The following is a 114252-nucleotide window of genomic DNA, read 5'->3' on the forward strand; positions in this document are numbered from 1 at the left end:
GATCAAGGAACCCTTGCCAACCCATCACCGAGCGATAAGCTCGCAACCTTGGACTCTACGAAATAGGTTTTGGCCCTAAGCCCGGGGGCAGGTCACAGGCTGCAGTGTCCGCGAAATTCCTGGGAGGTCTGAACGCCGGCCTCAAGCCGGCGCTCGTTTTACAGACGAGACAACATCAGCCGCGCAGGCCGATATCGCCCCACAGCTGCTTTGCGCAGCGTTCACCCACAGTGCGAGCCACTTCCTTGACCTTGGAATAGTCCTCGGCCTTCCACTCGTCAAGCGCGCGCTTCTGTTCGCCGTCACCCTGGCAGCGCGACGTGGCGACGACTTTGCCCTGCCCGTCGCGAACCTTGGACGTCACCGTCCAGTGCAGGCGATAGTTGTCCGAACCGAACATGCTGTCGTAATCGAGCAGCCACAGTTCCTGCTTGATATCCACATGGTAGGCAGCGCTGGTGCGCTCGCCCTGCGCCTTGGCAATGGTCGCCGCCATGGCCAGCGCCGGCGTATCCGCCTGCTCGATGTGCTGGCCGATATCCGTAACGGTCTGCTGCACGACGCTGTTGGTCATGTTCCCCAACTCCATCGCCTGCTGCATGCCCTGCGGTGTCGCCGACGCCGGACTGGACGCCGCCGCCGACCCGACCACGGAACCGATCACCATGCCGCCGATCGCCTGCCCCTTGGTCTTCAATTGCACCGCCCCGGCCCCGGACACCTGCCCCACCGCAACGCCTTGCTCACGAAACGCAGTGGCCTGATCACCACTCACGCCCACAGGCTGCGTGGCGCAACCAACCAGGCCAGCGACGAGTACCGGCAGAAGAAAACGTGCCTTCATTGAACTTGCTCCTTGAGTTGATAGTGGCTTCCTTGCGCGAGACGTGGGTCAGGCCGCTATGGCCGGACTGATTGCGACGTCCGAGGCAATGAATGAATGGGTATCGGCGGCCATCGCAGGAACTTGAGCTTCGACAGAATGCCTCGTTTCGGTCATCCAAGTTTCAGTTGATGACGGAAGAGGAAAGTCTGACAACAGCTACTCAAACCGTGCAAGCAGGTGCATACCCTTGGGCACATCCCTGATGTTGGACTCACGTTCCCATCGTGATAGCCCCAGCTCACGGCGATCATCGATGCGCAACACCAAAGCGTCCCATCACCCTCTTATGCTTGATAGTCCTCATACTCCCAAGCAAAGACCCTAGAGAGTTTTAGCGCCAGCTCAGACCAACTTTCTCCAGAGACACTCGAGACAAAATCATCGACCTTATTTCGAATGGACGTCAGATCGTACTTTGGAACGATCAAGAGATGACGACCCCACATAGGTTCCGCAACTGACTGCTCTAGCCAGGTGGGCGTGCACACAAGCAATGAGAAGTCATCCGCGCCTTTGGATTCTTCCCGTCCTATGCGCAGACGCAGATTTAAAGCAAAACACGTCATGTCATCCGGGGAGCCAACTTCCAAATCAAAATCATCGCTAGACAGACCCTTAACCATTGCGCGCATTGCTCTCACCTTACTGCGTGACATTCAAATGGCCGTTTCCGGCCTTCTCCGAGCATATCGGCCGCACTTCGCTCGACAGCACCCTCGTCTAACTGCCCCCACTCACCGGCCAATTCCGCGGCCGCGACGGAATATCTTCAAGGGACTAAAACGCTCTTTACTTCATCAAATATGATCTGCGCTAGTTGAACGGATAGGAATCAGCGACGTCGGACGTCAGCTCGCCCCAACCTATCTCGGTAGATTGCGAGGTTCTGAGCAGTCGAAATTCCGAACTCGTCGTCTGTCGATGTGCGGATGAGCCAATATTGCAAGTGGTCTGCCGCACGGCATGGCATCTTCATGGCTTTCTCGGCACTCGTCGCATTGACCGGTCGCCCACTCACGAGAGCCATCTCATGCGCACGACCGGTCGATTCCCGTTGTTTTTCGTTTCGCTTTGAAGCTTAGTTCTATGGACCGGGCACAACGGGAATTATCGGCGCACTAGCCCAGGGGACGCCGTGTGCCTCGCATAGGCCTTCTATTTCCTCAATAAAGTCAGGGTTCAATACAGTGATGTCTTTACCCTTAACCCAACCCGCGTCGCGAGAGACGCGTGCACATTCAAAATAGTGGTCAGCCTTTTGACGCTGTTCTGCTTGTTTGGCGACATAAGCCGGGTAATCCTTTGGATGCCCAAGTACATACAAACAACTCTGAGCTATGGCATCAGCTTCGTCGGCATCGAGCAGCCCATAGTGAGCGACGCGCAATCGAAAATGACTCGTGCAATATAAATACGACCCGAGCCATATCAACTGGGCACCGGCATCTCCCGGAAACTTAAAAGGGTCCACCATCGCCATTTCTCGCGTGGCCGCCTGAAGACCTTCGGCCATGACAAAGTCCGTGAGTGCAGGATTGATCTCCAAAACACCACTAACCACGCATCGATGGATCATATCTACTGCAAGCTGCCATCGCGCAATCGTGTCATCTGGACAGCTCTCGATTCGACCTGATGAAAATGCAAGAGCAGACATATCGTCAGTCGACATCATGGCGATACGCCCCTGCAGCCAAATCGCTACGTCTTCCGGCAATTTCATGGGCGTCCTCCTACGTCGGCAGCACCAGTCTGCGGAAATTTCAGTTTGAGCTGCTTTTCACCATTATTCACAGATTGGAATCTCGGATTGTTGATTTCAACGGTCGCAGTTGTACCAAGCGTCTGTGTCGCCATCCCTTCCGGCCTATAAATAATCGTTGTTCCGTCCTCCCGCGTTGCCATCCAACACCCCTGGCAATTGCCCTTATTTAGTCGCGTAGAACCTGCCAGGTACTCTGCTTGCGTGGGCTCCCTACCGAGCAGTTGAACGGCAAAATCATTAGCTGTCGCACTTGGAGCCAAGCTAGCCTGCATGACGCGAGGCTGCCCTGCCGTCCCAAGCCCTGGCAGCGTTCCCGCTTCCAGTTGCCGGACATATTGTGTGTTGAGCACACTACCTGGCGCCTTGCCTTCCAGCAGCGGCCCCATCGGATTCTGGCCAATACGCTGCAGAGCATCTATTTCGTCAGCGACGTTGTTGCTCTGCCCCTCGCCGGATCCAACGATGGTAGCTTTGGACGCGCGCCCCAAGGGGCTCCACAGTGCCTCGCTCAGACTCGATACCTGGCCCAATTCGCGGGCCGCCTGGCCAAGCCCAACAAGTCCGCCCACTGCTTGCAGTCCGCCCAAGACGTAGTTTCCTTGCTGGACTTGATCTGCACCTTCATAGGTGTTGTAGCCCATGTAAAGGGTGTTGAGCGCCGGAGAGAGAGAGGCAAATCCACCAAGAGCGCCTGCAGCGGCAATTTTTCCGTTGAACTTCAGGAAGTCCAACGAGTCCTGCCTCATCCAGCTTTCCATCTGAACATCGAAATTCTGGCCTTGCGGTCTCCCGGAGTTGTAGTCGGCTTGAGCAAGCCCCCAATACTGACTAAGACTGTAGCCCGTTGCTGGCATGATGGCTTCTATTCCGCCATTGTTATCCTGATTCAGCCGCATGTAGAGCGCATAAGCATTTATCGTTGGGTTGGCACGCTCGTCTTTCGTTGCCTGCGATAGATTGTAATAAGTGCCGCCGATGTACTCGCCGAAGTTGTCATTCTGGATGAACGCCCTGGCGGTGGCATCAATCGGGGCGCCATTGAACTTCGCATCGAAGGTGTCGTCCTGCATTCGTTGCGCCGTTTGAAGCAATGTCTGCATCGCATTGTCAGTAGCAGCTTTTTGATCCTCCGGACTCAATGCACCAAGATTGCAACCACACTGTTGCTCAGCAAATTTCTCGGCCTCGGACTGGAGATGCTGCACATAATCAGGGTGCAACTGCCGATTGAACTGCTCGCCCTGCAGCGCCGTCGACGCCCCCGCGCCACCACCTACAACACCACCAATCGCAGCGCTCGCCAGCCCCAGCAAGCTCTTACCCTCTTCGGATGTCGCACTGATCTTGTAGTTATCCCACAACCAGTCGCCCATCGCCTTGCTGGCGGCCTCACTTGCCGCCGCGCCCGCCGCAGCCTGCGCAACATTCCCTCCGCTAAGGGCTGCCGTACCTGCACCCACGAGTCCATGCAGGATCACCTTGTTGGCACCGCCGTCCTGCCAAGACTTTTGCTCTTGTTCCGTGGTCGCGTGGTTCGCCATGTAGGCGGAAATGTCGCCGACCGCCGTCATGCCTACCTGCCCGGCAAGCGCAGCGATCTGTTGGTTCTCCGCGATCTTCTTCTGATCGAAGATCTGCTTGAGCCCTTGTGCGTTGATATCGGGGTTGCGGTCCAGCCCACTCAGGTCGGTGTTGCCGTTGCGGGTGATGATGGTGCCATCGGCTATACCGGCCTTTGTGGTGCTGCTTGCACTACCGGTTTGCGGCATCGCAAGGCCAGCCAAACCGGCCATGCCCATGGGCCCACCCGTGCCAACGCCGAAACTGCTGGCGCTGTATTCGGCATGATTTTCGATGTTGCTGAAAGTCAGGCTGCCGGTGTCCAGCAGGTTCCTGCTTGCATCGGCGGTACTCGCGATGACGCCGCCCTTCAGGTCGGTGTTGCCGTTGACGTGGATGTTGAAGCCACCATCGCCTGCCGCGATGCCGCTGACGGTGGTGACGCTGGCGTAGTGGCTGTCGGTGTTGCTCTGGTTGTAGCTGCCTGACATGCCACTGCCAGTAGCCACCGTAACGCCGATCTGCTGCTGCTTGCTATGGAAGTCGTCAGTGTCCTGCTCGCTGGCGATATTGAGGTTGCCGCCAATATTGGCGAGCACGGTCTCACCCTTGGCTTGAGCGCCCTGAATGGTGGTGTCGCCTCCGCTCGTAATGCTCAGCCCATGGGTGGCATTGATGGTGGTCGTGGCATGGGTCGTGCCGTTGCCGTGGCCGTCGCCCTTTCCGGCGCTGACGCTGGCGTACCAGCCGGTGGTCGCACCCACGCTGAAACCGACTTCGCCCCCAGCATTCTTGTTACTGCTCTTGTCGGTATGCTGCTCCGCCTGGCTCAGCAGATTCAGATTGTTGGCCGCAGTCAGTGCCACGTTGTCGCCGCTGATCTTGCTGCCAATGACGTTGAGGTCGCCGCCGGTTGCGGCAATCACCACGTTGCCGTTGCTGCGGATGGTGCTTCCGTAGGCCGTTTCGTCATGCGTGCTGGAGGTCGCCGTAGCGCTGCTCGCACCAATGCCGATGCGCAGGCTGACACCAGCACTGCTGGCATTGCCCTGGGCCGCCTGCCCCATGGCCTCGGCACCGGTCTGCCCGCCCAGGCCCATCATATTGCCCGCACCCGGAGAGAAGAGCGCCTCGGCACCCTGGGCTGCGTACAATGCCTTCAGGCGCGAGTCGTCGCTCTTACTTGCTCCCTTGGCCGCGTGATAGACGGCTTGCGCCGCGGTTACGGCGCCGCCTGTGAGGCCAAGCGTGATGCCGGCACTGCTCTGCTTGTACGTCTGCGACGTATCCGTCGTACCCACCGCCGCGTCGATCGTGACGTTCTTGCCCACGATGGCGGTGCCGGTGTCGCTGAGCACGTTGGCGTCGGTGAGGTGGACGGTGTTGCCGGCGGTCATGGTGACGCTACCGCCGAGGCTGCCCACAGTGGTGCCGGTGGGCGTGGTTTGCGTGAGCGTGGCGTCCTGGCTCTGCTTGGCTTCGCCGAGCATGATGCCGACGCCGGCACCCATCAGGCCGGACTTGGTCTTGCTGGTGCCGTGTTCTTCGGTATGGACGTCGTTGGCGGTGTTGAGCGTGAGGTTGTTGCCCGCGGCCATGACGATGTCGTGGTCGGCGGCGATCTGCGCGGCGGTGGCCGTCAAATCGTGGCCGGCCGCCATGGAGACGCTGTCGCCGCTGATGGTGGTGCCCATGGCGAGGCTGTCGCTCACGCTGTCGTGCGTGCGCTTGGTGGTACTGGACAGCAGACCGCTGTCGGTGGTCTTGGTGTCGGTGACGGTGCTGTGGTTTTCCTGCGCGGTGTTCAGCGTCAGGTCGTGGCCCGCCATGAGGCCGATGCCGCCGTTGGTGGAGCTGATGGTGGCGGCGGTGGCGGTAAGGTCGTTCTTGGCGACAATGCTGACGCCATTGGCACCGCTCAACGTGCTGCCGCGCACGGTCTCGTCGATGCTCCGCGTGGCGCTGACCGTGCTGCCTGCCGCGGTCTTGCTGTAGTTGGATTGACTGTCCGTCACGGCGTTGAGCGTGATGTCGTGACCGGCGCTCAGCCCCAGCTGGTTGCCTGCCTTCAGCTGCGCGCCCACGCTGGTAAGGTCGTTGCCGGCGACCAGGGCAAGGTTGCCGCCTGCAGTGATATCAGTAACGGCGTGCGTGGTGTTTTCCTGGCCGTTGGACGCACCACCGGTGCGAGTGGTGTGCACGGTGGCATCGAGGTTGAGGTTGTTGCCGGCCACCAGCTGGGCGTTGCCCACGGCGGAGATGTGGCTTGCCGAGGCGGTCAGGTCGTGGCCGGCCACCATGGCGAGGTTGCCGCCCGATTGCACGGGTGCGCTGCCCACGGTGAGGTCGCGGCCTGCCGCAAGCGCCATGTCGCCGGTGCTGGTGATGGCGCCGGTGCTGACCAGATCCCGCCCTGCCTGCACGCTGACAGTGCCACCCTTGATGGCACCGCTGTTGATGGTGTCGTTGCGCGTGGCGATGGCGAGTTGCTGGCCGCCATTGAGCGTGCCGTGGTTGATCAGCGTGTCGGCATTGATCACAGTGCTCTGCGTGCCGGTGATGGTGCCGTCGTTGCGCACGGTGCCGCCGGACTGGATGTTTACCGTGTCGCCAGCGAGCAGTGCGCCATCGTTCTGCAGGCGTTCGGCGGTGGCCTTGGACAGGTACACCACCGGCACCAGCACATGCTGGCCATCCACCACCTGATCCACCAGCCACACGATGTCCGACTGCAGCGAGCTGATCTGCGAACTGGTGAGCGGCGCGCCCAGGCTCAGGCCCAGGCGTTCGGCTTCGCTGGCGGCGCCGTTCATCAGCGCGGTGTACTGCGCCATGGGGTCGCCGCCGTTCAAGGTGCGGCGACCGGTGAGTTGCAGCAACTGATCAAGCACCAGTTGCTGTTCGTAATAGCCATCGCCCAACCGCTTCTGCGTGTTGCTGGGGTCGTCGCCCAGTGCTTTCAGCAGATAGTCGGAACTGGTGGATGCGCCCTTGGCGAAACGCGGCGCGGTGCTCACCAGGAAAGGTGCGCTGGGGTCGCCGTTCTGCGCATACATGGCGTTGGAAGGCGGCACGTAACCGGGCAAGGCCTGTTCGGATGAGCCCACCGATTGCGCACCGACGCCCTTGGCGCCGCCGGCATCGCCAACCTTGCCGCCATCCGCGCGTGCCACGCTGCCGGCATTGCCCACACCCTGACCCTGGGAAGCGTTGACGCGGCTGGTCTCCGTGATCAGCTGGCCTTGCGCGCCGTTGACGCGGCCGATGTCGCCGACCGCCTGGCCTTGCGCATCGTCCACGCCGCCCGCACCGGAAACCGCCTGCCCTTGCGTGCCATTGACGCGCCCCGTGCCCGCGACGGCGCTGCCGTGCGCGTTGTCGACACTGCCCGCGTTGCCGGCGCGCGCGGAACTGGCGCTGCGTAACGCCACGCCACCGGGGCCGGTGAGATCGCCCGCGTTGATGGCGCCACCGCCACCCTTGGCGCCCACCACCGTGTTGGTGACGTTGCCGCCGATGGAAAGATTGCCGCCCGCCGTGATGGTGGCACTCAGCCCCTGGCCCACGTCGTAGGTGACCCAGCTCGGCACGTTGCCCGGCGCGAGCAGCACGGACTGGCTGCCGCTGGAGGTGTCGTAGGTCCACCAGTCGCCATCGAGCCAGGTGCGCGGGCTGTTGATCAGGTACTGCGACTGCGTCTGGTAGTTGGTGGTGGTGGTGACCTGGCCGCTGGGCATCCAGGCGATGTTCTGCACGCTGGCCCAGCCGTCGCCGCCACCGCTGCCGTTGATGGTCAGGTTGCGCGTAGCGGCGATGGTGGACGCGCTGTTGCGGATGTTGCCGTTGAGCACCATGTCGCCGCCGGACTCGATGCGGCTGTCCGCGCTGGCGCTGGTGATCACAGTGACCTGCGTGAGCGTGCTGGTGGTCACCGACTGGAACACCACCGGCGACCCACGACCCTGCGGATAACCAATGCAACGCAGCGACGAGTAGTTATGGCTATCGCAATACGCCTTGGCCTTGGCCTGCCCGGCCGCGTCCACCACCTGATCCGCGCCGACGGCCGGCGGCCTGTGGTTGGGATCGCTGTCGCTGTATAGGAATTGCGCCACGGTGGCGCTACCACTGTTGGCGGCCTGCTCGTCCGCGCTCAGCACATAGGTGGCGGTGTTGATGACGCGGCGGCGGTTGTCGAGCTGGTCCGCATCGATGGAGACGTTGCCCTGTCCCTGGATGCGGCCGGACACATTGTTCAACGCGGCGACGCGCGTGCCATCCCAGCGACCGGCGATGTTGAGGTTGCCGCCACTGAAGATATCGCCGTCCAGATTGTCCAGGCGCTGCGCGATGCGCAGATCCATACCATTGGCCGCACCGATAAAACCCTCGCCGTAATCCACGGCGGCCATGGCCGTGCCCAGGTCGCGGCCATTGGTGAGCGTGTTGGCGTTGATACGCACGTTGTCACCGACGATGTTGCCTGTGTTGGTGACGTCGCTGGCGGTGAGGGTGAGCGTGTCGGCCTCGATACGCCCGCCGCGCTGGTTGTCGATCAGGCCGCTGGTGTTGATGTTGGCGCTGGCGCCGCCGTTGCCCGCACTGGCGTTGATGCTGCCCTGGTTGATCAGGTTGGCAGCGGTGATGTCCAGCTCGCCCTGCGTCTGCAGGGCGCCCTGATTGGTGAGCGTGCCACCCACGGTGAGGCTGAGCACGCCATCGCTCTCGAATCGCTGGCCGGCGGCATACGTATAGTCGCCATTGATATGCGCATCGAGCAGCTGCGAGCCGTAGAGGCGGCCGACGCCATTGATGGCGGACACCTGCGCGTGTAACGCACCGGCGTCGATCTCGCCGCCGTTGAGGTTCAACGTAGTCGTGTTGAGCCAGAGCGTGCCGGCCTGGATATGGCCGCTATTGGCGTTGGTGATGCTGGACAGCGTGGTCCACGCCGTGCCGCCCGCGCCGAACTGACCGCCGGAGTTGTCGAGCCAGGCGTTGCCGTTCTGGTAGCTGAGATCGCCGGTGGCATAGACCGTGCCGCCGATATTGTTGAGTGCGCCGACGCTATCCAGATTCACATTGCGCTGCGCGACCAGCTTGCCGCCACTGCTGTTGTCGATGCTCGATGCGTGAACGTTGGTGTCGCCGCCACGATTGCCGATGGAGCCGCCGCGATTGTCGATGCCACTGCCCGATGTCACCTGCAGCGTCGCATTGGGGTTGCCCGCATTGCCCGCGAGCAGCTGGCCGCCAACATTGGACACGCTTGCCGCGCTTACCGTGGCGGCGCCGGTGGCATCCACCGCACCGCCGCTGTTGTCGAAGCTTCCGTTGGCCGTGAGGGCCAACGCACCGCTGGTCTGCAGTTGGCCGCCGCTGCGGTTGAACAGATTGCCGTAACTGGTGAGCGTGAAATCGTGGCGGGCATACGCCGTGCCGCCGCTGTTGTCGAAGGAACCGGCCTGGATATTTGCAACGCCTTCCGCGCCGATCAATCCGTGCGCGGTGTTGCCGAGTGCGCCATTCACGGTGAGCGACAGCGCTCCCGCGTCGCCGCGTTGGATCAGCTGGCCGCCGGTGTTGTCGAGCGTGGAGGCCGTGACGGTGACCGCGCCCGTGCCGTCCAGCGAACCGGCGGCATTAGTGATCGCCGCGCTGCCCTGGCTGCGGCCGCGCAAAGTGAGCGCGTCGTTGGCGTGGATCTGGCCACGCGTGTTGTCGATGGTGTCGGCCTGCACCTGCACGCGGTTGCCGAAGATTCCCTGCGTGGCGATCGCGCTATTGGCTGGGCCGCCCTGGATGGTGTCGCGGTTGAGCAGCGTACCCGCCGACACATTCACATCGCCACCGGCAATCAGGGCGCCGCCGCTGTTGTCGAGCGTGCCCGCCGCCGTCGCCGTGATGCCCTGCTGCGCCTGGATGGCGCCGGCATGGTTGCTCACGCTGCCGGCGGTGAGCGCAAGCGCGCCGTTGCTGACCAGCGTGCCGCTATCGTTGACCAGACGGCCGTCCGTGGTGACGGTCAGCGTGCCCGTACTGGCGGACTGCACCGTGCCGCCGGTGTTGTCGAGGCTGCCCACATGCAACGTGGTGGTGCCGGTAGTGGCCAACGTGCCACGCGTGTTGTCGAACGCATTGGTGACGAGCAGCGAGCTGGCATTCGCGCCGGCCGCAAGGATGGAGCCGTTGGCGTTGGACAGCGAACCCGCGTTGAGCTGCAACGCCCCATTGGTAGCGACATGACCGCCGCTGTTGTCCATCGCACCGCTCACGCCCAGATGCAGCAAGCCGGTGCCGAGCGCGGAGAGGTTGCCGCCCGCGGTGACCAGCGAGCCCGTGTCGATGCTGATCTGCTGCGCCGTGGTGGTGCCGCCGCGCAGGTTGGTGCTGGCGCCCGCGATGGTCAGCGCGCCATTGCTGGCGAGCGTGCCGCCCTGACCGTTGAGCGTGGCCGCACGGATGGTCAACGCACCCTGCCCGGCGTGTTGGATCGCACCCTGCGTGTTGTCCAGCGTGGCCGCGGTCACGGAGAGGTCGCCGTCGCTGGCGAGCACGCCATGCTGGCTGTTGTCGAGCAGGCCATCCGCGGTGACGTTCAACGTCGAGCCACCGCCCGCCTGAACGGTACCGCCCTGATTGACGACGCTGCCGCCGTGAACCGTGGTCGCACCCATCGCGGCCAGCGTGCCACCGGTGTTGTCGAAACCTTGGGCGACGGTGATGCGAGTAGCGCTGGTGCCGGCAGCGGTTAGCGTGCCGCCGGTGTTGGTCAGCGACTTCGCATCGATCTGAAGCGCGCCATTGGTCGCCACCGTGCCGCGCGTGTTGTCGAACAGGCCGCGCACGGTGAGGTTCAACGGTGTGCCGCCAAGCGCGGTGAAGTTGCCGCCAGCCGTGCTCAGCGAATCCGCATTCAGTGCGATGGACTGTGCGTAGGTCGTGCCATTGGTAAGATTCAACGCACCACCAGTGAGCGAGAGCGCGCCGTTGCTTGCGATGGTGCCGCCCTGCCCATTGAGCGTCGCCGCCTGGATGGTCAGCGCGCCCGTGCCTGCGTGGGCGATGGTGCCTTGGGTATTGTCGAGCGTGGCCGCAGTAACCGACAGATCGCCATCGGACGTGAGCGTGCCCTTGGCGCTGTTGTCGAGCACGTCATCGGCGGTGACGCTGAGCGTGGAACCGCCACCCGCCTGGATCGTGCCGCCCTGGTTGACGATGCTGCCGCCGTGGATGGTGGTGGCACCCATCGCGGCCAATGTGCCGCGCGTATTGTCAAAGGTCTGCGCGACGGCGATGCTGGTCGCGTCCTTGCCGGCGGCCGTGAGGTTGCCGTCGGCATTGGTCACCGAGCCGGCGTTGAGTTGCAGCGCGCCGTTGGTAGCGACCGTGCCGCGCGTGTTGTCGAACAGGCCACGCACGGTGAGGTTCAGCGGCGATGCGCCCAGCGCGGTGAGGTTGCCGCCGGCCGTGCTCAGCGATTCCGCTTCCAGCACGATGGACTGCGCGTAGGTGGTGCCATTCGCAAGGTTGATCGCGCCGCCCGTGAGCGAGAGTGCGCCGTTGCTGGCGATGGTACCGCCCTGGCCATTGAGCGTCTTCGCCTGAATGGTCAGCGCACCCGTGCCTGCGTGCGCAATGGTGCCTTGCGTGTTGTCGAGCGTAGTCGCGTTGACGGACAGATCGCCATCGGACGTCAGCGTGCCCTTGGCACCGTTGTCGAGCAGGTCGTCCGCCGTGACGTTCAGTGTGGAACCGCCGCCCGCCTGGATCACGCCGCCCTGGTTGATGATGGTTCCGCCGTGGACGGTAGTAGCGCCCATCGCTGCCAGCGTGCCGCGTGTATTGTCGAAAGTCTGCGCGACAGCGAAGCGGGTGGCATCCGTACCGGCTGCACTGAAGGTGCCGTCGGTGTTGGTCAGCGACTGCGCGCTGACCTCCAGTGCGCCGTTGGTGGCGACGGTGCCGTGCGTATTGTCGAACAGGCCGCGCACCGTAAGGGTCAGTGGAGTTCCTCCCAACGCGGTGAGATTGCCGCCGGCCGTGCTCAGCGAATCCGCATCCAGCGTGATGGCTTTCGCATAGGTGGTACCACCGCTCAGGTCGAGCGCGCCGCCATGCAGGGCGAAACTGCCGTTGCTGGCGATGGTGCCGCCCGCGCCGTGCAGCGTGGACGCATTGATGGTCAGGGCGCCCTCCCCCGCATGCTGGATGGTGCCCTGCGTGTTGTCGAGCGTGGCCGCGGTCACGGAGAGGTCGCCGTCACTGGCGAGTACGCCATGCTGGCTGTTGTCGAGCAGACCATCGGCCGTGACCGTGAGCGTGGAACCGCCGCCAGCCTGGATGGTGCCACCCTGGTTGACGATGCTGCCGCCGTGAACCGTAGTCGCACCCATCGCGGCCAGCGTGCCTCGGGTGTTGTCCAGCGCGTTGGTGACGACGATGGACGTGGCATCCGCGCCGGCAGCCGTCAGCTTGCCGTCCGTATTGGCCAGCGATTGCGCCTGAAGCTGCAGCGCGCCATTGGTCGCCACGGTGCCGCGCGTGTTGTCGAACAGGCCGCGCACGGTGAGGTTCAACGGCGTGCCGCCAAGCGCCGTGAAGTTGCCGCCGGCCGTGCTCAGCGAATCCGCATTCAGTGCGATGGACTGTGCGTAGGTGATGCCGTTGGCGAGATTGATCGCGCCACCCGTGAGCGAAAGCGAACCGTTGCCGGCGATAGTTCCACCCTGACCGTTGAGCGTCGCCGCCTGGATGGTCAGCGCGCCCGTGCCTGCGTGGGCAATGGTGCCTTGGGTATTGTCGAGCGTGGCCGCAGTAACCGACAGATCACCATCGGACGTGAGCGTACCCTTGGCGCTGTTGTCGAGCAGGTCATCGGCGGTGACGGTAAGCGTGGAACCACCACTCGCCTGGATCGCACCGCCCTGATTGACGATGGTGCCGCCATGGATAGTGGTGGCACCCATCGCAGCCAGCGTGCCGCGCGTATTGTCAAAGGTCTGCGTGACGGCGATGCTCGTCGCGTCCTTGCCAGCAGCGGCAAAGCTGCCGTCTGCATTGGTCAGCGAGCTGGCCTTGAGCTGCAAGGCGCCATTGGTCGCCACCGTGCCGTGCGTATTGTCGAACAGGCCACGCACGGTGAGGTTCAGCGGAGTGCCGCCGAGCGCGGTGAAAGTACCGCCGGCCGTGCTCAGCGAATCCGCATTCAGCACGATGGACTGCGCGTACGTGGTGCCGCTCGCAAGGTTGATCGCTCTGCCTGTGAGCGAGAGTGCGCCGTTGCTGGCGATGGTGCCGCCCTGCCCATTGAGCGTCGTCGCCTGAATGGTCAGCGTGCCCGTGCCCGCATGTGCGATGGTGCCTTGTGTGTTGTCGAACGTAGTCGCGTTGACGGACAGATCGCCATCGGACGTCAACGTGCCCTTCACGCTGTTGTCGAGCAGGCCATCCGCCGTGACGGTGAGCGTGCCGCCGGCCACCTGCACGACGCCTCCCACATTGGCCAGCGTGCCGGCATGCAGTGTTGTGGCCCCCGACGTGGCGATGGTGCCTGCGTTGTTGGCGAACGCATCGGCCACCTGCACCCGGGATGCGTCATGGCCGGCGGCGCTCAGCTTGCCGCCGGTGTTGTCCAGTGAGCCGGCGTCGATCTGCATTGCGCCGTTGGTGGCGACTGTACCACCCGTGTTGTCGAACGCATTGCGTGTCCGGACATTCAGCGCACCTGCGCCCAGCGCGGTCAGCGAGCCGCCGGCGGTGGTCAGCGAACCGGCATCGACGATGACGTTCTGCGCGTACGTGGTTCCCTTGCCCACGTTGATCGTGTCGCCGGTCAGCGACAACGTGCCGTTGCTGGCGATGGTCCCGCCGATACCGTTGAGCGTGATCGCGTAGATGCCCAACGTTCCCTGCCCCGCGTGCTGCACCGTGCCGCCCGCGTTTCCGAACGTTTCCGCCGTGAGGAAAAGATCGCCATTGCTGCGGATGACGCCACCGCTGCCATTGTCCAGCGCACCGACCACGTTGAGCATATTGGTCTGGTCGCCGGAGGAAGCGATGGTGCCGCCACGGTTGTCCAGATTGACGGCGCGGAAGGTGAGTTGCGTCGCGCTAAGTACCGCGTCCTGATGATCGACCGTGCCCGCGCTGATGCTCGCCGCGCCCGCGGTGGCCACCGTGCCGCCCGCTCCCAGCCAACTACCCGTGCTAAGCGAGAAGCCATCGGCGCCGGCGTGATTGATGGCGCCCTTTTCATTGATGAGGGCGGCGCTGCTCAGCGTGAACTGCGAGGCGTTGCTGGCGAGCGTGCCGCCGGTGTTGTCCAGCACACCGGCGACCGTAAATGTCATGGCGGCGGGATCGGCCAGCAGGAAACTGCCAGCACGATTGGAGAGTGCCTGCGCATCGAACGCCAGTGCCTTGGCGAAGTTCAACTGGCCGCCGTCGTTGACGACCTGCGCGGCATGCACGGTCGATGCCTTGTCGACGGAAAGCACGCCGTTGCGGTTGCTCAGATCGCCGCCGGTGAGCGTGAGCTGGCGCAAGGCCAGTTGGCCGCCATCATTGGCCACGCCATTGCTCGTGACCAGGTCGAAGCCGGAGGCCGCCGTGATGCGGCCGCCATCGTTGTCGAGCAGGCCGGTGATATGCAGCGCGCCATCAGCCAGCGGCGGCACAGGCGTCACGCCCGCGCCGCCGCTGTTGCTACCCGCACTGCTGCCGCTACCGCTGCTGCCGGCCGTCGACGCACCGCCGTTGCCGGTCGATGAACCGGGTGTGCCGGAGGATCCACTGCCCGCGTCCACCTCTGGCATGCCGATGCGTCCGCCGTTGCGGTTGGACAAGGTGCCCACCTGCATGGCAATGGCCTGCGCGCTGGTCTGCGTGATGGTGCCGCCGGCATTGCGCATCGACGCCGCATCGACGGCGATGCGTGCCGCGTTCAAGGCGCCGCCGCTGTTGTCGACGTCCTGCGCGGTGGCGATGTCGAGTTCGCGCGTGGCGCTGAGCGTGCCGGCGTTGGCGATGCCGCCACTGGCGTTGATCTGCGTGTTGGTTTGCGACTGCAGGCTGCCGGTGTTTTCCAGGCGGCCGTCGACGGTGACGGTCAACTCGCCGGCCTGCGCGCCGATGTTGCCAGCGTTGCGCACGCCCAGGCCATGCTCGGTGCCGAGCAAGGCGATCTTGTTGGCGTACATGCCGCCCAGCGCGCTGACATCCAGCGCGAACGTGGGTTTGTTGCCGTCAGCGGTGATCGCGCTGGCCTGCGACGGATCCGCCTTCACGTCGTTGGCACCGGTGGTGACCTGCAGCTGCGGCGCCCAGATGCCGCCGTTGACCTGCACGGCGCGCGCGATGATGTCGGCGTAGTCGGCACGGCTGGCATCCATGCCCTTGCCGTTGATCTGAATGGTGCCACCGGTGACGCGATAGCCGTCCAGCGCGCCGCCGTTGAGCACCGGCACGCCGGTGGTCAACGTCACGCGGTTCGCATTGATGAAACCGCAGCCGTCGCACGCAATGCCGGAGGGATTGGCAATGACTACCTGCGCGCGGTCGCCCGCCACTTCGATGTAGCCGTTCAACTGGCTGGGATTGGGTCCGGTGACTTCGTTGAGGATCACCTTGGCCGTGCCGTTGGCGAGCCACGGATTGCCGGATACCGTGCCCGCCAGCTGCGTCTGAGTGTTGGTGTGCGAGTTGTTGAGCACCGCGCCTTCGTTGCCGACATCGAAGCGGCTGTAGGTATTGCGCGATACGCCGGCCGCGCTGGGCGTCTGGATATTGATCAATGGCGCGTTGTTGGGCGCGGCCATCACGGTGGGCCGCTGGTTGCCCGGCGCCTGCATGTCGCCTGCGATCTGCGCGCTTGCCACGGAAGCCAGGCCGATCCAACCGAAGCTGACCCACAACGCCAGGCTGACCGGGCGCACCGCGGCCGCCACGACGCCGGCCTCCTTCGATACGCCGCGCCCCGGCCGGCGGACCAGCTCCGATACGACCTGGAACAGGCCGAGCGCGTGGTTGAAGACGATGCGATACAGATGCTTGTTCATGGACTTTCCCTGTCAGGCAAACGACACATGGCGCGCTCGTCCGCGCCGGGCTAGTACGACCAGCTGAGGGTGAAACCGGTGGTGGGGTTGTCGGTCTGGAAACCATGCGGCTTGCTGATGGGCGCACCGACAAAGGCATCCCACGCGAAGCCGCGCCAGCCGCCACGCAGGCCAAGCACCGCGCCCGCGAGCGTCTTGCCCAGTTCCCATTGCGTGGGCGGGCCGCTGACGTGGCCGACATCCGCGCCGAGATAGAGCTCCTGGCCGCCGCCGACGCTCCAACCCAGGTCGTTGCGCAGCAGCCAGCCGCGGTCGCCGGTCAGCGACAGCTCGCCGTCGAAGCCGCGCACGGTGTAGCGGCCGCCAATGGCGAAGCGATCCTGTGGCACCAGCGGCGCCTGGCTCCATTGCGCACGCCAGCTGCCGATGTAGCGCAAGCGTTGTCCGCCAAGCTGGAACGGCACGGTGAGCGTGGCGTCCGCAGTGATCAGCTGGGTGCGCGAAGTGCCATCGCCAAAGGCTTCCTCCGGCGCGTGCAGCGCGTTGAAGGCGCCCGTGCCGCGGCGATACGCGGCATTCGCGTCCAGCGTGGCCGCGCCGATGAACTGCTTGTAGGTGAAGCCAGCTTCCCACCCGCCCTGCCGACGACGCTGCACCAGCACCTCGGTATCGTCGACGAAGTTGTTGGAGTCGCGCTCCCATGCACGCACGTACGCTCCCCATTTGAGCGTGGCGTTGCGATAGAGCAGACGGCTGAGTCGCACGTCGGCGTTGTGGCTGGTGCCACTGTAGACGTAGTTCTGCTGATAGCCGGCAACCGTCTGGTGATAGCTGTAGCTGCTGGCCGTGGCGCCCAGCTGCCAATAGCCATAGGGCACGTCGTAGTGCACGGTGTAGCTGCGCGTGCCCTTGCGGTCGCCGTCCAGCACGGCCTGTCCCAGGTTGGCGTAGAACAGGTCGTTCCACGTCAGCAGATTGTCCAGCGACAGCGTGGCGCCCCCCTGCAGTTTTCCCGTGGCGTCGCTTCCCGAGTCGTCGAGCGACAGCGCGAGCCGCATCGGCGAGGTTTGTTTCCACTCGATCACTAGATCGCTTTCGCCAGCTTGCGCGTCACCGTCGGCGGGCGCGATCTTGATGTCCGCATCGGCGGTGGGCACGCGCTTGAAGTTTTCCAGCGCCTGCTCGATGTCGCGCAGGTTGAGCAGATCGCCAGGGCGCGACGGCAACGCATCGCGCCACGACGTGGCGCCCGCATCCACGCCCGGCGCAAACCGGATCGCGCGAATGCGGCCCGGCACCACGGTGAGCGTGAGCACGCCGCTGTGCAGATCCTGCGGCTTGGCGAGCACGCGCGTGGTGACATAGCCGCGCGCGACGATGGCGTTCTGGATGCGCTTCATCACCACATTGATGCCCTGCGTGCCCAAGCACCGGCCGGTGGCGGGATCGTGCGGCGCATCCGCCGCCTTCAACGCCCACTGGAACCGCGACGCGTCATCGCCGTCCAGCTGAATCTGGTGGATGGCGAAGCACGGCGTTTCGTCGGCGGGGAGGCGATCCTCGGCGGCCTTTTCGGGCGCAGGCAGGCGCACGTCGGGGCGCCGCGCCTGTTGTTCGCGCAACGCGCGCTCGCGTTCCTGCTGGCGCAGGATCTCCTGCGTCGCGGTATCGGCGACCTGCGCCATGGCGGATGCCATCGGCAGACACAGACCCGCGAGCGTCAGCCATGAGCGCCATGCGGGCGCCTTCTTCTGTCCTTGAAGCACGACCCTTCCTTATCACTGCAGATACAGGCGGGACGCGAGCACATCGCAACCCGTCCAGACCATGCAGGAGGCACACGCCGATGCACGCGGCCCGTGCGGCGGGTCGCGTGATTTCGCGCCAGCAGGCGCATCGGCCATCCGATGCTTGGGCCTGGTGGCGGCGAAATGACTATGGCGCGCAAGTCCCCCTGTATGGGACAAAGCTGAAAAGCCACATCGGCTTTTCGGCAGCGGTCGAAAAAACTTTAGGTATCTTCTTACGAAACACGGCCTGCCGGAAGTGCACACGGACAGGTGCTGATCGGCGGCGTCAATGCCTTGGAAAAAGCCGGACAAGAAAAAGGCCTGCGAGGCAAAAAACCATCGCAAGCCTTTGATTTTTCTGGTGCCGGAAACAGGAGTCGAACCTGCGACCTACGCATTACGAATGCGCCGCTCTACCAACTGAGCTATTCCGGCGATGAACCGCCAATTCTACGGAGCGGAGCGAAACCGCGCAAGACGTTGCCGCTCAGAGGCTGGCCGAAACGCCGCCGGCCAGGCGCAGTTCCTTGGGCAGGGCGAAGGTGATGGTTTCCGGCTCGCCGTCGAGCTCGCGCACCGCGCCGGCGCCCCACGACTGCAGGCGCGCGATGACGTCGCGCACCAGTTTCTCCGGCGCGGAGGCGCCGGCGGTGAGGCCGATGCGGGTCACGCCGTCGAGCCAGCTGCGCTCGATGTGCTCGGCGCCGTCGATGAGGTAGGAACGCACGCCTTCCTTCTCCGCCAACTCGCGCAGGCGATTGGAGTTGGAGCTGTTGACCGAGCCGACCACCAGCATCAGGTCCACCGCGCTGGCGAGGCGGCGCACGGCGTCCTGGCGGTTCTGCGTGGCGTAGCAGATGTCATCCTTGCGCGGGCCTTCGATGTCGGTGAAGGTGCTGCGCAGCGCATCAATGATCGCCTTGGTGTCGTCCACCGACAGCGTGGTCTGCGTGACGTAGGACAGCTCGTGCGGAAACTTCGGCTTCAACTCGGCCACGTCTTCCACCGACTCGACCAGCAGGATCTCGCCCTTGTTGGCGGGGTTCCACTGGCCCATGGTGCCTTCCACTTCCGGATGCCCGGCATGGCCGATCAGCACCACGCTGCGGCCGGTGCGGCCCAGGCGCGCCACTTCCATGTGCACCTTGGTCACCAGCGGACAGGTGGCGTCGAACACCTTGAGGCCACGCTGCTCGGCTTCCTCGCGCACGGCCTTGGAGACGCCGTGGGCGCTGAAGATCACGGTGGCGCCGTCGGGCACTTCGTGCAGTTCTTCCACGAACACCGCGCCGTCGTTGCGCAGCTTGTCGACCACGTAGCGGTTGTGCACCACTTCGTGGCGCACGTAGATGGGCGCGCCATAGGATTCGAGCGCGCGCTCGACGATGGCGATGGCGCGATCCACGCCGGCGCAGAAGCCACGGGGATTGGCGAGCAGAATGTCCACGGAAGCTCCGGATCTATCGGGTCGACTGACAGGTCCGGATTATCGCACGGCCGGTGCAGCCGTACGTGATGGCGCGTTCAGGCCTTGGATTTGCCCTGAAACAGGCCGAAAACCACCAGTGCCACGGCGCCCACGGTGATCCCACAGTCGGCGAGATTGAACACCGGGTAGTTCCATTCACGGAAATAGACGTGGATGAAGTCAGTGACCTGCGAGGCATGCAGGCGATCGATCAGGTTGCCCAGCGCGCCGCCGATGATCAGGCTGACGGGCAATGCGGTTTTCCAGTCGCCGCGCGCCGTGCGCGACAGCCAAGACACCAGCACGCCGCTGATCACCACCGCCAGCGCCACGAAGAACCAACGCTGCCAGCCCGTGCTGCCGGCGAGGAAGCTGAAAGCCGCGCCCGTGTTGAAGGCCAGCGTCCAGTTGAGGAAACCCGGAATCACCGGATGCGGCGTGCCCGCGGGCGCCAGCGCGGTGAGCGCCCACCACTTGCTCAGCTGGTCGAGCACGATGACGACGGCGGAGAGCAGGAGCCAGTTGAGGGCGTTGGGTTTGGGTTTCATGGAGTCATCAATCTGCGAGCGTTACTCCCTCTCCCCTTCGGGGAGAGGGTTGGGGTGAGGGGCCAATCTTGCGGAGTGTTTCGGATAGAGCGACTGCGTTCTTTTGAAGCCCTATCGCTAGCACCCACCCTTCCCCTCCCCTTTTTCGGGACTCACCTCGGTCCTCCCCCCGGAGGGGAGAGGAAGAAGTGCGGTGCTTCAGAACCAGCGACGGTCCTCGCCCGGGCCATCCACATTGCTGATGCAGCGGTCGCACAGCTCCGGATGGTTCGCGTGCGTGCCGACGTCGTCGCGGCGGTGCCAGCAGCGCACGCACTTGGCGGCGTCGCTGACGGTGGCCGAGACCCACACGTCCGCGCCTTCCAGCTCCGTCAGCACCGCATCCGCCGGCTGGCCGCCGGCCAGATCCAGGCGAACGTCGGAGGTGATGAAGAAGAAGCGCAGTTCCGATGCCGTGGGCTGATAGCGCGCGACGATGGCCGGGTCCGCATGGATCGCCAGCTTCGCCTCCAGCGACGCGCCGATCTGCTCGCCCTTGCGCATGCCTTCGAGCACGCGCGAGGCGGTGTCGCGGATCGCCAGCAGGTCGGACCAGTAGCGGCGCTGTTCCGGCGAACCCTGGGTGGAGGCCAGGCCGTCGTACCAGGTTTCGAACAGCACGCTTTCGCTGCGCTCGCCCGGCATGTGCTGCCAGATTTCTTCCGCGGTGAAGCTGAGCACCGGCGCCAGCCAGCGCACCAGCGCCTCGGCGATGCGGTACATCGCGCTCTGCGCGCTGCGGCGACCGTGGCTTTCGGTCGGCATCGTGTAGAGGCGGTCCTTGGTGATGTCCAGATACAGCGCGCCCAGCTCGTTGGTGCAGTAGTTCTGCACGCGCTGCACGATTTCCGGGAAGTCGTAGCGATCGTACGCCGCCATCACCGCCTGCTGCGTGTCGTAGGCCTGCTGTACGGCCCACTGGTCGAGCAGCAGGCTCTCCTCCACCGGCACCAGGTGCCTGGCGGGGTCGAAGCCATCCAGGTTGCCGAGCAGGAAGCGCGCGGTGTTGCGGATGCGGCGGTAGGTGTCCGACACGCGCTTGAGGATCTCGTCCGACAGCGACATCTCGTTGCGGTAGTCGGTCGAGCAGATCCACAGGCGCAGGATGTCCGCGCCCAGGTTCTTCATGATGTCCTGCGGCTCAATGCCGTTGCCCAGCGACTTGGACATCTTGCGGCCCTGCGCATCCACGGTGAAGCCGTGGGTGAGCACGTCGTTGTACGGCGCCTTGGCGAACATGGCCGACGAAGTGAGCAGGGACGACTGGAACCAGCCGCGATGCTGGTCCGAGCCCTCCAGGTACATCACCTTGTAGCTGGACGCCTTGCCCTGCTGCAGCTCGGGACGCTGGCCCACCACGGCGAAGTGGCTGACGCCGGAGTCGAACCACACGTCGAGCACGTCCAGGACTTTTTCATAGTCCTTGGCCTGGTCGCCCAGCAACTCGGCCGCGTCGAGCGCGTACCACGCGTCAATGCCACCCTGCTCCACGCGCTTGGCCACCTGCTCCAGCAGCGCGACGGAATCGGGATGCGGCTCCTGCGTGCCCTTGTGGATGAACAGCGCGATCGGCACGCCCCAGGTGCGCTGGCGCGAGATGCACCAGTCGGGACGATCGCCCACCATGCCGGCGATGCGTTCCTCGCCCCACGACGGCACCCAGCGCACCTGCTTGATTGCGTCGAGCGCGGTCTGGCGCAGGCCTTCCTTCTCCATGGAGATGAACCACTGCGGCGTGGTGCGGAAGATCACCGGCGTCTTGTGGCGCCAGCAATGCGGATAGCTGTGTTCGATCTTGGCGAAGGCCAGCAGCACGCCGCGGCGGCGCAGCAGCTCGACGATCTCGTCGTTGGCCTTCCACAGGTGCTTGCCCGCGATGACGGTGCCGTCGAGCGCGGCCGGCGTATCAGCGCGGTAGGTGCCGCGCGCCTCGGTGTAGTTGAGGGTCTCGATGCCGTACTTGCGCGAGACGACGAAGTCTTCCACGCCGTGGTCGGGCGAAGTGTGCACGGCGCCGGTGCCGTCTTCGGCGGACACGTGGTCGCCGATCAGCACAGGCACTTCGCGCGCGTAGAACGGATGCTTGAGCAGCACGCCTTCCAGCGCCTGGCCGGCCACGTGGCCGAGCACCGTGGGCTCGCCGTCGATGCCGTAACGGTGCGCCACCTTCTCCACGAGCGCACTGGCGACCACCAGCAGCACGCGATGGCCGTCGCGCGCCGGGCCTTCGATCAGCGCGTATTCGAGCTCACCACCCAGCGACACGGCCAGGCTTTCCGGCAGCGTCCACGGCGTGGTGGTCCAGATCGGGATAGCGACGATGGCATCGCCCGCGTCCACGCCGAACTTCTGCGCGAGCGCCTTGGCATCGACGGCGTCATAGGCGACATCGACGGCCGGCGAGACCTTGTCGGCGTATTCGATCTCGGCTTCGGCCAGCGCGGAGCCGCAGTCGAAGCACCAGTACACGGGCTTGGCGCCGCGCACGACGTGGCCGTTGCCGACGATCTTCGCCAGCGCGCGCACCATGTCGGCTTCGTACTTGAAATCCATCGTGCGATACGGGTTTTCCCAGTCGCCCAGCACGCCCAGGCGCTTGAAGTCCGTGCGCTGCAGGTCGATCTGCTGCTGCGCGTACTCGCGGCACTTCTGGCGGAAGGCGGCGGCGTCGAGCTTGTCGCCCACGCGGCCGAACTTCTTTTCCACCGCCACTTCGATCGGCAGGCCGTGGCAATCCCAGCCCGGCACGTAGGGCGCGCGGAAACCGGCCAGCAGACGCGACTTCACCACCACGTCCTTGAGCACCTTGTTCACCGCATGGCCCAGGTGAATCGCACCGTTGGCGTACGGCGGGCCGTCGTGCAGCACGAACACCTTGTCGCGGTTGGCCGCGCGTTCCTGGATCTGCGCATAGCGGTTCACCTGCTGCCAGTCGGCCAGCCACTTGGGCTCGCGCTTGGGCAGGTCGCCACGCATCGGGAATTCCGTCTGCGGCAGGTTGATGGTGTTCTTGTAATCCTGGGTCATTGCCTGGGGACGCTCTGAGGGTTTACTGGATGTCCAGAACGCGTGTTCCCACACGTTCTGGACGCCCGGTTCGGCGCCTGTCCGAACCGGGCTCCGTAGAGCAAGCGTGGGTCACGCTTGCTCTACGAGCAGGCCATCCCTGGCCTGCCCTGGCAAGCTGCTTGCCGGGGTTGCACCGGGATGACGCGGCGAAAGCGCCAACGTTACCGGATTTGAGCCGGTTACGCCTCGCTGAGACGCGGATTCATGCCCAGCAGCTCGCGGGCCTGACGCGCGTCTTTGGCCATCTGGACGGTCAACGCGTCCAGGTTGTCGAATTTCTGCTCATCGCGGAGCTTGGCCACGAACTCCACCGCCATGCGCTGGCCGTAGAGATCGCCCTCGAAATCGAACAGGTGGACCTCCAGCAGCGGCTCCGGCACCTCGTTCACCGTGGGCCGCACGCCCAGGCTCGCCACGCCCGGCCAGTTGCACTCGCTTTCGCCCAGGCCCACGCGCACTGCGAAAATGCCGTGGACCGGGCTGGTGCGGTCGCGCAGGTGGATGTTGGCCGTGGGGTAGCCGAGCTGGCGACCCAACTGCTTGCCGTATTCCACCTTGCCATCGATCACGAACGGCCGGCCCAGCAAGGGCGCCGCCCCCGCGAATTCACCCGCCGCCAGCAGCATGCGCACCCGCGTGGCCGAGACGCGCGCGCCGTCCAGCAGAACCGACGGCATGGTGCGGGCAGTAAAGCCGAGTTCCGGCCCGACCCGCTCCAGCATCGCCACGTCGCCGCTGCGCTTGTGGCCGAAGCGGAAATCCGCGCCGACCCAGACCTCGTGGGCACTCAAGCGATCCACCAGCACGCGACGCACGAAATCGTCCGCCGACATGGAAGTAAGGGCGCGATTGAAGCGCAGCAAGAGCACCTGCTCCATGCCCGCGGCGTCGAACCCGCGCAGCTTCTCGCGGACGCTGGAAAGCCGTGGCACCGGCTCGGGCGAAAAGAAGGCGCGCGGCAGCGGCTCGAAGCTGACCACGATCGGCGTGAGGCCAAGCTCGGCGGCGCGCTCGCGCACCTGCGCAAGCAGGGCCTGGTGACCACGATGCAGGCCATCGAACGCGCCGACGGCCACCACGCTGCCGCCGGGCGCCAGAGTGGAACCGGCGACATCCCTGGAAAGTCTCATCATCGGGCGAGTATAGCCTTTAGGCCACCGGTTCCGGTCACTCACGCCCCGCCCGTTCCCTCACCGTCATCCCGGCGAAAGCGGGGATGACGAGCAATAAGCCCAAGGCGAGTTTCGACCTCAAACGCCCCGCAATTCCCGCAACCGGAACCCCGCCGCGAACAGCGTCACCGCATAGGCGCCACCACCCGCCGCCACCAGCACGGCCAGGCGCCACACGCGCGTCCATTTGTCCGCATCGGTCCAATCCGGCCACAGGTGCATGCCGGCCAGCAGCACGGCCACCATCACCGCGCACGACAACACCAGGCGCAGCATGTGACGCGCCCAGCCCGGCTGGCGCTGGTACACGCCGGCACGGCGCAGCCAGTGCCACAGCAGGCCGAGGTTGATGTAGCTGGCGATCGCGCTGGCCATGCCCAGCGCCATATGCAGGCCCGGCACGGCGGCGATGCCGTCCAGCCAGGGCAGCTGGCGCTGCTCAGGCGTGGCCCACAGCACGTAAAGCAGGGCCACGAAGAGCACGTTCATCACCATGTTCGCCACCAGCGACGCCACGCCGGCGCGCACTGGCGTCCGGGTGTCCTGGCGCGAATAGAACGCCGGCAGCGCCACCTTCACCAGGGCGAACGCCGGCAGGCCAAAGCTCAGCGCGGTGATCGACAGCGTAGCCATGTGCGTGTCGAACGGGGTGAACTGGCCATGCTGGAACAAGGTGGCCACCAGCGGCCGCGCGAGCAGCATCAGCGCGAACATGGCCGGCACGGCGATCAGCAGCGTGGTGCGCAGGCCCCAGTCCAGCGCCTTGGAGAAACCTTCCCTGTCGGTGGTCACGTGATGACGGGACAGCGACGGCAGGATCACCGTACCCAGCGCGACGCCAAACAGGCCCAGCGGAAGCTCGAGGAAGCGATCCGCCTGCGACAGCCAGCTCTGCGAGCCCGTCATCAGGTAGGCCGCGATCACCGTATCCAGCAGCAGGTTGATCTGCGCGATGGAGGAGCCGAACAGCGTCGGCACCATCAAGGTCAGGATGCGCCGCACGTCCGGGTGGCTCCAGCCCCAGCGCGGCAGCGTGAGCAGGTCCAGGCCTCGCAGCGACGGCAGCTGGAACAGCAGTTGCAGCAGGCCCGCCAGCAGGATCGCCCAGCCCATCGCCATGATCGGCGGATGCACGAACCTGGACAGCCACAGCGCGCCGCCGATCATGCACAGGTTGAGGATCACCGGTGTGAGCGCCGGCAGCGCGAACTTGTGGAAACTGTTGAGCGCGCCACCGCACAGCGCGGTCAGCGACACGAACAACAGGAACGGAAAGGTCAGGCGCAACAGCTGTGCGGTGAGCGCGAACTTCTCCGGCGTATCCGCCGCGCCCTGCGAGAACAGCGCCGCCACCTGCGGCGCGAAGATCACGCCCAGCGCGGTAATGACCAGCAGCACGCCGCCCAATGTGCCCGACACGCGGGACATCAGCTGCTTGAGGTCCTCGTGGGGGCGCTTCTCCTTCACCTCGGTGAAGACCGGCACGAAGGCCGTGGAGAACGAGCCTTCCGCGAACAACCGGCGCATGAAGTTGGGGATGCGGAACGCCACCCAGAACGCGTCGGTGGCCGCGTTGGCGCCGAACGTGGCATTGATCGACATGTCCCGGACCAGACCGAGTACGCGCGAAATCATGGTCATGCTGCTGAAGGACAGCAGCCCACGGAACATGCTGGGAGACTTCATGCCTCTTGTCGTGCCTTTGTCGGGTGAGACGCGCCAGACCCCGCTGCCCGGGCGCCGAAAGGCGCGTAGTGTGACAGCCCGGCATGGCAAGATGACAGCGTGGACGTGGCATAATCAGGCCCTTCGGTTCACCTTTGGCCGCCCCTGGGGCGGCCCGGCGCCCCTCAGGACACCTTGACAACGCTAAGCTGTTGACGCTGCGGCCCATTGCCCGCATAATTGCCAGTCTTTTTCCAACCCAGCAATTCATTTCGGAGTTCTACCTTGGCCAACATCAAGTCCGCGAAGAAGCGCGCGCGCCAGTCCGAGCAGCGCCGCCTGCGCAACGTCAGCGCCCGTTCCATGGTGCGCACCGCCCTCAAGAAGGTCGTCAAGGCCATCGAGGCCAAGGACAAGGCAGCCGCCGTCGAGGCCTTTGCCGCCGCGCAGCCGGTCATGGACCGCTACGCCTCGCGTGGCCTGATCCACAAGAACAAGGCTGCTCGCCACAAGAGCCGCCTCAACGCGAAGATCCGCGAGCTGGCGTAAGCCAGCTCCGCGTACTGAATCTCGGGTTGGCGAGAAAGCCGGCGAAAGCCGGCTTTTTTGTGCCCTGGGAAACCCTCTTCCCACGAGGGAGAGGAAGAAACGAAAAAGCGGCCATCCGGCCGCTTTTTCGTTTCGAGGCAGCAAGGCGCCACGCTTATTCGGCGTGACCCTCTCCCCTCAATCGCACGTCGCCGGGCAGCATATCCACCCGTTCCTCGTGCGCCATCTGCTGCTCCGACAGGAACTGCCACACCTTCTGGCACACCGGCATGGTGTTCTCGCGGGCGATGGCCGACACCAGGAACCACGGCCCCTTCCACTCCAGCCGCTTGACGATGTCCTCGGCCACTGCCTGGCGCTCGTCCTCCGGCAGCACGTCGGCCTTGTTCATCACCAGCCAGCGGGGGCGCTCCAGCAGTTCGGGATCGAACTTCTGCAGCTCCTGCTCGATGGCGTGCACCTGCTCCACCGGATCCGAACCGTCGATGGGGGCGATGTCCACCACGTGCAGCAGCAGGCGCGTGCGCGACACGTGGCGCAGGAACTGGATGCCCAGGCCGGCGCCATCGGCCGCGCCCTCGATCAGGCCGGGGATGTCGGCGATGACGAAGCTCTGGTCCGTGCCAAGGCTGACCACGCCCAGGTTGGGATGCAGCGTGGTGAACGGGTAGTCGGCGACACGCGGGGTGGCGGCGGACACGGCGCGGATGAAGGTCGACTTGCCTGCGTTGGGGAAGCCCAGCAGGCCAACATCCGCCAGCAGCTTCAGCTCCATCTTCAGCTCACGCACCTCGCCCGGCGTGCCCGGGGTGGACTTGCGCGGCGCACGGTTCACCGAGCTCTTGAAGTGGATATTGCCCAGGCCACCCTTGCCGCCCTGCGCCACCAGCAGGCGCTGGCCGTGCTGGGTGAGGTCGCCGATGATTTCGTCGGTGTCGACGTTGGTGACCACGGTGCCGACCGGCACGCGGATGAAGGTGTCTTCGCCGCCCTTGCCGTACATCTGGCTGCCCATGCCGTTCTGGCCGCGCTCGGCCTTGAACGAGCGCTGGTGGCGGAAGTCGATCAGCGTGTTGAGGCCTTCGTCGGCCACCAGCCACACCGACCCGCCGCTGCCGCCGTCACCGCCGTCGGGACCGCCGAAAGGAATGAATTTTTCGCGACGGAAGCTGATGCATCCGTTGCCGCCGTCACCGGCATGGACCTTGATGATGGCTTCGTCGACGAATTTCATGGTTTTTTTTAGGGAATGGAGAATAGGGAATGGAGAATAGTAAAAACGGGATACGGGGACCGTGAGGACAGCAGGCGGTCTGGCTCGACCTCCCCGTTTCCCATTCCCTATTCCTGCTTTCAAAAAACAAAAGCCCCGCCGAAGCGGGGCCTTCGCTGCAACGCCGGAAAGGCTTAGGCCTTGACGACGCTGACGAACTTGCGGCCTTCGGCGCCGCGCGCCTTGAACTCGACGGTGCCGTCGACCAGGGCGAACAGCGTGTGGTCACGGCCCACGCCCACGCCGGTGCCGGCATGGAACTTGGTGCCGCGCTGACGCACGATGATGTTGCCGGCCTCGATGGCCTGGCCACCGTAGACCTTCACGCCTAGGTACTTGGGGTTCGAGTCGCGACCGTTGCGGGACGAACCTACGCCTTTTTTATGTGCCATGACTATCTACTCCGGCTGATCAGGCGTTGATGCCCGTGATCTCGACTTCGGTGAAATGCTGACGATGTCCCTGCTGCTTCTTGTGGTGCTTGCGGCGGCGGAACTTGATGATGCGGACCTTGTCGGCACGGCCGTGCTTGCGCACGGTGGCGCTGACGGTGGCGCCGGCCACGGTCGGGGCACCGACGGTGATCGACTCACCGGCGCCGACCAGCAGAACCTGGTCGAAGGTGAAGGCGGCGCCTTCTTCGGCGTTGAGCAGCTCCACGCGCAGGACGTCGCCCTGCTGAACGCGGTACTGCTTGCCGCCGGTCTTGATGACTGCGTAACTCATGGGAATATCCCTTCTGTCGTTATTCTCTTGGGCTCGCCGGGCCGAAATGGACACCGGCGAACTCGGGAGTATAGCGGGCCGGAAGGGCGCTGGTCAATTACTGACCACCCTGCCCGCCGGTCGTTGTGGCCGGCTTGGTGTCCTTCTTGGCGGGCGCCGCCTTGGTGTTGGTCTTGGCCGGCGCCTTGGCCGAACTCTTGGCCGGCGCGGCCTTCTTCGCTGCGGGCTTGGCGGGAGTGGACGCCTTCTTCGCCGGCGCCTTGGTGTGCGAAGTCGCGTGCGACGTGGCATGCGTCGAGTGCGTCACCGGCTTGGCCTCTTCCTCGTCGGAACCGGCTTCCGCCCCTGCCGCGACCGCCGCCCCGCCCGCCACGGCGGCGGCCGGCGCAGGCGACGCGGCCACCTTGGCCGGGCAACGGCCGGAGCTGTCCAGGGTGCCCATGTGCTTGAGCTCGTTGATCATCTGGTCGCTGCGCTCGTGGCTCCACTGCTGGCCGGCCTCGTTCGCCTCCGCCATGGTGGTGGGCATCTCGTTGATGACCTTCTGGCCCAGCGGGGAGCGGTAGAACTTCAGCAGGCCGTTCATCTCGTCGGAGCTGAAATGGCGCTGCCACACGGGCACCAGGCGGCCGATGTACAGCTGGGTCTGGCTTTCGTTCATGTAGTTCTGCCAGAAGTCCGCCGGGACGCAGGGCATCGACTGCTGCAGCGTGTTCACCGCCTGGGTGTTCATCTGCAGCAGCATCTTGCCAAGACCGACCACTTCCATCAGCTGGCGAACCTGATCCTCGGTCGCCGGCGCCGATGACGCCATCGCCTGCCCCGTGCCCATTGCAAGCACAAGGGCGGCACCCCATCTGGTCAACTTGCCCATCCGCACTCTCTGTCCGTGGCCTCGGCCGGAAACCGGCCAAAGAATCCATTAAGCCATACTCGGGCGGATCTTCTCTTAAGAGTTTGTTGGATGGCGCCAGACGGCAATAACCGTACTGGCAAGTTTGATATAGTACAGTTTCCCTCTTCACCCTTCCGACCATTCCGGGCGACATGGACACCATCCGCATACGCGGTGCGCGCACGCACAACCTCAAGAACATCGACCTCGACCTGCCCCGCGACAAGCTGATCGTGATTACCGGCCTGTCCGGCTCGGGCAAGTCATCGCTGGCGTTCGACACCATCTATGCCGAGGGCCAGCGCCGCTACGTGGAGTCGCTGTCGGCATATGCCCGCCAGTTCCTCTCGATGATGGAGAAGCCCGACGTCGACCACATCGAGGGTCTGTCGCCGGCCATTTCCATCGAGCAGAAATCGACCTCGCACAACCCGCGCTCGACCGTGGGCACGATCACCGAGGTCTACGACTACCTGCGCCTGCTGTACGCCCGCGTGGGCACGCCGCGCTGCCCGGACCACGGCATTCCGCTGGAAGCGCAGACGGTAAGCCAGATGGTGGACAGCACGCTGGCGATGGACGCGGAGAAGCGCTACATGCTGCTGGCGCCGGTGATCCGCGAGCGCAAGGGCGAGCACGTGCAGGTGTTCGACCAGCTGCGCGCACAGGGCTTCGTGCGTGCGCGCGTCGACGGCACCGTGTACGACCTGGATGCCGTGCCGCCGCTGACGCTGCGCCAGAAGCACACCATCGAAGTGGTGATCGACCGCTTCCGTCCGCGCGACGACATCAAGCAGCGTCTGGCCGAGTCGTTCGAAACCGCGCTGCGCCTGGGCGACGGCCTGGCCATCGTGGTGGACATGGATGATGCGAAGGCGCCGGAGCAGCTGCTGTCCTCGCGCTACTCCTGCCCGGTCTGCGACTACTCGCTGCCGGAGCTGGAACCGCGCCTGTTCTCGTTCAACTCGCCCATCGGCGCCTGCCCCACCTGCGACGGCCTGGGCGTGACGCAGGTGTTCGATGCGGCTCGCGTGGTGTCGCATCCGGAGTTGTCGCTGGCCGGCGGTGCCATCCGCGGTTGGGATCGCCGCAACGCGCACTATTTCCAGCTGCTGTTGTCGCTCGCCGCGCACTACAAGTTCGACGTGGACACGCCGTGGCGCAAGCTGCCGGCGGACGTCCAGAAGGCCGTACTGCATGGCAGCGGCAAGGAACTCATCGCGTTCAAGTACATCACCGAACGCGGCGGCCGCGTGACGCGCGAGCATGCGTTCGAAGGCATCCTGCCGAACATGGAGCGCCGCTACAAGGAAACCGAATCGCCCGCGGTGCGCGAGGAACTGTCCAAGTACATCAGCGACCAGGCCTGCCGCGAATGCGAAGGCCAGCGCCTGAACCGCTCGGCGCGCAACGTGTTCGTGGCCGACCACGCCCTGCCCTCGCTCACCTCGCGCTCCATCGACGATGCGCTGGCCTTCTTCGAGAAGCTCACCCTCACCGGCTGGCGCGGCGAGATCGCGGTGAAGATCGTCAAGGAAATCCGCGAGCGCCTCACCTTCCTCAACGACGTGGGCTTGAATTACCTCACGCTGGATCGCCAGGCCGATTCGCTGTCCGGCGGCGAGGCGCAGCGCATTCGCCTGGCCTCGCAGATCGGCGCGGGCCTGGTGGGCGTGATGTACGTGCTCGACGAACCCTCCATCGGCCTGCACCAGCGCGACAACGAGCGCCTGCTGGGCACGCTGACGCGCCTGCGCGACTTGGGCAACACGGTGATCGTGGTCGAGCACGACGAGGACGCCATCCGCATGGCGGACCACGTGCTCGACATCGGCCCCGGCGCCGGCGTGCACGGCGGCGAAGTGGTGGCCGAAGGTTCGCTCAAGGACATCCTGTCGTCGCCACGCTCGGTCACCGGCCAGTTCCTGTCCGGCAAGCGCGGCATCAAGGTGCCGGAGGAGCGCCGTCAGCAGCTCGATCCCGATTCCTGGCTGCACCTGAAGGGCGCCAGCGGCAACAACCTGAAGAACGTGGACCTTGCCATTCCCGCCGGCCTGTTCACCTGCGTGACGGGCGTGTCCGGCTCGGGCAAGTCGACGCTGGTCAACGACACGCTGTTCCGCCTGGCCGCCGCCGAACTCAACGGATCCAGCGAGAAGCCGGCGCCGTACAAGTCCGTCGAAGGCCTGGAGCTGTTCGACAAGGTGGTGGACATCGACCAGTCGCCGATTGGCCGCACGCCGCGCTCGAACCCGGCCACCTACACCGGCCTGTTCACGCCGTTGCGCGAACTGTTCGCCCAGGTGCCGGAAGCGCGCGCCCGCGGCTACACGCCGGGACGTTTCAGCTTCAACGTGCGCGGCGGTCGCTGCGAAGCCTGCGAAGGCGACGGCATGATCAAGGTGGAAATGCACTTCCTGCCGGATGTGTACGTGCCTTGCGACGTCTGCCACGGCAAGCGCTACAACCGCGAAACGCTGGAAGTGCATTACAAGGGCCACACGATTGCCGACGTGCTCGACATGACGGTGGAAGACGCGCTGAAGCTGTTCGAGAACGTGCCGACCATCGCGCGCAAGCTCGAAACGCTGCGCGCCGTGGGCCTGGACTACATCAAGCTCGGCCAGAGCGCGACCACGCTCTCCGGTGGCGAAGCGCAGCGCGTGAAGCTGTCCAAGGAACTGTCCAAGCGCGACACCGGCCGCACGCTGTACATCCTGGACGAGCCGACCACCGGCCTGCACTTCCACGACATCGAGCAGTTGCTCGACGTGCTGCACCAGTTGGTGGAACAGGGCAACACCGTGGTGGTGATCGAGCATAATCTCGATGTGATCAAGACCGCCGACTGGCTGGTCGATCTCGGCCCGGAAGGCGGCGCCGGCGGTGGTCGCATCCTGGTGACCGGCACGCCGGAGCAGGTGGCTGCCACGCCCGGTTCGCATACCGGACACTTCCTTGCCCCGCATCTGGACATGAAGCCCGCCAAGCAGGCCAGGGCCAAGGTCGAGAACAACGGCAAGAGCAAACCTGCATTACGGAAGAAGACTGCATGAGTTCCACCGAAAGCGTGCCGGAGAAGCGCACACGCTCCCGCAAGGCCCCGGGGCAGGAAGCTGCCCCCGCCATGACGGACGCACAGGCACTGGAGGCGACGGCGAACGGCCCGCTGTTCGTCGCCGCCATCGGCGTGCGCTGGCGCGACCTGGACGCGTTCAATCACGTCAACAACTCCAACTACCTGACCTACCTGGAAGAGGCGCGTCTGCAGTGGCTGCAGCACGTGCCGGGCTGGTTCGACGAGCACTCGATGCCCGTGCTGGCCGCGAGCGAGTTGAACTATCGCCGCCCGATCGAGTGGCCCGCGCAGTTGAACGTGGAGCTGTTCTGCGAGCGGCTGGGCAACAGCTCGGTGACCATCGCCCATCGCATCGTCAATGCGCACGACGGCGCGCTCTACAGCGACGGCAAGGTGGTGATGGTGTGGATGGATCCGGCCAGCGGCAAGCCGGTGCCGCTGCCGCAGTCGATCCGCGACGCGGCCGAAGCGGACGCTTGAACGACCCAGCCGGCATTCGGGGTTAATCCCACCGGCACCACGGATGCCGCAGCTTCATGCGGTATCCGTACTATCAGCGGCGACCACCCGAAAGGAGTTCGACCGTGATCCCGCTTCCCCTTCGCACCCTTGCTTTCGCCATGGCCGCCGGCACCAGCGCAGGCGCCATCGCCGCCCCCTCATCGACCACGCTCACGCTGTACCGCAGTGACGACGCCGCGCTCTACAGCGGCGGCGACAGCGGCAGCGTACACGCCGGCTACGCCGTGGCGCGCGAGCCGCGGCAGGTCGAGCTGAAGGCCGGCACGCAGGACATCAGCCTCGGCGGCCTGCCGCAATACCTCGACCCGGAAGCCATGGCGCTGGGTTTTGACGGCGACGCCGCCCAGGTGATCTCCCAGCGGCTGCTGCTCAGCCAGGGACAGGACGCCGCGCTGGGCAGCCTGATCGGGCAGCAGGTGGTAGTGCTTGCCACCAGTGGGCAACCGCTTGCCACCGGCACCTTGCTCCGCGCGGGCGACGGCTTGCTGGTGCAGGACGGCAACGGCTCGACCAGCCTGATCCGCGACTATGCATCCGTGACGGCGCGCGGCAGCTTCCAGACCGGTTCCAGCCTGCAACTGCGCGTTGACGCCAGGCGCGCCGGCAAGGCGCAGGCCACGCTGAGCTACACCACGGCGGGACTTGGCTGGCGTGCCGCCTACGTGGGCACGCTCGCGCCGGGCGACGGCTGCAAGATGCAGTTCGAATCCCGCGCCAGCATCGCCAACCGCAGCGGCCGTGACTGGAGCGACGTGCGCCTGACCCTGATCGCCGGCGAGCCGCAGATCGCCAAGGCCACGGGCGGTCCGCGTCCCATGGCGTTCGCCATGAAGGCCCAGGTGGCCGCCGACCGGGCCATGCCCGAGCAGTCGACCCTGGCCGACTATCGCAGCTACACGCTGCCCGGCGCGGTCGACCTGCCCGACGGCAGCGTGAGCCAGGTGCCGCTGTACGCCACGCGCACCATCGAGTGCGAACGCACCTCGCTCTACGAGAACGGCGGCGGCTGGATACCGCCGCAGCCGATGATCGCCCAGGACTTCGTGCCCGGCGGCGACAGCACTGGCATCGTCAGCACGCTGCAGTTCCGTGCCTTCGACAGTCTGCCCGCCGGCTATCTGCGCGTACTCACCGCGGATCGCAACGGCACGCCGCAGTTCATCGGCGAAGGCCGCATCAACGACACGCCCAAGGGCAGCGATGCGCGCATCACGCTCGGTCAGGCCTTCGACCTGCGCGGCAACCGCGAGCGCACGGCGTTCCACGTCGACAAGAACGGCCGCACGATGGACGAAGCCTTCCGCATCACGCTGACCAACGCCGGCGACACCCCGCGCACCGTCACCGTGCGCGAGCATCCCCAGCGCTGGCGCCAGTGGACGCTGGAATCGTCCAGCAGCAAGCCGAGCGCGCAGACCACCGACACGCTGGAGTTCAAGGTGACCGTGCCCGCCAACGGCAAGGCGACGCTCGACTATGCCGTGCGCTATCAGTGGACGGCGGACGAGAATCCGCAGGGTTGAAAGCAGGAGTGAGTGAAGAGTGGTGAGAAGTGAGAGAGAGCGAGGCAGCGAAGCCTTGCCTCTCTCGTTTCTCACTCCTCTCACCTCACTTCTTGCCTTTCACGCTCTTTGCTACTCTCGTTGCTCACTCCTCTCAACTCACTCCTGGCCTTCCGCCATGCTCAATCTGATCACGCACGACGCTATCACCGAAATCAACATGACGCGTCCGCCGGTGAACGCGCTCAATGTGGATCTGCTGCGTGCGATCCGCGATGCGGTCGATAGCGCGGTGGCCGGCGGTGCACGCGGTCTGGTGCTGTCGGGCACGCCCGGTATGTTCTCGGCCGGCGTCGACGTGCCCTCGCTGCTCGGACGCGACCACGATGGCGTGCGCGATTTCTGGCGCGAGTTTTTCCAGACCTGCTCCAGGCTCGCCATGTCGCCGGTGCCCGTGGTGGCGGCCATCACCGGGCACAGTCCGGCGGGCGGCGCCGTGCTGTCGCTGTTCTGCGACTACCGCGTGATGGCGGAAGGCCCGTTCCGTATCGGCCTCAACGAAGTGCAGGTAGGGCTGGTGGTGCCGGAGAGCATCCAGATGGCGCTGCGCCGCATCGTCGGCGGCTATCGCGCCGAACGCCTGATGGTGGCGGGCGCCATGGTCGAATCGGCCGAGGCCCTGGCCATCGGCCTGGTGGACGAACTCACCAACGTCGACCAGGTGGTGACCCGCGCGGTGGCCTGGATGCAGGGCATGCTGGCCCTGCCCTCCAATGCCATGCTGCGTACGCGTGGCATTGCGCGCGCGGATCTCACCGCCGTCTGGGCGCATCCGGAAAAGTTGCCGATCGACGAATTCGTCGATGCGTATTTCCACCCTGAAACGCAGGCGGTGCTCGAAAAGCTCGTCGCGCGCCTGAAGAAGAAAGACTGATGCCTTCTCCGTCGGAGCGCACCACTGCGCTCCGACGGGCGACGCTTTTCAGCCTGGCTCGGCGCCCTTGGCCACCGGCCGGCTCGCATCACTCACCCAGCCGCTCCACGACGGCGCATACAGCCGCGAGCCCGTCAGTCCGGCATGCTCCATCGCCAGCAGGTTATGGCAGGCAGTCACGCCCGAACCGCACATGTGCACCACGTCCTGCGGCGCGTGCGTGCCCAGCAGGGCTTCGAATTCCTTGCGCAGTTCATCGGGACGTTTGAAACGTCCATCCTCGCGAAGGTTTTCCGAGAACGGCCGACTGAACGCGCCCGGCACGTGGCCGCCCACCGGATCGATGGGTTCCACTTCGCCGCGATAACGCGGCGTGGCGCGCGCGTCGACAAGCAGGCGATTCGGATCGCTGCGCAACGCGGCGTGATCCACGATGTAGCGATCCGCATCGAAATGCAGCGACACCGGTCGCGGCGTGCGATGCACGTCGCCCGATTCCACCGGCTTGCCCGCTCTCACCCAGGCGGGATAGCCGCCATCGAGCACGGCCACGTCACGGATGCTGGCCAGCTTGAGCAGCCACCACAGGCGCGCAGCGGCGAGCGAACCGTTGGCGGCGTCGTAGCACACGATCTGCGTGCCATCGCGCCAGCCCCAGCGCGACAGGGTCTCGGAGAAGGCTTTTTCCAGCGGCAACGGGTGACGTCCCAAGCCTTCGCCCTTGCGCGAGAGGTCGGAAAGGTCGGTATCGAGACTGGCATAGACCGCACCGGGAATATGCCCTTCGCGGTAATCGCGCTCGCCCTTGCCGACGTCGCGTGCGCTGCTGCCGGGCGCCATCAGGTCGTAGCGGCAATCGACGATCAATACGTCGTCCGGCGCGAGCGCGGCCAGTTCGTCGACGTCGATCAATGTGGTCTTGAGCGTCATGTGCGTCCCATCCTCTGCAGGAGGTTGAACACCATGGCGGCCGTGGCACCCCATATGCGATGGCCGCCGTGGACGAACTCCACCATGTCGCGGCGATGGCCGCGGAAATCCATGGTGTATCGCTTCAGATTGCTCGGTTCGAGGAAGAACGACAACGGCACCTCGAACACTTCCGCCACTTCCGCCGGCGCGGGATACAGCCGCGCATCAGGATCGATGCGCGCCACCACCGGCGTGATGGTGTAGCCGCTGACGGTTTCGAAGCGGTCCAGGAAACCCAGCGGCGTGACCAGCCGGCGCTCCAGGCCGATCTCTTCCTCGCTTTCGCGCAGCGCGGTGGCGATGGCATCGGCGTCGTCGGGATCGGTGCGTCCGCCGGGAAAGGCGACCTGCCCGGCGTGATCCTGCAAGTGATCGGTGCGCACGGTCAGCACCAGGCGCGGCTGCACGCCTTCGCGCACGCCCACCAGCACGGCTGCGGGACGACGCGGCTTGTTGCCGATCAGCTCGACCATGTCCTGGTGGTTCCAACCCAGCCCGCTCGGCGGCGCCGACAACGGCAGCACGGCCTGGCTGAGGTCGGTGAGCCACTCGCCCATCACGGCTGCTTTCGCGCGGGAAGCACCTCGCGCATGTAGCGCAGCCGTTCCGGCTCGGGCATGCCGCGCCAGCGGGCGATTTCATCGCCGGTGCGCAGGCAGCCTTCGCAGTAGCCACGTGCGTCCAGGCGGCAGATGCCGATGCAGGGACTGAGTGGATTGCTGGAAGAAACAGGAGAGCTGTCAGCCGCCGTCATGCCGCGAGGAAACACCGATGGAATGCGGCACGGAGCGTGCCAGGGAATCCTGGCATGCTATCACGGACCTCGCGGCGGCGGCCCTGCGGTTGCGCGCAGAAGCGCGCAAGCGCGGGGCGTCAGGGCTTGATTTCGAGCAGCTCGATCTCGAAGACCAGCGCCTCGTTGGGACCGATGCGCGGCGGGTCGCCCTTCACGCCGTAGGCCAGGCTGGGCGGCACGGTGACTTTCCACAAGTCGCCCACGTGCATGCGCTGGATCACTTCCTGCCAGCCCGGGATCACCTTGTTGTTGACCACGAAGCTCACCGGCGAACCATGCGCCCACGAGCTGTCGAATTCGGTGCCGTCGATCAACATGGCGCGGAAATTCACGGTCACCACCGAACCTTCCGGCACCGGCTTGGTGCCCGTGCCCTTCTTGACCACCTCGTACTGGATGCCGGAGGGAAGCTGGATGACGCCCGGCTTCGCCTTGTTGCGCTCCATGTAGTCGGCGCTCTTGCGCGCGTTGTTCTCCGCCGCCAGCTTGAACTGCGCCAGCGCCTGGGCGTGCATCTGCTCGTCGAGCTCGCGCAGCTGGTCGTGCATGTCGCGCATGGGCACGCTGGGGCGCTTTCTCGCGTAAGCGTCCTGGATGGCGCGCAACAGGGTGGGAATGTCCACGTCCGGATCGCCGTTGGCGAACTGGCTGCCGATCTGGTAGCCGATAGCATAGGACAGTTTGTTCTTGTCGAGCTTGACCTGGGACGGGTTCTGCGGGGCCCCACTGTCCTGGGCGTGCGCCACGACACCCCAGAGCAGGATGCCCAGCGCGAGCCAACGCAGTTGTGCCATGCCTTCCTCCATTGCAGCCGCAACCTGCCCATCCTAAGCCGTCCGGGCGAATCATGCAGCGGAACCGGACCGTCCGGCGTCCCTGCTAAGAACATGCGAAGCGGCAAAGGTTCCCGCTGCTACCATGAGCCCTTTTCCCGCCGGAGTGGAATCATGGCCTATCGCAACCTGGAAATCGCCAACCGCGGCGCGGTGCGCACCATCACCGTCAATCGCCCGGACAAGCTCAACGCGCTCAACCGCGAGACGCTCAACGAGCTGACGCTGGCGTTCACCCAGGCCGCCCAGGACGATGACGTGCGCGTGGTGGTGCTTGCCGGCGCCGGCGAGAAAGCCTTCGTGGCCGGCGCGGACATCGCGGAGATGAACGGTTACACTCCGGTCCAGGCGCAGGGCTTCTCGCGTGCCGGCCAGCGCCTGATGAGCCTGGTGGAACGCCTGGGCAAGCCGGTGATCGCCCGCATCCAGGGCTTTGCCCTGGGCGGCGGCATGGAACTGGCGATGTGCTGCCATCTGCGCGTGGCCAGCGAGAAAGCCAAGTTCGGTCAGCCCGAAATCAACCTCGGCCTGATCCCGGGCTTCGGCGGCACGCAGCGCCTGCTGCGGCTGGCCGGTCGCGGCGCAGCGTTGGAGTTGTGCCTGCTCGGCGGGCCGATCAGCGCCCAGCGCGCCTACGAGCTAGGCGTGGTCACCCGCGTGGTGGCGCCCGAAGCACTGGACGAAACGGTGAACGCCATGGCCGACCAGTTGGCCGCGTCCGCGCCGCTGGCTGCCGCCGGCATCCTCGACGCCATCCTGCAGGGCGGCGAAACCGCCATCGACCAGGGCCTGGAGTTTGAAACGCAGGCGTTCGCGCTGGCCTTCTCCACCGAGGACATGCGCGAAGGCACCACGGCGTTCCTGGAAAAACGCAAGGCGGCGTTCAAAGGCCGATGAAAGAGCGGGAGTGAGTGAAGAGGAACGAGAAGTGAGAGAGCGACACTGTGGCGACTCTCACTTCTCACTCCTCTTCACTCATTTCTCGCTTTTAATGCCCGCCGCGATATTTTTTCTCGCCGGCCGTCACCGCGAGATCCATGCGGTTTTCCGGCGGCGCCAGTGGGCACGTGGCATACGGCGTGAACGCGCACGGCGGGTTGTAGGCGCGATTGAAATCCAGCACGACCTTGCCGTCCTTCGGCAGGTCCGCGTACATGAAGCGCGCCGCGCCATAGGTTTCCTTGCCCGAAGTGCGGTCGGCGATCACGAAGAACAGCGAATCGGGTTCTTCCTGGATGGGCATCAGCTCGTAGGTGTGCCCGTCGCGATGGAACACCGCCTTGCCCGGCACCTTTTCCTTGTTGATCGTGCCCAGCACCGAACCGATCTCCAGCTCATGCGGCGGGTTGAACGGCACCCAGTCGGCGACGATGCGCCACGAGGGATCGGCGGGGTAATAGTCCAGCCCCAGGAAGTGCATGCGCGTTTCGGCCTTGCTGTCCTTCACGCGCAGCGCCTTGCGGCCATCGCGCTCGATGACAAGGAAGCTCGCCGAGCCGAATGCCACGACGGACGGGTTGCCTGCACCGGCATGGGCGTCATCGACCAGCGTCGCTTCGGCGACGGGCTGACCATCGACGGTGGCGCCGCTGTGCTTGTCCAGCACGATATGCAGGCTGCCGTCCTTTGCCAGCGTCACCACGCCCAGATGCGCGGGACCGGCCTTGAGCACGATGTCATTGTCAGGCGCGCTGCCCACGCGATTGGCGCCTTCCTTCAGCCATTCCAGGCCGATCAGGCTCAGCCAGCCGTTCGGCGCGGTGAGGTTGGCCAGGCGCTTGTCGCGCCAATGGGTGTTCTGCTGGGAGAAATCGGTCGACGCGGCGGCGTCGCTGGTCTGGGCTTGCACGGTGGCAACTCCAAAGATCAAGGCCAAGGCGAGGACGGCGGTACGCAACATGATGAGGTCCGTCGAAACGAGGTTCCGAGTATGGCCGTCCATTTGGCGACGTGGCAAGCGCGCACCGGCGCGGCGGTCAACGCCCACGCAGGAACAGCTTGTCCAGTTCCGGCAGGCTCAGTTGGGTCCAGGTCGGTCGCCCGTGGTTGCATTGCCCGGAACGTTCGGTCGCCTCCATCTCGCGCAACAGCGCATTCATTTCAGGAACGGTGAGACGCCTGCCTGCGCGCACCGAGCCATGGCATGCCATGGTGGCGAGCAGTTCGTTTTCCAACTCCTGCAGGCGACGCGAGCTGCCGTGCTGCGCCAACTCGCCCAGCACGTCGCGGCACAGTTGGGCGACGTCGGCGCCTTCCAGCAAGGCGGGAATCCGCCGCACCACCACGCCGGACGGGCCGCTGCGCGACAGTTCCAGGCCCCACTCAGCCAGCGCGTCCGCGTGTTCTTCGGCGGCGGCGGCTTCTTTCGCGCTCACCGAAACATTCAACGGCACCAGCAGCATCTGCGAACGCAGGTTGCTGCAGGCGCGCCCGGTCTTGAGCTTTTCGTAGGTGATGCGCTCGTGCGCCGCGTGCATGTCCACCAGGATCAGCCCGTGCGCATTTTCCGCGAGGATATAGATGCCCTTGAGCTGGGCGATGGCGAAACCCAACGGCGGCGCTTCCTCCTCGCTGGATTCGGGCATGGGCGCGTTGGCCGCGAAGCTCAACGGCGATGGCGCATTCGCCGGCTCGCCCAGCAACGCCGCATAATCGGCCAGCGGTTCGTCGCGCACGCCCAGGCTCAGGCGGCTCTGGCTGAAGGCATTCGGCCACGCCGGCGCGGACATGGGCTGCGCGGACGATGCCATGCTGTACGAAGGCGCCAAGGCGACGGGCTGCGGCTCGCTCACGGGCAAGCCCGCATGGCCGGCGCGCGTCTGCGCCAGCGCTTCGTGCAACGTGCGGAACAGGAAGTCGTGCACCAGCCGCTGCTCGCGGAAACGGACCTCATGCTTGGCCGGATGCACGTTCACATCCACGCCGGCAGGGTCCAGTTCCAGGTACAGCACGAACGCCGGATGGCGCCCGTGGAACAGCACGTCGGCATAAGCCTGGCGCACCGCATGCGCAACGACGCGATCGCGCACCAGCCGCCCGTTGACGTAGAAATATTGCGAGTCCGCCTGCGAACGCGACGCGGTCGGCAAGCCTACCCAGCCCGACAGATGCAGGCCGGCCGCGGCATGATCGATGCGCAGGCTCTGGGCTGGGAAATCCTCGCCCATCACTTCCGCCACGCGCAGCAGCGCCGCGCTTTCATCGCGCGCCGCCTTGAGGATGCGCACCGGCTTGCCGTTGTGGCTCAGGCGGAATTCCACCGAACCGCGCGCCAGCGCCAGCGATTTCAGCAGATCGTCGATATGCGCGAACTCGGTGCGCTCCGCACGGAGAAACTTGCGTCGCGCCGGCACGTTGTAGAACAGGTCGCGCACTTCCACGCTGCTGCCCTGCGGGTGCTGCGCCGGGCGCGCCGCCTGCACCTTGCCGCCGTCCACCTCGATGCGGAATGCGGTGTCCATGCCCTGCGCGCGCGAGGTCAGCGCAAAGCGCGCCACCGATGACACCGAGGCCAAGGCCTCGCCACGAAAGCCCATGCTGGCGACGTGTTCCAGGTCGTCGAAGCTGCCGATCTTGCTGGTGGCGTGCGAGGCCACCGCCAGCTGCAGTTCGTCGGGAACGATGCCGCAACCGTCATCGCGCACGCGGATCAGACGGGCGCCGCCCTGCTCGATGTCCACTTCGATGCGCGTGGCCCCGGCATCCAGGCTGTTCTCGACCAGTTCCTTCACCACGGAAGAAGGCCGTTCGATCACTTCGCCAGCGGCGATCTGGTTGATGAGTTCGGGCGGAAGGGGACGGATGACTGGCATCCGGGAAGCTTAACGGGAAAAGCGAGAAGTGAGTAAAGAGGAGTGAGAAGTGAGAGAAAGCAGGCGGTTACGCGGATCTTCTCTCACTTCTCACTTCTCACTTCTCTTCACTCACTCCTGGCTCTTCAGCCTGCGGGGATCGCCAGCATCATGCCCACGCGCACGCTGCTGTCGCTGTCCAGCTTGTTGGCGGTCTTGAGCGCGTTGATGCTGACGCCGTACTGCTTGGCGATGCTGCGCAGGCTCTCGCCGCGCTCGACGCGGTGCAGGTCCTGCACGCCGTCGTCGGCGCGGCTGGAGGCGTTGGACGAGGAAGCCATGGCCTGCGCCACGGCTCGGGTGGCCTTGGCGGAGGTGTCGTCGTCGCCCTGCGACGAGGCCACGTTCGCCACGCCGTTGCGACGGGACGCCTGCGCGGCGAACCAGCTGCCCGGCGGCGGCGTGGATTCGAAATAGCTGCGGATACCACCCATCACCGCGGTGGCCAGGCGCGACTGGTGCGACGGGTCGCGCAGCTTGCGCTCTTCGTCCGGGTTACTGATGAAGGCGGTTTCCACCAGGATCGAGGGCACGTCCGGCGAACGCAGCACCACGAAGTTGGCGCGTTCCACATAGCCGCGATGCGTGGGACCCAGGCTGCCGAGCGCCTTGAGCACGTTGCCGGCGACCGATTCGCTGGCCTGCATGGAGTAGCCCTGCTGCAGGTCCAGCAGAACGGCGGCGAGGCCATCGTTCTTGTCGTCCAGGGTGACGCCGCCGATCAGGTCGGCGCGGTTCTGGCCGTCGGCCAGCCAGCGCGCGGCCATGCTGGTCTTGCCGCGCGGCGACAGCACCCACACCGAGGAACCCTTGGCATCGCCGTTGATGAAGGCGTCGGCGTGGATCGACACGAACAGGTCGGCCGAATTGTTGCGGGCGATCTGGTAGCGCTGCGCCAGCGGAATGAAGAAGTCCGCATTGCGCGTCAGCACGGCGCGCATGCCGGGCTGCTGGTTGATCTGCTCGGCCAGCTGGCGCGCCACCGCCAGGGTGACGTTCTTCTCCAGCGTACCGCCAGGGCCGTGCGCGCCCGGGTCTTCGCCGCCGTGGCCGGCATCGATGGCGATGACCACCTTGCGCTCGCCGTTGAGCAGCGCAGCGGCCGCGCGCGTGGAGGCCATGCCGCTCTGGGTCGGCTTGAGCGAGGACTTGCCCGTGCTGCGCACAGGCTCGGGCGCAGGCACTGGTGTCTGCACAGGCGCAGGCGGCGGCGTCACGGCCGCAGCAGCGGTCGCGCCGTTGTCGCTGTCACGGTCGTCCTCCGACGGGGCCGGGGGCGGCGCGGACGTCTTCACCGGTGCCGAGCGGGTCGCCACGTTGCCGTTGCCGGGGTACAGGTCCACCACCAGCCGGTAGCCGTAATCGGCCTGCGGCTTGAGCAAGAAGCTCTTCACGGTGCTGGAGGGGTCGATCTTGGCGGTCAGGCGGACGTTGTTGCCCTGCCTCTCCCCGCTGATGCCCTTGTAGAGGCCCGTCGCGCCAGGCGAGCTGAAACTGCTGGCGAGGGAGCTGGCGTTGACGTCCACGGTCAGCTCGCCACCGTCCTGGTTGAGCTTGTAGGTCACCGGGCCGGAAACGTCGAGCACCACGCGGGTGTATTCGGGGCCGGCCCAGACGCGGGCGGACTTCACGTCGGCCGCGCGAGCCACGCAAAAAGGCGCCACGGCCAGCAAGGCCACGGCGCCGAGCAAAGCAGGATGCGTCCTTAATCCCTTCATGGAGCGGAATTGAAGCCTAGCCGCCCTGCGATTGCAAGAGGTTTTCCCTTGAATATCCATAACCTGCGGCGCTTTTGTCAGTCGGCATCCAGCTATCGGCCGCAAGCCACGCAAACTGAAGGCTTAGCCGTCGGCCAGCCGCGAAACAAAAATCTCAGTAAGTACCGATACTTAGGCCAGGAGGCCGCTCAGGCCAGGCGTGAGGCGACGGCGGCGCCGCGCTCCGTACGCGCTTCCATCCGGGCCTGGCGCCCGGTGCCGGCATACCCCAGGTGCACGATCAGGTCGGGAGCCGGAAGCGCTCCCGCGCCACGCTCCGGCCACTCCACCAGCACCAGTGCGGCCGGATCGGACAGCGCATCCAGCCCCAGCCATTCCAATTCGCCGGGATCGGCGATGCGGTACAGATCCAGGTGCCAGGCGGGGCGCCCGTTCGCCCGATAGGACTCGACCAGGCTGTAGGTCGGGCTCTTGATCCGCTCGCCCACGCCCAGCGCCCCAAGCAGGGCCCGGGCGAAACTGGTCTTGCCGGCGCCCAGGTCGCCATGCAGATAAACCACCAGCCCACCCTGCAGCGCGCCCGCCATGCGGGTCGCGAGCGCGGCGGTGGCGGCCTCGTCGGGCAGATTCCAGCGGTGATCCGTCATGAGTCCTGTCCGTTGAGCAGGCGGCGCAGTGGGTCCAGCAGGTCGGTGGCGAGCAGGCCGCGCTCGCCACCACCCTGCCGCGCGGCGAGGTCGCCCGCACGCGCGTGCAGCGCCACGCCAAGGCAAGCCGCCTGCCAGGCATCGCAGCCCTGCGCGATCAGCGCGGCGATGATGCCGGTGAGCAGGTCGCCCATGCCGCCCGTCGCCATGCCTGGATTGCCCCAGGGACATACCGCCACGCGACCATTGGAATCGGCCACCAGACTGCCCGCCCCCTTGAGCACGGCCACCGCGCGATAGCGGCGGGTCAGCTCGCGCGCGGCGGCAAAGCGGTCCTTGGCGATGGCGGCGGTATCGCAGTCGAGCAGGCGCGCGGCTTCCCCGGGATGCGGCGTGATCACGGCGGTGGCCGGTAGTTCGCGCGGCTCACGTGCCAGCAGATTCAGACCATCGGCATCCAGCACCAGCGGCTTGCCGGACTCGATCGCGGTCAGCCACAAGGCATGGCCCCAAGCGCCCTGCCCCAACCCGGGGCCCAGGGCCAGCACGGTTGCACGCGGCAGCAGGGCTTCCAGCGCCTGCGGGCCATTCACCTCGTGCACCATCAGTTCGGGACGGGCGCTGTTGAGCGCCGTGAGGTGTTCGGCGCGCGTGGCCACGCTGACCAGCCCCGCGCCGCCGCGCAACGCAGCTTCGCCGCACAGCCGGATCGCACCCGCCGTGCCGTGGTCCCCGCCGATCGCCAGCACGTGGCCGTTGTTGCCCTTGTGCGCCTGGCGCGGACGCGACGGCAGGGTCCAGGGCCGCATGAGTTCGGCATCCGCCTGCGCGTCCTGCCAAAGCGTTTCAGGCAGGCCCAGCGGCTCCCACTGCACATTCCCCACGTAACCCGGTGCAAGTCCGGTGAAGAGGCCGCGCTTGGCGGCGATAAAGGTCACGGTGACATTCGCCTGCACCGCAGCGCCCGGCACGTCGCCCGTATCGGCGTTGACGCCGGAGGGCACGTCCAGCGCCAGCACCGGCGCGCCCGTCGCGTGGATACGGTCCACCAAGGCCGCCACCTCCGCCGCCAACGCACGCGTGAGGCCGGTTCCGTAGAGCGCATCCACATGGACGTCCACCAGCGGCAGTTCGATGTCCTGCCGCCACGCATGCACCGTGCCGCCACCGTGCTCGAATTCGCGACGCGCGCGAACGGCATCCTCGCCGCGGCTTTCACCGTATGCGAATACCTCCGCGTGGATGCCGGCCTCACGCGCCAATGCAGCGAGCAGAAAGCCATCGCCGCCGTTGTTGCCCGGGCCGCCATACACCGCGATGCGCCGCGCCTTCGGCCAGTGCTGGCGCAGGCATACCAGCGCGACGGCGGCGGCCCGTTGCATCAGTTCGTAACCGGGAATGCCGAGCACCTCGATGGCGCGGCGATCGAGCGCCCGCACCTGTTCGACGGTGTAGAGCTCGTGATGATGGGCGGCGGCGGTCATGCGAGGAATTATAGGCATGCGCACCCAGGGTTCGGCGCATAGAGCCTGTTCACGATCTCCGCGTAGCCCGCGTTGTTCTTGAGTGGCCGCCCGGCGGCGCTGCGTGGCGCAGCGCCTGCCTGGTGGGCAGGTCAAGCCGCGCGGTGCCGTTGGGTGGCCGCTCAAGAACAACCCTCCGGGCCGGGTCTGTTTGCCCGCAGGCCGGCGTCATCATTCGGTCGTGTACGGACGTACACTCCTCGCTCCTCAAAACCGTGGCCATCCATGGCCACTCCCCGCGTGCCCTCGCTCTTCCTTGTCCTGCGTGCAAACAGCTCCCGGCGCGGGCCACGCGGAGATCGTGAACAGGCTCTTAGCCCGCCTACAATACGCGCATGTCTTCCGTTTCCACGCCATCCGCCGGCTACGCCGCGCTCGCGCTCGACATCAAGCGCTGGGCGCGCGAGCTGGGGTTCGCCGATTGCGGCATCGCCGGCATCGACCTGGGCGAAGACGAACTGCACCTCAAGCGCTGGCTCGACGACGGCCATCACGGTGAGATGGAGTACATGGCACGCCACGGCGACAAGCGCAGCCGCCCCGCCGAACTGGAACCGGGCACGCTGCGCGTGATTTCCGTACGCATGGATTACATTCCGCCCGGCACGCGCAATGCCTGGAACGTGCTGCACGATGCCGAGGCAGGCTACGTCGCGCGCTACGCGCTGGGCCGCGATTACCACAAGCTGATGCGCAACCGGCTGCAGAAACTGGCCGAGCGCATCCACGGCGCCATTGGCGACTTCGGTTATCGCGCCTTCGTCGATTCCGCGCCGGTGCTGGAAAAAGCGCTGGCACGCAACGCCGGGCTGGGCTGGATCGGCAAGCACACCGTGCTCATCAATCGCAGCGCGGGCTCGTATTTTTTCCTCGGCGAGCTCTACACCGACCTGCCCCTGCCCATCGATGCAGCGGCCAGCGCGCATTGCGGCAGTTGCCGGCGCTGCATCGACATCTGCCCCACGCAGGCCATCGTCGCGCCGTACAAGCTCGATGCGCGGCGCTGCATTTCGTATCTCACCATCGAGTTGCGCGGAAGCATTCCGGAAGAACTGCGCGAGCCGATGGGCAACCGCATCTTCGGCTGCGACGACTGCCAATTGATCTGCCCCTGGAACAAGTTTGCGCAGGACGCGACGGAACCGGATTTCGCGCCACGCCACCAACTGGACGGCGCGAAGCTGGTGGAGCTGTTCGGCTGGAGCGAACAGGAGTTCCTGCAGCGCACCGAAGGCATGGCCATCCGCCGCACGGGTTACGAGGGCTGGCTGCGCAATGTCGCCGTGGCGCTCGGCAATGCGCCGCGCAGCGAGGAAGTGCGGCAGGCCTTGCTCGCGCGCGCCGATCATCCCTCCGCCATCGTGCGCGAGCACGTGGCCTGGGCATTGGCACGGCAGTCGGCCTGAGTCGGTGAAGCACGACGGGAGCGCACATGCGCTCCCGCAGCAAGCAGCCGTTATTGCGCGATGCGACGCTCGTGGATGGCTTCGATCAGCGCCCGAGTGGCGGAATCGAAGGAATCCGCACGCGCGGAACCGCCCTCCTCCAGCGCCGGCAGGATCTGTCGCGCAATCGCCTTGCCCAGCTCCACGCCCCACTGGTCGAACGCGTTGATGCCCCAAAGATGGCCGAGCATGAACACCTTGTGCTCGTACAGCGCGATCAATGCGCCCAGGCTTTCGGGAGTCAGCGCGTCCAGCAGCATCACCGTGCTCGGGCGGTCGCCCGGGAAGGTGCGCTGCGCGGCGAGCACGCGGCGCTCTTCTTCCGTGCCCGACTTGGCTTCGGCGAGTGCTTCATCCAGCGTCTTGCCCAGCGCCAGCGCCGCGGCCTGCGCGAGCAGATTCGACAGCAGCGCGTCGTGGTTGGCGCCCAGATCGTGCGCGGGCTTGACCACGCCGATGAATTCCAGCGGCACGACATCCGTGCCCTGATGCAGCGACTGGAAATAGGCGTGCTGCGCATTGGTGCCCACGCTGCCCCACACCACCGCCGAGGTGGACTGGGTCACGTGCTGGCCCTGCGGCGTGACCTGCTTGCCCAGGCTTTCCATCTCCAGCTGTTGCAGGTAGGAGGTGAGGTCGGTGAGCAGATCCGCGTACGGCACCACGGCGCGGCTGCCGCGGCCCTGCGCGTTGCGGTTCCAGTACTCCACCAGGCTGAGCAGCACCGGCAGGTTTTCCGACCATGCCGCCGTGCGGAAGTGATCGTCGACCAGGGCCGCGCCGCGCAGCAATTCGTGGAAGTTGTACGCGCCGATGGCGATCGCCAGCGACAGGCCCACCGCCGACCACAGCGAGAAACGGCCGCCAACGAAATCCCACATGGGATAGACCTGCGCCGCGGGCACGCCCCACTTCTCCGCTTCGGCCACGTTGGCGCTGACCGCGAGGAAATGGCGCGACACCGCCGCCTTCTCGCCGTTGTAGGCGCGGCTGATCCACTCGCGCATGACGTTGCCGTTGAGCAGCGTTTCCTGCGTGGTGAAGGTCTTGGACACCACGATGACCAGCGTGCGCTTGGGATCGAGCCGGTGCATCAGCTCATAGGCGGACTGGCCATCCACATTGGTGAGGAAGTGGCTGCGCAGGCCGGGCACGTGATACGGCGTGAGCGCGCGCACGGCCAAACGGGGGCCGAGGTCCGAGCCGCCGATGCCGATGTTCACCACGTCGGTGATGCCGGGCGCCACGCCAAACGCGCTGGCGTCGCCCAGTTCCATGGCCTTCACCAGCGCATCGATGCGCCGCAGCGTTTCGTCGATTTCCTTGAGCGCCTCGCGCGGCGCGGGCGATGGCAGCTGCGAGCCGCTGGCGCGCAGCGCGGTATGCAGCACCGCGCGGTTTTCCGAGGTGTTGATGGGTGCGCCCGCGAACATGGCGTCGCGGGCCGCCTGCCAGCCGGAGGCTTCGACGTGTGCGCCCAAGGCGTCGAGCGCCGGCAGGTCGAGCTTCTGGCGGCTGAGATCCAGCAGGACCGGGCCAAGGCGATGGCGCAGGCGCTTGCCGCGCGCGGCATCCTTCAACAGCTCACGAAGATGCGTGCCGGCCAGACGGTCGACGTGTTCTGCCAGGAAAGACGGACGGCGCTCGTGCGACATGGGATCTCATGCTTGGCGTGGAGAGATCCCGATCTTACGCAGCTTTTCGCGCCGCGCGCCAGCGGATTTGTTGCGCCGCACCCATGCGCCGCCCGAGGGGCGGCGCTGGTGTTGTCAGGCAGCGGCCATCTGCTTGGGAATGGAGCGATTGGTATGCGAAATGGCGTTGTTGGCGTCCACGTACACCAGGGTCGGCTGGAACTGCTCCGCCTCGGCTTCGGACATCTGCGCAAACGCGGCGATGATGATGAGATCGCCCGGCTGTGCACGGTGCGCGGCGCTGCCATTCACCGAGATGATGCCGGAACCCTCCTCGGCACGCAGCGCGTAGGTGACGAAGCGCTTGCCGTTGTTGATGTTCCACGCATGGATCTGCTCGTACTCGCGAATGCCGGAGGCATCGAGCAACAGGCCGTCGATGGCGATGGAGCCTTCGTAGTGGAGCTCGGCATGGGTCACCGTGGCACGGTGAATCTTGCACTTGAGCATGTTCAGGTTCATGACTTCAGTTCCGGCAGGTACAGCCCGCGTAGCTCGCCATTATCCCGCCGGGACGCGCCGCATCGCAACAAGAGTCCCGGCAAGGGCCAGATGGGGCCGGTCAGTCGAAAGGCAAGTTGTCGATCAGGCGGGTGGAACCCAGCCGCGCGGCGATCAGGGCCACCAGGCCCTCGGTTTCGCCATCGGCGGGCTCGGAGAGGTCCTCCGCCCGCCGGATGGCGGCGTAATCCGGCTCGAAGCCCGCACGCGCCAGCTTGGACGCGGCGGCCTGCTCCACCACCGTCCGGGCATGGCCCTTGGCGATGAGGTCGCGCATCTGCTGCAAGGTGGCGTGGACCTGGGGCGCCAGCGCGCGCTGCTCGGGCGAGAGGTACTGGTTGCGCGAGCTGAGCGCCAGGCCGTCGTCGGCGCGCAGGGTGGGCGCACCCATGATCTTCACCGGCAGCGACAGGTCGCGCACCATGCGCTCGATCACCTTGAGCTGCTGGAAATCCTTCTGGCCGAACACCGCCAGATCCGGCTGGACCAGGTTGAACAGCTTGCACACCACGGTGGCGACGCCGTCGAAATGGCCGGGGCGATGCGCCCCTTCCAGCGTTTCGGTGAGCTGGGGCACGTGGATGCTTACGCTGTTCTGCGCACCGAACGGATACAGCGTGGCGACTTCCGGCGCGAACAGCAGGTCGCAGTCCTGCTCGGCCAGGCCGACCTGATCCTGCACCAGAGTGCGCGGGTAGCGCTCGAAATCCTCGTTGGGGCCGAATTGCGTCGGGTTGACGAAGACGCTCGCCACCACGCGGTCCGCTCGGGCGCGGGCCAGCTTGACCAGGGAATGATGGCCGGCGTGGAGGTTGCCCATGGTGGGCACGAAGCCCACGGTAAGGCCCTGGCCGCGCCAGCCGCGGATGACGGCGCGCAGCTGGGCGGCATCTTGCACTGTTTGCATGTCGGTCTGCTTTAGCTCTGGGGCTTCAGTCGAAGCCATGTTCCTGCGCCGGGAAGGCGCCACTGCGCACGTCCTCGGCATAGGCCGCGATCGCCGCAGCCACAGAGTCGCGTCCTGCGAGGAAATCCTTGCTGAATTTCGGTCGCTTGCCGGGCGTGACGCCCAGCATGTCGTGCAGCACCAGCACCTGGCCGTCGCAGTGCGGGCCCGCGCCGATACCGATGGTGGGGATGGAAACGGCCTTCGTGATGCGCTCGCCCAGGGCGGTGGGAATGCCTTCCAGCACCAGCAGGTCCGCGCCGGCGGCTTCCACCGCCTTGGCATCCTCGACCAGCCGGTCGGCGGCGTCCTGCGCGCGTCCCTGGATGCGGAACCCGCCGAACTTGTGCACCGACTGCGGCGTGAGCCCCAGGTGCGCGCACACGGGAATGGCGCGCTCGACCAAGGCCGTGATCACTTCGAGAATGTGCGGGGCGGCGCCTTCGATCTTCACCATCGCCGCGCCGCCCTCGCCCACCAGCTGCGCGGCGGCTTCGAGCGCATGCGCGACATCGCGGTCGGCCATGAAGGGCAGGTCCGCGATGAGCAAGGTCGCATCGAGCCCGCGCGCCACGATGCCGGTGTGATAGACCATGTGATCCAGCGTGACCGGCAAGGTGCTCTTGTGGCCCTGGATCACCATGCCCAGCGAATCGCCCACCAGCGCCACGTCGACGCCGGCCATTTCCAGTTGCGCAGCGAAGCTGGCGTCGTAGCAGGTCAGCATGACGATGCGACGGCCTTCCGCCTTCATCGCGCGCAGCGACGGCACGGTGACCGGCTTGCGCGTGGGTGCGTTCGCTTTTTGCGCGTACACGATGATGTCCTAGAACGGAAGCAGGCGCGGATTATCCCGCGTGAAGCGTGAAGTGCTCAAGGCACGCGCTCGCAACCGGCGCTGTCCACGCGGGCCAGCAGATCGGCGACGCGCCCCTGGCCCGGCAAGACCAGATCCGGCGCCAGGTCATGCAGCGGCAGCAGCACGAAGGCGCGCTCGGCAATGCGTGGATGCGGCAGGGTCAGTCGTTCGTCGGACAGCGTCACGCCATCCAGGTGCAGCACGTCCAGATCGAGCGTGCGCGGCCCCCAGCGCTCGCCATCGCGCACCCGTCCGGCGGCGCGCTCGATGCCGAGCAAGGCGTCGAGCAGATCATGCGGCGACAACGCGGTGTCGATATGCGCGACTGCATTGATGAAGGCGGGCTGGTCCACCACGCCCCAGGGCGGCGTGAGGTAAAGCGGGGAGCGCTCGATCAAACGCGTGTGCGCAAGGCCGGCCAGCGCATCGAACGCGCGCAGCACCTGGCCGCGCGCGTCACCCAGGTTGCTGCCCAGGGCGATGAATGCTTCGGTCACGCCTGATCCGATTTCCCGCCCGACTTCGACGCCGCCTTGCGCTTGCGTCGCTTGCGCGGCTTGGGCATCGCACTCGCTTCGCTCGCACCACCACCCGAAGCACTGCCCGCCAGAGCGGCGGCCAGCGTTTCAGGCGGCAATTGCTGGGCGTGATCCCACCATTCGCCGAGTTGGCGAATGGCCGGCGATTCCGCCGCGCGCAGCAGCAGGAAATCGAATGCGGCACGGAAACGCGGATGCGCCATCAGGCGGAACACGCGCTTGCGCTGCACTTGCTCGAAGCGCGGCTGCAGGCCCCAGATCTCTTCCATGGTCAGCGTGAAGCGGCGCGGGATGGCCACGCGCTGGCACTGCTCGGCGATGACGTGCGTCGCCGCCCGCTCCCAGGCGGTGACCGGTTCCACGTCCTTGGTCATCCAGGTATGCGCCAGATCGCGCACTTCGCCCCACAGCAGCACCGCGAACAGGAAGGCCGGCGTCACCGACTTGCCTTCGGCCACGCGCGCATCGGTGTTGGCCAGGCCCTGCTCGATCAAGGCGCGCAGCGCCTCGTCGCCGCGCTTGAGCGCGCGCGCCGTGGCCGGGAACATGAACTTCAGCAGGCCTGTCTGCTCGAGCATGCGGAAGCTCTTCAACCCATGCCCCGCCAGGAACAGCTTCAGCGACTCGTCGAACAGGCGCGCCGGCGCGGCATCGGCCAGCAGCGGCCCCAGTTCGGCGAATGGCGCGGCGGCGGCCGTGTCGATGCGGAAATCCAGCTTGGCGGCCAGGCGCACCGCGCGCAGCATGCGCACCGGGTCTTCGCGATAGCGGGTGGCCGGGTCGCCGATCAGGTGCAGCACGCGGTTCTCCACGTCCTGCATGCCGCCGACGTAGTCGCGCACCGAAAAGTCGCTGATGTCGTAGTAGAGCGCGTTAACGCGGAAATCGCGGCGCAGTGCATCTTCCTCGATGGTGCCCCACACGTTGTCGCGAACGATGCGTCCGTCGACGATGTGGCGGTCGCCCTCGCCTTCTTCCTCGCCGGTGCCGCGGAACGTCGCCACCTCGATGATTTCCGGCCCATAGACCACATGGGCCAGGCGAAAGCGGCGCCCGATCAGGCGCGAATTGCGGAAGAGCTTCTTGACCTCGTCGGGCGTGGCATTGGTGGCCACGTCGAAGTCCTTCGGATGACCGCCCAGCAGGAGATCGCGCACGGCGCCTCCCACCAGATAGGCCTGGTAGCCGGCCTCGTTGAGGCGGTAGAGCACGCGCAGCGCGGCCTTGCTGATGTTCTTGCGCGAAATCACGTGCTGCTCGCGCGGGATGATGCGCAATGCAGGCGTGGCGTTGGTCCTTGCGTCGTGATTCAAGCGGTTTGGATCCTTGCGGCGCTGGGCGCCATTCAAAGCGATCATTCGCGGCATCGTTCCGCCGCATCCACAGGTCGGCCATTCGGCCCCAAGAGGCCGCTGGTCATTCCGTCCGATCGGTTCCGGCCCCTTCCGGGGCATTGCCGGGCGAAACAATTCCGCTATACTACCGCGCTCCGGTGCATTTCGCTCCCTTCGTCTAGTGGTCTAGGACACCGCCCTCTCAAGGCGGGAACACGAGTTCGAACCTCGTAGGGAGCGCCACCTCCGGCCTGGCACAGGCCGCGTCCTTCCACCCACAGGCGCGCGACAGCATGACTTTTGTCGTTACCGACAACTGCATCAAGTGCAAATACACCGACTGCGTCGAAGTTTGTCCCGTCGATGCGTTTCATGAAGGCCCCAACTTCCTCGTGATCGATCCGGACGAGTGCATCGACTGCACCCTCTGCGAGCCGGAGTGCCCGATCAATGCGATCTACCCCGAGGACGACGTCCCTGCGGGCCAGGAATCGTTCGTGGCGCTGAATGCCGAGCTGGCCAAGAGCTGGCCGGTGATCACCGAGCGCAAGGACGCCCTGGCCGACGCCAAGGAATGGGAAAACAAGCCCGACAAGCTGAACCTGCTCGAGCGCTGAGCGCGACAGCCGGCCCCGGCTCACACGCGTTTTTCCACATCCACGCTTGCGCAAAAAAGCCGCCCATTGGGCGGCTTTTTCGTGGCCGTGAGAACAGCGGATCAACCGCCGCCCAGACGCCCCTTGAGGGTATCGATGACCTTGGCCACCGCCGCGGCATCGCCCTGGGCGCGCACTTCGCTGGCCGCCTGGCCACTGGTGTTGACGGTGAGTTGCACCTGGTGCGGCGTGGCCCCCGGCGCATCGGCGGTCTGCCTGGACTTGCCGTTGAACATGCTGCTGAAGAAGCCCTTCTTCCCGGCGGGTTGATCGGTCGCGACCACGCTCAACTGAAGCGTGTGCGCATCGTCGTCATGCCCCACGATCTGTCCAATGTCGCCGTTCTCCAGCGCCCGGCTGACGCGGTGATAGGTGTTGTCAACGGTATCGTTCAGCACGAAGCCGTCCGCGATCTGGCCACCGGCCTGGCCGACGCGTGCCCTGGCGCCATTGGCGGTGGGGTTGTTGGCGCCCGTCTCGGGAATGACCAGGGCGGCACTGGTGGACGGCGTGTCCAGGCCCGGCGGAATTTCCAGCGGCGTTTCCTGTTTGGCGGTTTCCCAGGCCTTCTGCGAACGGAACATGCCGCAGCCGGAGAGCAGCAAGGCGGACAGGGCCAGTACCGGCAGGGCCACGACAAGCGGGGATTTCTTCATGTAAGCAGATTCCGTAGAAGTGTCAGTTGCCCGAAAAATCAGGCCGCATTCGCCAAGGATGCCAGAGCCGCCAGCGCTTCGCGAAGTCGCGCACGGTCCGGGCCGTCCTCCAGTTCAACCAAAGGCAGCCGGGGAGCCGCCAAACCCAGCCCCAGCGGGGGCAAGCCCGCCTTGACCGCGATCGGATTCGGCGCGCAGTTGAGCGCCGAAACCAGCGGTGCCAGCACCGCATCGCAGCGCTGGGCTTCGCCACGGTCGCCGGCGGTCGCCGCATCGCACAGCATGCGGAACGCACGAGGCACCAGATTGGCTACCACCGAGATCGTCCCTGCCCCGCCAGCGAGCATGGCCTTGCAGGCCGTGCCGTCGTCGCCGGACAGATAGACGAAATCCGGGCGCGCAAGTTCCGCCATGGCGCGAATGCGTTCGTCCGAACCCTGGGCTTCTTTGATGCCCACGATGGCCGGGTGGTCGCGCAGCGCGGCCACCGTCGCCGGCAGCAGGTCGCAGGCGGTGCGCGGGGGGACGTTGTAAAGCAGTACGGGGAGGCCACCGTGATCGGCCACCTCAAGGAAATGGCGACGCAGGCCTTCCTGGGTGGGACGCACGTAATACGGCGCGACCACCAGCGCCGCGTCGGCGCCCAGCGCCTTCGCGCGGCGGGTCAACGCCACCGTCTTGGCGGTGCCCGCCTCGCCGGTGCCGGCGATGACCGGGATGCGGCCAGCCACGCGCTCCACCGCGAAGGACAGCAGGCGCTCGTATTCCTCATGCTCGAGCATGTGGGCTTCGCCGGTGGACCCGGCCACGACCACGCCCTCGGTGCCGCCAGCGATCTGGTAGTCCAGCAGCTTTCCGAAAGCCGCGAGATCAAGCCCGCCATCCGCCGAGAACGGCGTCACCAGCGCGCAGATGCTTCCGCGAATGTCCAAGACCGGCTCCGGCTGAAAACCAAACCCCGCATGTTACTGGAAAAGCCTCTTACGCCAATACAAGACCGCCGCCAGCCGCCGGCCCGGGCAACAGGGGATTTCACGCCCGGCGCGACTGTTCATCTTGCGGAAAGCCAGGTCGCGGCGATGGCGGCCATCAAGTCCTTCCCAACCAGTGCGTCCTCGGAGCCGGGCCAGCGCCTTACTTGCGGGGCTCCTTGGCCGGCCAGTAAGCTCGACGGATGTGTTTTTTGACCCGCCTCGTGCGGGGCCGCCACAGGTGGACTCCTTGAACCGTTCTTCCGCGCGCACGGGCAGCGACAACCAGCTGCTGATCCAGACGCTGACCCCCTCGCCGCGCGCACCGCTGCTGACGCTGGCCAAGCGCATCGCCGAGGCCGGCTGCAACCTGGCCGATGCGCGCGTGGCCGCGATCGGGGCGGACACCTCGCTGACCCTGCTCGCCACCGGCGCGTGGGATGCCGTGGCCAAGCTCGAAACCGCCCTGGCCAAGCTGGCGCGCGACGAGGACCTGCGGCTGTCGTTCTACCGCACGGGGCCGCGCGAGCATCACTCCCACCTGCTGCCGTACCTGATCGAGGTGATCTCGGCGGACCGGCCCGGCATCCTGGTCAAGATCATCGATTTCTTCGACCGCCGCGACATCGTCATCGAGCAGCTCAGCTCGCTGCGCTACCAGGCCATGCAGACCGGCGCGGACATGTTCCAGGCGCAGATCACCATCGGCATTCCCGCCGCGACGCACATCGCGGCGCTGCGGGACGATTTCCTGGAATTCTGCGATGGCCTGAATCTCGATGCCATCATGGATCCGGTGAAATTCTGAGCGGCGCGGGCACGCGCTGATCACCGGATTTTCCGGCCTGCGGGCCGGGTGTTTGAGCATGCTCCTCGCGAGCACCTGCCGCAAGGGCTGTCATTCGCCCCGCCAAGCGCTAGTCTCTGTCCCCGAGGGCAGCACCGGAGAGGCATGCATGCAGCAGGAGGGTCGAGTCGCATCGATCGCAGGGCGTACATCGAACGCCCCTACGCCCTCCTCCGCTGCCCCGTTCCCCTTGATCCAGAACACGCAGCCGAAGCCGGCCACGGCTTCGCAGGAGAACCCATGCCCGACGTTGGCAAGAAAGTCCCCAAGCTCAAAGGTCCGACCGGCGATGGCAGCGAACTGAAGCTCGACAGCCTCAAAGGCCAGTGGGTGGTGGTGTACTTCTATCCGAAGGACTCAACGCCCGGTTGCACCACCGAGGCCAAGGACTTCCGCGACCTCTACCCCAAGTTCCAGAAGCGCCACGCCCAGATCATCGGCGTCTCGCGCGATTCGGTGAAGTCCCACGCGAACTTCGCCACCAAGCAGGAACTGCCGTTCCCGCTGGTTTCCGACCCCGAGGAAACCTGGTGCAAGGCCTTCGACGTGATCCACGAGAAGGTGCTGTATGGAAAACGTCACATGGGTGTCGTACGAAGTACCTTCCTGATCGATCCCGAAGGCAGGCTGGCCCAGGAATGGCGCAACGTGAAAGTCACCGGACACGCACAGGCCGTGCTCGACGCCATTCCCGCCAAGTGACCCTGCATCGCTCCTTTCGCCATGTCGCCGCCCGCTCCCTGGCACGGGCGCTCAACGCGGCGCATGGCAAACCGGCCGGATTGGCCGGGCTCCCGCGGCATGCCGCATGCCGCGGTTCATCCACCTCGCACGCCCAAGAGGTCTCTTCCGTATGACCGGAAGCAAGCGCATCTACGCTCTGGACACCAATGTGTTGCTGCACGATCCGACGTCGTTGTTCCGCTTCGAAGAGCACGATGTCTTCATCCCGATGACGGTGCTGGAGGAACTGGACGAGAAGAAGAAAGGCGCATCCGAAGTCTCGCGCAATGGCCGCCAGGTCAGCCGCTTCCTCAACGAACTGATTGTGCGCGGCAATGGCCATGGCATCAGCAATGGCATCGAGCTGTCCAATCCGGAAGGCGTCAACATCAAGCGCGGCGGCGCGGTGGGCCGGCTGTACTTCCAGCAGCGCACCACCAACGGCCAGGGCAAGGCGGACAACCTGATCCTGTCCGCAGTGATCGAACTGCGCGACCAGAACCCCGACCGCGCGGTGGTGCTGGTCACCAAGGACATCAACCTGCGCATCAAGGCCAAGATCTACGGGATCGACGCCGAAGACTACGAGAACGACCGCGCGCTCGACGACTTCACCCTGCTCTACACCGGCTCCACCGAGTTGCCGGAAGACTTCTGGGACAAGCATCCCGAAGTGCAGTCGTGGAACGAACGCGGCCGCACGTTCTACAAACTCGACCGCCGCGACGACGAGGACTGGTATCCCAACCAATGCCTGTTCCTGCCCGGCGAGAACAGCGTGGAACTGCGCGTGCTGCACGTGGACGACGCCAAGGCCACGCTGGTATTGCTTGACGATCACAGCCACGCCAACCACAGCGTCTGGGGCATTGCCGCGCGCAACCGCGAGCAGAACTTCGCGCTCAACGTGCTGATGGATCCGGACGTGGACTTCGTCACCCTGCTCGGCACCGCGGGCACCGGCAAGACGCTGCTCGCGCTCGCCGCCGGCCTGGCGCAGGTGATGGACCAGCAGCGTTACCGCGAGATCATCATGACGCGCGCCACGGTGTCCGTGGGTGAGGACATCGGCTTCCTGCCCGGTACCGAGGAAGAAAAGATGACGCCGTGGATGGGCGCGCTCACCGACAACCTCGAAGTGCTCGCCAACCCGGAAGAAGGCGGCAGCTGGGGACGCCAGGCCACCAACGACCTGCTCGCCTCGCGCATCAAGATCCGCTCGCTCAACTTCATGCGCGGACGCACCTTCCTGTCGCGCTACCTGATCATCGACGAGGCGCAGAACCTCACGCCCAAGCAGATGAAGACCCTGATCACGCGCGCGGGCCCCGGCACCAAGATCGTCTGCCTCGGCAACGTGGAGCAGATCGACACGCCGTACCTCACCGAGACCACCTCCGGCCTCACCTACGCCGTGGACCGCTTCAAGCACTGGGAACACTCAGCGCATATCACGCTGCGCCGTGGCGAGCGTTCAAGACTGGCGGATTTTGCGTCGGAGGCGTTGTAACCATGTGGCGGCGTTACGGCGATTCATGCCGGAACGCCGCCCTCTCCTTCCGCGGACCCGTCGACATTCGAGCTGCGATAATGCCCGGAACCGGAGCCCACGGAACGCGTCATGCCCCACGCCTCGCCCCCCATCGCTCTCACCATCGCCGGCTCCGACTCCGGCGGCGGCGCTGGCATCCAGGCTGATCTGAAGAGCTTCCATGCACGCGGTGTGCACGGCCTTTCCGTCATCGCCGCCATCACCTCGCAGAACACGCGCGGCGTGACGGCCGTGCATACCGTGCCCACGAAGCACATCCGCAGCCAGATCGATGCCGTGTTCGACGATTTTCCGATCGGCGCGGTCAAGACCGGCATGCTGGGCAGCGCCGCGGTGACAAAGCTGGTGGCGAAGGAAATGCGCACGCGCAAGCCGGCGTGGCTGGTGGTCGACCCGGTGATGATCTCCACCAGCGGCGCGCGCCTGCTCGACGAGGACGCCGTGCAGGCCATGGTGGACGAGCTGATTCCCCTGGCGGATATCCTTACGCCCAACCTGCCGGAAGCCGAGGCCCTACTGGGGCGCAAGCTGCGCAAGACCAAGGACTTCGACAGCGCGGGCGAAGCGCTGCTCGCGCTCGGCGCGCAGGCCGTGCTGCTCAAGGGCGGCCATTCGGACGAACGCGAGGTCATCGACCGTTTCTACGACGCGCGCGGCGTGATGGAGCTACGCCATCGCCGCCGGCCCATCGAGGGACATGGCACCGGCTGCACGCTGGCCTCCGCCATCGCGGCGGAACTGGCCAAGGGGCAGGCGCCCCGCTCGGCCGTGCGCCGTGCCGTAGCCTATGTGCAGCGTGCGCTGGAACGCAGCTACCGCCCCGGCGGCGGCGCGGTCCATGTGCTGGGCCATTGACGCGGCAAATCCGCACGCCGGCTGAACCGGCGCCCGGGCGCCCACCGGTTCAGGGAGTAGAATGGCGGTTTCGGCTCCTGGCTTCGCTTCATCCATGATTCTTGCCCCGCGTCTCGTGCTGCTGGCCATTCTTGCGCTGTTCGTGCTCTGCGTGCTGCTGGTGCACCTGCGCGGACGCTCCAAGCTGCGCTTCGACCGCCAGCTGGTGGATCACTCGGCCGTGTTCGCGCCGTACAACCTGCTGATGTACGCCTTCTCCGCGGTGCCGGCCAAGCCCATCCTGGATCGCCGCGGCTTCCCGCAACTGGATCTGCTGCAGGCCAATTGGCAGGCCATCCGCGAGGAAGCGCTGCACCTGTTCGACGAGGGTTACATCCGCGCGGCCGAGAAGAACAACGACGCCAGCTTCAACAGCTTCTTCAAGCAGGGCTGGAAGCGCTTTTACCTGAAGTGGTACGGCGAACCGCTGGCCTCCGCCGAGGCGCTGTGCCCCAAGACGGTCGCGCTGCTCAATTCCATCCCCAGCGTGAAGGCCGCGATGTTCGCCCTGCTGCCGCCGGGCAGCAAGCTCAACCCGCACCGCGATCCGTTCGCCGGTTCGCTGCGCTACCACCTGGGCCTGATCACCCCGAACTCGGAAGACTGCCGCATCTTCGTCGACGGCGAGATCCACAGCTGGGGCGACGGCAAGGACGTGGTGTTCGACGAAACCTATGTGCACTGGGCGGAAAACCGCACCGACCAGACCCGCGTGATCCTGTTCGCCGACGTGGAGCGCCCGCTGCGCACGCGCTTCATGAATGCGGTCAACAAGCGCGTCGGCGCTTTCATGGGCAAGATCACCGCCTCGCCGAATACCGAATCCCCGGAAGAAAAGACCGGCTTCGTCAACCGCGTGTTCGCCATGAACCAGCGCAGCCGCGAGCGCAACCGCGCCTTCAAGAAGAAGTTCCCCAAGCTGTTCCGCGCGGTGAAATACGTGGGCATGCTGGTGCTGATCTGGATCATCTTTCTGGCACCCTGGCCGTTCTTCCGCTGAGCGGTCACGAACGGCGTCGTTCGCGCGTCCATGAAGTGTCAGCCTTCAGGAGAACGCCATGGACCGCGCCACCGCCACCTTCCAGCAGCACCGCCCTCGCCTGCTCGGCCTGGCCTACCGCATGCTCGGCACCCAGGCCGATGCCGAGGACGTGCTGCATGACGCCTGGCTGCGCTGGCACCAGCAGGACACCAGCGCGCTCGACGACGCCGAGGCCTGGTTGGTCACCGTCACCACGCGCCTGTCGCTGGACCGCCTGCGCCGCGCCAAGACGGAACGCCAGCATTACACCGGCCCCTGGCTACCCGAACCGCTGGTGGAGTCAACGGAGCAGCCCGAGGCGGAGCTGGAGCGTGCCGAAAGCCTCAGCCTGTCGTTTCTCGCCTTGCTGGAACGGCTGAGTCCGGACGAACGCGCGGCCTTCCTGCTGGTCCAGGTGTTCGATTACAGCCACGCGGAAACGGCCGCCATGCTGCAGATCACCGAGGACGCCTGCCGCCAGCGCGTGCATCGGGCGCGGCAACGCCTGCGCGAGGGGCGGCCCCGCTTCACGCATTCGCCTGAAACGCAGCGCCGGTTGCTGGAGAAATTCCGCGACGCGCTGGAAAGCGCCAGCGTCGAATCGCTGCAGGCGCTGTTTGCGGAAGATGCCCTGCATCTCGCCGACGGCGGCGGCAAGGCCACGGCCACGCTGCGGCCGCTGCATGGCGGCGAGCGCATCGTGCGGCTCTACGCCATCATCGCCCAGCGTTATCGCCACCTGCCGATCGTGCACCGCCTGCAGTGGCTCAATGGCGCGCCTGCGCTGCTCACCTGGGTGGACGCGAAGCTGGCGACGGTGGCCTGGATCGAAACGGACGGCGAGCGCATCACCGCCATCCACTCGCTGCGCAACCCGGAAAAACTCGCGCGGCTGGAAGCTGTCACGAATCCGCAGGCTGGCACGTCCTTGTCCTGAACGGCCATTGTGGCCGCCCAACCCAAGGAAACCGCCATGTCCAAGCGTCTCTCGTTCGTGAAGTACCACCAGGCCCTCAAGCCGCTCTATGACTTCAACCAGGCCATGCACCAGTGCGGGCTGGAACGCCCACTGGTCGAGCTCGTGCTCATGCGGGCGTCGCAGATCAACGGCTGCGCCTACTGCATGGACATGCACAGCAAGGACGCGCGCGCCGAAGGCGAAACCGAGCAGCGCCTCTACATGCTGCCCGGCTGGCGCGAAGCCGGTTCGATCTACAGCGAACGCGAATGCGCCGCGCTGGCCTGGACCGAGGCGGTGACGCGACTGGGCGAGCATGGTGTATCCGATGAGGTTTACGCGCGCGCCCTGGCCTCTTTCAGCGAAGAGGAACTGGTCAACCTCACCATCATCATCGGCATGATCAATATCTGGAACCGCATCAACGTCTCGTTCCAGACGCCCGCCGGCAGCTACAAGCCCGCCGCCAAGGCAGCCTGACCAACGCACGGCCACCGCCATTCGGGCGACATCCGCGTATGAAAAAAGCCCCTCTCGACGAGAGGGGCTTTCCGCTTTCACACACAGGTCAGGCTTTAGGCCTTGACGCGCTTGACGATGGCGTCGCCGAAGCTGGACGTGGTGCCCTTGCCGCCGATGTCCGGCGTGACGCTGTCGCGGTCGTGGGTCATCACGTCGCGGATGGCGTTGCGCACCTTGTCGCCCTTCTCGACCATGCCGAGGTGGTCGAGCATGTCGGCGGCGGCGAGCAGCAGCGCGCAGGGGTTGGCGATGCCCTTGCCGGCGATGTCCGGGGCCGAGCCGTGCACGGCTTCGAAGATCGCCGCCTCGGTGCCGATGTTGTCGCCCGGGGCAAGACCCAGGCCGCCCACCAGGCCGGCGCACAGGTCAGAGAGAATGTCGCCGAACAGGTTGGTGGTGACGATCACGTCGAACTGTTCGGGCTTCATCACCAGCTGCATGCAGGCGTTGTCAACGATCATCTCGTTGAACTCGATCTGCGGGTATTCCTTGGCAATTTCACGCGCCACGTTGAGGAACAGGCCCGAGGCGGTCTTGATGATGTTGGCCTTGTGCACGGCCGTGACCTTCTTGCGGCCCTTCTTCACGGCAAGTTCGAAGGCGTAGCGCACGATGCGGCTGGAGCCCTTGCGGGTGTTGCGCACCATGGAGATGGCGGTTTCGCCGTCTTCCGACAGGGTCTGGCCTTCGGACAGGTACGCACCCTCGGTGTTCTCGCGCACCGTGATGATGTCGATGTTCTCGAAGCGCGCCTTGGTGCCCGGGAAGCTGATCGCCGGACGCACGTTGGCGTACAGGTCGAAGTGGCGACGCAGCGTGACGTTGATGGAGGTGAAGCCACCGCCCACCGGCGTGGTCAGCGGACCCTTCAGCGCCACCTTGTGCTTGGCGATGGCGTCGAGCGTCGGCTGCGGCAGCAGGTCGCCGCTCTTCTCCAGCGCAACCATGCCGGCATCGACGAACTCGTAGGACAGGCCGCAGTCCAGGGCGTCGAGCACGCGCAGCGTGGCGTTCATGATCTCGGGGCCGATACCGTCGCCCGGAATCACGGCAATGGTCTTGCTCATGGGGACACTCCTTGGGATATGAATCGAGCAACCCTGTGGCGGGGACGACAGGGCTATGAAACCCGCCAATTATCCCCGATGAGCCTGCACGCAGCCAGAGCGGAACGGCCGACGGCCGTTGCAAATCCTCGCATGCAGCATTGAATAAACTCGCATGCGTCAACGGAACGGCAAGGGCGGCAGGAGCGGCCGCCCCGCTATGGTTCCCGCGCGGTTATCCCGCGTGATTGGCGTGGTCCGCCGCCGGCGCGGCACCCTCGCCCGATTCCAGCCGGTCGAGGAAATCGACCGCCCGGCGCAGGTGCGGGATCACGATGGAGCCGCCCACCACCAGGCCGACGCTGAAGGTTTCGAAAAATTCTTCGCGGGTGACGCCCGCTTCCTTGCACTGCGCCACGTGGTAACTGATGCAGTCGTCGCAGCGCAGCACCATGGAGGCCACTAGGCCCAGCAGCTCCTTGGTCTTCACGTCCAGCGCGCCGGGCTTGTAGGTCTGCGTATCCAGCGCGAAGAAGCGCCGGACGACCTGGTTGTCCTCCGCCAGGATGCGCTCGTTCATGCGCTGGCGGAACGCGGTGAATTCGGCGACGCGATCCTTCCCGGCCTGATCGTCCTTGGCAGCGCTCATGCGTTGGCCTCCAGCAGTTCCGCCAGCTTGCCGCTGCGGTCGGCCGCGACGAGGTCGTCGAAACCGCCCACGTGGTGGTCGTTGATGAAAATCTGCGGCACCGTGCGGCGACCGCCGCTGCGCGCCAGCATCAACTCGCGCTGAGACGGATCGGTGTCGATGCGCACCTCGGTCCACTCCAGTCCCTTGGACTTGAGCAAGTTCTTGGCGGACACGCAGTACGGACACACCGCGGTGGAATAGACCTCAATCTTGGGCACGACACACTCCGAAAACCTGGTAACCCTCCCGTGTCCCCAAGATGGGGGCCCGGGCGCTGTAAACAACGGTGAAGGCGACTGAACCGACGGCTTGAGCCGAGGTCAGTAATGGTATTGTCGCCCACCTAGACGAATGGCACCAAACCCAGCCCTGAAGGGCTATTTCCCAGGTCTCGGCCCCGGCCGAACCACAAAAGCTGACCACATGACCGAAGCAAAGCCCGCGGGCAGGACGCCCAAGCGTCGTTTCACTCCCACCCGCCTCCTGACGGCCATGCTGTGCGCCGGCCTGACCTTTGGCGCGGCCGCGCAGGACAAGGACGTGCGCCTGCCCGACCTGGGCAGCTCGGCCAATGCCCTGATCTCGCCGCAGGAAGCCCAGGACTACGGCGCGGCCATGCTGCGCCAGATGCGCGCGCTGGACATGGTGGTCGACGATCCGATGCTGGACGACTACATCAACGACCTGGGCTACCGGCTGGTGTCGGGCAGCGAAAAGCCCAAGGACCACTTCTCGTTCTTCATCGTCAAGGACAACGTGATCAACGCGTTCGCCGCGCCCGGCGGCTACATCGCGGTGAACTCGGGCCTGATCATCATCACCAACAGCGAGAGCGAACTGGCGGGCGTGATCGCCCACGAAATCGGCCACATCACGCAGAACCACCTGCAGCGTGCGTTCGAGGCCTCCAAGAAGGACACGCCGCTGATGGCGCTGGTGCTGCTGGGCGCCATCGTGGCCGGCGCGGGCGCCGGTGCGGGCGATGCCGCAGGCGCCATCATGGCCGGCGGCCAGGGCCTGCTGCTGCAGCGCCAGATCAACTTCACCCGCAAGGACGAGATCGAAGCCGACCGCGCCGGCATCCAGACGCTCGCCAACGCGGGCTACGACCCCAATGCCATGGCCTCGTTCTTCGGCCGCATGGAGGACACCTTGCGCGTCGGCTCCGGCGGCGACCTGGGCGACGTTCCGGCGTTCCTGCAAGACCATCCTGTCACCCTGGACCGCATCAGCGACGCCAAGGCGCGTGCCGGCGCGCTGGCCGACCGGCAGAAGCAGCGCCCGTCCGGCTCGACCCTGGACAAGACGCAGTGGGAGAAGAGCACGGCGCCCATCGCCTTCGTGAAGGACCCCACCGCCATCGCCAACCGGGACAGCAAAGGCGGCCTGGACACGTACTCGCTGATGCGCGAACGCGTGCGCGTGCTGTCGGGCGACCCGGGGCAGCTGGCCACGTACTACGCCAACAACCTGCAGAACCAACGCGGCTTCGACACGCCGGCCAATCGCTACGGCTACGCGCTGGCGCTCACGCGCAGCAATCGCGGCGCCAAGGCGGTGGACGAGTTGCAGCCCCTGCTGACCGCGCATCCAAACAACCCGGTCGTTCGCCTGGCCATGGCCGATGCCAAGCTGCAGGCGGGACGGCGCGCCGAGGCGCTGACTCTCTACGCCGATCTCAATCAGCAATCCCCGCGAAACCGCGCTATCGGCATGGGCTACGCCAAGGCGCTCACCGAAGGCGGCACGCAGGAAGAAGCACGGCAGGCGGCGATCATGCTCATGCCGATGCTGGACAACAACGACGAGCCGGGGCTGTACCGCACCTATGCCCAGGCGGCCGACAAGGCCGGCGACCCGGTCCGTGCCGGCGAGGCCTACGCCGATGCGTCCTACCTGTCCGGACGTCCATTCGATGCCATGGAACAGCTCAAGCGCCTGCAGCAGCGGCCTGACCTCGACTACTACGCGCGCGCCCGCATCCAGGCGCGCATCAACGACCTGACGCCGCTGGTGATGGAACTGCGCAAGCGCCGCATCCAGACCGACGACAACCCCGACGGCCGCAGCCAGCAGCTGCAGAACCGGGAAAACTGCCAGGGCCGGCTGTGCTTCAGCGCCCTGGACGCCACGCGCTGATTCAGTCCGCTGTGAGACGGCGTTTGCGCCGTCATGTTGCGGCTACGTGAAATGTCATCTGGGCGTAACATTGCCCCGCTGCAATATTTGCGTCACAGCCCTCCCCCAGCGGACATAACGCGTGCACAAGCGCATCCTGATCGTCGAAGACGAAGCTTCGATCCGCGACATGGTCGCCTTCGCCCTGCGCAAGGCCGGCATGGACGCCATCCACGCCGCCGACGCGCGGGCCGCCCAATTGGCCATTGCCGAACAGGTACCGGACCTCATCCTGCTGGACTGGATGCTGCCCGGCACCAGCGGCCTGGACCTGGCGCGCCGCCTGCGCAAGGAAGAACTGAGCCGCGAAGTCCCCATCATCATGCTTACCGCGCGCGGCGAGGAAATGGACCGCGTGAACGGCCTGGAAGCCGGCGTGGACGACTACGTCGTCAAGCCGTTCTCCACCCGCGAACTGGTCGCCCGCATCAAGGCCGTGCTTCGCCGCAGCCAGGGCGACGACGGCTCGGGCATGGTGGAACTCGGCGGCCTGCGCATCGATGGACCGGCGCATCGCGTGTTCGCCGGCGAAGAACCGGTGACCATCGGCCCCACCGAATACCGCCTGCTGTATTTCTTCATGACGCACCCCGAACGCGTGTACTCGCGCGCGCAACTGCTCGACCACGTGTGGGGCGGCAGCGTGTACGTGGAGGAACGCACGGTGGACGTCCATATCCGCCGGCTGCGCAAGACGCTCGAGCCGTGGAAGCTGGACGACATGGTGCAGACGGTGCGCGGCGCGGGCTACCGCTTCTCCGCCAGCATCTGACTATTGCGGTAACGCGTGCTTTTGCCGATGCTGGCGCATTGCCGGGTCGGCAACTTCAAGCGAATCTCCCATGCCAAATACCTTCGACCGCTCCTGGAAGCTGCCGGCCGCACTCGCTGCCGGGCTGCTTGCCGGCGCGGTTGTCGGGTGGCTTGCGGGAGGCTGGGCGATCGCGTTTCTTGCGCTGGTCGCCATCGTTGAAATCGTCTTTCTTCTGACCCGAATCCGTCATCAAGCCAAGCTCATGATGGCGCAGGATTCGTCGCCGACCTCTCTTCAGCATGACCGTTTCATGACGCGCTCCCGCCGCATTGCCTCCAGTTTGCGCGACCTGCGCAGCGCCGCCGGCAGTCTGCCGGACGCGGTTGTCCTGCTCGACAACGAGCAGCACGTCCGCTGGTTCAATCATGCCGCCGAGGATCTGCTCGGCCTGCGCCGTCCGCAAGATCGCGGCGCGCATCTGGACGAACGCCTGAGCACCACCGAACTCGCCACCTGGCTGAAGGAAGGCGCGCGCGAGCCGCTCAACGACGTGGCCGCGCCCGGCCATCCGAACCGCCACATCAACGTGACGCTGCTGCCGTTCGGCCGCCGCCAGCGCCTGCTGCTCGCGCGCGACATCAGCCACCTCACGCGGCTGGAACAGATCCGCCGTGACTTCGTCGCCAACGTCTCGCACGAACTGCGCACGCCGCTCACCGTCATCCACGGCTACCTTGAGCTGATCGATCCGGAAGACGTGCCGGAACTCGCGCCCGTGCTCAACGAAATGCGTGCGCAGTCCAAGCGCATGGGGCAGATCGTGGAAGACCTGCTCACCCTGTCGCGACTGGAAACGCAGGAGCACGTGCAGGACGAACGCGTGCAGATGACGCCGCTGCTCGCCACCATCCGCAAGGAAGCCGAGGCGCTCAGCCAGGGGCGTCACCAGATCACCGTGGAATCCACCGCCGAAGCCGACCTGCTCGGTTCGGTGAAGGACCTGCACAGCGCGTTTTCCAACCTGGTGAGCAATGCCGTGCGCTACACGCCCACCGGCGGGCGCATCACCATCCGCTGGCGCCGCACCTCCGAGGGCGCGGTGTACTCGGTCACCGACACCGGCTACGGCATCCCCGCCAGCCACCTCGCCCGCCTCACCGAGCGTTTCTACCGCGTGTCGTCCAGCCGCTCGCGCGAAAGCGGCGGCACCGGCCTGGGCCTGTCCATCGTCAAGCACGTGCTCAACCTGCACCAGGCGCGCCTGGACATCCAGAGCGAGCCGGGCCAGGGCTCCACGTTCTCCTGCTGGTTCAGCGCCGAGCGCCTGCTGGCGCCCGGGGTCAGCGACCCCGAGTAAGCGGGCCCGCACGCACCCAGGACCTTTCCGCCACGCGGCTGAATGGCCATCACATTACGCGGCACTGCGCCATGTAACAAAGCGCGGTATGGGCCAGAATGCGCGGATGCGTCGCAAGCCTGCCACTCCCTCGCCCGTTCTCGACCGTGCCGCCCCCGAGCTCTACCTCAGCCGCGAGCTGGCCGCCCTCGAATTCAATTTCCGCGTGCTGGCGCAGGCGCGGGACGAGCGCATTCCGCTGCTGGAACGCCTGCGCTTCCTGAGCATCGTGGCGAACAACCTCGACGAGTTCTTCGAGGTGCGCGTGGCCATGCTCAAGCACCATCACGCGTTCGGCTCCGCCGCGCCAGGCCCTGATGGGCTCTCTTCCGGCGAGCTGCTCACGCGCATCCGCACGCGCGTGCTGGACCTGGTCGCCCAGCAGTACGAGACCTGGCAGCACGAGCTGCGTCCGGCGCTGGATGCGCAGAACATCCATTTCCTGACGCGCGAGGATTGGACCCCGCGCCAGCGCCGCTGGCTGCAGGGCTACTTCGAGAACGAAGTGCTGCCGGTGCTCTCGCCGCTGGGGCTGGATCCCGCGCATCCGTTCCCGCGCATCCTCAACAAGACGCTGAACCTTGCCGTGGTGCTCAAGGGCCGCGATGCCTTCGGGCGCGAGGGCCACATGGCGCTGGTGCGCGCGCCGCGGTCGCTGCCGCGCATCATCCGCCTGCCCGGCGAGGTCTGCGAAGGCGGCGACCACTACATCTTCCTGGCCGAACTGCTGCAAGGCTTCGTCGACCTGATGTTCCCCGGCTTCAAGGTGGCCGGCTCGTACCAGTTCCGCGTCACGCGCAACAGCGAGCTGATGGTGGAAGAGGCCGAGGTGGACAACCTCGCCCGCGCGCTGAGCGAGGAACTGATCGGCCGCGGCTATGCGCGCCCGGTGCGGCTGGAGATCGGCAACGACTGCCCCAAGGCCATCGTCGCCATGCTCATCGCCAATTTCGAGCTGGAGGAAACGGACGTCTATCGCTGCGACGGCCCGGTGAACATCATCCGCGCCGGCACCATCTACGACGGGCTGGAGCGTCCGGAGCTGAAGTTCCCGCGCTTCATCCCGCAGCTGCCGCCGGCCTTCGTCGGCGCCCGCTGCAAGTTCGATGTGCTGCGCCAGCGCGACGTGCTGCTGCATCATCCGTACGAGTCCTTCGCCGCGGTGATCGATCTGCTGCGCCAGGCCTCGCAGGATCCATCGGTGCTCGCCATCAAGCAGACGCTTTACCGCGCGGGCGTCGACACGCCGCTGGTGGATCTGCTGGTGGAGGCGGCGCGCAACGGCAAGGACGTGACCGTGGTGATCGAATTGCGCGCGCGATTCGACGAGGAGGCGAACATCCGCCTCGCCACGCGCCTGCAGGAAGCCGGTGTGCAGGTGGTCTATGGCGTGGTCGGCTACAAGACGCACGCCAAGATGCTGCTGATCGTGCGCCGCGAGGACGAGGTGCTGCGCCGCTACGTGCACCTGTCCACCGGCAACTATCACCAGTCCAACAGCCGCAGCTACACCGACATCGGCCTGATGACCTCGCACCCGGGCATGGGCGAGGACCTGCACAAGATCTTCCAGCAGCTGTCGGGCCTGGGCCCGGTGATCGAGCTGAAACACCTGCTGCACTCGCCCTTCACGCTCTACCGCGGCGTGCTGGAGAAGATCGAGCGCGAGACGGCGCATGCGGAAGCGGGCCGGCCCGCGCGCATCGTGGCCAAGCTCAACGCGCTCAACGAGGCGCAGGTGATCCAGGCGCTGTACCGCGCCTCGCAGGCCGGCGTGGAGATCGACCTGATCGTGCGCGGCGCGTGCACGCTACGTCCCGGTGTGCCGGGCGTGTCCGAGCGCATCCGCGTGCGCTCCATCGTGGGGCGCTTTCTCGAGCACAGCCGCGTCTACTGGTTCGGCAACGACGGCGCGCCCGAGATCTATTGCGGCAGCGCCGACTGGATGGAACGCAACCTCAAGCGCCGCATCGAAGTGGCCTTTCCCATCCTGGATCCGGAACTCGCCGCGCGTGTCTACGAGGAAACGCTGGCGAACTACCTGGCCGACAACACCGAAGCCTGGCTGCTGGCCGACGACGGCCGCTACACCCGCGCCGAACCCGGCGACCAGCCGCCGCACAGCGCGCAGCAATGGCTGCTGGCCAAGCTGACGCCGGGAACAGTTTGAGGCAACGCTACTCGCCCCGGTTTCCGCGTGAGAGAATCCGCACTTCGCAGCCCGGAATGAGCCACGCATGAGCCAAGGCGATCAGATCCAGATCAAGGACGGCGAACTGATCGCTGCCGTCGACATGGGCTCCAACAGCTATCACATGGTGGTGGCGCGCGTGGAGCACGGCGAACCCCGCGTGATCGATCGCCTGCGCGAAACGGTGCGCATGGCCGCCGGCCTGCGCGCCGACGGCACGCTCGACGCCGAGCATCGCGCCCGCGCGCTCAACTGCCTGGCGCGCTTCGGCCAGCGCATCGCCGGCATCCCGTCGAGCCGCGTGCGCGCAGTGGCCACCAATACGGTGCGCCGGCTGGCCTCGCCGCAGGCCTTTCTCACCGCCGCCGAAAGCGCGCTCAATCACCCGGTGGAAATCGTGTCGGGCCGCGAGGAAGGGCGACTGATCTTCCTGGGCGCCTCGCACGACCTGCCCGCGTCGCGCGAGAGCCGCCTGGTGATCGACGTCGGCGGCGGCAGTACCGAATTCATCATCGGGCGCGGCATTGCGCCGATGCACACGGAAAGCGTGCAGGCCGGCTGCATCGCCTCGACGCTGCGCTTCTTCCCGGGCGGCAAGCTCAACCGCAAGCGCTGGCAGCGCGCCAACAACGAAATCGGCGTGCTGCTGCAGCAGTTCGCCGAGGACTATCGCGAGTCGGGCTGGATGGAAGCCTACGGCTCCTCGGGCACGGCCAAGGCCATCGGCTCGGTGGTGCAGGCCATGCGGTTCTCCGACGACGGGATCACGCCTTCCTCGCTGGCCTCCCTGCGCGACGCCCTGCTGGCGCAGGGGCAGATCGACTCGCTGAAGCTGCCCGGCCTGGCCGAGGATCGCGCGCCGGTAATCGCCGGCGGCGTGGTCATCTTCGAGGCGGCCTTCGAGGCGCTGGGCATCGAGCGTCTGCGTGTGTGCGAAAGCTCGATGCGCGAGGGCCTGCTGTGGGATCTGCTCGGCCGCGCCGGCGGCAGCGACCCGCGCACCGCCAGCATCGACGCGCTGGCCAACCGCTACGGTGTGGACCGGGCCCAGGCGCGCCGCGTGGAGTCCACTGCGCTGATGTTCTTCGACCAGATCGCACGCATCTGGAAACTGGACGCCGAGGCGCGCGAATGGCTTTCCTGGTCAGCCCGCGTGCACGAGATCGGCCTCGCCATCGCGCACAGCCAGCACCACCATCACGGCGCCTACATCCTGCGCCACGCGGACCTGGCCGGCTTCTCGCGGCAGGAACAGCAGCTGCTGGCGGCCATCGTGGAATCGCATCGCCGCAAGCCGGACAAGGCCACCTTCCTGGCGCTGCCGCAGCGTTACCGGCAGTTGGCCCGCTACATCACCGCCCTGCTCCGCCTGGCGGTGCTGTTCCGCCGTGCGCGCCGCGCCGAATCGCTGCCGCAGATGCAGCTGGCCGCCACCAGCCAGCGCCTGCGCCTGACCATTCCCTCGTCCTGGCTGGATCAGCACCCGCTCAGCGAGGCTGACCTGGAGCAGGAGCAGGCGCCGCTGAACGAGCTGGGGCTGCTGCTGGAAGTCCATCCTTCCTGACCTGCCGCGGTACGGGCACCCGTGGCGCCCGGCCATGAAAGCGCTTCGCCGCGTATGATGTCCTGATGCCACACGTCGCCCGACCCGCCATGACCCGATTCCTGCTCGCCGCCCTCCTGCTGCTTCCGTCATCCGCGCTGTTCGCCCAGGCAGCCAAGCCGGCGCCCGCGACGCCCGCCGCCACGGCGCATCCGGAAGTGGTGCTGCATACCTCGCAGGGCGACATCACGCTGGAGCTGTATCCGGACAAGTCGCCCAAGAGCGTCGCGAACTTCCTGCAGTACGTGCGCGATGGCTTCTACAGCGGCACGGTATTCCACCGCGCCATTCCCGGTTATCTGGTGCAGGGCGGGCTCTACACCCGCGACCTGCAGGCCAAGCGCACGCGCTCGGCCATTCCCAGCGAGGCCGACAACGGCCTGTCCAACCTGCGCGGCACGGTGGCGGTGGCGCGCGGCGCGGATCCTAACTCCGGCACGGCGCAGTTCTTCTTCAACCTGGTCGACAACCGCCGCCTCGATTTCGTCGGCAACCAGAGCGGCCTGACCTGGGGTTATGCGGTGTTCGGCAAGGTCATCAAGGGCATGGACGTGGTCGACAAGATCGCCGCCCTGCCCACCCGCGGACTCGGCCCCTTCGCGGGCGACGTACCCAACCCGCTGATCGTGATCGACAGCGCCTACGTGGTGGGCGAGGAGCCCGCCAACGCTCCCGCTGCCAGCCCGCAGACCGCGCCGGCTGCCGAACCCGCCAAGAAGCCCAGCGGCAAGAAGGGTTGAGTCACGATGGCGACCCTGTTCATTTCCGACCTGCACCTGGACGACACCCGCCCCGAGATCACGCACCTGTTCGAGGAATTCCTCGCCAGCGACGAGGCGCGCGCCGCCGACGCGGTGTACATCCTCGGCGACCTGGTCGAAGCATGGGTGGGCGACGATGACGACGCCGAACTCCCTGCCCGCATCGCACGCGCCACCAAGGCGCTCAGCGAGCATGGCGTGCCGGTCTACTTCATCGTGGGCAACCGCGATTTCCTGATCGGCCAGCAGTTCGCCGAACGCGCGGGCTTCACCGTGCTCGACGACGGCACCGTGCACGAACTCTATGGCCGCCCCACGCTGCTGATGCATGGCGACGTGCTGTGCACCGACGATGTCGCCTACCAGGCGTTGCGCAAACAGGTGCGTTCACCGGAATGGCAGGCGCAGGTGCTGGCGATGCCGCTGCAGGCACGCCGCGCGCTGGCCGCCCAGGCGCGCGCGGAAAGCAAGGCGCACACCAGCAGCACCATGGAAACCATCATGGACGTCAACGCCGATGCCGTGGCCGATACCATGCGAAACGCCGGCGTGACGCGGCTTATCCATGGCCACACGCATCGCCCGGCCATTCACCGTTTCGATCTGGACGGCCAGAACGCCGAACGCATCGTGCTCGGCGACTGGTACGAACAAGGCTCAGTGCTCCGCGTCACGCCGGAAGACGTGGAACTGCGGGGCCTGGCCCTGCACTGACGGACATCACCCGCCGCGGGGCGAGTGATGTCCATTCAAGGCTTCAGTGCGCTTGCAGCGCGGCGTGGAAACCCTGGCTGTTAAGCAGGCTGTTGCTCAGCTTCAGCACCGCGTTGGACAAGGTTTCGTAGTAGTTGTCTGCCTTGTACGAGCGGCCGAAGTTGGTCGCGCCACCACCCGCCACGCCCTGCCACAGCACCTTGCCCGAGGCATTGGTCGCCGTGACGTACACCGTGACGTTGCCCACGTACTGGTCGGTCTCGTTGACGAAGAAATCGCGGATTTCACCCGACACGATGACATCGCCACCGGTGTCGACCACGTTGAGGCCGGCCTTGCTGAAAGTCTCCTTGACGTGATCGGTCAGGAAGGCAGCCACGTTGTCCTTCGTGGTCACCTGCCGCACGGGATCCTTTTCATGGTTCTCCGCGATCAGCGCAGGATTCTTGCGAACATCCGTGAATCCGTTGAACTGCACTTTCACGTTGCCGATGCCGTTGAGGTCGATCGCCCCGAACTCCGCGAAACTCTGCGTCGGCGACCACACCAGCGGGATATTGCTCAGGTCCTTTGAAGCCATGGCGCTGCCGGATGCAGCGAGCAACGCCACGAACACGAAACGCTTCAACATCGATGTCCCCTCTTTCCATGTTTCGATGATTGTGTAAGCAGGCGCTCCCGCGCCCGCATAGCCCGCAACCGGGCTGTCGCGCATTCTAGTCGAGGATGGCGCCCATGCCTTCACCGAATCGACAAAAACGCCGGCTGCGATGAGCGCGGCCGGCGTGTTGAACGTGGCGATCAGGCCACGGGATTAGCGGTGTTCCTGTCCGTCGTGATGCAGCGGCGCAGCCTGGGCGTGCGGTTGCGGATGCGGCGCAGGGGCCGGACGCTGTGGCGGCGCGCTGTAGTGATACGCCGGTGCCTGTGGCGCATGCTGCGGGTAGGAAGGTTGCGGGTGACTGGCCACGTGATAGCCGCCTTGCGGGTTCGTGGGTCCACGCGTGTACGCCGCATGGCTCGCTGCCGGCGCATAGTTGCCCGCATGCGTGGCATTCGGTGCAACAGGTGCTCCGCTGCCATGCGGCGCGAAACGCGCCGAATGCAAAGCCATATTGTTGGTCGGCGTTTGTGCCGGAGCGCTGGTGCGCTGCGCATGCATGTCCGCGGGCGTGGGCTGCCCAGCCGGACCACGCGTGGCGTTGGCCGCCTGCCCGTTGAATGCACCGGCTCGCGGTGTCGCGGCAATCGCCGGGGCACCGTGATTGAACGACGCCCGCATCGCCTGGTTCTGGCTCGCCATCGTACGCTGCTGCTCCTGCGCGGCCACCGGGCCCACGTGGCGCTCGCGGGCAAAGTTCGCTTCCTGCGGCGTCGGACGTGCCGCGATGCCGCCCTGCCCGCCATTGAAACTGGTGCGGTTGACGGTCACGTTGTTCACCACCGTGCGGTTATAGACGTTGGTGATGTGCACGTTGTCGATATGGTTCACCGAGCGGTTGTAGTAGAACGCGCCGCCGCGCCAATAACCGCCCGCATAACCCACACCGGTATAGCCGTAGCCGTAATTGATGCCACCGTAAAAGCCCACGTGCGGCCCCCAGTAACCCGCATGGAACACATAGACGCCGCCGGCCCAGCCCCAATAACCCGGCGTCCATAGCGCACCGACATAAGGCGGCAGCACCCACGTGCCGGGAACCCAGTAGTAGCCGTCACCATCCCAGGCCCAATAGCCAGGCACCCAGATATAACCGGGCGCGGGAATCGCCGGCTGCACGTAGACCGGCAACGGCGGCGGCGGAGCACCAACCGAAACACCGATGCCCACGGAAACGCCAGCGCTGGCACTCAGGGGAAACGCCGCCGCCGTCGCCAGGGCCAGTGCGGCAAACGCGCCGCGCAACATGCGGCGATACGGCGTGACGTGGCGGCAAACCGATTCGAGGTTACCCATGACGCCTTCTCCCAGGTGGCGGGTCTTTGGGCAAGGTAACGCGGGAGGGCGCGCAAGGTCGTACGCGGTGCCGTGCCGCAGGTTCGCAGGGGTTCAGCAGTTGGGCTGGGGGATGAATGATTTCTTGCGTGGGTCTTGCTGGTGGTGGGCGGGGTGGAGCGTGGCGATTGTGTTGTTTCGTTGGCGCATCGCTTTGAACAAATGCACAAAGCCCTGCGGGGAGATTTTGTTGAAGTCCGATCGAAAATCCTGAGTACGATCCACTCCTCACCGTCATTCCGGCGAAGGCCGGAATCCAGCGACTTTACGCACTGCGAGAAGACCGAAAGACACTGGATTCCGGCTTTCGCCGGAATGACGGTGAGGAACATTTGCGTTTGCGTGGAGGTTGGGATGGTTTGGCGCATCCATGGCTTCACCCTTCCGCGCTGCGCACTACTGGGCCAGTCGAAATTGCTCCAGGCAATTTCGTCGACTGCGGAGGCAGGATGCCGGAGCGGACATCGGCCAGCTGATGGCCCGAAGGGTGAGCGCAGAATGCGTTGAATAACCGGAGCATTCGTTCATGCTCTCTCCGACAGATACGCAAAAAGCCTTGGGCTTCGTTGAGCGGCACAGTTGCGTGCAGCTCGGGATTGTTCGGCCCATCCATGGGCCTCACCCCTACGCGCTACGCGCTTCGGGGCCAGCCTTCGGCTGTCCAAATTTGTTCCTGACAAATTTGTCGAACCGAGAGGTTTCGTCCACGCCTCTCTCTCCGCCAGATACGCAAAAAGCCCCGCGAGGGGCTTTTTGCGTATCTGGCGGAGAGAGAGGGATTCGAACCCTCGATAAGGCTTTTGACCCTATACTCCCTTAGCAGGGGAGCCCCTTCGGCCTCTCGGGCATCTCTCCGTTTTTTGTCCGCATTCCTGCGGAGCCGGCAAGGATACTAACCGGCGCGCTCCAGGTAAAGCGTTTATTGCCTGTCAGTGTTCGCCAGTGCCACCGGTGGCGCCGCCATCCGGTTCGTGCTCGTTCTTGATCCGCTGATAGATCTCTTCGCGATGCACGGCAACGTTTTTCGGCGCGTTGATGCCAATGCGCACCTGGTTGCCTTTGACGCCGAGAACGGTAACGGTCACCTCGTCACCGATCATCAAGGTTTCACCGACCCTGCGGGTCAGAATCAACATGTTTGCCACTCCATGAATACTTTGGTCACAGGCCACCCGACGGTTATGCCTCACCCCTGAGCTTCACCGCCTGAACAGTTCGACGATTGTACCGCCGAAGGCCCTACCGCCTTCCCCGGTTTCACAGACGAGGCATCCCCTGTGATGCCATGTCGAGCGACACCGTCGCAACCATCGGTGTCGGCAGTGCTTGGATACTAGCCGAGCGTCCGATGGCAGCGCAATGCGTAAACGCCAACGGAGTATGGACGGTTGACCCGGTCAGGCGGCCAGTTTCTGGCCGATCCAGCCCGGCAGGCCGTCCAGGATTCCCGGCAGCTCCGGCGTGTCTGAACCGCCGCCCTGCGCCATGTCGGGACGGCCGCCGCCCTTGCCGCCGATCTGGCTGGCCACATGGGCGACCACGTCACCAGCCTTCACCCGGCCCAGGGCCTTGCCGTTGACGCCGGCCACCAGCGAAACGCGGCCTTCCGCGGCGCCCGCCAGCAGGATCACGCAGTCGGTCAGTTGCTGCTTGAGCTGGTCCATGCTGTCGCGCAGTGCCTTGGCGTCCAGGCCTTCCAGGCGGGCCACGACGACCTTGACGCCGTCGATGTCCCGGGCGGTCGAGGCGAGGTCGGCGGTGGCTGAGCCGGCAGCCTTGGCGCGTAGCGACTCCAGCTCGCGTTCCAGCTTTTTCTGCTTGTCGAACAGCTGGCGAAGTTTCTCAACGGCGTCGTCACCGCTCGACGACAGCAGCTGTGCGAACTCGCCCAGGCGGCGCTCTTCGTCGGCCACGTAGGCCAGGGCGCCCGCGCCGGTCACCGCTTCGATACGGCGCACGCCCGAGGCGACGCCCGCTTCGCTGACGATCTTGAACAGGCCGATGTCGCCCGTGCGGCTCACGTGCGTGCCGCCGCAGAGTTCGGTGGAGAACCCGCCCATCTTGAGCACGCGCACTTCGTCGCCGTACTTCTCGCCGAACAGCGCCATGGCGCCGAATTCGATCGCCTCGTTGTAACCCATGTGATGCACTTCGGCCGCTTCATTGCGACGCACTTCGGCGTTCACCAGCAGCTCGATCTCGCGCAGTTCGTCCGCGCTCATGGGCTTGAAGTGGGAGAAGTCGAAACGCAGGCGCTCGGGCGCTACCAGCGAGCCCTTCTGCGTGACGTGTTCGCCGAGCACCTTGCGCAGCGCGGCATGCAACAGATGCGTGGCCGAGTGGTTGAGCACGATGGCCTGGCGACGCGTGCCGTCGACGTCGGCATCCACCACGTCGCCGACGCGCAGGGCCTGCTTGCCATGCCACTGGCCGGCATGGCCGAAGAACACGCCGCCCATCTTCAGCGTATCGCCGACCGTGAACGTGCCCGCGGCGCTCATCAGCGTGCCGGTATCGCCGACCTGACCGCCGGATTCGGCGTAGAACGGCGTGCGATCAAGGATGACCAGACCTTCCTCGCCATCGCTCAGCTGATCGAGCTGCTTGCCTGCGCGCACGATGCCGACCACCTTGCTGCCCTGGCTGGTCAGCGCCTCGTAGCCGAGGAACGCGGTGGGCTGCAGCTGGCTGGCGAGCTCGGCGGGCATCAGGCCCTTGGCTTCGAACTTGCCGCCCTTGCGGCTGCGGTCCTGCTGTTCTTCCATGGCCTGCTCGAAGCCGGCCATGTCCACCGTCAGGCCGCGCTCGCGCGCGATGTCGGCGGTCAGGTCGATCGGGAAGCCGTAGGTGTCGTACAGGCGGAACGCGTCGGCGCCGGGAATGCTGCCACTGGCGTTGGCCGCCACGGCATCGAACAGGCGCATGCCGTTTTCCAGCGTCTCGCCGAAGCGGCGCTCTTCGGTGCGCAGCGCGTCTTCCACGAAGGATTGCTTCTGCGCCAGTTCCGGATAGGCCTCGCCCATCTCGGCCACCAGCGGCTTGACCATCTTCCAGAAGAAATCGCCGCGCACGCCGAGCATCCAGCCGTGGCGCAGCGCGCGACGGATGATGCGGCGAAGCACGTAGCCGCGGCCTTCGTTCGACGGCAGCACGCCATCGACGATCAGGAACGAGCACGCGCGGATGTGATCGGCGATCACGCGCAGCGATTTGTTGGCGAGGTCCTTGGTGCCGGTCAGTTCGGCAGCCACCTGGATCAGGTGCTGGAACAGGTCGATCTCGTAGTTGGAGTGCACGTGCTGCAGCACGGCGGCGAGGCGCTCCAGGCCCATGCCGGTGTCCACGCACGGCGCGGGCAGCGGCGACAGCGTGCCATCCGGCGCGCGATCGAACTGCATGAACACCAGGTTCCAGATTTCGATGTAGCGGTCACCGTCTTCATCGGGCGAGCCCGGCGGACCACCGGCGATCTCCTCGCCATGATCGAAGAAGATTTCCGTGCACGGGCCGCAGGGGCCGGTGTCGGCCATCTGCCAGAAGTTGTCCGAGGCGTAGGGCGCGCCCTTGTTGTCGCCGATGCGCACGATGCGCTCGGCCGGCACGCCTACTTCCTTGTTCCAGATGTCGAAGGCCTCGTCATCGGTGTGATAGACGGTGACCCACAGCTTTTCCTTCGGCAGCTTGAAGACACCGGTCAGGAGTTCCCACGCGTAGGCGATGGCGTCGCGCTTGAAGTAGTCGCCGAACGACCAATTGCCCAGCATTTCGAAGAAGGTGTGATGGCGCGCGGTGTAGCCCACCGAATCGAGGTCGTTGTGCTTGCCGCCGGCACGCAGGCAGCGCTGCACGTCGGCCGCGCGCACGTACGGCAGCTTTTCGCTGCCAAGGAACACGTTCTTGAACTGCACCATGCCCGAGTTGGTGAACAGCAGCGTCGGGTCGCTGGCCGGCACCAGCGAGCTGGACGGCACGATGGTGTGCCCTTTCGAGCGGAAATAGTCGAGGAAGGTCGAGCGGATTTCGGCGGTTTTCATGCGGCTGGGGAAGACCTGGCGGAAAGGGTCACGCCTGGAAAACACCGCCGAAACGACGCCCACCCGCCCCGACAGCGGGGAGGTCAGGCATCGTCGTCGGCTGCGTCGTCCACGTCGGCGTGGGTAACACTCCGTACTGTGGCGGCGGGAAAGCCCCGACGCAAGAGAAATTGCGCCCGGCGGGCCTTTTCGTCGCGATCCGGCGCCGATCCGCCGCCAAAACGCCGGCGAAGCTGGGCCAGCGCACTGGCCTCCCAGTCCACCTCGGCCTGGTCCAGCACCGCCCGGATGCGGGCGTCGGAGAGCCCGTGGTTCTTCAGCTCGGCCCGCACGCGCATGGGGCCGTAGCCCTGCGAGACCCGGCTGCGCACCAGCACCTCGGCAAAGCGGTCGTCGTCCTGGTAGCGCTGCTCGCCCAGGCGGTCCAGCGCCTCGCCGGCCTCGTCGCCTTCATAGCCTTTCTGGCGCAGCTTGAGCTTCAGCTCGCGGCGGGAATGCTCGCGCCTCGCAAGCATGCCCAGCGCCTTGCTATAGGCGCTGGGTTTGTCTTTCTTGTCGTCGCGATCACTGGCCATGGGTCTGCCCTGCGCCGAGGCAAGACATCCGATCTACCGCTGGCAAGGGCGACGATAGGTCTGTCTGCCCATGCCAGCGCCGTCGATCAGGCCTCTTCCGTTTCCACCGCCGGCAGCGGCGAGGAACCGCTGCCGTTCACCAGCAGGCGGGCGCGCAGCTCGGCGTCAATCTCGTTGGCGATGGCCGGGTTGTCGCGCAGGAACTGGCGGACGTTTTCCTTGCCCTGGCCGATGCGGTCGCCCTTGTAGCTGTACCAGGCGCCGGACTTGTCGATCAGGTTCTGCGCCACGCCCAGCTCGATGATCTCGCCCTCGCGCGAGGAACCCTCGCCGTAGAGGATCTCGAACTCAGCCTGGCGGAACGGCGGCGCCACCTTGTTCTTGACCACCTTGACGCGGGTTTCCGAACCGATGACTTCCTCGCCCTTCTTCACCGCACCGATGCGGCGGATGTCCAGGCGCACCGAGGCGTAGAACTTCAGCGCGTTGCCGCCGGTGGTGGTTTCGGGGCTGCCGAACATCACGCCGATCTTCATGCGGATCTGGTTGATGAAGATCACCAGGCAGTTGGACTTCTTGATGTTGGCGGTGAGCTTGCGCAGCGCCTGGCTCATCAGGCGGGCGTGCAGGCCCACATGGGAGTCGCCCATCTCGCCTTCGATTTCCGCCTTGGGCGTGAGCGCGGCGACCGAGTCGACCACCACCACGTCCACGGCGCCGGAACGCACCAGCATGTCGGCGATTTCCAGCGCCTGTTCGCCGGTATCGGGCTGGGAAACCAGCAGGTCGTCCACGTTCACGCCGAGCTTGGCGGCGTAGGACGGGTCGAGCGCGTGCTCGGCGTCGACGAAGGCCGCCGTGCCGCCGTTCTTCTGGCAGTTGGCGATGACCTGCAGGGTCAGCGTGGTCTTGCCCGAGGATTCCGGGCCGTAGATTTCCACGATGCGGCCGCGCGGCAGGCCGCCGACGCCCAGGGCGATGTCCAGGCCCAGCGAGCCGGTGGACACGGTGTCGATGGCTTCATCGGTACGGTCGCCGAGGCGCATGACGGCACCCTTGCCGAACTGCTTTTCGATCTGGCCGAGGGCGGAGGTGAGCGCCTTGCGCTTGTTGTCATCCATCGTCTTGAATCCTGGGGTTGGCAGTGAATGTGGAGGCATGATGCCCGCGACTGGTCTCACGGGCTGCGATCTGTGGCCGGTCAGTATCCCATACCGGTCAAGCCGCCCAGCGGCGAGCCGCGGCTCAGTCCGCCAGCAGCCTGATGACGCCGTTGAGCGCGGCCGCCACGGTCTGGCGCCGCACGGCTTCGCGGTCGCCGTCGAAGTGGAACAGCTGGGCGAAGGCGTAGCCGCCGCGCCGCTTCCAGCCGATCCAGACGGTGCCGACGGGCTTGTCGGGCGTGCCCCCACTGGGACCGGCGATGCCGGTGACGGCCACCGCCACGCCCGCGCCAAATCGCGACAGCGCGCCCGAGACCATTTCCAGCGCCGTTTCCTCGCTGACGGCGCCGGTGCGCTCCAGCGTGCGCGGATTGACGCCCAGCAGCGCCTCCTTCGCTTCGTAGCTGTAGGTCACCACGCCGGCATCGAACCAGGCGGAACTGCCCGGCAGATCGGTCAGTGCCTTGGCGATCCAGCCGCCGGTGCACGACTCGGCCGTCACCATCATCAGGCGCCGCTGCTGGGTCGCCGCGGCCACTTGCTCGGCCAGCGCCTTGAGTTCCGCGTCGGTGGGCACGGACAACGTCATGGGGATATCCCTGGGGAATGGGAGGAAGTCGCTCCTTCTACCGCGCCAGCGCCGCCCCGCCAAGGGTCGGCGCCTGTTCGCCGGATCAACCGCCCCACACCGCCTCGGCGTAACGCAGGAAGTTCAGCCCCAGGATCTTGTCGATGCGCCCGCTGGAATAGCCCTTCTGCGCAAGCAGCTGCGCCAGCCGGTGGAACTGCTGCGGACCACGCAGGTCCACCGCGAACGGATAGGTGTCGGGCCGCTCGCCGGCGGCGCTGATGCCGGCCTTGCGGCGCTGTTCGATCTCCTTCGCCAGTTGGGCCTGGTAGGCCTGGAGATCGTCGATCTGCGTCACCGGGCCATCGGTGCCGATGCCCACGTGGTCCTCGCCGCACACGTTGATCGCGTGATCGATGTGGGCCACCACGTCGGCCGCGTGAACGTGACCCGAAGCGTTGAGGAACGGCATGAAGTAGATGCCGACGAAGCCGCCCTTCTCCGCCACCAGCCGGAGTTCGGCGTCGGTCTTGTTGCGCGGCAGGTCTGTCACCGCGCGGCAGCCGGTGTGGTTGATCGAGATGGGCGCCTTGGAAACGCGCGCGGCCTCCAGGCAGGTGCGCTCGCCGCTGTGCGACAGGTCGACCATCACGCGGCACTCGTTGAGCCGCGCGACCACCACGCGGCCGAACGGCGTCAGCCCGCGGTTCTCCGGCGCCATCGACCCGTCGCCCAGTTGATTGGCGGGGTTGTAGGTGAGCTGGAACACGCGCACGCCCAGGCCGGCGAAGATGTCCACGCGTTTGGCGTCGTTGCCCATCATGGCGCCGTTCTGGAAGCCGTAGATAAGGCCGATCTTCTTCTCCGCCCTGGCGCGGCGGATATCCGCAGCGGTGAGCACCTTCAGCAGGTCGCCCGCGTGTTCGCGCACCAGCACGTCGGTGGCGGCGATATCGCGCACGCTGGCCTCGAACGGGTCGTCCGGGCCGGATACGTAGCCCAGCGTGATGTTCACCGCCGTCAGGCCGGACGCATGGGCCTCGGCCAGCACGCGCGGCGTGATCGTGGGCACCAGCGCGCCCGTGTCGCGATTGGGATCGTCCAGGCCGCCCAGCGCGTTGACGATGATGCCCGCGTCGGCCGCATCGGCGCTTGCCGGCGACGCCGCCGACGACTGCCAGGGCAGCGCGGACGCAGCGGCCGCCCAGGCCATGCTGGTGAGGAAACCGCGCCGGTCAATCGTCGTCATCGCCCATCTCCTGTTTGGTTACCGGCCGGTAGTCGGCACGCGGGTACGCATGCCCGCGCTTCACCGTCATGCGGATGCTGCGAAGGTTGCCAATGTCCTTCACCGGGTCGGCCCCGAGCACGGCGAAATTGGCCAGCTTGCCCGCCTCGATCGAGCCCATGTCCTTCGCCTGACCGGCCGCCTGGGCGCCGATCAGCGTGGCCGAGCGGATCGCCTGCAACGCCGGCATGCCCACGTCGTGCGCGAGGAAGAAGATTTCGTCGTACAGCGTGGGCCATGCACGGTCGACGCCGCCGTCGTTGTCGGTGCCGGCGGAGATCGGCACGCCCGCCTGCCACGCCTGGCGCACCAGCCGGATGGTGGTCGGCCCGGTGCAGCGCAGCGGCTTGCGCTCCGGATGCACCTTGCGTTCGGCGTCATAGCGCACGAACAGGCTGCCGGTGGCATCGAGAATGGTGCCGTGCTTGAGCATGTCCCGGTAAAGGCCGGCGATGACGGGATCATCCCCCGTGGGCGCCAGCAAGGGGTCGTGGAACGGCGTGTGGTCCTCGTAGGATTTCAGCATCACCGGTTCGAGCTGGTACGCCAGATAGCAGGCGTGGCTGACCACATCGACGCCGGCATTGATGACATCGGCCGGGCGCGTCGGGAACACCGCGCTATGCGCCCACACCAGGATGTTCTGCCGGTGCGCTTCGGCGGTGATCTTCGCGACCAGGTCGGGCGGCAGGTCCGCGTACACCTTGAGCGCCGTGGCGGAGGTGCCGCGCGCCAGCGTCACCGCCTCGTGCAGATCGGTGTTCTCGTCGATGGACTGCATCCACGGACTCTTGCCCGGGGTCACGCCATAACTGGCCGCCGATACGCGTGGATCGAGGAAGAACTCGGGGCCGGCCATCAGGGCGGCGTAGTAGATGTCCGGCGAGGGAATCTCGCCCGCACGCGCCTCACGCGCGAGTTCGCCGACCGAACGCAGGTCGTCCGCCATGTCGCGCACGGCCGTGACGCCGGCATAGAGGTTGCGCCGCAGGATCGCCTGCGCACGTTTGGCATTCGGCGGCGTGGCCAGGTGCACGTGGCTGTCGATGAGGCCCGGGATCACGTAGCTGCCATGCAGGTCCACCGTGCGCACGCCTTGCGCGCCGCTCAGCGCGCCATGCGGCCCCACGGCCACGATGCGTTCGCCGCGCACCAGGATGTCCTGATCGGCGCGCGGCTCCGCGCCTGTGCCGTCGATCACCGTCGCGCCGGCGTAGAGCGTCGCGCTCTCCGGTGTCTTGGCTGCCTCGCTCCCGGCAGAAAGGACGATGGGTGCGGCCAGCGCAAGAGCCAGCGCCGCCGCCGTGCGGAAAACCGTTTGGGAGATAGGCATGGCCCGCGATCCTACACAGCGGATTTGCAGGCTCACAAGCAGGCCGGCTGGCTCCGCAAGCCCGCCTGCCATAGCGGCCCCGGCCCTCGCGCTCAACAAGACCGGACCAAGCCGTTAAAGTGAGCGCCTTTGGCCAGCGCACGCGGCGCTGCCGCCATGCATCAGGACACCGCACGGGAATGGCCGACCACAGCACCGAACACACCCCCCTCATGCGCCAGTACCTCGGCGCCAAGGCCGAGCACCCGGATGTGCTGCTGTTCTTCCGGATGGGCGACTTCTACGAGCTGTTCTATGACGACGCGCGCAAGGCCGCGCGCCTGCTCGACATCACGCTGACCCAGCGCGGCCAGTCGGCAGGCCAGCCGATTCCGATGGCGGGCGTGCCCTATCACGCGGTGGAAAACTACCTGGCGCGGCTGGTGCGCCTGGGCGAGTCGGTGGCCATCTGCGAGCAGATCGGCGACCCGGCCACGTCGAAGGGACCGGTGGAACGCAAGGTGGTGCGCATCGTCACGCCCGGCACGGTGACGGACGCCGCGCTGCTGGAAGAGCGCCGCGACAACCTGCTGATGTCGATCTCCGCCGGCGCCCACGGCGCCTACGGCCTCGCCTGGGTAGATCTGGCCAGCGGCCGCTTCCTGCTCAGCGAGGTGCCCAGCGCCGAGGCGCTGGCCTCCGAGCTGGCCCGCCTGCAACCGGCCGAAACACTGGTGGGCGAAGACGTGGCCTGGCCCAAGTTCGTCAGCACCCTGCCCGGCCTGCGCCGCCGGCCGCCCTGGCACTTCGACGGCGACGCCGCCCGGCGCGAGCTCAACCGTTTCTTCGGCACGCGCGACCTGGGCGGTTTCGGCGTCGACCGCCTGCCGCTCGCCATCGCCGCGGCGGGCTGCCTGCTGGGCTATGTGGAAGAGACGCAGAAGAGCGCGCTGCCGCACCTTTCCGGCATGGCAGTGGAAAGCGCCGGCGACACCATCGCCTTGGACGCCGCCACGCGCCGCAACCTGGAACTGGACACGCACCCCAGCGGACGCACCGAACACACCCTGCTCGGCGTGCTGGACGAGACCGTCACGCCGATGGGCGCGCGACTCATGCGCCGCTGGCTCAACCGCCCGCTGCGTTCGCGCGACCTGCTGCGCGCGCGCCACCAGGCCATCGGCATCCTGATCGACAGCCGCCAGCACGAACCGCTGCGCGAACAGCTGCGCGGCATCGGCGACCTGGAACGCATCCTCGCGCGCGTCGCCTTGCGTTCGGCGCGTCCGCGCGACCTGTCCACGCTGCGCGATGGCCTTGCCGCCGCTCCGTCGCTGCGCGCGCTGATCGCCTCGCTGGACAGCCCGCTGCTGCACGCCCTGGTCGAACGCATCGGCGACCACGCCGACACCGCCGCCCTGCTCGCCCGCGCCGTGGTGGCGCAGCCGCCGGTACTGCAGCGCGACGGCGGCGTCATCGCCGACGGCTACGACGCCGAGCTCGATGAACTGCGCCGCCTCTCCACCCATGCCGACCAATACCTGGTCGAGCTGGAAGAGCGCGAAAAGGCCGCCAGCGGCATCGCCACGCTCAAGGTCGGCTACAACCGCGTGCACGGCTACTACATCGAGATCAGCAAGGGCCAGGCGGACAAGGCGCCCACGCATTACACGCGCCGCCAGACCACCAAGAACGCCGAGCGCTACATCACCGAAGAACTGAAGACCTTCGAGGACAAGGTGCTCTCGGCCAAGGAGCGCTCGCTGATGCGCGAGCGCGCCCTGTACGAAGCCCTGCTGGACACGCTCATCGAGCAACTCGAACCGCTCAAGAACGCCGCCGCCGCGATGGCCGAGCTGGACGTGGTGGCCACGCTCACCGAACGCGCGGTAGCGCTGGACTGGAGCGCGCCCGAGCTCACCGACGAACCCGGCATCGCCATCGAGCGCGGCCGCCATCCGGTGGTGGAAAAAGTGCGCGACGAGCCGTTCGAGCCCAACGACCTGATGCTGGACGACAGCCGCCGCATGCTGGTCATCACCGGTCCGAACATGGGCGGCAAATCCACCTACATGCGGCAGAACGCGCTGATCGTGCTGCTCGCCCACATCGGCAGCTACGTGCCGGCATCGCGCGCGGTGATCGGCCCGATCGACCGCGTGTTCACGCGCATCGGCGCGGGCGATGACCTCTCGCGCGGCCAGTCCACCTTCATGGTGGAGATGAGCGAGACCGCCAACATCCTGCACAACGCCACCGAGCACAGCCTGGTGCTGATGGACGAAGTGGGCCGCGGCACCAGCACCTACGACGGCCTGGCGCTCGCCCGCGCCGCCGCCGTGCACCTGGCCGCGAGCAGCCGCTCGTACACCTTGTTCGCCACGCACTACTTCGAACTCACCGAGCTGGCGAACGAGTACCCGTCCATCGCCAACGTGCACCTGGACGCCGTCGAGTACGGCGAGCAGCTGGTGTTCATGCACGCGGTGAAGGAAGGCCCGGCCAACCGCAGCTTCGGCCTGCAGGTGGCCGCGCTGGCGGGGTTGCCCAAGTCGGTGATCGCCGATGCGCGGCGCACGCTGGCCGAGCTGGAGCGCGGCATGTACCAGCACGCCTCCGCGGCAGGCACTCACGCGACGGCGCAGGAGTCGCCGCAGATGGGCCTGTTCGCCGCCGCGCCATCGGTGGTGGAGCGTGCACTGGAAGGCATCGATCCCGATGCGATGACGCCGCGCGAGGCGCTGGAAGCGCTTTATCGCCTCAAGTCGCTGCCCTGAGCACGGTGAAAGGCCTCGCCTCAGGCGCGGCCTTTCCCGGCCATTCGGCCGCTGGCAGCGTCAATGCGGGTATTCGGATTTCCGGGCGTTGCCGATGGCTTCCAGCACCGGCGTGGGCAGGTGATCGAGGTTGAGCACGACCTTGCCGGAGTGCACCGCGCGTACCGCGCCCATCGGTATCTCGAAATCGCCGCCGTTCTCGATGTACACCACCAGCGTCTGGCCGTCGGCAAGAATCCGACGGACCGAGCCGACGCCGTCTTCACCGTCGGCCACGAAGACCATATCGCCGTCCTGAATGCGCTCTGCCACGGCACCGTCTCCGACCAGTGAAGGAGCCGGCATCCTGTGGCAGGCCGGGTCGCGCGCACGTGAAAGCCGCAAATCCGCATTCAGCCGCCGGCCTACATTGCGAGATAGCCAGGGACTATAGCCGGCATCGGAACTATCGAATTCCCCTGTCCAGGCGCCTGCCCTAGAGTCATCGTCAAGCCAGCCAGGTGCCAGCCAAGCCGTTTGGGCAGGACCGAGGGCGGTGTCTCGCGAGAGCACCGCCCTTCGTCTTGGGTGGAGGCCGCCTCAGGCGGCCAGTTCGGGAACGCTGACCGCCGGCGGTTCTTCCGAGGCGTTCGCCAGCATGGCGGGAATGGTCTCCACCGGCACCGATACCGGCAACGACACCACCTTGGCCGCCTCGCGCGCGGACAGCCGGCCGAAGCCCACCAGGCGATCGATGCTGCGCGCCACTTCGGCCTGACCAAACGGCTTGCTGATGAAATCGTCGGCGCCGAAACGCTGCACGTAGAACTGTTCGGTGGCCTGCTGGTTGCCGCTGATCATCACGATGGGCACGTGCTGCGTGAGCGGATCGTGGCGCAGGGCGCGCAATACGGCAAAGCCATTCATGCCCGGCAGCACGATGTCCAGGAAGATCATCGCCGGCGGCTCGGCACGGGCCATCTCCAGGGCGCTTTCACCATCGGCGGCGCGCACTACTTCGTAGCCATCCACTTCCAGCATGCGGCCCAGCACGGCCCGGATGGTCGCCGAATCGTCCACCACCAGTATCCGTGCACCTTGCGTGGTCTTGCGCCACGTCTGATCCGCCCGCTCCGGCGTCGTACCCCCAAGCAACCGCTTCAGGAATCCCATGCTCGCCATTGTGTCCTCCCCACTGCCTGACCTTGGAAAAACCGCGCGCCCGCGCGGCTTTCCGTGGAAGACATGCTTACTCAGATCCGCCATGCGTTCTGAGATGGGCGACTCACATGGAATCCTTAAGGCGTCGCAATTCTCGACGTGCCTGCTTGTCCGGACGACCTGGCGGAGCCATGGCGCCCACAAGCTTGCGCTGGGCCTTCGCCGCTTCGCGTGCGGCAACACTCGCCTCGCTTTCGCGATAAAGCGCCTGCGCCACGCTGGCTGGGCCACGCTTTTCCGATAGCGCCAGCACTTCCACTTCGAGGCGTTCCTCACCCCGGCCGATGCGGAACACATCGCCCACGTGCACCGCCTTGGCCGGTTTGCACGCGCCGTCGTTGAGGTCGATCTTGCCGCCGTCGATGGCCTGCTTGGCCAGGCTGCGGGTCTTGAAGAAACGCGCGGCCCATAGCCACACATCGGCGCGAACGGCAGGCGGTAAAGAAGTGTCGGGAGAAGCCATACGCCTATTTTCGCTCAAGCCGACACCGCTACGACAGCAGCGTGCCCTGGTGAAAGCGCATCTGCCACCGCCCATCGCGCAGCCGCCAGATGGAACTGCGCAGCGAATCCGATGCGGGACGCTCCGGCGTCGCGAAACGGTGGCCGCGATACGTCACCAGCGCCACGTCGTCGGCCAGCAAGGTCAGGCGAAAATCGGTGACTTCGCGCGGCGAGAACGATTCGCCGCGCAGCGCCTCGATCACGGCCTCGCGCGTCCACACCGTGCCCGACACGCCGAATTCGAAGAAGTCCTCGGCGATCAGCTCCCGCAGCGCGGCTGCGTCCGCGCGCACGTCCTGGCGGTGCAGACGGGTTTCCAGGTCCAGCAAGTGCGCTGCAAGATCCATCATCGTTCCCTCATGCGCCAAGCAACAGGTTGCCCAGCGGAATGGTGACCAGCGACAGCACGATGCCGGCGCCCAGCACGGTATTGGCCAGGGTCGGCTCCAGTTCGTATTCATCGGCCAGGATCGCCGCCGAGATCATCGGCGCCATCGCGGCCTGCAACACGCCGACGGTCAGCGTCATTCCATGGACGCCAGCGGCGATACCGATCAGCCACGCCACCAGCGGCGCGAGCAAGAGCTTCCAGCCCAATCCAAGCAACAAGGGCGGCAGTTGCCGCTCACCGAGATGAAACTTGAACTGCAGGCCCACCGAGAACAGCGCCAACGGCGTGAGCGTGGCGCCGATGGGCGCGAACACGCCATCGAGCACCGGCGGCCAGCCACCCAGCGCACCCGCCACCACGCCCACCACCAGCGAAATAAAAGCGGGAAACGTCAGCACGCGTCGCACGATGACCGCCGGTTGCGGCGCCCGCCCGGCGTACAGCGACGCCACCACCACGCCCGCGGAGGCAAGCAAGGGAAAACATCCCAGCTGGTCCGCGACCACGGCCAGCGCCAGCCCTTCCTTGCCGTGCAGCGCCTGCATCATGGGATAACCCATGAACGACGTATTGCCCAGGCCGCACACCACCGTCAACGCACCGATGCGCCCGCGCGACCAGCCCAGCAACCGGCCCAGCACGGCGAACAACAGCCATGCGCCAAAGAACACCACCCACATTGCAGCCACCGGAAACCACAGCTGCGCATTCACCTTCACCTTGGGCACCAGCGCCAACACCAGCGCCGGCAGCGCGATGTTGATCACCCACCAGTTGATGCCATGCACGATACCGGCCGGCGGCCTGGCAAAGCGCGCCACGCATACGCCAAGCAGCAGGCAGATGAAAAGCAGCAGCAGTGCGCTCATGGAGTTTCCGGACAACGAAACGGCCGCAGTATAGCGGCCGTTTCGGAGTAGCTTCGTTCGGTGCAGGCCGCCACAAGCTCGTCATTCCGGCGCAGGCCGGAATCCAGTGGCGTCACGAGCCGGTTTTCGCCACGCATTGAATTGCGCGATTGAAAAACACTCCGGGCAGTCGCTAGAACCCAGCCCTCACGCTACTGGATTCCGGCCAGCGCCGGAATGACGAGCGTGGGAGGGCTCGGGTTACTCGGCCTTACCCCGAAATCAAACGGTTCAAACGCTGCACGAACGCTGCCGGATCCGGCAACTGCGCACCCGCCGCGATCTCCGCCTGGTCGAGCAGAAGGTTGGCGAGGTCGGTGGACCTGGCCGGGTCGCTTTCGTTTTCCACGCGCTTGAGCAGCGGATGCTGGGGATTCACTTCCAGCGTCGGCTTGGCGGTGGGTACTTCATGGCCTGCCTCGCGCAGCAGGCGCGCGAGATGCGGTGCCATTTCGTAGTCCGACAGGGCAAGGCACGAGGGCGAGTCGGTGAGGCGTGCGGACACGCGCACGTCGCCGACGCGGTCGCCCAGCAGTTCCTTGAGCTTGTGCACCAGCGGCTCGGCCGCCTTGCTGACTTCTTCCTGGTGCTTCTTGTCGGCTTCGTCCAGCGGCAGTTCGCCCTTGGCGACGTTGCGCAGCTTCTTGCCGGCGTACTCGTGGAGGCTGTTGAGCATCCATTCGTCGATGCGGTCGAACATCAGCAGCACTTCGACACTCTTGGCGCGGAACGCCTCCAGCTGGGGGCTGCCCGCCGCCGCCGCATAGCTGTCGGCGGTGATGTACCAGATGGCCTCCTGGCCGATGGGCATGCGTGCGATGTAGTCGTCCAGCGATACGGTCTGCGCCGCGCCCTCGCCCTTGGTGGAGGCGAAGCGCAGCAGCTTGGCGATGCGCTCGCGGTTGGCGGGATCTTCGGCGATGCCTTCCTTCAGCGTGTTGCCGAAGGCCTTGTAGAAGGTGGCGTACTTCTCGGGTTCGTCGCGCGCGAGTTTTTCCAGCAGGTCGAGCACGCGCTTCACGCAGGCCGCGCGGATGCGTTCCAGCTGGCGATTGTGCTGCAGGATTTCGCGGCTCACGTTGAGCGGCAGGTCATCCGCGTCCACCACGCCACGCACGAAGCGCAGGTAGTTGGGCAGCAGTTCCTCGGCCGCGTCCATGATGAAGACGCGCTTGATGTAGAGCTTCAAGCCCTTGCGCTCGTCGCGCCCGCCCATCATCAGGTCGAACGGCGGCTGCTCGGGGATGTACAGGAGCGTGGTGAAGCTCTGGCTGCCCTCGACGCGGTTGTGCGTCCACGCCAGTGCGTCGTTGAAATCGTGGCCGAGCGATTTGTAGAAGCTCTGGTAGTCCTCGTCGGAAATCTCGTTGCGCGGCTTGGCCCACAGGGCCGAGGCGTCGTTGACGGTTTCCCATTCGTCGCCGGGCTTGCCGTCGACTTCCTTGGGCATGCGGATCGGGAAGGCCACGTGGTCCGAATACTTGCGGATCAGCGAACGCAGCTCCCAGCCCTTGAGGAACTCGTCCTCGTCGGCCTTCAGGTGCAGGATGACCGAGGTGCCGCGCTTGGGCAGGTCGACCGGGGAGAGGCTGTATTCGCCCTTGCCGTCGCTTTCCCATTTCACGCCTTCGCTCGCCGGAAGGTCGGCGCGGCGGCTGAGCACGGTGACGCGGTCGGCGACGACGAAGGCGGAGTAGAAGCCCACGCCGAACTGGCCGATCAGGCGCGCGTCGGTCTTCTGCTCCGCGCTCATCGCCTCGAGGAAACGGCGCGTGCCGGAGCTGGCGATGGTGCCGATGTTGGCGACCACTTCGTCGCGGCTCATGCCGATGCCGTTGTCATGCACGGTGACGGTGCGCGCCTGCGGGTCCCAGCTCACGTCGATCTGCAGCTCGCCTTCGCCGCCGAGCAGGTCGGGATGGGCGAGAGACTCGAAGCGCAGCTTGTCGCAGGCGTCGGAGGCGTTGGAGATCAGCTCGCGCAGGAAGATCTCCTTGTGCGAGTAGAGCGAGTGGGTGACCAGGTGCAGCACCTGGGCGACTTCGGCTTCGAATTTGCGGGTTTCGGGCGCGGTATTCGTCATACGGGAAGACTCGTGCAAGATCGGACGAAGGAAAGGATAAGCAAGGGGGCCGACGGATCGGCCCCCTATGATGCCCGCCCTCCGTCGGAGAGCGGGTGAAGACGATCAGCCGTTGGCCGAGGCGTTCTGCAGCGCGGCGATGCGCTCTTCCAGCGGCGGGTGGCTCATGAACAGGCCCTTCAGGCCGTTCGCCAGGTGGCCGGAAATGCCGAAGGCGGCGATGGTCTGCGGCAGGGTGCTCTCGCCGTGCTGCACCTGCAGGCGCTGCAGGGCCGAGATCATGGCGCCACGGCCGGCCAGCTTGGCGCCGGCGGCGTCGGCGCGGAATTCGCGCCAGCGCGAGAAGGCCGCCACGATGATCGAGGCAAACAGGCCGAACACGATCTGCAGCACCATCACCGACACGAAGTAGCCGATGCCACCGCCGCCATCACGGTCGCGGCCACCGGACAGCCAGCTGTCCACCAGCCGGCCGACCACGCGGGCCGCCACGATCACCAGCGTGTTGAGCACGCCCTGGATCAGGGTCAGCGTGACCATGTCGCCATTGGCGACGTGGCCGATCTCGTGACCGAGCACGGCCGACACCTGTTCGCGGTCCATCTGCTGCAGCAGGCCGGTGCTCACGGCCACCAGCGAGCTGTTCCTGGTCATGCCGGTGGCGAACGCGTTCATTTCCGGCGCGTCGTAGATGGCCACCTCGGGCATGCCGATGCCGGCGTTCTGCGCGTGGCGGCGCACGGTGTCCAACAGCCAGCGCTCGGCCTCGTTCTGCGGCTGTTCGATCACGCGGGCGCCGGTGGACATTTTCGCCGTCCACTTGGACATGGCCAGCGAGATGAAGGCGCCGCCCATGCCGATCACGGCGGCGTAGGCGAGCAGGTTGCCCATGCCGCCGTAACCACGGGCGGCGGCCCACTGATCGATGCCGAACAGATGGCACACGATGCTGAGCAGGAAAAGGACGGCGATATTGGTAAGCAGGAACAATGCGATGCGACGCATGGCTGTCTCTCGGGCAGTCATGAAAGGGGACACGGCTTTCGCCGTCGTGAAAGGATCGTGGCGATATCTTGCGGTTTCAAGGGCCAGAAGCAGGTGTCGGCCATGCGTGTTTCATGGTGGCGTCAGCCGGCCGCACCGCGCCCGTAAAATGGTCCGATGAACTACCGCGGACGATTCGCCCCCTCTCCGACCGGCCATCTGCATTTCGGTTCCCTCGTGGCCGCCGTGGGAAGCTGGCTGTGCGCCCGCCACGCAGGCGGCCAATGGCTGCTGCGCGTGGAGGACATCGACCCGCCCCGCGAAATGCCGGGCTCCGCCGAAAGCATTCTCGGCGCCCTGCCCGCCTTCGGCCTGGTGGCCGACGCGCCGCCCCTGTTCCAGTCCCGGCGCCGGGACGCCTACGATGCCGCCTTCGAACAGCTCAAGGCGGCGGGCCTGGTCTTTCCCTGCTGGTGCAGCCGCAACGACCTCGCCGGCGGGCTGCATCTGGACGGCCAATGCCTGGCCGCGCCGGTCGAGGCGCGCGCCCCGGCCTGGCGCTTGCGCGTGCCGGACGTCGACATCGCCTTCGTGGACTCCCTGCAAGGCCCGCAGACCCAGAACCTGCGCCTGGCCGCCGGGGATTTCGTGATACGGCGCGTGGAGGGCTATTACGCCTACCAGCTGGCCTGCGTGGTGGACGACGCCTTCCAGGGCATCACCCAGGTGGTGCGCGGCAACGACCTGCTCGATTCCACGCCGCGGCAGATCTTCCTGCAGCGCTGCCTGGACCTACCCACGCCGGCCTACCTGCACCTGCCGCTGGCGCTGGATGGCGAGGGCCGCAAACTCTCCAAGTCCGAGCGGGCGCACCCGGTGGACCCCACGCATCCGGCCCCGGCGCTGCGCCGCGCCCTGGATTTCCTCGACCTGCCGGCGCGGCAGGACACGAACGATCCGGCCGCGCTGCTCGAACACGCCCTGGCCCATTTCTCGCCCGAGCGTCTGCCGCACTGCAGCGAACGCGCGGCCGCCTGAAGCGCCCTCCACCGCTTCATCGGCCAGCCACCAACAACACCGCGAGAGGGCGTACTCTCCGTAGACGTTTTGCCATGTTGCGCATGGTAGACATGGCGGCGTTCCGGCCGCACGATCCGGGGCGCATGGGCATAGGCATCTTTGGAGAACAGGCATGACGCAACGCACGGCATTGGTCACTGGCGGCACGGGCGGTATCGGCACCGCGATCATTCGCTACCTCGCACGCCAGGGACATCGGGTCGCCACCAATTACCGGGATCAGGCCAAGGCCGAGGCGGTGAAGGAGTTGATGGCAAAGGAAGGCATCGAAGTGCTGCTGGTGCCGGGCGACGTGAAGGATCCCGACTCCTGCGAGGCCATGGTGCGCATCATCGAAGGCGCGCTGGGCCCGGTGGAGATCCTGGTCAACAATGCCGGCATCACGCGTGACACCACCTTCCACAAGATGACCTATCCGCAGTGGATGGAAGTGGTGAACACCAACCTCAACGCGTGCTTCAACGTCACCCGCCCGGTGATCGAGAGCATGCGCCACCGCAAGTGGGGCCGCATCGTGCAGATCAGCTCGATCAACGGCCAGAAGGGCCAGTACGGCCAGGCCAACTACGCCGCCGCCAAGGCCGGCATGCATGGCTTCACCATCTCGCTGGCGCAGGAAAACGCCAAGTTCGGCATCACCGTGAACACCGTGTCGCCCGGCTACGTGGGCACCGACATGGTGATGGCCGTGCCCGAGGACGTGCGCGAGAAGATCGTTGCGCAGATTCCGGTGGGACGCCTGGGCAAGCCCGAGGAAATCGCCCACGCGGTGGCGTTCCTGACGGGAGAGGAAGCGGGCTGGATCACCGGCGCGAACCTCTCCATCAATGGTGGGCATTACATGGGGTGGTAAGGGCTAGAAGTGAGTGAAGAGGAGTGAGTAGTGAGAGAAAAGCGCGGCATACGTGCAGGCTTTCTCTCGTTTCTCACTTCTCGTTTCTCACTCCTGACCTTGAAGAGAAGAGCGCGGCGTGTGTGCGGGCTTTTCTCTCACTACTCACTTCTCGTTTCTCACTCCTGTCTTTCCGCCTTCCAGCAGCCTCTCCATCACCCTTCCCACCGCCGCAAAGGCAAACGCACCGGTGACATGCGTGGCCGCGCCCAGACCGCCGCCGCAGGCCAGGTTCAGCGCTTCCGTGCCATTCGCGACCGGCGGGCGCGTGCCGCACACGGTGCCGTCGGGCTGCGGGTACTGCACGTTCTGCAGTGAATACACCGCGGACACGCCGAAGTAGCGGTCGGGATTGCGCGGGAAGTTGAAGTCCTGCCGGAGCTTCTTGCGGATCAGGCTGAACATCGCATCGTGCTCGGTGCGCGACAGATCGCGCACGCGGATCTGCGTGGGATCGGTGCGGCCGCCGGCGGAGCCCACCGTCACCATCGGCAGCTTGCGGCGGCGGCACCAGGCGATGGATTCCAGCTTGACGCGGAAGGCATCGCAGGCATCGAGCACCACGTCGTAGCCACGGTCGAGCAACTCGTCCAGCGTGGAGGTGGTGAGGAAGCGCTCGATCGCATCCACCTTGATGGCCGGATTGATTGCACGCAGGCGAGCCTCGATCACCTTGACCTTGGACTTGCCGTACTCGCCATCCAGTGCATGCAGCTGGCGATTGGTGTTGGAGACGCAGATGTCGTCGGCGTCGATCAGGGTGAGATGCCCCACGCCGCTGCGCGCCAGCGCCTCGGCCGCCCACGAGCCGACGCCGCCGATGCCGATGACGCACACGTGCGCCTGCATCAGCCGGTCCAGGCTGCCCACGCCATAGAGACGCTCCACACCGGCGAAGCGCTCGCGCGGAAACGCTACGCCAGCGTCCGCGCGCTGTTCTTCCACCGTGGCGGCATTTTCGATCTGCATCTGTGAAACCATGACAACACCTTGAAGGTCCGGCATTTTATCGGGAACCGGCCGGCCGTGCAGACGCTCACGCTATGCTTGCGGCCTGTCTGCCACCGCCTGGGATTCCACTGCATGCGCTCCGCCCTTCTGATCGTGCTCGGCCTGGTCATCGGCATCGTCGGCACCGTGTTCGCCATGAATGCGCTGCACGACCGCGAGCCGTATTCGCATACCCTGATGACGACGATGGCCCACCACGCCGGCGTGCTCAGCGCGGCTGTGAAGGCGCAGAAATGCGATGCGGCCCAGACGCAGCATCACCTGACGCGCCTGCTGGAAACCCAGGCGGACATCGATGAGTCCTTCCCGGGCGTGGATCAACCGTTCAAGGACGAGGCGGCCAAGCTGCGCGAGAAGACCCTGGCAGCCCTGCAGGCGGCGCCGGGCGACTGCGCGGCGCTGGCGGCGGCGATCAAGCCCATCGGCGAGACCTGCCAGTCCTGCCACCAGCAGTACCGCTGAGGGCGCCGCCTGCGGCTGAAGCGATCAGAGCTTCACCTTGCCCCGCAGGATCTGCCAGTACATCACCCAGTCGCCGATCAGGCTGTACAGCGGATGGGTGAACGTGGCGGGCCGGTTCTTCTCGAACACGAAGTGGCCGATCCACGCACAGCCGTAACCCGCCACCGGCGCCAGCAACAGCCACCAGGCCTGCCCGGTGGCGATGGCCAGCACGATCACCGCCAGCACCAGCGTGCTGCCGATGAAATGCATGCGGCGACATTGACGGTTGCTGTGCTCGTTCAGATAGAACGGGTAGAAGTCGCGGAAGCTGGCGAACTGGGACATGAGGATCACCGTGGACGATGCGTCCAGAGGGTAAGCCTGGCCGTCCGCCAGTGCACGCGCGCCTGCAGCATGCGCTGTTTCAGGCGGGCAGTGGGATGAACTCTTCCTCGTCGCCGACCACCTTGCCCATGCGTTGCGCCGACCAGTCCGCCTTCGCCTGCTCGATGCGCTCGCGCGTGCTGGCCACGAAGTTCCACCACAGGTGGCGCTCGCCATCCAGCGGCGCGCCGCCGAACAGCATCACGCGGCTTTTCACGGGCGCGCGCAGCGCGGGCGAAAACGTTCCCGTCTGCACGGCGGCCTGCGTGGGCTGCACGGTCACGCCGTCCCATTCCACTGCGCCGTCGACCACGCAGACGCCGCGTTCGATGTGCTGCTCCGGCCACGCCAATTCGGCGCCAGCCTCCAGCGTGGCCTCGATGAAGAACATCGGCGCGAACACTTTCACCGGCGATTCCTTGCCGTAAGCGGTGCCCGCAATCAGCACCAGTTCCGCACCGGGCTGGCTGATCCTGGGCAGTTCGTCGGCGCCGTGATGGTGGAATTCGGGTTCCACTTCGGCGTCTTTCTGCGGCAAGGCCACCCATACCTGGATGCCGTGCGCACGCTGGCCGCCACCGCGTGCTTCCGGCGGCGTGCGCTCGGAGTGCACGATGCCGCGCCCCGCCGTCATCCAGTTCACTTCGCCCGGACGGATGTCCGCGATGTTGCCGATGCTGTCGCGATGGCGGATCACGCCTTCGAACAGCCACGTGACCGTGGCGAGGCCGATGTGCGGATGCGGGCGCACGTCCATGCCCTTGTCGTCGAGAAAGGTCACCGGCCCCATGTAGTCGAAGAATACGAACGGCCCCACGTGCCGCGCCTGCAGCACCGGCAGCAGGCGACGCACATGGAAGCCGTCGCCCAGGTCGTGCACGCGGCCATCGATCAACGTTGGTTGCTGTTCCATCATCTCTCCTCGTTTACCAGGCGCGCTGGTACTGCACGGGCGCGGTGATCGCGACACCCAGTTCCTGTGCGGCGCGGCGCGGGAAGTACGGATCGCGCAGGCTCTCGCGTGCGATCAGCACCACGTCGGCCGAACCTTCCTCGATGATGCGCGCGGCGTGTGTGGATTCGGTGATGAGGCCCACCGCGCCGGTAGCAATGCCCACGTCGTGGCGCAGCCGGGCCGCGAAGGGCACCTGATAGCCGGGCGATACCGGGATCTTCACGTGCGGAATCAGGCCGCCGCTGGATACGTCGATCAGGTCCACGCCCATCGACTTCACCTCGGCCGCCAGCCGCACGCTCTGCTCGATATCCCAGCCGCCATCGGCCCAGTCGGTGGCGGAAATGCGCAGCCACAGTGGCAGGTGCTCCGGCCACACTTCGCGCACGGCGGTGATCACTTCGCGCACCAGCCGCGTGCGGTTCTCGAAGCTGCCGCCGTATTCGTCGGTGCGCTGGTTGCTCAGCGGCGACAGGAACTGGTGCAGCAGGTAACCATGGGCGCCGTGCAGTTCGATCAACTCGAAGCCCGCCGCCAGCGCGCGCACGGCGGCGGCGCGGAAGTCGGCGATTACCTGGGCGATGCCCGCCTTGTCCAACGCCTGCGGCACATGCCAGTGCTTGTCGAACGGCACCGCCGACGGCGCCACCGTCGGCCACGCGCCCTGCTCGGCGCTGAGCGGGCCACCGCCCTCCCACGGCCGCTGCGCACTGGCCTTGCGGCCCGCATGCGCCAGCTGGACGCCGACCACGGCGCCCTGGGCCTTCACGAAGCCGGTGATGGGTTGCCATGCCTGCTGGTGCGCGTCGCTCCACAGGCCCACGTCGCCCGGGGAGATGCGCCCTTCGGCGGAAACCGCCGTGGCCTCGACGATCACCAGGCCCGCGCCGCCCACCGCGCGGCTGCCCAGGTGCACCAGATGCCAATCGTTGGGCAGGCCGTCGACGGCCGAGTACTGGCACATCGGCGCGATCACGATGCGGTTGCGAAGCGTGACGCTGCGTTGCGCGTAGGGAGTGAAGAGTTTCATCGGATCCGCTCTAGGAAAAAACGTCTGCCACAGATGCCGGCGCCGGCCGCCGCGTTCAAGTACTCGATCAGGTAGATTGCGCATCCAGCCATGCGGCGATGCGCGCCGCGACCGGTCCGGGCATCTTCATCCAGCCGAAATGGTCCGCCTTGTCGCTGCCGAGGTCCGCGCCCGTAATCACTTGCTGCACCGAAGGGCTGGCGGGCATTTTCCCCAGCAACCATGACAGCGATGCCGGCGGCGCGAGCCAGTCGTCCTGCATGCGCAGCCCCAATACCGGAACGCGCAGCCGGCTGAGCAAGTGCTCGAAGTCGACATCCATGCCCACGGCGGCGTAGCGGCCCGTGCGGCCGGAGCGCGCCCAGTCGTCGATCAGTTGCCGCGCCTCATTGCCGCCGAAGCTCAATTTGCGCCCCGGCAGATGGCCGACCAGCCGCGCCAGCCACGGCGCCAGCGCATAGGCGGGCCACAGCAGCCGCCCCTGCGGAAACTGCCGCCAATATGGCGAACCGCTCGCCACCGCCAGCAGGCCAGCGACGTCGTGCGGATGCAGGCTGGCGTAAAGCGCTGCGATCTGCGCGCCCAGGCTGTGGCCGCCAAGGTACAGGCGCGCCTGCGGCAAACGGGCGTGCGCTGCGGCAATGCCGGCCGGGATGTCATCCTGCAGCAACTCCTTGTAGCCCCAGTTTTCCCGCCGCCCTGCGCGCTTGTCGCTGGAACCGATGCCGCGCCATTCATGGATGGCCACGGCAAGGCCGTGCTCGGCCAGCGCCTGCGCCAAGGGCAGGTAGTGCTTGGCCGCCACACCCAGCGCTGGCAACCAATAGAGCAATCGACTCGGCTGCGCAGCGGGACATTGCAGCAACACGTCCGCATGCGCGCCGTCGGCCGTGGTGACGGGCAACACATCGCATGGTGGAAGCGTGGTGGACACAGAAAGCGATGCGGACATGCGCGGCACGCGACGGGAATAAAGACTGGCAGGCTAGCGAATCCACGCGCATGGAAAAAGCCGCGCAAGGAAAAGGCCGGCGTGTGCCGGCCTTTTCCTCATGCTGTGCATGTATTCCCCAATGAACTCAGGCGGGCGCCACTTCATCGGCCTGCAGGCCCTTCTGCCCCTGCACCACCTTGAAGCTCACCTTCTGGCCCTCTTTCAGGCTGCGGAAACCCGTTCCGCTGATCGCCCGAAAATGCACGAAGACATCCGGGCCGCTTTCACGACTGATAAAGCCAAAGCCTTTGGCGTCGTTGAACCATTTGACAGTGCCAACTTCACGATCCGACATGACTCACTCCGATCAACTCGATGCTGAGACAAGTCAGCCTCCCCTTTGGCCGACGGCTTACTGGGCATGCAGGGATCGGGGTGAAGCGATGTGGACCCTTGCGAGTCGCGCATCGGGCACGCACGTGACCGAGCAACCACAGTGAATCCAGCATAACGGATTTCTTTAATGCAAGTGAATGGCTTTAATCAATCATTTCGATTTTCACATTTCAACGACATTTGCGAATAAAACAAAAAAGCCAGGCATTGCTGCCTGGCTTTTTCTTCAACGATTTGAAACCGCCAATTACTGCGGGATCACTTCGTCGGCCTGCAGGCCCTTCTGGCCCTGCACGACCTTGAAGGAGACCTTCTGGCCTTCGACGAGGCTCTTGAAGCCGTTGCCCTGGATCGCGCGGAAATGCACGAAGACATCCGGGCCGTTGTCACGGCTGATGAAGCCAAAGCCCTTGGCATCGTTGAACCACTTGACGGTACCGATCTGACGATCAGACATGTAAATCACTCCATAGGATTGAACAGACTCAGCCCGCGCGACATGCGCAGGCCGGCTTACTGGTGTGCAAGGAAACCCTAGGGGTGAGGCGATGTTGCTAGATCGAGATCAGGCGGCATCGGGTCACAAAACTCTGGTGACCCCGGCAAACACAGTAGGCGCATCATAACGGCTTGCGCGCCATATAGCGAATAGGGGAATACCTCCGAAACCTGAATGAATAACCGTCAGTTCTTACTCAATGGTTTGATTTTCACGCGGTCTTCGCATTTCATCCCGTCCCTTGGCGGGTGAGATCAGCATCCCCGCCGCCACCCCTACCGTGCAGGAGAAGCTCCATGATGTTCCGTCGCCCCTATCGCCCGGCCCTCCTAGCCCTTGTCGCAGGTGGCGTGATCCTCGCCGGCTGTTCCAGCAAGCCGGAAACCCGCCCGACGACCACCTCCCACAGCGCGAGCACCACCGCCGGCTCCCGTGCCACCACGGGCGCGAGCTCAAGCACGACGACGACGCGGCAGCGCACCGGCACGGTGACCACCTCCGGCGGCAAGCCGCTGCCCAGCAGCACGGGCATTCCCGCCTGCGACGACTACCTGGCCAGCTACGTGTCCTGCCATGCGGCGGCCGGCGTGTATCCGCCCGACCAGATCCAGGCGCGCTACGAGGACATGCGCACCAGCCTGCTGCAGGATTCGGTGGATCCCAACGCGCGGCCGCAACTCGGTGCGCGCTGCACCGCACTCGCCAAGCAGTTGCGCGCCACGCTGCAGGGCAAGTCCTGCGCGCCGGTGAGCCCGGCCGCAAGCAGCAGCGCGCACTGACTCAGCGCAGCAACGCGCGCAGTGCGGAAGCCACCGATGCCGGCCGGCTGCGCGAGAGTTTCACCTTGGGCGTTCCATGCCACGTCGCCGACGCACGTATCGCATCGGCGACGTCTTTCAGCAGCCTTGGCGTCGCCTCGACATCCGGCTCGAGAAACAGCGCCTTGACCTCGAACACGCCCTCGCGGCGATGCGCCTTCGCGTCGAGGCGGCCAATCAATCGCCCCCGATGAAGAATTGGCAGCACGTAGTAGCCGTAGCGACGCTTGGGCGCCGGCACATAGCATTCGATGGTGTACTCGAAACCGAACAGCGCCTGCGCACGCGCGCGGTCCCAGACCACGGGATCGAAAGGCGACAGCAGCGCCGTATGCGTCGCCCGCAACTGGCCTGATGCCGCCTGCGCCAGCAGCGCAGCGTGGTCGCAATGCACATAGGCGGGCACGTTCCAGTCCGCCACCTGCACCTGGATCAACTCGCCGTCGGCCACCAGCGGTGCCAGCTCCTTGTCCGTCACGGCGGGCTTCAGGCGATGGTAGTCGGCGATCCAGCGCGCTTGCGCAATGCCCAGCGCACGCGCGGTGTCGAGGATGAAACGGCGCCGCAGGCTCTCGTGATTCAGTGCAAGCAACGCCGGATCCATCGGCGGCTGCAACTTTTGCAGCACGCGTTCGGCCAGGTCGTAGACGCGCTGAAAGCGCTCGCGTCGCGTCACCATCAATTCGCCCAGCGCAAACCATGCTTCCAGCCAGCGCTTTTCCGGCTTCCATGACCACCAGCCGCTGGCGCCGCGGGTTTCGCTCTCGAAATCCGCCGCGCGTGCCGCTCCGTTGTCGCGTATGCGCGCGAGCAGCGTGTCCATGCCTTCCCGATGTTCGCGATGCATGCGATCGGCATGCTTGTAGGCCCAGTGCATGGCGCGCTGCCTGCTCCACGCCTGGTGCAGCGGAAAATCGGCCGCGGGCACAAAGCACGCTTCATGCGCCCAGCATTCGGCAATGCGCCCCTCGTCGAGCAACTCATCCAGCCATTGAGGATCGTAGTCGCCAAGGCGCGAATGCAGCACCAGGTAAGGACTGCGGGCGATCACGTGGATGCTGTCGATCTGCAGCAGGCGCATGCGTGCGATGGCATCGACCACATCGTCTTTCTTCGCGCGCGACTTGCGCCTGGCGAGCAGGCCTTGCGCCGCCAGGTGAATGCGTTGCGCCTGCGACAGGCTCAATGCGATGTGTTGCGCAGATGAAGGAACCGACAACGCTAACGAGGGCTTCACGTATTCACGATGCCTTTATTGAGGCGGCATTTAGCCGTGTTTTGTTAGTTTGAAACTCAGCGCGAAGGACCTGCAGCGCGACACCGCATATCACTGCACCATCGCGCGCTTCCGCACAGAGCCACGCATTCTGGCATGGAGTAATGACGATGAAACCCCGCACTCCCCTTCTCGCTCTTGTCACCGCCGGATCGATGATGCTGGCGGGTTCGCTGTTGGCACAGGACCAGACCATGCCGACACCACCGCCACCGCAGCCGGTGCAGAACACGGCGCCACCGCCGCCGCCCACCCAGACCATGCCGACCAACGCGCCGACGCCTCCGCCGCCGGGCGGCACGCAGGCCCAGACCAACGCCGGCGGCCAGCAGGTGACGATCAACTCCAGCGTTCCGCCGATCAATCCTGGCCCGGCCCCCAGTTTCGAGCAATTGTCGGGCGGCACCAAGTACATCACCGAGTCGCAGGCGTCGGCATATCCGCTGCTCGCCAACGACTTCAGCTACGTCGACAAGGGCCACACCGGCCACATCACCAAGGCACAGTACGAAGCCTGGGTGAGCCACAACCAGTAAGATGCAATAACCCGGACGCGGGTCGCCGGCAGCGGCGGCCCGCGTCGTCACACGTGATGGATGGCGCTGCTGGTATGGAGACGGTTATCGTCGCCGCGCGCTGATTGATCGCACGCCCGACCAGGATGGAGCCTCACCATGCGACTCACCCACCTGGCAGCTTTGCTTACGCTTGGCCTGCCTTCGCTCGCTGCCCGTGCCCAGAATCCCGAGCCGATGGATATCCGCGCGTGCACCGCCATCGAAACCGACTCGCAGCGCCTGGCGTGCTACGACCACGCGACTGGGCGCGACAACCTGCCCGCCGCCCAAAAGAAGACTGACAACGCGGCACAGCAGGCATCGGCACCGACGTCCGGCACCGTGTTCGGCCACGAGGCATCGAAGAACGCCAATGCACCCTCCACCACCGCGCAGACGACGCCGGAAGTGAAGCCGCTGTCCCTGCTGGACAGCCGCTGGGAACTGTCGCCGGAAAGCAAGCTGGGCACGTTCAACCTGCGCGGCTACAAGCCCATCGTGGTGCTGCCGTTCTTCGCCAGCAGCAACCAGAACCGGCAACCGACGAGCCCCAATCCGCTCAACACCGTCACCGAACCGCAGCAGCTGGACAACATTGAGAGCAAGTTCCAGCTGAGCCTGAAGACCAAGATCTGGCAGGGCGTGTTCGGCGACACCGGCGACGTGTGGGTGGGCTATACCCAAAGTTCGCGCTGGCAGGTCTACAACAAGGAGCAGTCGCGGCCGTTCCGCGAGACCAATTACGAGCCGGAAGCCATGCTCATGTTCGACACGAACTATGAGGTGGCCGGCTGGAACGGGCGGCTGATGGGCCTCGGCCTCAATCACCAATCCAATGGGCAGTCCGATCCGCTCTCGCGCAGCTGGAATCGCGTGATGGGCTACTTCGGCTTCGAGCGTCCGAACTGGACCATCATGTTTCGCCCCTGGTGGCGCATTCCCGAAGGCGGCACGGACGACAACAACCCCGATATCAGCAATTACATGGGGCGTGCCGACATGCAGATCATCCACGAGTGGAACGGGCAGGAATTCGGCCTGATGCTGCGTCACTCGCTGCGCGGCGGCAGCGAGAGCCACGGCGCGGCGCAGCTGACCTGGTCGTTCCCCGTGGCGGGCAACCTGCGTGGCTACATGGAGCTGTTCAAGGGCTACGGCGAAAGCATGATCGACTACAACCACAACGCCACCTACCTGGGCATCGGCGTCTCGCTGCTCGACTGGTACTGACGCAGGCGTATCACCACCAGGTGCGCTTGGTGCCGGTGAGTATGCGCAGCATCTGTCCGCGCGCGATGGGCAGCCGCCCGACCGGGCCGAAGAAGCGGTCGCGAAGGCCGGCGAGCGCATCGTGGTCGGACTGGAACAAGGGCGTGAGGAAGCGGCTCAGCCGTTGATAGATGCCCACGTGCGTGCGCCGCTGCCGCCGGTAGGCATCCAGCGCGGTGGCGAGGTCATCATGCGCCGCCAGCGCATCGGCAAGCACCTGCACGTCGAGCAGCGCCATGTTCACACCCTGCCCCAACTGCGGACTCATGGCGTGCGCGGCGTCGCCGATGAAAACCACGTTGTTCCACGACGTGCGATGCAGGACCACGTCGCGATACCGCGCGCGATGCAACTGGCTGGCCGAGTGGATGCCTTCCAGCAACGGCAGCGCCTCGGGCCATAGCTCGCCGAGGCGTTGGCGCAGGCGTTTCAGCGCCGCATCGTCGAACGTGTCGACCTGCTCGCCGGGCAGGCTGTAGAAGAAGGTGAGCCAGCGCTCGTCGCTGCCGTCGCGTCGCCCCACGGGAAGCAGGCCGATCATCTCCCGCGTTCCGGCATAACGCTGGTGCAGCGTGTCGAGGTGCGGCCACGCCGCGGCAGGCAGCAGGCACCACATGGCACCCCAGGGATAGAGCGCTTCGCGACGAATCACGCCGGGCTGCCGGCGCAGCACCGAATGCGCGCCATCCGCCGCGACGATCAGGTCGAACGGGCCATGTTGCCGGCCTTCGCCATCTATCAGATGTCGTCCGTCGTCCGACAGGCTTTCGATGCGCGTGCCGCTGCGTATCGCATCGCGCCCCGTCCACGCGCTGTCGAGCAGGGAAAACAGCGCGCCGCGCGTCATGCCCAGCCCGAAACAGCCGGGCGCATGATCGCCGTAGCGCATGTCCATCACCGCGCGACCGGCCAGGTTGCAACCATATAGGCGCTCGATGCGCTGGCCGCTCGCGAGCGCCTGTTCGTGCAAGCCCAGGCGGGTGAGCACGGACAATCCGGTCGGTTGCAGCAGGAAGCCCGCGCCGACGGGGCCGGGCGAAGGGGCCTGTTCGAAGACGGTGAGGGCGTGTCCGGCGGCGCCCAGCAGCAGGCAGCTTGCCTGCCCGGCCACGCCATAGCCCACTACGGCGATATGCAGCTTTTTCCGCATGACCATCCTTGTCTGGCCGGAGTTCCGGCAACGGCATCATGCCGTGCGTGGCGGACGTTGGCGCAGGGGCCAACGTCCGCGCGGTGCATCAGTGGTGATGGCCGCCTTCGCCGTGCACGTGGCCGTGGGCGAGCTCTTCCTCGCTGGCCGGGCGCACGTCGGTCACTTCCACGTCGAAGTGCAGCGTCTGGCCGGCGAGCGGGTGGTTGCCGTCGATGTGCACCTTGTCGTTCTCGACCTTGGTCACGGTGACGTTGATCACGCCCTGCGGGCCGCGGCCCTGGAACTGCATGCCCGGCTGGATGTCTTCCACGCCCTGGAAAGCCTCGCGCGGCACTTCCTGCACGAGCTCGGCGTGATGCACGCCGTAGCCTTCTTCCGGCGCCACGTCGACCTTGAACTGATCGCCCACCTGGCGGCCTTCCATCACCTTCTCCAGGCCCGGCACGATCTGGCCGACGCCCTGCAGGTAGACGAGCGGCTCGCGACCCTGCGAGCTGTCGAGCACCTGGCCGTTGTCGTCGGTGAGCGTGTAATGGAAGGAAACGACGGAGTTCTTGGCGATCTGCATGATGTTCTCGAATGGGGAGGGAGCGCCGGCAAGGGGCCGGCACGAAGGACAAAGCCTAACAGACCCCTTGTGACGACGCCGCCCAAGGCTTGTTCTCAATGCCCCACGGCGTCCCTAGCCGGACGCGCCCGGGATTGGCGATACTTCGCCCATGCCACGCCCATATCGCCTGCTATGCCGTTGTACCGCCGCGCTTTTTGGCATGGCGCTGGCCATTCCTTCCATCGCGGGGCAGGCCGTTTCCAACCCCGGACCGGCGGCATCGACGCCCTTGCGGATCACCACGGCGCCCTCGCTGGGCGAGCAGATCGACAGCCTCATCGCGCAGCCGCGCTTCGCGGGCGCCGACTGGGGCATTGCCGTGATTTCGCTCAGCACGGGCCGCACGCTCTACAGCCACCACGCCGACCAGCTGTTCCAGCCCGCCTCCACCACCAAGCTGTTCACGGCCGCCGTGGCGCTCAGCGAGCTTGGCCCGGACTACCGCATTCCGACGCGCGTGCTGGCCGGCGGCGAGGTCCGCAACGGCCGGCTGGACGGTCCCCTGATCCTCTACGGCATGGGCGACCCCACCTTGGGCGTGGACGCGGCCACCCTGCACTGGGCCGACCAGCTCGCCGGACAGCTGGCCGCGCAGGGCCTGAAGCACGTGCAGGGCGACCTGATCGCTGACGCCACTTATTTCGCGAGCCCCATGATGGGCAGCGGCTGGGAGGCCACCGACCTGCAGAGCTGGTTCGCGGTCCCCACCAGCGCGCTGAGCGTGGGCGAGAACCAGGTGGAAGTGACCGTCGCGCCCGGCATCGGCGCCGGCGCGCCTGCCGTGCTGCGCCTCGATCCGGCCGACGCCATGACCGCCGTGACCAACGACGTGCTCACCAGCGCGCAGCGCACGCGCAACGACGTGAATCTCTATCGCGCCCCGGGTGACGGCACGCTGTACGCGTTCGGCAACATCGCGGCGAAATCGCCTGCGCAAAACTACAAGCTCGCCCTGCCCGACCCCGCGCAGTTCGCGGGGCGGCAGCTGCAGGAGGCACTGGCGCGCCATGGCATCCAGCTGGACGGCAAGCTCGCCACGGTGCACTGGCCGCGACGCGATGCCTTCCTTCCCAATGCGCCGCGCACGCTGGCCGAGGTGCTTTCGCCGCCGGTGGGCGAGATTCTGGCGCGCGGCCTCAAGCGTTCGCAGAATCTCTACCTGCAAAACCTGCTGCTGCTCGCCGGTGTAAAGGCGCAGGCGGATACCGAGCAGCGCGAAGGCAGCATGGGCTTCATCACCAGCGAACGCTGGGGCATCCGCGCCCTGCACCAGATGCTGGAGCAGATCGGCATCGCGCCGGGCGCCAGCCTGATCGAGGAAGGCGCCGGCCTGTCGCGTCGCAACCTGGCCACGCCCAACGCGATAGCGCGCCTGCTCGTCTTTCTTGCCAGCCAGCCCTACGGGCCCGCCCTGGTGCAGGCCCTGCCCATCGCGGGCGTCGATGGCACGCTGCAGTGGCGCATGCGCAACACGCCCGCCGAGAACAACGTGCGCGCCAAGACCGGCAGCATGAGTTTCGTCCATTGCCTTGCCGGCTACGTCACCAGCGGAGACGGCGAACGGCTGGCGTTCGCCATCATGCTCAACAACTACGACCCGCCCAATGGCGCGCCCAGCGCGACCAAGGACATCGACCAGATCGCCGAACTGCTCGCCGGTTCACGCAGCACGCCGGGCGCGGCGTCGACGCCGGTCGCGGCCACTCACCCCGCCCACTGAGATCACAAAGAGGCTTTGAGGTCCTTGCCGATCTTTTCGGGCGTGTCGGTGGGCGCGTAGCGCTTCACCACCTGGCCGTCGCGGTCGACCAGGAACTTGGTGAAGTTCCATTTGATCGACTCACTACCCAGGATGCCCTTGCCCTCGCTCTTGAGCCACTTGTAGAGCGGGTGCGCGTTGTCGCCGTTCACCTCGATCTTGGCGAACATGGGAAAGGTCACGTCGTAGCTGGTCGAGCAGAAGTTGCGGATTTCCGCCTCGTCGCCCGGCTCCTGGTGGCCGAACTGGTCGCAGGGAAAACCCAGCACCACCAGGCCCTTGTCGCGCTCGGCGCGCCACAGCGTCTCCAGCCCCGTGTATTGCGGGGTGAACCCGCACTTGGAGGCCACGTTGACGATCAGCAGCGTCTTGCCGCGGTAGTCGGCCAGCGAATGCTCGTTGCCGTCGATATCGCGCGCGGAAAAGTCATAAACGGAGGTCATCGTGGCCATCCTCGTTGAAAGACGACCAGTCTAGCCCCAACGATGTCCCGCGTGACGTATGCTTTGCACCCGGTCGGCCCCTCCAGCGGCCGGCTCGACGCCCGCGCCTCCCCGGCTCCCGAAGGTACCCCGTGATCAGATTCCAGGATGTGCACAAGTCCTACCGTGTCGACGGCCGGGACGTTCCCGCACTGCAACCCTTCAACCTCGACATCGCCGATGGCGAAGTGTTTGGCATCATCGGCCATTCGGGCGCGGGAAAATCGACGCTTATACGTCTGATCAACCTGCTCGAGCGGCCCAGCGGCGGCCGCATCCTGATCGGCGACACCGAGATGACGGCGCTGAGCGAGGCACAGCTTCGCCACGAGCGCCAGCGCATCGGCATGATCTTCCAGCACTTCAATCTGCTGGCGTCGCAGACGGTGGCCGACAACGTGGCGTTTCCGCTGCGCCTGGCCGGCGAGCGCGACGAGGCCGCCATCCGCCAGCGCGTGGCCGAACTGCTCGCCCGGGTGGGGCTTACGGCGCATGCGGACAAGTATCCATCGCAGCTTTCCGGCGGACAGAAGCAGCGCGTGGGCATTGCCCGCGCCCTGGCGAACCGGCCGTCGATCCTCTTGTGCGACGAGGCCACCAGCGCGCTCGATCCGCAAACCACGGCGGCGGTGCTGGATCTGCTGGCGGAGATCAACCGCGAGCTCAAGCTCACCATCGTGCTGATCACGCACGAGATGGACGTGGTGCGCCGCGTGTGCGACCGCGTGGCCGTGCTCGATGCCGGACGCATCGTGGAAACCGGCGCGGTGGCCGATGTGTTCCTGCATCCGCAGCACGCCACCACGCGACGCTTCGTCAACGAAGCCCTGCCGGAAGAAGCCGCTGGCGAGCAAATGCCGTTCGCGCACGTGCCGGGCCGCATCCTGCGCCTGTCGTTCCGCGGCGAGGCGACGTGGACGCCCGCGCTGGGCCGCGTGGCACGCGAAACCGGTGTGGATTTCAACATCCTTGCCGGCCGCATCGACCGCATCAAGGACCTGCCCTACGGCCAGCTCACGCTCGCCATGCAGGGCGAGCGCGTGGACGATGCACTCGCCAGCCTGCGCCAGGCGGGCATCGAAATCGAAGAGATCACCCCGGCCACGGAGCACCACGCATGAGCGCCCTGCTGCAAAGCCTGTTCCCGCATATCGACGACTGGAGCGAGATCGGCCATGCCTGCATCGACACTTTGCTGATGCTGGGCGGCTCGCTGCTGCTCACCGTACTGCTTGGCCTGCCCCTGGGCGTGTTGCTGTATCTCACCGGCAAGGGCCAGCTGCGCGCCATGCCCAAGCTCTATGCGGTGCTGTCTCTGCTGGTGAACATCCTGCGCTCGATTCCCTTCATCATCCTGATGATCGTACTGATGCCGCTCACCTATGTGCTGGTGGGCACCAAGCTCGGCATACGCGGCGCGATTCCGCCGTTGGTGATCGGCGCGGCGCCGTTCTTCGCGCGCCTGGTGGAAACCGCCCTGCGCGAAGTGCAGCGCGGCGTGATCGAGGCCAGCCAGGCGATGGGCGCCACCACCTGGCAGATCGTGCGCCACGTGCTGCTGCCTGAAGCGCGCGGCGGCCTGATCGCCGGCACCACCGTCACCGCCATCGCCCTGGTGGGCTACACCGCCATGGGCGGCGCCATCGGCGCGGGCGGCCTGGGCGACCTGGCCTACCGCTACGGCTACCTCAGCTACAAGTCCGATTACATGGTGGTGACGGTCGTGCTGCTGATCGTGCTGGTGCAGCTGCTGCAGATGGCCGGCGACCGCATCGTGGCGCGGTATACGCGGCACTGAGCGAAGCAGGGGCCCGGCACGCCGCCGGGCCTTTTTGCATCCGGCGGTATGGACGGCTATTCTGATGCACCGCATCACGTGCCTCCCCATATGACGAAGTTGCATAAGCTCATTGCCGTTTTCTCCGTGCTGCTCGCGCTGGCGGGTTGTTCGTCGTCCAACGGCGGCGGCGATGCCGGCAGCCAGAAGCTGGTGGTGGCCGCCACCGCCGTGCCGCACGCGGAGATCCTCAAGCAGGTCAAGCCGATCCTGGCGAAGGAAGGCGTGGACCTGGAGATCAAGGTGTTCGCCGACTACGTGCAGCCCAACACGCAGGTGCTGGAGAAGTCGGTCGATGCGAACTACTTTCAGACCAAGCCTTATCTCGACGCGTTCAACCGCGAGCGCGGCACCAACCTGACCATCGTCACGGGCGTGCACATCGAGCCGTTCGGCGCGTACTCGCGCAAGATCAAGTCCATCGACCAGCTGCCGGACGGCGCCTCGGTGACCCTGCCCAACGACCCCAGCAACAACAGCCGTGCGCTGCTGCTGCTCGCAAAGCACGGCCTGATCACGCTGAAGGATCCGACCAATGAGATGTCCACGCAGAAGGACATCACGGCCAACCCGAAGAACCTGAAGTTCCGCGAGTTGGAAGCCGCCATGCTGCCGCGCACGCTGGACGAGGTGGACCTTGCCCTGATCAACACCAACTATGCGCTCGCCGCCGGGCTCAACCCGACCAAGGACGCACTGCTGATCGAGGACAAGGATTCGCCGTACGTGAACTATCTGGTGGCCCGTCCCGACAACAAGGACGACCCGCGCATCCAGAAGCTGGCCAAGGCGCTGACCAGCCCCGAGATCAAGGCCTTCATCGAGCAGAAGTACCAGGGCGCGGTGCTGCCGGCGTTCTGACATCCGCTCGCATGGTTTCTCACAGGGGCGCACGATGCGCCCCTTTTTTTCAGCAGGGCAGCGCTTCGGGATCGACGGGGATCTCGAATACCTGCCGCAGATACGCCACGTACGCGCTGTCGTCGCACATGTTCTTGCCCGGCGAGTCGCTGATCTTCGCCACGGGCTGGCCATTGCAGCGAACCATCTTGATGACGATCTGCAGCGGCTCCGGACCCGCGTCATTGGTGAGGTTGGTGCCCACGCCGAAGGCGAGCTGGCAGCGGCCGTGGAAGTGCTGGTACAGGCGCATCACCTTGGGAATGTCCAGGCCATCGCTGAACACCAGCACCTTGCTGCGCGGGTCCACGCGGTTGGCGCGGTAATGCGCCAGCACACGCTCGCCCCACGCGAACGGGTCGCCGGAATCGTGGCGCGTACCGTCGAACAGCTTGCAGAAGTACATGTCGAAGTCGCGCAGGAAGGCACTCAGTCCGTAGACGTCGGACAGCGCGATGCCCAGGTCGCCGCGATACTCCCTCGCCCACGTCTCCAGCGCGGCCACCTGCGAATCGCGCAGCCGCGGCCCCAGCGCCTGATGGGCCTGCAGATATTCGTGCGCCAGCGTGCCCAGCGGCGTCAGGCCCAGCTTCCACGCCAGCCAGACGTTGCTGGTGCCCGCCAGCTGGCGGCCCAGGCCGTCGCGCAGGGTGGTCACCACTTCTTCGTGCCATGCCCGCGAGAAGCGGCGGCGAGTGCCGTAGTCGGCGATGCGGCAATCCTGGAAACCCTCGGTATCGCGCAGCAGCGCGATCTTCTCGCGCAGGCGCCGGCGCCCTTCGGAAAGATCGAGCCCATGCTGGGTGTTGCGGAAGTACACCTCGTTGACGATGGCCAGCAAGGGCACTTCGAACAGGATCGTGTGCAGCCACGGGCCGCGGATGCGTATCTCGATCTCGCCGGGGCCATCCTGCGCCGGGTAGATTTCCACGTACTTGGCATTGAGCTGGAACAGCCCCAGGAAGTCGACGAAATCGCTCTTGATGAAGCGCCAGCTGCGCAGGTAGTCCAGCTCTTCCGCCGTGAAGCGCAGCGAGCACAGGCCGTCCAGTTCGCGGCGGATCTCATCGAGGTAGGGCACCAGGTCGATGCCCGGGTTGCGGCATTTGAACTTGTACTCGACCTGGGCCGCCGGATAGTGGTGCAGCACCACCTGCATCATGGAGAACTTGTACAGATCGGTGTCGAGCAGGGAGGTAACGATCATCGGTCGCTCATGCGCACGGGGGATAAGGCGATTATCCTCGCCCAGCCCCAATCGCGGGGCCTTCGATGTCAAACGACGCGCAAATAAAAACCCCGGTAGCCAGGGGAGGGGCTAGCGGGGTTTTGTCAGGCCTGGTCCATAACAAAGAGGGGAAAAGGACCGACCCCTCAGTGGCACGATGTGCTGTACCACTTCTTGTCGCCGTCACGGCGATACGTCTCCTTAGTGTGGCCGGTGCGGAACGAGTTCAAGCGCCCCGGCGGTTTCGTTCAGCTTTTGGCAAGCTGGCCGACGCGCCTACAATCGTTAGATTCTTGGAAAGGGAACGCCATCCGATGATCCGCACGCTTCGCCGCCTGTGTCTGCTCGCCCTGTCGCTCGCCCTGCCCGCGCACGCCGCTGACCTCACCATCGACCTTGGCCACGGCGCCAGGACCTATACGACGGCCCAACTGCTGGCGCGCAGCGACGCACGCGACGTGACCATTCCCGCCGACGTGGCTTTCAAGCGCGCCATGCGCTACCGCGCGGTCCCGCTGAAGGCGCTGCTGGACGGTGCCTCGCCGGACGACACCCTGCAGTTCGTCGCTGCCGATGGCTTCGCCGCGCAGATTCCCGCCGCGCTGATCGTGCGCGCGCGGGGTTCGCAAGCGTGGCTGGCGGTCGAAGACCCGGCGCATCCGTGGCCCACGTTGGACGAGATCAAGGGCGATGCCGGTCCGTTCTACGTGGTCTGGACTGATCCGGAAGCGATGAAGATCAGCCCGGAGCAATGGCCGTTCCAACTGGCCAGCATCCGGCGCCAGCCCTCTGTAGCCGAGCGCTTCCCTGCCATCCTGCCCGACCCCGCGCTGAAAGCCGACAGCCCCGTGCAGCGCGGCTTCGCGGTGTTCCAGCGCACCTGCTTCGCCTGCCACACGCTCAACGGCCAGGGCGACGCCAAGCTGGGGCCGGATCTCAATATTCCCCACAGCCCCACCGAGTACCTGCGCGAAGACCTGTTCCGCGCTTACATCCGCGACCCGCAATCCCTGCGCCATTGGCCGCAGGCGCGCATGCCGGGCTTCGACCGCAAGGCCATCTCCGATCAGGATCTTGATGACCTGCTCGCCTACCTGCGCCACATGGCCGGACGAAAGGCCCAGCCCTGACGGACGCTACGGCGCGACCGTGGGGCGGCTGGTCGAATCCAGCCACTGCTGCAGCGATTTCTGCCGCTCGGCGTAGGGCTGCCGCGCAAACTGCCGCACGCTGGCGTAGAACGCCGGCCACTGCCCTTCCGCGTGACGGAACAGGGCCAGGAACACGGGTGTCCAGCGGTCATAGATGCCGAACGGCAATAGCCGCGCGTTGTTGATCGGGCCGTTCACCCAGGCGTCGTAACGGTGGTCGTTCGGCCAATCCAGGTCGCGCCATTGCGCGTAGCGCATGCGGAAGTCGTCGATGATCCGCTGTTTCCCGCTCGCCATCGCCTGCTCGTCCACGCCACTGGCGTAAAGCTTCTTCAGGCGATCGCGCAGATCCATCACCAGCCAGGTGAAGCCGTCGTCCATGGTCTTTTCGTGCTCGTCCTGCGGCGGCAGGCCGCGCGACTGGCGCCACTCGCGCAAGCCCTGCTCCTGCACGAAGCTGGCGAAGGATTCGTTGAAGGCGCTGTCGTCCTTCACGTAGATCAGCTGATGC

96 protein-coding genes, 3 tRNA genes and 1 pseudogene (1 of these 100 only partly in view) are annotated in these 114252 nt (G+C 66.0%); 35 read left to right on the forward strand and 65 right to left on the reverse strand.

Translation table 11 applies throughout. The features are described from left to right. Window positions 1-175: 175 nt before the first annotated feature. The 11 genes from BDW41_RS09885 to murJ all read right to left on the reverse strand — a co-directional run bounded on the left by BDW41_RS09885 (window position 176) and on the right by murJ (window position 26027). Window positions 176-844, reverse strand: a complete 669-nt coding sequence (locus tag BDW41_RS09885) for a hypothetical protein (protein ID WP_074551589.1) — start codon at window positions 842-844, stop codon at window positions 176-178. A 326-nt stretch (window positions 845-1170) separates the two neighbouring features. Then, window positions 1171-1509, reverse strand: coding sequence for an immunity 8 family protein (locus BDW41_RS09890; RefSeq protein WP_233496831.1), 339 nt, complete (start codon window positions 1507-1509; stop codon window positions 1171-1173). A 461-nt stretch (window positions 1510-1970) separates the two neighbouring features. After that, window positions 1971-2609: a hypothetical protein gene (locus tag BDW41_RS23005; RefSeq protein WP_146217338.1), complete on the reverse strand. Its 639-nt coding sequence runs from the start codon at window positions 2607-2609 to the stop codon at window positions 1971-1973. Continuing rightward, complete coding sequence (locus BDW41_RS09895; RefSeq protein ID WP_074551585.1) at window positions 2606-16270, reverse strand: hemagglutinin repeat-containing protein; 13665 nt, start codon at window positions 16268-16270, stop codon at window positions 2606-2608. Before BDW41_RS09895 ends, BDW41_RS23005 begins: the two co-directional genes overlap by 4 nt. Window positions 16271-16320: 50 nt before the next feature. Beyond that, on the reverse strand, window positions 16321-17967 hold the full coding sequence (locus tag BDW41_RS09900; protein ID WP_083337768.1) for a ShlB/FhaC/HecB family hemolysin secretion/activation protein: 1647 nt from the start codon (window positions 17965-17967) through the stop codon (window positions 16321-16323). A 452-nt stretch (window positions 17968-18419) separates the two neighbouring features. After that, window positions 18420-18495 (reverse strand) — tRNA-Thr (locus BDW41_RS09905). A 52-nt stretch (window positions 18496-18547) separates the two neighbouring features. Then, entirely contained in the window at window positions 18548-19507 is a 960-nt protein-coding gene (ispH, locus tag BDW41_RS09910) for a 4-hydroxy-3-methylbut-2-enyl diphosphate reductase (protein ID WP_074551582.1), read from the reverse strand. A 77-nt stretch (window positions 19508-19584) separates the two neighbouring features. After that, window positions 19585-20076, reverse strand: a complete 492-nt coding sequence (gene lspA / locus BDW41_RS09915; RefSeq protein WP_074551581.1) for a signal peptidase II — start codon at window positions 20074-20076, stop codon at window positions 19585-19587. 198 nt (window positions 20077-20274) lie between these two features. Then, a complete protein-coding gene (gene ileS, locus BDW41_RS09920) occupies window positions 20275-23142 on the reverse strand; it encodes an isoleucine--tRNA ligase (protein ID WP_074551579.1) in 2868 nt (955 codons plus the stop codon). Window positions 23143-23363: 221 nt separating this feature from the next. Beyond that, entirely contained in the window at window positions 23364-24317 is a 954-nt protein-coding gene (locus BDW41_RS09925) for a bifunctional riboflavin kinase/FAD synthetase (RefSeq protein ID WP_074551578.1), read from the reverse strand. A gap of 117 nt (window positions 24318-24434) precedes the next feature. Further along, window positions 24435-26027: a murein biosynthesis integral membrane protein MurJ gene (murJ, locus tag BDW41_RS09930; protein ID WP_199535322.1), complete on the reverse strand. Its 1593-nt coding sequence runs from the start codon at window positions 26025-26027 to the stop codon at window positions 24435-24437. A gap of 279 nt (window positions 26028-26306) precedes the next feature. On the opposite strand from murJ, the gene rpsT reads away from it, so the two are divergent. Further along, on the forward strand, window positions 26307-26570 hold the full coding sequence (rpsT, locus tag BDW41_RS09935; protein ID WP_074551575.1) for a 30S ribosomal protein S20: 264 nt from the start codon (window positions 26307-26309) through the stop codon (window positions 26568-26570). Window positions 26571-26724: 154 nt separating this feature from the next. Here the strand turns inward: rpsT and cgtA are convergent, their stop codons facing one another. From cgtA to BDW41_RS23515, 4 genes are all read right to left on the reverse strand, one after another. Then, window positions 26725-27804 carry an Obg family GTPase CgtA gene (gene cgtA, locus BDW41_RS09940; RefSeq protein WP_074551573.1) on the reverse strand — a complete coding sequence of 360 codons (1080 nt, stop codon included), beginning with the start codon at window positions 27802-27804 and terminating at the stop codon, window positions 26725-26727. A gap of 173 nt (window positions 27805-27977) precedes the next feature. Continuing rightward, window positions 27978-28235 (reverse strand): 50S ribosomal protein L27, encoded by a 258-nt coding sequence (rpmA, locus tag BDW41_RS09945; RefSeq protein ID WP_074551570.1) that lies wholly within the window; start codon window positions 28233-28235, stop codon window positions 27978-27980. 19 nt (window positions 28236-28254) lie between these two features. Further along, the gene (gene rplU / locus BDW41_RS09950) at window positions 28255-28569 is read right to left on the reverse strand and encodes a 50S ribosomal protein L21 (protein ID WP_019465501.1); all 315 of its coding nucleotides are present in this window, start codon (window positions 28567-28569) and stop codon (window positions 28255-28257) included. A gap of 97 nt (window positions 28570-28666) precedes the next feature. Then, entirely contained in the window at window positions 28667-29383 is a 717-nt protein-coding gene (locus BDW41_RS23515) for a DUF2059 domain-containing protein (protein WP_074551568.1), read from the reverse strand. A gap of 233 nt (window positions 29384-29616) precedes the next feature. Between BDW41_RS23515 and uvrA the strand changes: the two genes are divergently transcribed. From uvrA to BDW41_RS09975, 4 genes are all read left to right on the forward strand, one after another. Next, a complete protein-coding gene (gene uvrA, locus BDW41_RS09960; protein ID WP_074551567.1) occupies window positions 29617-32520 on the forward strand; it encodes an excinuclease ABC subunit UvrA in 2904 nt (967 codons plus the stop codon). Window positions 32521-32591: 71 nt separating this feature from the next. Beyond that, window positions 32592-33023: a thioesterase family protein gene (locus tag BDW41_RS09965; protein WP_074551616.1), complete on the forward strand. Its 432-nt coding sequence runs from the start codon at window positions 32592-32594 to the stop codon at window positions 33021-33023. Between the two features lie 140 nt (window positions 33024-33163). Continuing rightward, the gene (locus BDW41_RS09970; RefSeq protein WP_083337767.1) at window positions 33164-34588 is read left to right on the forward strand and encodes a DUF4139 domain-containing protein; all 1425 of its coding nucleotides are present in this window, start codon (window positions 33164-33166) and stop codon (window positions 34586-34588) included. Window positions 34589-34745: 157 nt separating this feature from the next. Further along, window positions 34746-35501 carry an enoyl-CoA hydratase/isomerase family protein gene (locus tag BDW41_RS09975; protein ID WP_074551564.1) on the forward strand — a complete coding sequence of 252 codons (756 nt, stop codon included), beginning with the start codon at window positions 34746-34748 and terminating at the stop codon, window positions 35499-35501. A 48-nt stretch (window positions 35502-35549) separates the two neighbouring features. On the opposite strand, the gene BDW41_RS09980 is transcribed toward BDW41_RS09975, so the two are convergent. The 3 genes and pseudogenes from BDW41_RS09980 to BDW41_RS09995 form a co-directional block, all read right to left on the reverse strand. Next, entirely contained in the window at window positions 35550-36431 is an 882-nt protein-coding gene (locus tag BDW41_RS09980; RefSeq protein WP_074551562.1) for a sulfurtransferase, read from the reverse strand. Continuing rightward, window positions 36428-37227: pseudogene (locus BDW41_RS09985) on the reverse strand (CoA pyrophosphatase). The gene BDW41_RS09980 and the pseudogene BDW41_RS09985 overlap by 4 nt, the downstream one beginning before the upstream one ends. Before the next feature lie 119 nt (window positions 37228-37346). Next, the gene (locus BDW41_RS09995; protein WP_074551560.1) at window positions 37347-38063 is read right to left on the reverse strand and encodes an FKBP-type peptidyl-prolyl cis-trans isomerase; all 717 of its coding nucleotides are present in this window, start codon (window positions 38061-38063) and stop codon (window positions 37347-37349) included. A 153-nt stretch (window positions 38064-38216) separates the two neighbouring features. On the opposite strand from BDW41_RS09995, the gene BDW41_RS10000 reads away from it, so the two are divergent. Further along, window positions 38217-38999 (forward strand): enoyl-CoA hydratase-related protein, encoded by a 783-nt coding sequence (locus BDW41_RS10000; RefSeq protein WP_074551558.1) that lies wholly within the window; start codon window positions 38217-38219, stop codon window positions 38997-38999. Between the two features lie 91 nt (window positions 39000-39090). On the opposite strand, the gene BDW41_RS10005 is transcribed toward BDW41_RS10000, so the two are convergent. From BDW41_RS10005 to BDW41_RS10025, 5 genes are all read right to left on the reverse strand, one after another. Continuing rightward, complete coding sequence (locus BDW41_RS10005) at window positions 39091-40002, reverse strand: DUF1684 domain-containing protein (RefSeq protein ID WP_074551556.1); 912 nt, start codon at window positions 40000-40002, stop codon at window positions 39091-39093. Between the two features lie 76 nt (window positions 40003-40078). Further along, the gene (mutL, locus tag BDW41_RS10010) at window positions 40079-41914 is read right to left on the reverse strand and encodes a DNA mismatch repair endonuclease MutL (protein ID WP_074551554.1); all 1836 of its coding nucleotides are present in this window, start codon (window positions 41912-41914) and stop codon (window positions 40079-40081) included. Window positions 41915-42039: 125 nt separating this feature from the next. Beyond that, window positions 42040-43671, reverse strand: coding sequence for an N-acetylmuramoyl-L-alanine amidase (locus tag BDW41_RS10015; protein ID WP_074551552.1), 1632 nt, complete (start codon window positions 43669-43671; stop codon window positions 42040-42042). Between the two features lie 188 nt (window positions 43672-43859). Further along, the gene (tsaE, locus tag BDW41_RS10020) at window positions 43860-44318 is read right to left on the reverse strand and encodes a tRNA (adenosine(37)-N6)-threonylcarbamoyltransferase complex ATPase subunit type 1 TsaE (protein WP_074551550.1); all 459 of its coding nucleotides are present in this window, start codon (window positions 44316-44318) and stop codon (window positions 43860-43862) included. After that, window positions 44315-45802 carry a bifunctional ADP-dependent NAD(P)H-hydrate dehydratase/NAD(P)H-hydrate epimerase gene (locus tag BDW41_RS10025; RefSeq protein ID WP_074551548.1) on the reverse strand — a complete coding sequence of 496 codons (1488 nt, stop codon included), beginning with the start codon at window positions 45800-45802 and terminating at the stop codon, window positions 44315-44317. Before BDW41_RS10025 ends, tsaE begins: the two co-directional genes overlap by 4 nt. Before the next feature lie 374 nt (window positions 45803-46176). On the opposite strand from BDW41_RS10025, the gene queG reads away from it, so the two are divergent. Beyond that, window positions 46177-47247 (forward strand): tRNA epoxyqueuosine(34) reductase QueG, encoded by a 1071-nt coding sequence (gene queG, locus BDW41_RS10030; protein ID WP_074551546.1) that lies wholly within the window; start codon window positions 46177-46179, stop codon window positions 47245-47247. Between the two features lie 50 nt (window positions 47248-47297). On the opposite strand, the gene pgi is transcribed toward queG, so the two are convergent. The 6 genes from pgi to pcnB all read right to left on the reverse strand — a co-directional run bounded on the left by pgi (window position 47298) and on the right by pcnB (window position 53138). After that, window positions 47298-48941: a glucose-6-phosphate isomerase gene (pgi, locus tag BDW41_RS10035; RefSeq protein WP_074551545.1), complete on the reverse strand. Its 1644-nt coding sequence runs from the start codon at window positions 48939-48941 to the stop codon at window positions 47298-47300. A gap of 114 nt (window positions 48942-49055) precedes the next feature. Further along, window positions 49056-49442 (reverse strand): aspartate 1-decarboxylase, encoded by a 387-nt coding sequence (gene panD, locus BDW41_RS10040; protein ID WP_074551543.1) that lies wholly within the window; start codon window positions 49440-49442, stop codon window positions 49056-49058. 100 nt (window positions 49443-49542) lie between these two features. Further along, on the reverse strand, window positions 49543-50388 hold the full coding sequence (gene panC / locus BDW41_RS10045; protein ID WP_074551541.1) for a pantoate--beta-alanine ligase: 846 nt from the start codon (window positions 50386-50388) through the stop codon (window positions 49543-49545). Window positions 50389-50413: 25 nt separating this feature from the next. Further along, a complete protein-coding gene (gene panB / locus BDW41_RS10050) occupies window positions 50414-51244 on the reverse strand; it encodes a 3-methyl-2-oxobutanoate hydroxymethyltransferase (RefSeq protein ID WP_074551539.1) in 831 nt (276 codons plus the stop codon). Between the two features lie 56 nt (window positions 51245-51300). Then, the gene (folK, locus tag BDW41_RS10055) at window positions 51301-51783 is read right to left on the reverse strand and encodes a 2-amino-4-hydroxy-6-hydroxymethyldihydropteridine diphosphokinase (RefSeq protein WP_074551537.1); all 483 of its coding nucleotides are present in this window, start codon (window positions 51781-51783) and stop codon (window positions 51301-51303) included. After that, complete coding sequence (pcnB, locus tag BDW41_RS10060) at window positions 51780-53138, reverse strand: polynucleotide adenylyltransferase PcnB (RefSeq protein WP_074551615.1); 1359 nt, start codon at window positions 53136-53138, stop codon at window positions 51780-51782. Before pcnB ends, folK begins: the two co-directional genes overlap by 4 nt. 188 nt (window positions 53139-53326) lie before the next feature. Between pcnB and BDW41_RS10065 the strand changes: the two genes are divergently transcribed. Next, a tRNA-Glu gene (locus BDW41_RS10065) sits at window positions 53327-53402 on the forward strand. 50 nt (window positions 53403-53452) lie between these two features. Beyond that, on the forward strand, window positions 53453-53776 hold the full coding sequence (fdxA, locus tag BDW41_RS10070) for a ferredoxin FdxA (RefSeq protein WP_074551535.1): 324 nt from the start codon (window positions 53453-53455) through the stop codon (window positions 53774-53776). A gap of 101 nt (window positions 53777-53877) precedes the next feature. On the opposite strand, the gene BDW41_RS10075 is transcribed toward fdxA, so the two are convergent. Both BDW41_RS10075 and dapA read right to left on the reverse strand, forming a co-directional pair. Beyond that, window positions 53878-54471, reverse strand: coding sequence for a hypothetical protein (locus BDW41_RS10075; protein WP_074551533.1), 594 nt, complete (start codon window positions 54469-54471; stop codon window positions 53878-53880). 38 nt (window positions 54472-54509) lie between these two features. After that, window positions 54510-55403, reverse strand: a complete 894-nt coding sequence (dapA, locus tag BDW41_RS10080) for a 4-hydroxy-tetrahydrodipicolinate synthase (RefSeq protein WP_074551531.1) — start codon at window positions 55401-55403, stop codon at window positions 54510-54512. A gap of 280 nt (window positions 55404-55683) precedes the next feature. Here dapA and BDW41_RS10085 point away from each other — a divergent pair, with 280 nt between their 5' ends. The 7 genes from BDW41_RS10085 to BDW41_RS10115 all read left to right on the forward strand — a co-directional run bounded on the left by BDW41_RS10085 (window position 55684) and on the right by BDW41_RS10115 (window position 61917). Further along, entirely contained in the window at window positions 55684-56250 is a 567-nt protein-coding gene (locus BDW41_RS10085) for a glycine cleavage system protein R (RefSeq protein ID WP_110301579.1), read from the forward strand. A 279-nt stretch (window positions 56251-56529) separates the two neighbouring features. Beyond that, a complete protein-coding gene (locus BDW41_RS10090) occupies window positions 56530-56991 on the forward strand; it encodes a peroxiredoxin (protein ID WP_074551529.1) in 462 nt (153 codons plus the stop codon). Window positions 56992-57142: 151 nt separating this feature from the next. Further along, a complete protein-coding gene (locus tag BDW41_RS10095; protein WP_074551528.1) occupies window positions 57143-58522 on the forward strand; it encodes a PhoH family protein in 1380 nt (459 codons plus the stop codon). Between the two features lie 111 nt (window positions 58523-58633). Then, window positions 58634-59419, forward strand: a complete 786-nt coding sequence (thiD, locus tag BDW41_RS10100) for a bifunctional hydroxymethylpyrimidine kinase/phosphomethylpyrimidine kinase (RefSeq protein WP_074551526.1) — start codon at window positions 58634-58636, stop codon at window positions 59417-59419. Between the two features lie 94 nt (window positions 59420-59513). Further along, window positions 59514-60458, forward strand: a complete 945-nt coding sequence (locus BDW41_RS10105; protein ID WP_074551524.1) for an aspartyl/asparaginyl beta-hydroxylase domain-containing protein — start codon at window positions 59514-59516, stop codon at window positions 60456-60458. A gap of 58 nt (window positions 60459-60516) precedes the next feature. Continuing rightward, window positions 60517-61416, forward strand: a complete 900-nt coding sequence (gene sigJ / locus BDW41_RS10110) for an RNA polymerase sigma factor SigJ (RefSeq protein WP_074551523.1) — start codon at window positions 60517-60519, stop codon at window positions 61414-61416. A 36-nt stretch (window positions 61417-61452) separates the two neighbouring features. Further along, window positions 61453-61917, forward strand: coding sequence for a carboxymuconolactone decarboxylase family protein (locus BDW41_RS10115; RefSeq protein ID WP_074551521.1), 465 nt, complete (start codon window positions 61453-61455; stop codon window positions 61915-61917). 95 nt (window positions 61918-62012) lie between these two features. Here the strand turns inward: BDW41_RS10115 and BDW41_RS10120 are convergent, their stop codons facing one another. From BDW41_RS10120 to grxC, 3 genes are all read right to left on the reverse strand, one after another. Beyond that, window positions 62013-63026, reverse strand: a complete 1014-nt coding sequence (locus BDW41_RS10120) for an isocitrate dehydrogenase (RefSeq protein WP_074551519.1) — start codon at window positions 63024-63026, stop codon at window positions 62013-62015. 214 nt (window positions 63027-63240) lie between these two features. Continuing rightward, window positions 63241-63654, reverse strand: coding sequence for a carboxymuconolactone decarboxylase family protein (locus BDW41_RS10125; RefSeq protein WP_074551518.1), 414 nt, complete (start codon window positions 63652-63654; stop codon window positions 63241-63243). Next, window positions 63651-63914 (reverse strand): glutaredoxin 3, encoded by a 264-nt coding sequence (gene grxC / locus BDW41_RS10130; protein WP_074551517.1) that lies wholly within the window; start codon window positions 63912-63914, stop codon window positions 63651-63653. Before grxC ends, BDW41_RS10125 begins: the two co-directional genes overlap by 4 nt. Before the next feature lie 205 nt (window positions 63915-64119). Here grxC and BDW41_RS10135 point away from each other — a divergent pair, with 205 nt between their 5' ends. Both BDW41_RS10135 and phoB read left to right on the forward strand, forming a co-directional pair. Next, the gene (locus BDW41_RS10135) at window positions 64120-65835 is read left to right on the forward strand and encodes a M48 family metalloprotease (RefSeq protein ID WP_074551515.1); all 1716 of its coding nucleotides are present in this window, start codon (window positions 64120-64122) and stop codon (window positions 65833-65835) included. 121 nt (window positions 65836-65956) lie between these two features. Beyond that, window positions 65957-66646, forward strand: a complete 690-nt coding sequence (phoB, locus tag BDW41_RS10140; protein ID WP_074551513.1) for a phosphate regulon transcriptional regulator PhoB — start codon at window positions 65957-65959, stop codon at window positions 66644-66646. Window positions 66647-66701: 55 nt separating this feature from the next. Here the strand turns inward: phoB and BDW41_RS23670 are convergent, their stop codons facing one another. Further along, on the reverse strand, window positions 66702-66929 hold the full coding sequence (locus BDW41_RS23670) for a hypothetical protein (protein WP_233496845.1): 228 nt from the start codon (window positions 66927-66929) through the stop codon (window positions 66702-66704). Here BDW41_RS23670 and phoR point away from each other — a divergent pair. The 5 genes from phoR to lpxH all read left to right on the forward strand — a co-directional run bounded on the left by phoR (window position 66891) and on the right by lpxH (window position 73293). Continuing rightward, window positions 66891-67985 (forward strand): phosphate regulon sensor histidine kinase PhoR, encoded by a 1095-nt coding sequence (gene phoR / locus BDW41_RS10145; RefSeq protein ID WP_233496843.1) that lies wholly within the window; start codon window positions 66891-66893, stop codon window positions 67983-67985. The two genes, BDW41_RS23670 and phoR, sit on opposite strands and share 39 nt — an antisense overlap. Before the next feature lie 106 nt (window positions 67986-68091). Beyond that, window positions 68092-70194: a polyphosphate kinase 1 gene (gene ppk1 / locus BDW41_RS10150; RefSeq protein WP_074551612.1), complete on the forward strand. Its 2103-nt coding sequence runs from the start codon at window positions 68092-68094 to the stop codon at window positions 70192-70194. Between the two features lie 67 nt (window positions 70195-70261). Continuing rightward, on the forward strand, window positions 70262-71779 hold the full coding sequence (locus BDW41_RS10155) for a Ppx/GppA phosphatase family protein (RefSeq protein ID WP_074551509.1): 1518 nt from the start codon (window positions 70262-70264) through the stop codon (window positions 71777-71779). A gap of 89 nt (window positions 71780-71868) precedes the next feature. After that, complete coding sequence (locus tag BDW41_RS10160) at window positions 71869-72558, forward strand: peptidylprolyl isomerase (RefSeq protein ID WP_074551507.1); 690 nt, start codon at window positions 71869-71871, stop codon at window positions 72556-72558. A 6-nt stretch (window positions 72559-72564) separates the two neighbouring features. Further along, window positions 72565-73293, forward strand: a complete 729-nt coding sequence (lpxH, locus tag BDW41_RS10165) for a UDP-2,3-diacylglucosamine diphosphatase (protein ID WP_074551505.1) — start codon at window positions 72565-72567, stop codon at window positions 73291-73293. 43 nt (window positions 73294-73336) lie between these two features. Here the strand turns inward: lpxH and BDW41_RS10170 are convergent, their stop codons facing one another. The 10 genes from BDW41_RS10170 to BDW41_RS10215 all read right to left on the reverse strand — a co-directional run bounded on the left by BDW41_RS10170 (window position 73337) and on the right by BDW41_RS10215 (window position 84250). After that, on the reverse strand, window positions 73337-73924 hold the full coding sequence (locus BDW41_RS10170) for a YajG family lipoprotein (protein WP_074551504.1): 588 nt from the start codon (window positions 73922-73924) through the stop codon (window positions 73337-73339). 183 nt (window positions 73925-74107) lie between these two features. Next, entirely contained in the window at window positions 74108-75250 is a 1143-nt protein-coding gene (locus BDW41_RS10175) for a YXWGXW repeat-containing protein (protein ID WP_199535318.1), read from the reverse strand. A gap of 801 nt (window positions 75251-76051) precedes the next feature. After that, a tRNA-Ser gene (locus BDW41_RS10180) sits at window positions 76052-76144 on the reverse strand. 74 nt (window positions 76145-76218) lie between these two features. Next, a complete protein-coding gene (gene csrA, locus BDW41_RS10185) occupies window positions 76219-76425 on the reverse strand; it encodes a carbon storage regulator CsrA (protein ID WP_074551499.1) in 207 nt (68 codons plus the stop codon). Between the two features lie 261 nt (window positions 76426-76686). Further along, entirely contained in the window at window positions 76687-79323 is a 2637-nt protein-coding gene (gene alaS / locus BDW41_RS10190) for an alanine--tRNA ligase (protein WP_074551498.1), read from the reverse strand. Window positions 79324-79406: 83 nt separating this feature from the next. Next, window positions 79407-79898, reverse strand: coding sequence for a regulatory protein RecX (locus tag BDW41_RS10195; RefSeq protein ID WP_074551496.1), 492 nt, complete (start codon window positions 79896-79898; stop codon window positions 79407-79409). Window positions 79899-79984: 86 nt separating this feature from the next. Continuing rightward, window positions 79985-81019 (reverse strand): recombinase RecA, encoded by a 1035-nt coding sequence (recA, locus tag BDW41_RS10200; protein WP_074551494.1) that lies wholly within the window; start codon window positions 81017-81019, stop codon window positions 79985-79987. Window positions 81020-81143: 124 nt separating this feature from the next. Continuing rightward, a complete protein-coding gene (locus BDW41_RS10205) occupies window positions 81144-81650 on the reverse strand; it encodes a CinA family protein (protein ID WP_074551492.1) in 507 nt (168 codons plus the stop codon). An 85-nt stretch (window positions 81651-81735) separates the two neighbouring features. Then, window positions 81736-82878, reverse strand: coding sequence for a membrane dipeptidase (locus BDW41_RS10210; protein ID WP_074551490.1), 1143 nt, complete (start codon window positions 82876-82878; stop codon window positions 81736-81738). After that, window positions 82865-84250 carry an amidohydrolase family protein gene (locus BDW41_RS10215; RefSeq protein ID WP_074551488.1) on the reverse strand — a complete coding sequence of 462 codons (1386 nt, stop codon included), beginning with the start codon at window positions 84248-84250 and terminating at the stop codon, window positions 82865-82867. The genes BDW41_RS10210 and BDW41_RS10215 overlap by 14 nt, the downstream gene beginning before the upstream one ends. Window positions 84251-84429: 179 nt before the next feature. On the opposite strand from BDW41_RS10215, the gene mutS reads away from it, so the two are divergent. Further along, window positions 84430-87006 carry a DNA mismatch repair protein MutS gene (gene mutS / locus BDW41_RS10220; RefSeq protein WP_110301580.1) on the forward strand — a complete coding sequence of 859 codons (2577 nt, stop codon included), beginning with the start codon at window positions 84430-84432 and terminating at the stop codon, window positions 87004-87006. Between the two features lie 60 nt (window positions 87007-87066). Here the strand turns inward: mutS and BDW41_RS10225 are convergent, their stop codons facing one another. From BDW41_RS10225 to htpX, 7 genes are all read right to left on the reverse strand, one after another. After that, window positions 87067-87318, reverse strand: coding sequence for a hypothetical protein (locus tag BDW41_RS10225; protein ID WP_110301581.1), 252 nt, complete (start codon window positions 87316-87318; stop codon window positions 87067-87069). A 267-nt stretch (window positions 87319-87585) separates the two neighbouring features. Then, entirely contained in the window at window positions 87586-88167 is a 582-nt protein-coding gene (locus tag BDW41_RS10230; RefSeq protein WP_074551483.1) for a response regulator, read from the reverse strand. Window positions 88168-88270: 103 nt separating this feature from the next. Continuing rightward, entirely contained in the window at window positions 88271-88669 is a 399-nt protein-coding gene (locus tag BDW41_RS10235; RefSeq protein WP_074551482.1) for an RNA-binding S4 domain-containing protein, read from the reverse strand. A 28-nt stretch (window positions 88670-88697) separates the two neighbouring features. Then, the gene (locus BDW41_RS10240; RefSeq protein WP_233496832.1) at window positions 88698-89060 is read right to left on the reverse strand and encodes a DUF4440 domain-containing protein; all 363 of its coding nucleotides are present in this window, start codon (window positions 89058-89060) and stop codon (window positions 88698-88700) included. Window positions 89061-89067: 7 nt separating this feature from the next. Then, window positions 89068-89970: an AEC family transporter gene (locus tag BDW41_RS10245; protein WP_199535319.1), complete on the reverse strand. Its 903-nt coding sequence runs from the start codon at window positions 89968-89970 to the stop codon at window positions 89068-89070. A gap of 250 nt (window positions 89971-90220) precedes the next feature. Then, window positions 90221-92092, reverse strand: a complete 1872-nt coding sequence (htpG, locus tag BDW41_RS10250; protein WP_074551481.1) for a molecular chaperone HtpG — start codon at window positions 92090-92092, stop codon at window positions 90221-90223. A 105-nt stretch (window positions 92093-92197) separates the two neighbouring features. Beyond that, window positions 92198-93097 carry a protease HtpX gene (htpX, locus tag BDW41_RS10255; RefSeq protein WP_074551480.1) on the reverse strand — a complete coding sequence of 300 codons (900 nt, stop codon included), beginning with the start codon at window positions 93095-93097 and terminating at the stop codon, window positions 92198-92200. A 156-nt stretch (window positions 93098-93253) separates the two neighbouring features. Here htpX and gluQRS point away from each other — a divergent pair, with 156 nt between their 5' ends. Both gluQRS and phbB read left to right on the forward strand, forming a co-directional pair. Further along, a complete protein-coding gene (gluQRS, locus tag BDW41_RS10260; protein WP_074551479.1) occupies window positions 93254-94114 on the forward strand; it encodes a tRNA glutamyl-Q(34) synthetase GluQRS in 861 nt (286 codons plus the stop codon). A gap of 154 nt (window positions 94115-94268) precedes the next feature. Next, on the forward strand, window positions 94269-95009 hold the full coding sequence (phbB, locus tag BDW41_RS10265; RefSeq protein WP_074551477.1) for an acetoacetyl-CoA reductase: 741 nt from the start codon (window positions 94269-94271) through the stop codon (window positions 95007-95009). 144 nt (window positions 95010-95153) lie between these two features. Here phbB and BDW41_RS10270 read toward each other — a convergent pair whose 3' ends face one another. After that, window positions 95154-96017: a tRNA threonylcarbamoyladenosine dehydratase gene (locus BDW41_RS10270; protein ID WP_074551475.1), complete on the reverse strand. Its 864-nt coding sequence runs from the start codon at window positions 96015-96017 to the stop codon at window positions 95154-95156. Between the two features lie 114 nt (window positions 96018-96131). Here BDW41_RS10270 and BDW41_RS10275 point away from each other — a divergent pair, with 114 nt between their 5' ends. Next, a complete protein-coding gene (locus BDW41_RS10275; protein ID WP_074551473.1) occupies window positions 96132-96521 on the forward strand; it encodes a cytochrome c in 390 nt (129 codons plus the stop codon). Window positions 96522-96545: 24 nt separating this feature from the next. Here BDW41_RS10275 and BDW41_RS10280 read toward each other — a convergent pair whose 3' ends face one another. From BDW41_RS10280 to BDW41_RS10305, 6 genes are all read right to left on the reverse strand, one after another. Then, window positions 96546-96848 (reverse strand): DUF962 domain-containing protein, encoded by a 303-nt coding sequence (locus BDW41_RS10280; protein WP_074551472.1) that lies wholly within the window; start codon window positions 96846-96848, stop codon window positions 96546-96548. A gap of 79 nt (window positions 96849-96927) precedes the next feature. Next, window positions 96928-97800 carry a pirin family protein gene (locus tag BDW41_RS10285; protein ID WP_074551606.1) on the reverse strand — a complete coding sequence of 291 codons (873 nt, stop codon included), beginning with the start codon at window positions 97798-97800 and terminating at the stop codon, window positions 96928-96930. A gap of 13 nt (window positions 97801-97813) precedes the next feature. Next, window positions 97814-98872: an NADH:flavin oxidoreductase/NADH oxidase gene (locus BDW41_RS10290; protein WP_074551470.1), complete on the reverse strand. Its 1059-nt coding sequence runs from the start codon at window positions 98870-98872 to the stop codon at window positions 97814-97816. A gap of 67 nt (window positions 98873-98939) precedes the next feature. Then, complete coding sequence (locus BDW41_RS10295; protein ID WP_074551604.1) at window positions 98940-99824, reverse strand: alpha/beta fold hydrolase; 885 nt, start codon at window positions 99822-99824, stop codon at window positions 98940-98942. Window positions 99825-99951: 127 nt separating this feature from the next. Beyond that, window positions 99952-100161 carry a cold-shock protein gene (locus BDW41_RS10300; protein WP_038616299.1) on the reverse strand — a complete coding sequence of 70 codons (210 nt, stop codon included), beginning with the start codon at window positions 100159-100161 and terminating at the stop codon, window positions 99952-99954. Between the two features lie 288 nt (window positions 100162-100449). Beyond that, on the reverse strand, window positions 100450-100659 hold the full coding sequence (locus tag BDW41_RS10305) for a cold-shock protein (protein WP_019465667.1): 210 nt from the start codon (window positions 100657-100659) through the stop codon (window positions 100450-100452). Between the two features lie 338 nt (window positions 100660-100997). On the opposite strand from BDW41_RS10305, the gene BDW41_RS10310 reads away from it, so the two are divergent. Further along, the gene (locus tag BDW41_RS10310) at window positions 100998-101480 is read left to right on the forward strand and encodes a hypothetical protein (RefSeq protein ID WP_233496833.1); all 483 of its coding nucleotides are present in this window, start codon (window positions 100998-101000) and stop codon (window positions 101478-101480) included. Between the two features lies 1 nt (window position 101481). Here BDW41_RS10310 and BDW41_RS10315 read toward each other — a convergent pair whose 3' ends face one another. After that, window positions 101482-102756 (reverse strand): crosslink repair DNA glycosylase YcaQ family protein, encoded by a 1275-nt coding sequence (locus tag BDW41_RS10315; protein ID WP_304529192.1) that lies wholly within the window; start codon window positions 102754-102756, stop codon window positions 101482-101484. Window positions 102757-102905: 149 nt separating this feature from the next. Here BDW41_RS10315 and BDW41_RS10320 point away from each other — a divergent pair, with 149 nt between their 5' ends. Both BDW41_RS10320 and BDW41_RS10325 read left to right on the forward strand, forming a co-directional pair. Beyond that, window positions 102906-103331 (forward strand): hypothetical protein, encoded by a 426-nt coding sequence (locus BDW41_RS10320; RefSeq protein ID WP_074551469.1) that lies wholly within the window; start codon window positions 102906-102908, stop codon window positions 103329-103331. Between the two features lie 138 nt (window positions 103332-103469). Further along, entirely contained in the window at window positions 103470-104582 is a 1113-nt protein-coding gene (locus tag BDW41_RS10325; RefSeq protein WP_074551467.1) for a phospholipase A, read from the forward strand. A gap of 10 nt (window positions 104583-104592) precedes the next feature. On the opposite strand, the gene BDW41_RS10330 is transcribed toward BDW41_RS10325, so the two are convergent. Further along, a complete protein-coding gene (locus BDW41_RS10330) occupies window positions 104593-105771 on the reverse strand; it encodes an NAD(P)/FAD-dependent oxidoreductase (RefSeq protein WP_074551465.1) in 1179 nt (392 codons plus the stop codon). An 88-nt stretch (window positions 105772-105859) separates the two neighbouring features. Next, entirely contained in the window at window positions 105860-106342 is a 483-nt protein-coding gene (locus BDW41_RS10335) for a peptidylprolyl isomerase (RefSeq protein ID WP_074551463.1), read from the reverse strand. A 202-nt stretch (window positions 106343-106544) separates the two neighbouring features. On the opposite strand from BDW41_RS10335, the gene dacB reads away from it, so the two are divergent. Further along, complete coding sequence (gene dacB / locus BDW41_RS10340; protein WP_233496834.1) at window positions 106545-108104, forward strand: D-alanyl-D-alanine carboxypeptidase/D-alanyl-D-alanine-endopeptidase; 1560 nt, start codon at window positions 106545-106547, stop codon at window positions 108102-108104. Between the two features lie 2 nt (window positions 108105-108106). Here the strand turns inward: dacB and BDW41_RS10345 are convergent, their stop codons facing one another. Beyond that, entirely contained in the window at window positions 108107-108586 is a 480-nt protein-coding gene (locus BDW41_RS10345; protein ID WP_074551459.1) for a glutathione peroxidase, read from the reverse strand. A gap of 131 nt (window positions 108587-108717) precedes the next feature. On the opposite strand from BDW41_RS10345, the gene BDW41_RS10350 reads away from it, so the two are divergent. From BDW41_RS10350 to BDW41_RS10360, 3 genes are all read left to right on the forward strand, one after another. Continuing rightward, complete coding sequence (locus tag BDW41_RS10350) at window positions 108718-109746, forward strand: methionine ABC transporter ATP-binding protein (protein WP_074551457.1); 1029 nt, start codon at window positions 108718-108720, stop codon at window positions 109744-109746. Beyond that, window positions 109743-110423, forward strand: a complete 681-nt coding sequence (locus BDW41_RS10355; RefSeq protein WP_074551455.1) for a methionine ABC transporter permease — start codon at window positions 109743-109745, stop codon at window positions 110421-110423. Before BDW41_RS10350 ends, BDW41_RS10355 begins: the two co-directional genes overlap by 4 nt. Window positions 110424-110513: 90 nt before the next feature. Further along, entirely contained in the window at window positions 110514-111323 is an 810-nt protein-coding gene (locus BDW41_RS10360; protein ID WP_199535320.1) for a MetQ/NlpA family ABC transporter substrate-binding protein, read from the forward strand. A 49-nt stretch (window positions 111324-111372) separates the two neighbouring features. On the opposite strand, the gene pncB is transcribed toward BDW41_RS10360, so the two are convergent. After that, the gene (gene pncB, locus BDW41_RS10365; RefSeq protein ID WP_074551453.1) at window positions 111373-112569 is read right to left on the reverse strand and encodes a nicotinate phosphoribosyltransferase; all 1197 of its coding nucleotides are present in this window, start codon (window positions 112567-112569) and stop codon (window positions 111373-111375) included. A 335-nt stretch (window positions 112570-112904) separates the two neighbouring features. On the opposite strand from pncB, the gene BDW41_RS10370 reads away from it, so the two are divergent. Next, window positions 112905-113720 carry a cytochrome c gene (locus BDW41_RS10370; RefSeq protein ID WP_074551451.1) on the forward strand — a complete coding sequence of 272 codons (816 nt, stop codon included), beginning with the start codon at window positions 112905-112907 and terminating at the stop codon, window positions 113718-113720. Between the two features lie 6 nt (window positions 113721-113726). Here the strand turns inward: BDW41_RS10370 and BDW41_RS10375 are convergent, their stop codons facing one another. Then, window positions 113727-114252: the 3' portion of an aminopeptidase gene (locus BDW41_RS10375; RefSeq protein ID WP_074551449.1), read on the reverse strand. 509 nt of this gene lie beyond the right edge of the window; 526 of the gene's 1035 nt are visible here — the last part of the coding sequence; its start codon lies off the right edge, out of view — the gene reads right to left on this strand; the stop codon is at window positions 113727-113729.

The sequence above is a fragment of the Dyella sp. AtDHG13 genome (assembly GCF_003201105.1).
Classification (GTDB): Bacteria; Pseudomonadota; Gammaproteobacteria; order Xanthomonadales; family Rhodanobacteraceae; genus Dyella; species Dyella jiangningensis_B.

What these genes read in the sequence shown, in the direction of transcription:
- BDW41_RS09885 (WP_074551589.1), bottom strand. Translation starts at nt 844, where the DNA reads ATGAAGGCACGTTTTCTTCTGCCGGTACTCGTCGCTGGCCTGGTTGGT.
- BDW41_RS09890 (WP_233496831.1), bottom strand. Translation starts at nt 1,509, where the DNA reads ATGGTTAAGGGTCTGTCTAGCGATGATTTTGATTTGGAAGTTGGCTCC.
- BDW41_RS23005 (WP_146217338.1), bottom strand. Translation starts at nt 2,609, where the DNA reads ATGAAATTGCCGGAAGACGTAGCGATTTGGCTGCAGGGGCGTATCGCC.
- BDW41_RS09895 (WP_074551585.1), bottom strand. Translation starts at nt 16,270, where the DNA reads ATGAACAAGCATCTGTATCGCATCGTCTTCAACCACGCGCTCGGCCTG.
- BDW41_RS09900 (WP_083337768.1), bottom strand. Translation starts at nt 17,967, where the DNA reads ATGGCATCCGCCATGGCGCAGGTCGCCGATACCGCGACGCAGGAGATC.
- lspA (WP_074551581.1), bottom strand. Translation starts at nt 20,076, where the DNA reads ATGAAACCCAAACCCAACGCCCTCAACTGGCTCCTGCTCTCCGCCGTC.
- ileS (WP_074551579.1), bottom strand. Translation starts at nt 23,142, where the DNA reads ATGACCCAGGATTACAAGAACACCATCAACCTGCCGCAGACGGAATTC.
- BDW41_RS09925 (WP_074551578.1), bottom strand. Translation starts at nt 24,317, where the DNA reads ATGATGAGACTTTCCAGGGATGTCGCCGGTTCCACTCTGGCGCCCGGC.
- murJ (WP_199535322.1), bottom strand. Translation starts at nt 26,027, where the DNA reads ATGTTCCGTGGGCTGCTGTCCTTCAGCAGCATGACCATGATTTCGCGC.
- cgtA (WP_074551573.1), bottom strand. Translation starts at nt 27,804, where the DNA reads ATGAAATTCGTCGACGAAGCCATCATCAAGGTCCATGCCGGTGACGGC.
- rpmA (WP_074551570.1), bottom strand. Translation starts at nt 28,235, where the DNA reads ATGGCACATAAAAAAGGCGTAGGTTCGTCCCGCAACGGTCGCGACTCG.
- rplU (WP_019465501.1), bottom strand. Translation starts at nt 28,569, where the DNA reads ATGAGTTACGCAGTCATCAAGACCGGCGGCAAGCAGTACCGCGTTCAG.
- BDW41_RS23515 (WP_074551568.1), bottom strand. Translation starts at nt 29,383, where the DNA reads ATGGCGTCATCGGCGCCGGCGACCGAGGATCAGGTTCGCCAGCTGATG.
- uvrA (WP_074551567.1), top strand. Translation starts at nt 29,617, where the DNA reads ATGGACACCATCCGCATACGCGGTGCGCGCACGCACAACCTCAAGAAC.
- BDW41_RS09965 (WP_074551616.1), top strand. Translation starts at nt 32,592, where the DNA reads ATGACGGACGCACAGGCACTGGAGGCGACGGCGAACGGCCCGCTGTTC.
- BDW41_RS09970 (WP_083337767.1), top strand. Translation starts at nt 33,164, where the DNA reads ATGGCCGCCGGCACCAGCGCAGGCGCCATCGCCGCCCCCTCATCGACC.
- BDW41_RS09975 (WP_074551564.1), top strand. Translation starts at nt 34,746, where the DNA reads ATGCTCAATCTGATCACGCACGACGCTATCACCGAAATCAACATGACG.
- BDW41_RS09980 (WP_074551562.1), bottom strand. Translation starts at nt 36,431, where the DNA reads ATGACGCTCAAGACCACATTGATCGACGTCGACGAACTGGCCGCGCTC.
- BDW41_RS09995 (WP_074551560.1), bottom strand. Translation starts at nt 38,063, where the DNA reads ATGGCACAACTGCGTTGGCTCGCGCTGGGCATCCTGCTCTGGGGTGTC.
- BDW41_RS10000 (WP_074551558.1), top strand. Translation starts at nt 38,217, where the DNA reads ATGGCCTATCGCAACCTGGAAATCGCCAACCGCGGCGCGGTGCGCACC.
- BDW41_RS10005 (WP_074551556.1), bottom strand. Translation starts at nt 40,002, where the DNA reads ATGTTGCGTACCGCCGTCCTCGCCTTGGCCTTGATCTTTGGAGTTGCC.
- mutL (WP_074551554.1), bottom strand. Translation starts at nt 41,914, where the DNA reads ATGCCAGTCATCCGTCCCCTTCCGCCCGAACTCATCAACCAGATCGCC.
- BDW41_RS10015 (WP_074551552.1), bottom strand. Translation starts at nt 43,671, where the DNA reads ATGAAGGGATTAAGGACGCATCCTGCTTTGCTCGGCGCCGTGGCCTTG.
- tsaE (WP_074551550.1), bottom strand. Translation starts at nt 44,318, where the DNA reads ATGACGGATCACCGCTGGAATCTGCCCGACGAGGCCGCCACCGCCGCG.
- BDW41_RS10025 (WP_074551548.1), bottom strand. Translation starts at nt 45,802, where the DNA reads ATGACCGCCGCCGCCCATCATCACGAGCTCTACACCGTCGAACAGGTG.
- queG (WP_074551546.1), top strand. Translation starts at nt 46,177, where the DNA reads ATGTCTTCCGTTTCCACGCCATCCGCCGGCTACGCCGCGCTCGCGCTC.
- pgi (WP_074551545.1), bottom strand. Translation starts at nt 48,941, where the DNA reads ATGTCGCACGAGCGCCGTCCGTCTTTCCTGGCAGAACACGTCGACCGT.
- panD (WP_074551543.1), bottom strand. Translation starts at nt 49,442, where the DNA reads ATGAACCTGAACATGCTCAAGTGCAAGATTCACCGTGCCACGGTGACC.
- panC (WP_074551541.1), bottom strand. Translation starts at nt 50,388, where the DNA reads ATGCAAACAGTGCAAGATGCCGCCCAGCTGCGCGCCGTCATCCGCGGC.
- fdxA (WP_074551535.1), top strand. Translation starts at nt 53,453, where the DNA reads ATGACTTTTGTCGTTACCGACAACTGCATCAAGTGCAAATACACCGAC.
- BDW41_RS10075 (WP_074551533.1), bottom strand. Translation starts at nt 54,471, where the DNA reads ATGAAGAAATCCCCGCTTGTCGTGGCCCTGCCGGTACTGGCCCTGTCC.
- BDW41_RS10090 (WP_074551529.1), top strand. Translation starts at nt 56,530, where the DNA reads ATGCCCGACGTTGGCAAGAAAGTCCCCAAGCTCAAAGGTCCGACCGGC.
- BDW41_RS10095 (WP_074551528.1), top strand. Translation starts at nt 57,143, where the DNA reads ATGACCGGAAGCAAGCGCATCTACGCTCTGGACACCAATGTGTTGCTG.
- thiD (WP_074551526.1), top strand. Translation starts at nt 58,634, where the DNA reads ATGCCCCACGCCTCGCCCCCCATCGCTCTCACCATCGCCGGCTCCGAC.
- BDW41_RS10105 (WP_074551524.1), top strand. Translation starts at nt 59,514, where the DNA reads ATGATTCTTGCCCCGCGTCTCGTGCTGCTGGCCATTCTTGCGCTGTTC.
- sigJ (WP_074551523.1), top strand. Translation starts at nt 60,517, where the DNA reads ATGGACCGCGCCACCGCCACCTTCCAGCAGCACCGCCCTCGCCTGCTC.
- BDW41_RS10115 (WP_074551521.1), top strand. Translation starts at nt 61,453, where the DNA reads ATGTCCAAGCGTCTCTCGTTCGTGAAGTACCACCAGGCCCTCAAGCCG.
- BDW41_RS10120 (WP_074551519.1), bottom strand. Translation starts at nt 63,026, where the DNA reads ATGAGCAAGACCATTGCCGTGATTCCGGGCGACGGTATCGGCCCCGAG.
- BDW41_RS10125 (WP_074551518.1), bottom strand. Translation starts at nt 63,654, where the DNA reads ATGAGCGCTGCCAAGGACGATCAGGCCGGGAAGGATCGCGTCGCCGAA.
- BDW41_RS10135 (WP_074551515.1), top strand. Translation starts at nt 64,120, where the DNA reads ATGACCGAAGCAAAGCCCGCGGGCAGGACGCCCAAGCGTCGTTTCACT.
- phoR (WP_233496843.1), top strand. Translation starts at nt 66,891, where the DNA reads ATGATGGCGCAGGATTCGTCGCCGACCTCTCTTCAGCATGACCGTTTC.
- BDW41_RS23670 (WP_233496845.1), bottom strand. Translation starts at nt 66,929, where the DNA reads ATGCTGAAGAGAGGTCGGCGACGAATCCTGCGCCATCATGAGCTTGGC.
- ppk1 (WP_074551612.1), top strand. Translation starts at nt 68,092, where the DNA reads ATGCGTCGCAAGCCTGCCACTCCCTCGCCCGTTCTCGACCGTGCCGCC.
- BDW41_RS10155 (WP_074551509.1), top strand. Translation starts at nt 70,262, where the DNA reads ATGAGCCAAGGCGATCAGATCCAGATCAAGGACGGCGAACTGATCGCT.
- BDW41_RS10160 (WP_074551507.1), top strand. Translation starts at nt 71,869, where the DNA reads ATGACCCGATTCCTGCTCGCCGCCCTCCTGCTGCTTCCGTCATCCGCG.
- lpxH (WP_074551505.1), top strand. Translation starts at nt 72,565, where the DNA reads ATGGCGACCCTGTTCATTTCCGACCTGCACCTGGACGACACCCGCCCC.
- BDW41_RS10170 (WP_074551504.1), bottom strand. Translation starts at nt 73,924, where the DNA reads ATGTTGAAGCGTTTCGTGTTCGTGGCGTTGCTCGCTGCATCCGGCAGC.
- BDW41_RS10175 (WP_199535318.1), bottom strand. Translation starts at nt 75,250, where the DNA reads ATGGGTAACCTCGAATCGGTTTGCCGCCACGTCACGCCGTATCGCCGC.
- csrA (WP_074551499.1), bottom strand. Translation starts at nt 76,425, where the DNA reads ATGTTGATTCTGACCCGCAGGGTCGGTGAAACCTTGATGATCGGTGAC.
- alaS (WP_074551498.1), bottom strand. Translation starts at nt 79,323, where the DNA reads ATGAAAACCGCCGAAATCCGCTCGACCTTCCTCGACTATTTCCGCTCG.
- BDW41_RS10195 (WP_074551496.1), bottom strand. Translation starts at nt 79,898, where the DNA reads ATGGCCAGTGATCGCGACGACAAGAAAGACAAACCCAGCGCCTATAGC.
- recA (WP_074551494.1), bottom strand. Translation starts at nt 81,019, where the DNA reads ATGGATGACAACAAGCGCAAGGCGCTCACCTCCGCCCTCGGCCAGATC.
- BDW41_RS10205 (WP_074551492.1), bottom strand. Translation starts at nt 81,650, where the DNA reads ATGACGTTGTCCGTGCCCACCGACGCGGAACTCAAGGCGCTGGCCGAG.
- BDW41_RS10210 (WP_074551490.1), bottom strand. Translation starts at nt 82,878, where the DNA reads ATGACGACGATTGACCGGCGCGGTTTCCTCACCAGCATGGCCTGGGCG.
- BDW41_RS10215 (WP_074551488.1), bottom strand. Translation starts at nt 84,250, where the DNA reads ATGCCTATCTCCCAAACGGTTTTCCGCACGGCGGCGGCGCTGGCTCTT.
- mutS (WP_110301580.1), top strand. Translation starts at nt 84,430, where the DNA reads ATGGCCGACCACAGCACCGAACACACCCCCCTCATGCGCCAGTACCTC.
- BDW41_RS10230 (WP_074551483.1), bottom strand. Translation starts at nt 88,167, where the DNA reads ATGGCGAGCATGGGATTCCTGAAGCGGTTGCTTGGGGGTACGACGCCG.
- BDW41_RS10235 (WP_074551482.1), bottom strand. Translation starts at nt 88,669, where the DNA reads ATGGCTTCTCCCGACACTTCTTTACCGCCTGCCGTTCGCGCCGATGTG.
- BDW41_RS10240 (WP_233496832.1), bottom strand. Translation starts at nt 89,060, where the DNA reads ATGATGGATCTTGCAGCGCACTTGCTGGACCTGGAAACCCGTCTGCAC.
- BDW41_RS10245 (WP_199535319.1), bottom strand. Translation starts at nt 89,970, where the DNA reads ATGAGCGCACTGCTGCTGCTTTTCATCTGCCTGCTGCTTGGCGTATGC.
- htpG (WP_074551481.1), bottom strand. Translation starts at nt 92,092, where the DNA reads ATGACGAATACCGCGCCCGAAACCCGCAAATTCGAAGCCGAAGTCGCC.
- htpX (WP_074551480.1), bottom strand. Translation starts at nt 93,097, where the DNA reads ATGCGTCGCATCGCATTGTTCCTGCTTACCAATATCGCCGTCCTTTTC.
- gluQRS (WP_074551479.1), top strand. Translation starts at nt 93,254, where the DNA reads ATGAACTACCGCGGACGATTCGCCCCCTCTCCGACCGGCCATCTGCAT.
- phbB (WP_074551477.1), top strand. Translation starts at nt 94,269, where the DNA reads ATGACGCAACGCACGGCATTGGTCACTGGCGGCACGGGCGGTATCGGC.
- BDW41_RS10270 (WP_074551475.1), bottom strand. Translation starts at nt 96,017, where the DNA reads ATGCAGATCGAAAATGCCGCCACGGTGGAAGAACAGCGCGCGGACGCT.
- BDW41_RS10275 (WP_074551473.1), top strand. Translation starts at nt 96,132, where the DNA reads ATGCGCTCCGCCCTTCTGATCGTGCTCGGCCTGGTCATCGGCATCGTC.
- BDW41_RS10280 (WP_074551472.1), bottom strand. Translation starts at nt 96,848, where the DNA reads ATGTCCCAGTTCGCCAGCTTCCGCGACTTCTACCCGTTCTATCTGAAC.
- BDW41_RS10285 (WP_074551606.1), bottom strand. Translation starts at nt 97,800, where the DNA reads ATGGAACAGCAACCAACGTTGATCGATGGCCGCGTGCACGACCTGGGC.
- BDW41_RS10290 (WP_074551470.1), bottom strand. Translation starts at nt 98,872, where the DNA reads ATGAAACTCTTCACTCCCTACGCGCAACGCAGCGTCACGCTTCGCAAC.
- BDW41_RS10295 (WP_074551604.1), bottom strand. Translation starts at nt 99,824, where the DNA reads ATGTCCGCATCGCTTTCTGTGTCCACCACGCTTCCACCATGCGATGTG.
- BDW41_RS10300 (WP_038616299.1), bottom strand. Translation starts at nt 100,161, where the DNA reads ATGTCGGATCGTGAAGTTGGCACTGTCAAATGGTTCAACGACGCCAAA.
- BDW41_RS10305 (WP_019465667.1), bottom strand. Translation starts at nt 100,659, where the DNA reads ATGTCTGATCGTCAGATCGGTACCGTCAAGTGGTTCAACGATGCCAAG.
- BDW41_RS10310 (WP_233496833.1), top strand. Translation starts at nt 100,998, where the DNA reads ATGATGTTCCGTCGCCCCTATCGCCCGGCCCTCCTAGCCCTTGTCGCA.
- BDW41_RS10320 (WP_074551469.1), top strand. Translation starts at nt 102,906, where the DNA reads ATGAAACCCCGCACTCCCCTTCTCGCTCTTGTCACCGCCGGATCGATG.
- BDW41_RS10325 (WP_074551467.1), top strand. Translation starts at nt 103,470, where the DNA reads ATGCGACTCACCCACCTGGCAGCTTTGCTTACGCTTGGCCTGCCTTCG.
- BDW41_RS10330 (WP_074551465.1), bottom strand. Translation starts at nt 105,771, where the DNA reads ATGCGGAAAAAGCTGCATATCGCCGTAGTGGGCTATGGCGTGGCCGGG.
- BDW41_RS10335 (WP_074551463.1), bottom strand. Translation starts at nt 106,342, where the DNA reads ATGCAGATCGCCAAGAACTCCGTCGTTTCCTTCCATTACACGCTCACC.
- dacB (WP_233496834.1), top strand. Translation starts at nt 106,545, where the DNA reads ATGGCGCTGGCCATTCCTTCCATCGCGGGGCAGGCCGTTTCCAACCCC.
- BDW41_RS10345 (WP_074551459.1), bottom strand. Translation starts at nt 108,586, where the DNA reads ATGACCTCCGTTTATGACTTTTCCGCGCGCGATATCGACGGCAACGAG.
- BDW41_RS10355 (WP_074551455.1), top strand. Translation starts at nt 109,743, where the DNA reads ATGAGCGCCCTGCTGCAAAGCCTGTTCCCGCATATCGACGACTGGAGC.
- BDW41_RS10360 (WP_199535320.1), top strand. Translation starts at nt 110,514, where the DNA reads ATGACGAAGTTGCATAAGCTCATTGCCGTTTTCTCCGTGCTGCTCGCG.
- pncB (WP_074551453.1), bottom strand. Translation starts at nt 112,569, where the DNA reads ATGATCGTTACCTCCCTGCTCGACACCGATCTGTACAAGTTCTCCATG.
- BDW41_RS10370 (WP_074551451.1), top strand. Translation starts at nt 112,905, where the DNA reads ATGATCCGCACGCTTCGCCGCCTGTGTCTGCTCGCCCTGTCGCTCGCC.